General features: G+C 69.2%; 101 protein-coding genes and 1 pseudogene. 29 read left to right on the top strand and 73 right to left on the bottom strand.

Going from position 1 to position 97495, the window contains the following annotated elements:
- The 5 genes from BST28_RS12065 to rimP form a co-directional block, all read right to left on the bottom strand.
- Positions 1-365, bottom strand: a 365-nt coding sequence (locus tag BST28_RS12065; RefSeq protein WP_207570092.1) for a translation initiation factor IF-2 N-terminal domain-containing protein, incomplete at its 3' end; no start/stop codon positions are given.
- Positions 366-442: 77 nt separating this feature from the next.
- Positions 443-694 (bottom strand): YlxR family protein, encoded by a 252-nt coding sequence (locus tag BST28_RS12070; protein ID WP_234808266.1) that lies wholly within the window; start codon positions 692-694, stop codon positions 443-445.
- A 189-nt stretch (positions 695-883) separates the two neighbouring features.
- Complete coding sequence (locus tag BST28_RS12075; RefSeq protein WP_131813819.1) at positions 884-1513, bottom strand: hypothetical protein; 630 nt, start codon at positions 1511-1513, stop codon at positions 884-886.
- Positions 1514-1642: 129 nt separating this feature from the next.
- Positions 1643-2665, bottom strand: a complete 1023-nt coding sequence (nusA, locus tag BST28_RS12080; protein WP_065287983.1) for a transcription termination factor NusA — start codon at positions 2663-2665, stop codon at positions 1643-1645.
- Entirely contained in the window at positions 2662-3195 is a 534-nt protein-coding gene (gene rimP / locus BST28_RS12085) for a ribosome maturation factor RimP (RefSeq protein ID WP_065287984.1), read from the bottom strand. The genes nusA and rimP overlap by 4 nt, the downstream gene beginning before the upstream one ends.
- Positions 3196-3369: 174 nt before the next feature.
- On the opposite strand from rimP, the gene BST28_RS12090 reads away from it, so the two are divergent.
- The 3 genes from BST28_RS12090 to BST28_RS12100 are packed head-to-tail and all read left to right on the top strand — an operon-like array spanning position 3370 to position 4688.
- The gene (locus BST28_RS12090) at positions 3370-3888 is read left to right on the top strand and encodes a hypothetical protein (protein ID WP_065287985.1); all 519 of its coding nucleotides are present in this window, start codon (positions 3370-3372) and stop codon (positions 3886-3888) included.
- Complete coding sequence (locus BST28_RS12095; protein ID WP_065287986.1) at positions 3885-4343, top strand: ferritin-like domain-containing protein; 459 nt, start codon at positions 3885-3887, stop codon at positions 4341-4343. Before BST28_RS12090 ends, BST28_RS12095 begins: the two co-directional genes overlap by 4 nt.
- Before the next feature lie 27 nt (positions 4344-4370).
- Entirely contained in the window at positions 4371-4688 is a 318-nt protein-coding gene (locus BST28_RS12100) for a DUF732 domain-containing protein (RefSeq protein ID WP_065287987.1), read from the top strand.
- On the opposite strand, the gene BST28_RS12105 is transcribed toward BST28_RS12100, so the two are convergent.
- The 5 genes and pseudogenes from BST28_RS12105 to mqo form a co-directional block, all read right to left on the bottom strand.
- Positions 4685-6439, bottom strand: a complete 1755-nt coding sequence (locus BST28_RS12105; RefSeq protein ID WP_065287988.1) for a proline--tRNA ligase — start codon at positions 6437-6439, stop codon at positions 4685-4687. The genes BST28_RS12100 and BST28_RS12105 overlap by 4 nt on opposite strands.
- A 96-nt stretch (positions 6440-6535) precedes the next feature.
- Positions 6536-8072 (bottom strand): annotated as a pseudogene (locus BST28_RS12110) (MFS transporter).
- A 51-nt stretch (positions 8073-8123) separates the two neighbouring features.
- Complete coding sequence (locus tag BST28_RS12115; protein ID WP_083081185.1) at positions 8124-9704, bottom strand: MFS transporter; 1581 nt, start codon at positions 9702-9704, stop codon at positions 8124-8126.
- A gap of 33 nt (positions 9705-9737) precedes the next feature.
- Positions 9738-10946 (bottom strand): uroporphyrinogen-III C-methyltransferase, encoded by a 1209-nt coding sequence (gene cobA, locus BST28_RS12120; RefSeq protein WP_083081186.1) that lies wholly within the window; start codon positions 10944-10946, stop codon positions 9738-9740.
- Positions 10947-11004: 58 nt separating this feature from the next.
- Positions 11005-12468, bottom strand: a complete 1464-nt coding sequence (gene mqo, locus BST28_RS12125; protein ID WP_065287991.1) for a malate dehydrogenase (quinone) — start codon at positions 12466-12468, stop codon at positions 11005-11007.
- A gap of 73 nt (positions 12469-12541) precedes the next feature.
- On the opposite strand from mqo, the gene mtr reads away from it, so the two are divergent.
- Both mtr and BST28_RS12135 read left to right on the top strand, forming a co-directional pair.
- Positions 12542-13921, top strand: coding sequence for a mycothione reductase (mtr, locus tag BST28_RS12130; RefSeq protein ID WP_065287992.1), 1380 nt, complete (start codon positions 12542-12544; stop codon positions 13919-13921).
- Positions 13922-13946: 25 nt separating this feature from the next.
- Positions 13947-15743: an acyl-CoA dehydrogenase gene (locus BST28_RS12135; protein ID WP_065287993.1), complete on the top strand. Its 1797-nt coding sequence runs from the start codon at positions 13947-13949 to the stop codon at positions 15741-15743.
- A gap of 71 nt (positions 15744-15814) precedes the next feature.
- Here the strand turns inward: BST28_RS12135 and BST28_RS12140 are convergent, their stop codons facing one another.
- From BST28_RS12140 to BST28_RS12210, 15 genes are all read right to left on the bottom strand, one after another.
- Positions 15815-16591 (bottom strand): 3-oxoacyl-ACP reductase, encoded by a 777-nt coding sequence (locus BST28_RS12140; RefSeq protein WP_065287994.1) that lies wholly within the window; start codon positions 16589-16591, stop codon positions 15815-15817.
- Positions 16588-17952: an aldehyde dehydrogenase family protein gene (locus BST28_RS12145; protein WP_065287995.1), complete on the bottom strand. Its 1365-nt coding sequence runs from the start codon at positions 17950-17952 to the stop codon at positions 16588-16590. The genes BST28_RS12140 and BST28_RS12145 overlap by 4 nt, the downstream gene beginning before the upstream one ends.
- Positions 17949-18668, bottom strand: coding sequence for a gamma-glutamyl-gamma-aminobutyrate hydrolase family protein (locus BST28_RS12150; RefSeq protein WP_109510882.1), 720 nt, complete (start codon positions 18666-18668; stop codon positions 17949-17951). The genes BST28_RS12145 and BST28_RS12150 overlap by 4 nt, the downstream gene beginning before the upstream one ends.
- Before the next feature lie 184 nt (positions 18669-18852).
- On the bottom strand, positions 18853-20217 hold the full coding sequence (locus tag BST28_RS12155) for a glutamine synthetase family protein (protein ID WP_065287996.1): 1365 nt from the start codon (positions 20215-20217) through the stop codon (positions 18853-18855).
- 63 nt (positions 20218-20280) lie between these two features.
- Positions 20281-22020: an AMP-binding protein gene (locus BST28_RS12160; protein WP_065287997.1), complete on the bottom strand. Its 1740-nt coding sequence runs from the start codon at positions 22018-22020 to the stop codon at positions 20281-20283.
- A gap of 87 nt (positions 22021-22107) precedes the next feature.
- Positions 22108-22671: an alpha/beta fold hydrolase gene (locus BST28_RS12165; protein WP_083081187.1), complete on the bottom strand. Its 564-nt coding sequence runs from the start codon at positions 22669-22671 to the stop codon at positions 22108-22110.
- An 87-nt stretch (positions 22672-22758) separates the two neighbouring features.
- Positions 22759-23616 (bottom strand): type I methionyl aminopeptidase, encoded by an 858-nt coding sequence (gene map, locus BST28_RS12170; protein WP_019737550.1) that lies wholly within the window; start codon positions 23614-23616, stop codon positions 22759-22761.
- Positions 23617-23761: 145 nt separating this feature from the next.
- The gene (locus BST28_RS12175; RefSeq protein ID WP_029249285.1) at positions 23762-24355 is read right to left on the bottom strand and encodes a DUF1707 SHOCT-like domain-containing protein; all 594 of its coding nucleotides are present in this window, start codon (positions 24353-24355) and stop codon (positions 23762-23764) included.
- 36 nt (positions 24356-24391) lie between these two features.
- Positions 24392-26194 (bottom strand): penicillin-binding transpeptidase domain-containing protein, encoded by a 1803-nt coding sequence (locus BST28_RS12180; RefSeq protein ID WP_019737548.1) that lies wholly within the window; start codon positions 26192-26194, stop codon positions 24392-24394.
- Between the two features lie 88 nt (positions 26195-26282).
- Positions 26283-27134 carry a GNAT family N-acetyltransferase gene (locus BST28_RS12185; RefSeq protein ID WP_065288002.1) on the bottom strand — a complete coding sequence of 284 codons (852 nt, stop codon included), beginning with the start codon at positions 27132-27134 and terminating at the stop codon, positions 26283-26285.
- A 54-nt stretch (positions 27135-27188) separates the two neighbouring features.
- A complete protein-coding gene (gene ispG, locus BST28_RS12190; protein WP_083081188.1) occupies positions 27189-28349 on the bottom strand; it encodes a flavodoxin-dependent (E)-4-hydroxy-3-methylbut-2-enyl-diphosphate synthase in 1161 nt (386 codons plus the stop codon).
- Positions 28350-28362: 13 nt separating this feature from the next.
- Positions 28363-29580 carry a M50 family metallopeptidase gene (locus BST28_RS12195; RefSeq protein WP_083081189.1) on the bottom strand — a complete coding sequence of 406 codons (1218 nt, stop codon included), beginning with the start codon at positions 29578-29580 and terminating at the stop codon, positions 28363-28365.
- Positions 29577-30749, bottom strand: a complete 1173-nt coding sequence (gene dxr / locus BST28_RS12200) for a 1-deoxy-D-xylulose-5-phosphate reductoisomerase (protein WP_083081190.1) — start codon at positions 30747-30749, stop codon at positions 29577-29579. Before dxr ends, BST28_RS12195 begins: the two co-directional genes overlap by 4 nt.
- A gap of 5 nt (positions 30750-30754) precedes the next feature.
- Positions 30755-31150 carry a VOC family protein gene (locus BST28_RS12205; RefSeq protein WP_043335765.1) on the bottom strand — a complete coding sequence of 132 codons (396 nt, stop codon included), beginning with the start codon at positions 31148-31150 and terminating at the stop codon, positions 30755-30757.
- Positions 31104-31943: a helix-turn-helix domain-containing protein gene (locus BST28_RS12210; RefSeq protein ID WP_083081234.1), complete on the bottom strand. Its 840-nt coding sequence runs from the start codon at positions 31941-31943 to the stop codon at positions 31104-31106. Before BST28_RS12210 ends, BST28_RS12205 begins: the two co-directional genes overlap by 47 nt.
- Before the next feature lie 176 nt (positions 31944-32119).
- Here BST28_RS12210 and BST28_RS12215 point away from each other — a divergent pair, with 176 nt between their 5' ends.
- From BST28_RS12215 to BST28_RS12230, 4 genes are read left to right on the top strand one after another with little or no spacing between them, the layout of a single operon-like run.
- On the top strand, positions 32120-33196 hold the full coding sequence (locus tag BST28_RS12215) for an oxygenase MpaB family protein (RefSeq protein WP_019736019.1): 1077 nt from the start codon (positions 32120-32122) through the stop codon (positions 33194-33196).
- Entirely contained in the window at positions 33193-33429 is a 237-nt protein-coding gene (locus BST28_RS12220) for a hypothetical protein (protein WP_165758079.1), read from the top strand. Before BST28_RS12215 ends, BST28_RS12220 begins: the two co-directional genes overlap by 4 nt.
- Positions 33430-33433: 4 nt before the next feature.
- Entirely contained in the window at positions 33434-34051 is a 618-nt protein-coding gene (locus BST28_RS12225) for a TetR/AcrR family transcriptional regulator (RefSeq protein ID WP_029248986.1), read from the top strand.
- Between the two features lie 57 nt (positions 34052-34108).
- Entirely contained in the window at positions 34109-34360 is a 252-nt protein-coding gene (locus BST28_RS12230) for a DUF2631 domain-containing protein (protein ID WP_019736022.1), read from the top strand.
- Positions 34361-34402: 42 nt separating this feature from the next.
- Here the strand turns inward: BST28_RS12230 and rlmN are convergent, their stop codons facing one another.
- Genes rlmN through pyrH form a run of 4 tightly spaced genes read right to left on the bottom strand, consistent with a single transcriptional unit; the run spans position 34403 to position 37749 of the window.
- The gene (gene rlmN / locus BST28_RS12235) at positions 34403-35497 is read right to left on the bottom strand and encodes a dual-specificity RNA methyltransferase RlmN (protein WP_083081191.1); all 1095 of its coding nucleotides are present in this window, start codon (positions 35495-35497) and stop codon (positions 34403-34405) included.
- A gap of 2 nt (positions 35498-35499) precedes the next feature.
- On the bottom strand, positions 35500-36372 hold the full coding sequence (locus tag BST28_RS12240; RefSeq protein ID WP_019736024.1) for a phosphatidate cytidylyltransferase: 873 nt from the start codon (positions 36370-36372) through the stop codon (positions 35500-35502).
- 22 nt (positions 36373-36394) lie between these two features.
- Entirely contained in the window at positions 36395-36952 is a 558-nt protein-coding gene (gene frr / locus BST28_RS12245; RefSeq protein ID WP_019736025.1) for a ribosome recycling factor, read from the bottom strand.
- A gap of 47 nt (positions 36953-36999) precedes the next feature.
- Complete coding sequence (gene pyrH, locus BST28_RS12250) at positions 37000-37749, bottom strand: UMP kinase (RefSeq protein WP_029248988.1); 750 nt, start codon at positions 37747-37749, stop codon at positions 37000-37002.
- Between the two features lie 133 nt (positions 37750-37882).
- Between pyrH and BST28_RS12255 the strand changes: the two genes are divergently transcribed.
- From BST28_RS12255 to BST28_RS12290, 8 genes are read left to right on the top strand one after another with little or no spacing between them, the layout of a single operon-like run.
- Positions 37883-38257 (top strand): ArsR/SmtB family transcription factor, encoded by a 375-nt coding sequence (locus BST28_RS12255; RefSeq protein ID WP_083081192.1) that lies wholly within the window; start codon positions 37883-37885, stop codon positions 38255-38257.
- A complete protein-coding gene (locus tag BST28_RS12260; RefSeq protein WP_019736028.1) occupies positions 38254-38733 on the top strand; it encodes an NADH-quinone oxidoreductase subunit B family protein in 480 nt (159 codons plus the stop codon). Before BST28_RS12255 ends, BST28_RS12260 begins: the two co-directional genes overlap by 4 nt.
- Positions 38730-40673: a proton-conducting transporter transmembrane domain-containing protein gene (locus BST28_RS12265; RefSeq protein ID WP_083081193.1), complete on the top strand. Its 1944-nt coding sequence runs from the start codon at positions 38730-38732 to the stop codon at positions 40671-40673. The genes BST28_RS12260 and BST28_RS12265 overlap by 4 nt, the downstream gene beginning before the upstream one ends.
- Before the next feature lie 5 nt (positions 40674-40678).
- Positions 40679-41632, top strand: a complete 954-nt coding sequence (locus tag BST28_RS12270) for a respiratory chain complex I subunit 1 family protein (protein WP_109560692.1) — start codon at positions 40679-40681, stop codon at positions 41630-41632.
- Positions 41629-42285, top strand: coding sequence for a hypothetical protein (locus BST28_RS12275; protein WP_083081195.1), 657 nt, complete (start codon positions 41629-41631; stop codon positions 42283-42285). The genes BST28_RS12270 and BST28_RS12275 overlap by 4 nt, the downstream gene beginning before the upstream one ends.
- Entirely contained in the window at positions 42285-43751 is a 1467-nt protein-coding gene (locus BST28_RS12280) for a proton-conducting transporter transmembrane domain-containing protein (protein ID WP_083081196.1), read from the top strand. Before BST28_RS12275 ends, BST28_RS12280 begins: the two co-directional genes overlap by 1 nt.
- 41 nt (positions 43752-43792) lie before the next feature.
- Entirely contained in the window at positions 43793-45223 is a 1431-nt protein-coding gene (locus BST28_RS12285) for a hydrogenase large subunit (RefSeq protein WP_234808273.1), read from the top strand.
- Between the two features lie 39 nt (positions 45224-45262).
- On the top strand, positions 45263-45682 hold the full coding sequence (locus BST28_RS12290; RefSeq protein ID WP_029249083.1) for a MarR family winged helix-turn-helix transcriptional regulator: 420 nt from the start codon (positions 45263-45265) through the stop codon (positions 45680-45682).
- A 3-nt stretch (positions 45683-45685) separates the two neighbouring features.
- Here BST28_RS12290 and BST28_RS12295 read toward each other — a convergent pair whose 3' ends face one another.
- Genes BST28_RS12295 through rpsB form a run of 3 tightly spaced genes read right to left on the bottom strand, consistent with a single transcriptional unit; the run spans position 45686 to position 48814 of the window.
- Complete coding sequence (locus BST28_RS12295) at positions 45686-47101, bottom strand: amidase (protein WP_019736473.1); 1416 nt, start codon at positions 47099-47101, stop codon at positions 45686-45688.
- 51 nt (positions 47102-47152) lie between these two features.
- The gene (gene tsf, locus BST28_RS12300; RefSeq protein ID WP_019736472.1) at positions 47153-47968 is read right to left on the bottom strand and encodes a translation elongation factor Ts; all 816 of its coding nucleotides are present in this window, start codon (positions 47966-47968) and stop codon (positions 47153-47155) included.
- 15 nt (positions 47969-47983) lie between these two features.
- A complete protein-coding gene (gene rpsB, locus BST28_RS12305) occupies positions 47984-48814 on the bottom strand; it encodes a 30S ribosomal protein S2 (protein ID WP_019736471.1) in 831 nt (276 codons plus the stop codon).
- 242 nt (positions 48815-49056) lie between these two features.
- Here rpsB and BST28_RS12310 point away from each other — a divergent pair, with 242 nt between their 5' ends.
- Positions 49057-49545: a M23 family metallopeptidase gene (locus tag BST28_RS12310; RefSeq protein ID WP_019736470.1), complete on the top strand. Its 489-nt coding sequence runs from the start codon at positions 49057-49059 to the stop codon at positions 49543-49545.
- Here the strand turns inward: BST28_RS12310 and BST28_RS12315 are convergent.
- The 11 genes from BST28_RS12315 to rplS all read right to left on the bottom strand — a co-directional run bounded on the left by BST28_RS12315 (position 49542) and on the right by rplS (position 58642).
- Positions 49542-50441: a tyrosine recombinase XerC gene (locus BST28_RS12315; protein ID WP_083081198.1), complete on the bottom strand. Its 900-nt coding sequence runs from the start codon at positions 50439-50441 to the stop codon at positions 49542-49544. The two genes, BST28_RS12310 and BST28_RS12315, sit on opposite strands and share 4 nt — an antisense overlap.
- Positions 50442-50472: 31 nt before the next feature.
- Entirely contained in the window at positions 50473-51633 is a 1161-nt protein-coding gene (locus BST28_RS12320) for an alpha-hydroxy-acid oxidizing protein (protein ID WP_019737345.1), read from the bottom strand.
- 4 nt (positions 51634-51637) lie between these two features.
- A complete protein-coding gene (locus BST28_RS12325) occupies positions 51638-52498 on the bottom strand; it encodes a siderophore-interacting protein (protein ID WP_019737344.1) in 861 nt (286 codons plus the stop codon).
- Between the two features lie 42 nt (positions 52499-52540).
- Positions 52541-53677 (bottom strand): DNA-processing protein DprA, encoded by a 1137-nt coding sequence (gene dprA, locus BST28_RS12330; RefSeq protein WP_083081199.1) that lies wholly within the window; start codon positions 53675-53677, stop codon positions 52541-52543.
- Positions 53674-55185 (bottom strand): YifB family Mg chelatase-like AAA ATPase, encoded by a 1512-nt coding sequence (locus BST28_RS12335; RefSeq protein ID WP_019736226.1) that lies wholly within the window; start codon positions 55183-55185, stop codon positions 53674-53676. Before BST28_RS12335 ends, dprA begins: the two co-directional genes overlap by 4 nt.
- The gene (locus BST28_RS12340; protein ID WP_019736225.1) at positions 55185-55553 is read right to left on the bottom strand and encodes a YraN family protein; all 369 of its coding nucleotides are present in this window, start codon (positions 55551-55553) and stop codon (positions 55185-55187) included. The genes BST28_RS12335 and BST28_RS12340 overlap by 1 nt, the downstream gene beginning before the upstream one ends.
- Positions 55554-55671: 118 nt before the next feature.
- The gene (locus BST28_RS12345) at positions 55672-56337 is read right to left on the bottom strand and encodes a GNAT family N-acetyltransferase (protein ID WP_019736224.1); all 666 of its coding nucleotides are present in this window, start codon (positions 56335-56337) and stop codon (positions 55672-55674) included.
- Between the two features lie 41 nt (positions 56338-56378).
- Positions 56379-56684, bottom strand: coding sequence for a DUF2469 domain-containing protein (locus BST28_RS12350; RefSeq protein ID WP_012393608.1), 306 nt, complete (start codon positions 56682-56684; stop codon positions 56379-56381).
- Entirely contained in the window at positions 56681-57388 is a 708-nt protein-coding gene (locus tag BST28_RS12355; RefSeq protein WP_019736223.1) for a ribonuclease HII, read from the bottom strand. Before BST28_RS12355 ends, BST28_RS12350 begins: the two co-directional genes overlap by 4 nt.
- A 3-nt stretch (positions 57389-57391) precedes the next feature.
- The gene (lepB, locus tag BST28_RS12360) at positions 57392-58240 is read right to left on the bottom strand and encodes a signal peptidase I (protein ID WP_083081200.1); all 849 of its coding nucleotides are present in this window, start codon (positions 58238-58240) and stop codon (positions 57392-57394) included.
- 60 nt (positions 58241-58300) lie between these two features.
- Complete coding sequence (gene rplS / locus BST28_RS12365; RefSeq protein ID WP_019736221.1) at positions 58301-58642, bottom strand: 50S ribosomal protein L19; 342 nt, start codon at positions 58640-58642, stop codon at positions 58301-58303.
- Positions 58643-59032: 390 nt separating this feature from the next.
- Here rplS and BST28_RS12370 point away from each other — a divergent pair, with 390 nt between their 5' ends.
- On the top strand, positions 59033-59929 hold the full coding sequence (locus BST28_RS12370; protein WP_083081236.1) for a serine hydrolase: 897 nt from the start codon (positions 59033-59035) through the stop codon (positions 59927-59929).
- Here BST28_RS12370 and trmD read toward each other — a convergent pair.
- From trmD to BST28_RS12395, 5 genes are all read right to left on the bottom strand, one after another.
- Positions 59926-60627 (bottom strand): tRNA (guanosine(37)-N1)-methyltransferase TrmD, encoded by a 702-nt coding sequence (gene trmD / locus BST28_RS12375; protein ID WP_083081201.1) that lies wholly within the window; start codon positions 60625-60627, stop codon positions 59926-59928. The genes BST28_RS12370 and trmD overlap by 4 nt on opposite strands.
- Complete coding sequence (gene rimM / locus BST28_RS12380) at positions 60624-61145, bottom strand: ribosome maturation factor RimM (RefSeq protein ID WP_083081202.1); 522 nt, start codon at positions 61143-61145, stop codon at positions 60624-60626. Before rimM ends, trmD begins: the two co-directional genes overlap by 4 nt.
- A gap of 11 nt (positions 61146-61156) precedes the next feature.
- A complete protein-coding gene (locus BST28_RS12385) occupies positions 61157-61399 on the bottom strand; it encodes an RNA-binding protein (protein WP_019736217.1) in 243 nt (80 codons plus the stop codon).
- Positions 61400-61407: 8 nt separating this feature from the next.
- Positions 61408-61923 carry a 30S ribosomal protein S16 gene (gene rpsP, locus BST28_RS12390; RefSeq protein WP_083081203.1) on the bottom strand — a complete coding sequence of 172 codons (516 nt, stop codon included), beginning with the start codon at positions 61921-61923 and terminating at the stop codon, positions 61408-61410.
- Between the two features lie 167 nt (positions 61924-62090).
- Positions 62091-62510 carry a nuclear transport factor 2 family protein gene (locus BST28_RS12395; RefSeq protein WP_083081204.1) on the bottom strand — a complete coding sequence of 140 codons (420 nt, stop codon included), beginning with the start codon at positions 62508-62510 and terminating at the stop codon, positions 62091-62093.
- Between the two features lie 47 nt (positions 62511-62557).
- On the opposite strand from BST28_RS12395, the gene BST28_RS12400 reads away from it, so the two are divergent.
- Complete coding sequence (locus BST28_RS12400) at positions 62558-63427, top strand: D-alanyl-D-alanine carboxypeptidase family protein (protein WP_083081205.1); 870 nt, start codon at positions 62558-62560, stop codon at positions 63425-63427.
- An 89-nt stretch (positions 63428-63516) separates the two neighbouring features.
- Here BST28_RS12400 and BST28_RS12405 read toward each other — a convergent pair whose 3' ends face one another.
- Positions 63517-64584 carry an amidohydrolase family protein gene (locus BST28_RS12405; protein ID WP_083081206.1) on the bottom strand — a complete coding sequence of 356 codons (1068 nt, stop codon included), beginning with the start codon at positions 64582-64584 and terminating at the stop codon, positions 63517-63519.
- A gap of 1 nt (position 64585) precedes the next feature.
- Positions 64586-66142, bottom strand: a complete 1557-nt coding sequence (ffh, locus tag BST28_RS12410) for a signal recognition particle protein (RefSeq protein ID WP_083081208.1) — start codon at positions 66140-66142, stop codon at positions 64586-64588.
- A gap of 337 nt (positions 66143-66479) precedes the next feature.
- Here ffh and BST28_RS12415 point away from each other — a divergent pair, with 337 nt between their 5' ends.
- On the top strand, positions 66480-67328 hold the full coding sequence (locus BST28_RS12415) for a PPE family protein, SVP subgroup (RefSeq protein WP_083081210.1): 849 nt from the start codon (positions 66480-66482) through the stop codon (positions 67326-67328).
- Positions 67329-67387: 59 nt separating this feature from the next.
- Positions 67388-68566 carry a PPE family protein gene (locus BST28_RS12420; protein ID WP_083081212.1) on the top strand — a complete coding sequence of 393 codons (1179 nt, stop codon included), beginning with the start codon at positions 67388-67390 and terminating at the stop codon, positions 68564-68566.
- Here the strand turns inward: BST28_RS12420 and BST28_RS12425 are convergent.
- The 7 genes from BST28_RS12425 to BST28_RS12455 all read right to left on the bottom strand — a co-directional run bounded on the left by BST28_RS12425 (position 68547) and on the right by BST28_RS12455 (position 76542).
- Positions 68547-68876: a hypothetical protein gene (locus BST28_RS12425; RefSeq protein WP_083081214.1), complete on the bottom strand. Its 330-nt coding sequence runs from the start codon at positions 68874-68876 to the stop codon at positions 68547-68549. The two genes, BST28_RS12420 and BST28_RS12425, sit on opposite strands and share 20 nt — an antisense overlap.
- Before the next feature lie 516 nt (positions 68877-69392).
- The gene (locus BST28_RS12430; protein WP_083081216.1) at positions 69393-70313 is read right to left on the bottom strand and encodes a [protein-PII] uridylyltransferase family protein; all 921 of its coding nucleotides are present in this window, start codon (positions 70311-70313) and stop codon (positions 69393-69395) included.
- A 36-nt stretch (positions 70314-70349) separates the two neighbouring features.
- Positions 70350-70688: a P-II family nitrogen regulator gene (locus BST28_RS12435; RefSeq protein ID WP_019738133.1), complete on the bottom strand. Its 339-nt coding sequence runs from the start codon at positions 70686-70688 to the stop codon at positions 70350-70352.
- Positions 70594-72069, bottom strand: coding sequence for an ammonium transporter (locus tag BST28_RS12440; RefSeq protein WP_085990275.1), 1476 nt, complete (start codon positions 72067-72069; stop codon positions 70594-70596). The genes BST28_RS12435 and BST28_RS12440 overlap by 95 nt, the downstream gene beginning before the upstream one ends.
- 169 nt (positions 72070-72238) lie before the next feature.
- Positions 72239-73654, bottom strand: coding sequence for a phytoene desaturase family protein (locus tag BST28_RS12445; RefSeq protein WP_083081218.1), 1416 nt, complete (start codon positions 73652-73654; stop codon positions 72239-72241).
- A 38-nt stretch (positions 73655-73692) separates the two neighbouring features.
- Positions 73693-75147: a hypothetical protein gene (locus tag BST28_RS25095; protein WP_165758081.1), complete on the bottom strand. Its 1455-nt coding sequence runs from the start codon at positions 75145-75147 to the stop codon at positions 73693-73695.
- Positions 75148-75318: 171 nt separating this feature from the next.
- Positions 75319-76542 (bottom strand): PE-PPE domain-containing protein, encoded by a 1224-nt coding sequence (locus tag BST28_RS12455; protein ID WP_234808268.1) that lies wholly within the window; start codon positions 76540-76542, stop codon positions 75319-75321.
- Positions 76543-76850: 308 nt separating this feature from the next.
- Between BST28_RS12455 and BST28_RS12460 the strand changes: the two genes are divergently transcribed.
- Complete coding sequence (locus BST28_RS12460) at positions 76851-77627, top strand: SDR family NAD(P)-dependent oxidoreductase (RefSeq protein WP_019737518.1); 777 nt, start codon at positions 76851-76853, stop codon at positions 77625-77627.
- Positions 77628-77678: 51 nt separating this feature from the next.
- Here the strand turns inward: BST28_RS12460 and BST28_RS12465 are convergent, their stop codons facing one another.
- The 9 genes from BST28_RS12465 to BST28_RS12505 all read right to left on the bottom strand — a co-directional run bounded on the left by BST28_RS12465 (position 77679) and on the right by BST28_RS12505 (position 86211).
- On the bottom strand, positions 77679-78068 hold the full coding sequence (locus BST28_RS12465; protein WP_019737517.1) for a DUF4267 domain-containing protein: 390 nt from the start codon (positions 78066-78068) through the stop codon (positions 77679-77681).
- A gap of 36 nt (positions 78069-78104) precedes the next feature.
- Positions 78105-78824, bottom strand: a complete 720-nt coding sequence (locus BST28_RS12470) for an NUDIX hydrolase (RefSeq protein WP_019737516.1) — start codon at positions 78822-78824, stop codon at positions 78105-78107.
- 32 nt (positions 78825-78856) lie between these two features.
- Positions 78857-79828 (bottom strand): glycoside hydrolase family 6 protein, encoded by a 972-nt coding sequence (locus tag BST28_RS12475; protein ID WP_029249281.1) that lies wholly within the window; start codon positions 79826-79828, stop codon positions 78857-78859.
- 76 nt (positions 79829-79904) lie between these two features.
- Positions 79905-81173 (bottom strand): signal recognition particle-docking protein FtsY, encoded by a 1269-nt coding sequence (gene ftsY, locus BST28_RS12480; RefSeq protein WP_234808269.1) that lies wholly within the window; start codon positions 81171-81173, stop codon positions 79905-79907.
- Between the two features lie 48 nt (positions 81174-81221).
- Entirely contained in the window at positions 81222-84812 is a 3591-nt protein-coding gene (smc, locus tag BST28_RS12485) for a chromosome segregation protein SMC (protein WP_083081222.1), read from the bottom strand.
- A gap of 19 nt (positions 84813-84831) precedes the next feature.
- Positions 84832-85113, bottom strand: a complete 282-nt coding sequence (locus BST28_RS12490; RefSeq protein ID WP_019736571.1) for an acylphosphatase — start codon at positions 85111-85113, stop codon at positions 84832-84834.
- Positions 85100-85516: an OsmC family protein gene (locus BST28_RS12495; protein ID WP_019736572.1), complete on the bottom strand. Its 417-nt coding sequence runs from the start codon at positions 85514-85516 to the stop codon at positions 85100-85102. The genes BST28_RS12490 and BST28_RS12495 overlap by 14 nt, the downstream gene beginning before the upstream one ends.
- A 49-nt stretch (positions 85517-85565) precedes the next feature.
- Positions 85566-85952 (bottom strand): nuclear transport factor 2 family protein, encoded by a 387-nt coding sequence (locus BST28_RS12500; RefSeq protein ID WP_083081224.1) that lies wholly within the window; start codon positions 85950-85952, stop codon positions 85566-85568.
- 19 nt (positions 85953-85971) lie between these two features.
- Positions 85972-86211: a hypothetical protein gene (locus tag BST28_RS12505; protein ID WP_083081226.1), complete on the bottom strand. Its 240-nt coding sequence runs from the start codon at positions 86209-86211 to the stop codon at positions 85972-85974.
- 219 nt (positions 86212-86430) lie between these two features.
- Here BST28_RS12505 and BST28_RS12510 point away from each other — a divergent pair, with 219 nt between their 5' ends.
- Positions 86431-87060, top strand: coding sequence for a DJ-1/PfpI family protein (locus tag BST28_RS12510; RefSeq protein WP_083081228.1), 630 nt, complete (start codon positions 86431-86433; stop codon positions 87058-87060).
- A 23-nt stretch (positions 87061-87083) separates the two neighbouring features.
- Positions 87084-87857: a PIG-L deacetylase family protein gene (locus BST28_RS12515; protein ID WP_083081229.1), complete on the top strand. Its 774-nt coding sequence runs from the start codon at positions 87084-87086 to the stop codon at positions 87855-87857.
- 82 nt (positions 87858-87939) lie between these two features.
- Here BST28_RS12515 and mutM read toward each other — a convergent pair whose 3' ends face one another.
- The 4 genes from mutM to sepIVA are packed head-to-tail and all read right to left on the bottom strand — an operon-like array spanning position 87940 to position 90866.
- The gene (gene mutM, locus BST28_RS12520) at positions 87940-88776 is read right to left on the bottom strand and encodes a bifunctional DNA-formamidopyrimidine glycosylase/DNA-(apurinic or apyrimidinic site) lyase (protein WP_083081230.1); all 837 of its coding nucleotides are present in this window, start codon (positions 88774-88776) and stop codon (positions 87940-87942) included.
- Positions 88777-89487, bottom strand: a complete 711-nt coding sequence (rnc, locus tag BST28_RS12525; RefSeq protein WP_019736842.1) for a ribonuclease III — start codon at positions 89485-89487, stop codon at positions 88777-88779.
- Positions 89484-90089, bottom strand: a complete 606-nt coding sequence (locus BST28_RS12530; protein ID WP_029249157.1) for a YceD family protein — start codon at positions 90087-90089, stop codon at positions 89484-89486. The genes rnc and BST28_RS12530 overlap by 4 nt, the downstream gene beginning before the upstream one ends.
- Positions 90090-90128: 39 nt before the next feature.
- Entirely contained in the window at positions 90129-90866 is a 738-nt protein-coding gene (sepIVA, locus tag BST28_RS12535) for a cell division protein SepIVA (protein ID WP_019736840.1), read from the bottom strand.
- Between the two features lie 141 nt (positions 90867-91007).
- Between sepIVA and purU the strand changes: the two genes are divergently transcribed.
- Both purU and BST28_RS12545 read left to right on the top strand, forming a co-directional pair.
- Positions 91008-91958: a formyltetrahydrofolate deformylase gene (gene purU / locus BST28_RS12540; RefSeq protein ID WP_019736839.1), complete on the top strand. Its 951-nt coding sequence runs from the start codon at positions 91008-91010 to the stop codon at positions 91956-91958.
- 35 nt (positions 91959-91993) lie between these two features.
- Positions 91994-92548 carry a DUF4334 domain-containing protein gene (locus tag BST28_RS12545; RefSeq protein WP_019736838.1) on the top strand — a complete coding sequence of 185 codons (555 nt, stop codon included), beginning with the start codon at positions 91994-91996 and terminating at the stop codon, positions 92546-92548.
- On the opposite strand, the gene BST28_RS12550 is transcribed toward BST28_RS12545, so the two are convergent.
- The 3 genes from BST28_RS12550 to BST28_RS12560 are packed head-to-tail and all read right to left on the bottom strand — an operon-like array spanning position 92545 to position 95860.
- Complete coding sequence (locus tag BST28_RS12550; RefSeq protein ID WP_083081231.1) at positions 92545-94530, bottom strand: 5-oxoprolinase/urea amidolyase family protein; 1986 nt, start codon at positions 94528-94530, stop codon at positions 92545-92547. The two genes, BST28_RS12545 and BST28_RS12550, sit on opposite strands and share 4 nt — an antisense overlap.
- A complete protein-coding gene (locus BST28_RS12555; RefSeq protein WP_083081232.1) occupies positions 94527-95132 on the bottom strand; it encodes an urea amidolyase associated protein UAAP2 in 606 nt (201 codons plus the stop codon). Before BST28_RS12555 ends, BST28_RS12550 begins: the two co-directional genes overlap by 4 nt.
- The gene (locus tag BST28_RS12560; protein ID WP_065288046.1) at positions 95126-95860 is read right to left on the bottom strand and encodes a DUF1989 domain-containing protein; all 735 of its coding nucleotides are present in this window, start codon (positions 95858-95860) and stop codon (positions 95126-95128) included. Before BST28_RS12560 ends, BST28_RS12555 begins: the two co-directional genes overlap by 7 nt.
- Before the next feature lie 76 nt (positions 95861-95936).
- Between BST28_RS12560 and BST28_RS12565 the strand changes: the two genes are divergently transcribed.
- Together BST28_RS12565 and BST28_RS12570 are read left to right on the top strand one after the other, a co-directional pair.
- Positions 95937-96626 carry a TetR/AcrR family transcriptional regulator gene (locus BST28_RS12565; RefSeq protein WP_065288047.1) on the top strand — a complete coding sequence of 230 codons (690 nt, stop codon included), beginning with the start codon at positions 95937-95939 and terminating at the stop codon, positions 96624-96626.
- Positions 96627-96773: 147 nt separating this feature from the next.
- Positions 96774-97495 (top strand): DUF222 domain-containing protein (locus BST28_RS12570; RefSeq protein ID WP_133054298.1); only part of this gene is annotated, 722 nt, incomplete at its 3' end.

Genomic DNA, 97495 nt, shown 5'->3' on the forward strand with positions numbered 1-97495 from the left:
GGGCCGGGTTGCGCCGGGGCGGGCGGCGGCGCCGCGGGCGCCTCGGCGGCCGGCGCGGCCGGAGCCGACGGCTTCGCCGCGGGAGCAGCCGGGGCCTCGGCCTTGACGGCCTGGCCGTCGGCGGCTGCGGCCGGCGCGGTCTTGGCCGGGGCCGGGGATTTGGCGGGTGCCTTGGCCGCCGGCTCGTCAGCCTTCGGTGCGGGCTTACCGCCGCCGAACGATTCGCGCAGGCGCCGCGCGACGGGGGCTTCCACCGTCGAGGATGCCGACTTGACGAATTCGCCCTGCTCGCTCAGCCGGGCGAGAACTTCCTTGCTGGTAACACCGAGTTCCTTGGCCAACTCGTGTACGCGGGCCTTTGCCACTACTTCTCCTGTCTATGAGGCGACAGCGGTGGTGGGCCGCGCCTCGGGTTTAGCTATGACGCATGGTCATCGGGACTTCACGGTGTGCTCATGTTCTTCGCTACCTGTTCTGTTAGCCGGGGCGGCGAGCCGATCTGGCGATCGAAGTACTCCTCCACCCCGGATACATCCGGGGAACCGCTGATCCGCAGCGCGTGCGCGAACGCTCGTCGCCGGATCGCCGCCTGCAGGCACTGCGGCGCGGGATGCAGCCACGCACCCCGTCCCGGCTGGTTGCCCGCCGTGTCGACGGTGACGGCATCGTTGCCGTTCCCTGACACAGCGACCACCCGAAGCAATTCGACGGCCAACTCGCGTTTCCGGCAGCCGACACACGTGCGCACCGGTCCCTGCGGGGAGCGGTGCGTCCGCGAGCCGGTCGTCGGAGTCTCGCGCTGGATCACGGCTCAGTCTACCCATACCGCGACCGTCATCCGAACACGCTCAGTACCGCCGGTCGCCGCCCGCCGCGCAGCGGCTCAGAACAGGGTGCCGATATCCAGCAACTGGCCCAGATCCGCCAGCCAGCCGGTGTCGGCGGCGTTCGTATCGAACGAGCTGGACAGGTCTGGCGTCTCCCCGGCGAGCTGACCCAGGGTGGCTTCCGCCGTCGACGTCTCCTGAGGGAAGGTGTCGAAAAGCGGCACGACGTTGTTGAACAGCGTGACGTAGTCGGATGTCCCCTCCGGATTCTGGATGTAATGATTCCCGAAGATCGTTAGATAGCCGCCGAGCGCTGCGACCGTCTGGAGTGAGAAGTTCTCGTCCACCGATCCGGTCCACGCCGAGGCGCTACCGGTGCCATCGGTGATCTCGTCGCGCAAGTCGTTGACGGCCAGGAAGGGAATACCGCCGCCCCAGCTGGTGCGCGTAACGCCGAACGTCCCGACGATGTCGCCGCTGTCGTCGGCGACGTTGTAAGGCCAGGTCACCTGGTGGTACTGGAAGTACGGCGCGAAGTCGTCGAAATCGATGACGCCCGTGGGCGTCCCCGGTGCAGAGACAATGCCGGGTGGCAGGGTATCAGCGGCCGCGAGACCGGCCGGGCCGGCGAAGAGCGAGGCACCCAGACCGGCGCCGATGGCAAACACAAATCGATGACCATTCATGACTAACATCCCCCGTACGACTCGCGTTCAGTCATGACGCTCGATTATGAACGTGAATCGACGTTACGCCACATACAGGAAATCAGCCGGGCAATTCCCAGGATTTACGGACGCGACAAAAAAGAATGTTTATCCGGCAACGTGGTCGGGTTCGCTGTCCGAGGGGGTCGGCGCGTCGCTACGGATGTCGATGCGCCAGCCGGTGAGCCGGGCCGCCAACCGGGCGTTCTGGCCCTCCTTGCCGATGGCCAGCGACAGCTGAAAGTCCGGAACCACCACCCGGGCCGCACGCGCCGCCTGGTCGATCACGGTCACCGACATCACCTTGGCCGGCGACAAGGCGTTGCCGACGAAACGCGCCGGGTCCTCGTCGTAGTCGATGATGTCGATCTTCTCGCCGGCCAGCTCGCTCATCACGTTGCGCACCCGCTGGCCCATCGGGCCGATGCAGGCGCCCTTGGCGTTGAGCCCGGGAACCTGCGAGGCCACCGCGATCTTGGACCGGTGCCCGGCTTCACGGGCGACCGCGACGATCTCCACCGACCCGTCGGCGATCTCGGGCACCTCCAGGGCGAACAGTTTGCGCACCAGGTTGGGGTGGGTGCGAGACAGCTCGATACGCGGTTCACGCAGCCCTCTGGTCACCCCGATCACGTAGCAGCGCAGCCGGTCGCCGTGCTCGTAGCCTTCGCCGGGCGCCTGCTCGGCGGGCCGGATGACACCGTCGAATCCCTTGGCTTCGGTGCCCAGCCGAACCACCACGACGCCACGGGCGTTCTCCCGGGCGTCGCGCTGCACGACGCCGGCGACGATGTCGCCTTCCCGCGCCGAGAACTCGCCGTAGGCCTTCTCGTTCTCGGCGTCACGCAGCCGCTGCAGGATCACCTGCCGGGCGGTGGTCGCCGCGATGCGGCCGAAGCCCTCGGGAGTGTCGTCGTATTCGCTGATGATATTGCCGTCGGCGTCGGTCTCGCGGGCCAGCACGCGCACCATTCCGGTCTTGCGGTCGACCTCGATGACCGCGTCGGCCTGATGCCCCTCGGTGTGCCGGTAGGCGGTGAGCAACGCCGATTTGATCGTCTCCACCACTACGTCGACCGAGATGCCTTTGTCGGCTTCGATCGCGTGCAGCGCGGCCATGTCGATGTTCATCCGCCCGCCTCCGTTCCCGCATCGGTGGCCTGCCGGCCCGTCAACTCCAACTCACGTTCGCTCGGCGGCGAGAATTCGACTTGCACCACCGCTTTGCTGATCTCGCTCAGCGGAAGCCGGCGCCGGTTCCAGTCCCGCCCGGCGCGCACCACCAGCGTCACGACGTCGTCCTCGACGACTCCCACCCGTCCGGTCACGGCGGTCCCGTCGGACAAGGTCACCTCGACCTTGCGGCCGTGAGCGCGCCGAAAATGTTTGGGCGTGGTCAACGGCCGCTGCACACCGGGGGAGCTGACCTCCAGCACGTACTGCCCGTCGAAGTTCAGGCCGTCCAGCAGATCCGACGCCGAGCGCGACAACGCCGCGGCGGTGTCGAGGTCCAGCGGGGTGTCGCCGTCGGCGACCACGGTGATGCGCGGCAGCGGCGCATGCTCGTCGACGACGACGTCTTCGATCTCATATCCGGCGCGCGTGAACTCAGCGTCGAGCAGCTCGATCACCTGCGTCTGCGAAGGTAGCCGGGTGGCCACGGCGAGCTCCTCATCTTGAGTTGTCTCCGACGTCGCGTTCCCACGCGCCAGGCGCGGCCGGGAACCAGCCACCAACGATACGCCGTGACGTGCACAGCCACAGCAAACCGGGAAAAGCACCGCCGTGTGTCAGTCGGCCACGCCGCGTCCCTCCGGCGGCATCGGGGTGGCAGGATGTCTCAGGTGTCCGGCCCCCTGACCGCCCTCGACCGGCGGCGCGTGCTGACCGGCGCCGGGATGCTCGCTCTGATCGCCCTGGCGGCGCCGGCGTGCGGCCACTCCCCGACCCCGCCGGCCGTCGACGACCTGGAAGCGCAGCGGCAGGTGGCCTTGCGCGACAGTGAACTGGCCGCCGCGGCCGGCGCCGCGCTGACCGGGCCGGGTTCCCAGGCGCTGGCAGCGGCCCTGGATCAGGTGGCGCTGGAACGGGCCGAACACGCCCGGGCGCTGGCCACCGAGATCGCCCGGGCCGCCGGCAGGCCCGCCCCGGAGACCACCGAGACCACCACCTCGGCCAGCACCCCGGACGGGCCCGCACCCACGGTGTCTCAAGTGGTCAACGCCCTGCGGGCGGCGGCCGAGGGCGCCGGGAAGCTGGCCATCGCCTCGTCGGGCTACCGGGCCGGGCTGCTTGCCTCCATCGCCGCGGCCTGCACGGCCTCCTACGCGGTCGCATTGGTGACGCAGTCATGACCTCGGTCGAACCCAGCGCGCTCAGCGGCCCCGACGCCGCCCTGTGCGATGCCCTGGCCACCGAATACGGGGTCGTCTACGGCTACGGAATGGTGTCGGCGTACTCGCTACCGGAGTTCAACGACCTGGTGGTTCCCACCATCCGTCAGCATCGCGACCGCCGGGACCGGACCATCGCGATCCTGCGGGCCCGCTCGATTGCCATTCCGCCCGCCGCCGCCGGATACCAGCTGCCTTTGCCCCTGACCACGTCCGACGACGCCCTGCGGCTGGCGGTCCGGATGGAAAACGACACCGCGACCGCCTGGCGCGCCGTCGTCGAACAGGCCCGGGAGCCCTCGGACCGGGAGTTCGCGGCAACCGCGCTGGGCCAAAGCGCGGTGCTGGCCGCGCACTGGAACCAGGCATTGGGCAATTGGCCGATCACCCGGGCATTCCCGGGCGGGCAGGATTGAGCGAAGCCGAACGAGAGGAGCGGACCGATGCCGGTATCGAAAGCAGGTGTGCTGGCGGCCGCGGCCGGAGCCCTGATGGGCCTAGCCGCCGGGCCGGCCGGCGCATGGCCGATCCCCTACACTCCCGAGGACACCAGGTACCTCGACGCGACCCGCGGCAACTTTCCCGGCGACGACGACCAGCTGTTGCTGGCCGGCAAGCAGGCGTGCCGCCTGCTCTACACCGGCCAGCCGTCGAATGCGGTGATCGACCAGGTGGCCGGGCAGTACGGGGCCAGCCCCGAACAGGCCGCCACCGTGGTGCGCGCGGCGCGCAGCACCATGTGCACCCAGGCGCCGGGTTAGCCGTCCCCGCGAACCGCGGCGAGGATCTGCCCGGCCAGGTCGGCGCCGACGGACAGCTCGCGGGTCTGCCCGGAGAAGCGGTCCCGCAGTTCGACGATCCCGTCGGCCCAGCCGCGACCCAGCACGACGATCCACGGCACGCCGAGCAGCTCGGCGTCCTTGAACTTCACTCCCGGTGAGGCCTGCCGGTCATCGAACAGCACCTCCATGCCGAGCCGGTCGAGCTCGGCGGCCAGTTCCGTCGCACCGGTGCGGGCGGCCTCGTCCTTGTTGGCGATCACCAGGTGCACGTCGAACGGTGCGACCTGCGACGGCCAGCGCAGACCCAGCTCGTCGTGCTGTTGTTCGGCGATGACGGCGACCAGCCGGGACACGCCGACACCGTAGGAGCCCATGGTGAGGCGCACCGGGCGCCCGTCCTCGCCGAGGACGTCGGCGGTGAACGCGTCGGTGTATTTGCGGCCGAGCTGGAAGATGTGGGCGATCTCGATGCCGCGGGCGCTGACCAGCGTGCCTTTCCCATCCGGGGACGGGTCGCCGTCGCGGACCTCGGCGGCTTCGATGGTGCCGTCGGCGGTGAAATCACGTCCGGCCACCAGCCCGACGACATGCTTCCCGGGCTGGTCGGCGCCGGTGATCCAACTGGTGCCGTCCACCACGCGCGGGTCGACCAGATACCGGATATCGTTGTCCTGCAATGCTTTCGGCCCTATATAGCCCTTGACCAAGAACGGGTGCCTGGCGAAATCCTCGTCGGACAGCAAGGCGTACTCGGAGGGTTCCAGAGCCGCGCCCAGCCGCTTCTCGTCGACCTCCCGGTCGCCGGGCACCCCGATGCCCAGCAGCTCCCATTCCCCGTCGGGCTGGCGCACCTTGAGCAGCACGTTCTTGAGGGTGTCGGCGGCGGTGACGGTGCGGCCCAGGCCGGCGCCGTTGGCCCAGTCCACCAGGGTCGCGATCGTCGGGGTGTCGCCGGTGTCGTATACCTGGGCGGCCGGTAGGCCCTCGATCGGTTGCGGCTGTGGACGTGCGGTGGTCACCGCCTCGACGTTGGCGGCGTAGCCGGACTCCGGGCAGCGCACGAAGGTGTCCTCACCGACCTCGCTTTCGGCCAGGAACTCCTCGGAGGCCGAACCGCCCATCGCGCCAGACACCGCGGAGACGATCACGTAGCGCACCTGCAGACGGTCGAAGATCCGTTGGTAGGCCTCGCGGTGCGCGTCGTAGGCGGCCGCCAGTCCGGCGTCGTCGACGTCGAAGGAGTAGGAGTCCTTCATCACGAACTCGCGGCCCCGCAGGATGCCGGCCCGCGGCCGCGCCTCGTCGCGGTACTTGGTCTGGATCTGGTAGAGCAGCACCGGGAAATCCTTGTAGGAGCCGTACTCCCCCTTGACCGTCAGGGTGAACATTTCCTCGTGGGTGGGCCCGAGTAGGTAGTCATTGCGGCGGCGGTCCTGCAGCCGGAACATGGTGTCGCCGTACTCGGTCCAGCGGTTGGTGGCCTCGTACGGGGCGCGCGGCAGCAGCGCTGGCAGCAGGATCTCCTGACCGCCGATGGCGTTCATCTCCTCGCGCACCACCCGTTCGATGTTGCGCAGCACCCGCAGACCCAGCGGCAGCCAGCTGTACAGTCCGGGGGCGACCGGGCGGATGTAGCCGGCCCGGATCAGCAGCTTGTGGCTGGGCACTTCGGCATCGGCGGGGTCGTCGCGCAGCGTGCGCAAGAACAGCTGGGACATCCGGGTGATCACAGCGGGAGAGCTTATCTTCAGCCGCGGGCAGACGCGGACTCGCACTCGTAGAGCCCGCGGGGTGCGATTCTGCGTCTGCTCGCCCGGGCGAGCCGGCTACAGCTCTCCGGCCTCCACGGCATCCCGGGTGTGCTGGGCGCGGGCGACCTGGTCGGCGGAGAACCCGATGAGTAACGCCGCCGCGCCGACCAGGACCGCGATCGCGGCCACCCACAGCAGCGAATAGGTGTAGCCGGCGCCGAGCGCGTCCAGCTGCGCCGGGGTCATGTTCTTGACCGGGCCGCTGACGCCGCCCAGATACAGCGTCCGGGACGTCTGCACGGCCTGGATGACCACCAGCACCACCGGACCGCCGAGGTTGTAGACCATCAGCGTGATGGCCGAAACGGGCCCGATCTCACGTGGTCCGACTTCGGTGAGCGCGCACAGCGGCAACACCACGGCGATGATCCCGATGCCCAGGCCGCCCACCACGATCGGCGCGAAAAGGTCTGGGAAATAAGGGATATTTCGGGTCAATGTGGAGCCGTAGAGCATGGCGCCCAAGACCAGCGCCCCGCCGCCGATGACCAGCCAGCGCGGTGCGATCAGCGATGCCAGCCGGGCTGCCAGCACCGTGCCCAGGCCGAAGGCCAGCGCGAACGGGATGAACGAGATGCCGGCCCGCAAGGCCGAGTATCCCAGCACGTCCTGCACCAGCAACGCGATCATCACCGTCAGCGTCAGCATCACCCCACCGGCCAGAAACAGTGAGACGAACGTCATCACCCGGGTGCGGTTGTCGAATACCGCGGCCGGCACCAGCGGGTTGACCGCAGCGCGCTCGACGGCGACGAACGCCCCGATGAACACCACCGCGGCGAGGCCGGCGCCGAAGACCAGCGGCCCCTTCCAGCCGTGCGGCGAGGCCGGCGCCGAAGACCAGCGGCCCCTTCCAGCCGTGCGGCGGGCCCTGGGTGAAGACCAGCACAGCAGCACTGCAGCCGGCAGTCGCCAGCAGCGCCCCGGGAAGATCGAGGGTGAGCCGCTCGCGGTCGGTTTCGGTCACCCGCGCCACCGCGACCGCGATGATGGCGATGCCGATCGGGATGTTGATCAGGAACGCCAGCCGCCACGAGACCACGGTCAAGGCGCCGCCGAGCACTAGTCCGAGCACCGAGCCGATACCCTGCATGGCCGCCGAGACCGCCATCGCCTGGTTTCGGGCCCGCCCGACCGCATACGTGGTCGCGATGAGCGCCAGGCCGGTCGGGGCGGCCACCGCGGCCCCGATGCCCTGCACGGCCCGGGCCGCGATCAAGGTGACGGATTCGGTGGCCACCCCGCACACCAACGACGCGATGGTGAACAGCCCGACGCCGGACACGAACGCCCGCTTCTGACCGATGGCGTCGCCGACCCGCCCGCCGAGCAGCAGCAGTCCGCCGAAGGTCAGTACGTAGGCGGTGATGACCCAGCTCTTGGCGGCATCGGAGAGGTCCAGGTCGGCCTGCATCCGCGGCAGGGCCACCACGACGATCGTGCCGTCCAGCGTCGACATCAGCTGCATGCCGGTGATCGCCACGATGGCGATGCCGAGCACGCTGGACGACAACGGCTGACCGGCCGATGGGGACCTACCCGGCGCGGCCATAAGACGCCAGCTTAACGACGGGGCGACCCGTCAACGCGGCGTCGAGCGAAGTTACAGGTTGCCCGCGCCGAAGGCGTCCTGGGCCTCCTGGGCATGCGCGACCTGCTTGGCGGAGTACCCGATCAGCAGCGAGATGGCGCCGACCAGCACCGCGACCGCGGCCACCCACAGCAGTCCGTAGGTGTAGCCGGCGTCCAGCGCTGCGATCTGGGTGGCGTCCATGGTCTTGACCGGCATATTGGTGCCGCCCAGGTACAGCGTGCGCGACGTGATGACGGCCTGGATGACCGCGAGCACGATCGGGCCGCCGAGGTTCTGCAGCATGAGGGCGATCGCCGAAGTCGGGCCGATCTGGTCGAAGCCCACGCCGGCGATCGCCGACAGGGTCAACGGCACCACGATCACGCCCATCCCGAGGCCGCCGAGCACGATCAGCGTCACGAAGTTCGGGAAGTAGGGAATGTCCCGGTCGACGGTCGAGCCGTAGATCATCGCCCCCAGCACCACGATTCCGCCGGCGATCACCAGCACCCGCGGCGGGAAGAGCCGCACCAGCTGGGAGGAGACACCCAGCCCGACGCCGAGCCCGATCACGAACGGGATGAATCCCACCCCGGCACGCAGTGCCGAGTAGCCCATCAGGTCCTGCACGTACAGGCCGATGGTCACGGTGACGGTGAACAGCACACCGCCGGCCAGGAAGATGGCCGCGAAGGTGGCCAGCCGGTTTCGGTCCCGGAACAGGCTGAACGGCACCACCGGGTTCTCGGCGGTGCGTTCCACCAAGGCGAACGCCAGCAGTGCGGCCACCGCCACCACGCCGGAGCCGACGGTGATCACCGAGATCCAGCCCTTCTCGGGGCCGATCGTGAACGCGAACACCGCAGCGGTGCAGCCCAGGGTCGCCAACAAGGCCCCGGCGGCGTCGAGCTTCATCCGCTCGCGGTGGGTCTCGGTCAGCGCGGTGCGAGCCAGGTAGATCATCAACAGGCCGATCGGCACGTTGATCGCGAAAGCGAGCCGCCACGACACCTCGGTCAACGCGCCGCCGGCGACCAGGCCCATCACCGAACCGACGGCGGTCATCGCGCCGAACACCGCGGTGGCGGCATTGCGGGCCGGGCCCTTGGGGAAGGTGGTGGCGATCAGCGCCAGCGCGGTCGGTGAGGCGATCGCCGAGCCCACGCCCTGCAGCAATCGCGCGATCACCAGGGTGGGGGCGTCCCAGGCCGCCGCACACAGCACCGAGGCGATGGTGAACAGCGCGACCCCGCTGATGAAGGTGCGCTTGCGGCCGATGGTGTCGCCGAGTCGACCGCCGAGCAGCATCAGGCCGCCGAAGGTCAGCACGTAGGCGCTGATCACCCAGCCGCGCCCGGCGTCGGACAGGCCCAGATCGTTTTGGATCTTAGGAAGCGCGACGATCGCCACCGTGCTGTCCATCGTGGCCAGCAATTGCATGCCACCGATGGCGATCACGGCATAGATGAAGCGGCGAGACGGCAGCCAGGAGGAGACATATTTGCTGGTCCGGCTCACGATGTCCGACCCCTGACGCCCTGGAGAAGCCGCCCCGGCGGTATCAGTCGACCATTGCGCGGTCGCCCGTCCTGCATCATCAAGAGCAGTCATAACCGGCTACCCTACAGTAATATTAAGAGATGTTTAAACCCCGAACCCCGCGACGGCGCCGATAACGACGATCGCGGGAGGTCGGATGCCTTCTGCGCGGATCTTCTCCGGCGCGTCGGCCAGCGTCGCCCGGAGCGTGTGCTGGGCGGGCGTGGTGCCGTGTTGAACCACCAGCACCGGCGTATCTGCAGGTCGCCCGCCTTTTTGCAGCACCGCGCTGAACTGCTCGATGCGTTCGATGGCCATCAGCAGCACGATGGTTCCGCGCATCGCGGCCAGTGCGTCCCAATTCACTAACGATTCGGGGTCATCCGGTGCGACATGGCCGCTGACCACCACGAATTCGTGGTTCACGGCGCGGTGGGTGACCGGAACGCCGGCCTGGGCCGGCACCGCTATGGCACTGGTCACACCGGGCACCACCGTCACCGGGATCCCGGCGTCGGCGCAGGCCAGCACCTCTTCGTACCCGCGGGCGAACACGAACGGGTCGCCGCCCTTGAGACGCACCACGAACTTGCCCGCCGAGGCGCGGTCGATCATCAGCGCGTTGATGGCGTCCTGGGCCATCGCCCGCCCGTACGGGATCTTGGCGGCGTCGATGACCTCGACGTGCGGCGGCAGTTCGGCGAGCAGTTCCGGCGGCGCGAGCCGGTCGGCCACCACGACGTCGGCGTGCGAGAGCATGCGGCGGCCGCGCACGGTGATCAGCTCCGGATCGCCGGGCCCGCCGCCGACCAGCGCCACGCCGCCGCGCACCACATCGGAGGTCTCTGCCGTGATCACACCGGATTGCAGAGCCTCCCGGATCGCCGATCGGATCGCCGCCGAGCGGCTGTGCTCACCGCCGGCCAGCACTCCCACCGACAGGCCGGCGTAACCGAAGGTGGCCGGCGTGACCGCGGATCCCTCCACGGCAAGATCGGCACGCACGCAGAAGATCTGCCGTCGGTCGGCCTCGGCGACAACGGCGGCGTTGATGTCGGGGTCATCGGTGGCCGCGATCGCGTACCAGGCATCGGCCAGGTCCCCGTCGCGGTAGGCCCGCGACACCAGCGTGATGCCTGGTTTGCGCGACCCGAGCGCCTCGACCGCCGGGGTCGCGGCGGGGGCGATCACCGTCACCCGAGCGCCGCTGTCCACCAGCAGTGGCAGCCGGCGCTGGGCGACGCTGCCCGCGCCCACCACGACAACCTTGCGGCCGGCCAGCCGCAGCCCGACCAGGTATGGGTTCTCGGTCACCCGGCAACTCTAGTGGCTCGCGCGCGCGGCGAAGCCGGGCGCTGCGGGTCGCCACCGATCAATCCCCTAGCTCGAGCTGACGAGTTCCCCACTCCCACACCTGCTCGAACAGGTCGGGCTCATCGGAGAGCCGGGTGCCCAGCGACGGCACCATCTCCTCGAGTCTGGGCCGCCAGCCGGCGAACCGGCCGGCGAAGCAGCGCGCCAGCACCTCGAGCATGGCCGGCACCGCGGTCGAGGCGCCCGGGGAGGCGCCGAGCAGGCCCGCGATGCTGCCCTCGGCGGCGGTGACGATCGTGGTGTCGAACTCCAGTCGTCCCTCCCGGATCAGCTGTACCCGCTGACCGGCCCGTACCGGCGACCAGTCCCGCTCGAGTGCTTCGGGGACGAATTCCTGCAGCGCCTCGATTCGGTCGGCGTGGGTGTGGCGCAGTTGGCGCAGCAGGTAGCCGACCAGTGCACGCTCGCGGACTCCGGCGCCCAGCAGCGAGGCCGCATTGTCGAAGCGGACCGATTTCGGCAGATCCGTGACCCGGCCGTGCTTGAGGAATTTCGGCGACCAGCTCGCGAACGGCCCGAACAGCAGCCACGACGCGGCGTCGACCACCCTGCTGTCCAGGTGCGGCGCGGTCGTCGACGGCGCACCCGGCGCCGGGGCGCCGTAGACCTTGGCGCGGTGCCCGCCGGTGATAGCCGGGATACCGCAGCGCAGGAACCGGCCGCCGATGGGGAATCCACCGAGGCCGCGAACCTCGGGGACACCGGCCTTCCGCAGCAGTCCCAGCGTGGCTCCCCCGCCGCCGATGAAGACGAATTTGGCCTTGAGCCTGCGAGTTTCGCCGGTGCGACGCTCGGCCAGTTCCAACATCCAGCTACCGTCGGGCTCCCGGCCGATGCTGCGCAATTCGTGGCCGAACAGCACCTCCGTGCCGCCACGCACTCCGTAACCGATCAGCTGCCTGGCCAGCGCCCCGAAGTCGACGTCGGTGCCGCCGGGCGCCCAGTCCAGGGCCACCGGAACATCGGCGTCTCGACCGGCAGCCATCAACGGCAGGCGTGCGGCGAACTCGTCGAAGTCGGTGATGAATTCGGTTCCGGCGAACAGGGGGTTGGACGCCAGCGCATGGTGACGGCGACGCAGGTAGTCGACGCCGTCGGCGCCCTGCACGAAGCTGACGTGCGGGAGTGGCTGCACGAAGTCGCGCGGCCGCTCCAGCATGCCGGTGTGCACCGCGTAGGCCCAGAACTGGCGGGTCACCTGGAACTGCTCATTGACGCGCACCGCCTTGGCGATCTCGATCGAGCCGTCGGGTTTCTGCGGCGTGTAGAACAGTTCGCACAACCCGGCATGGCCGGTACCGGCGTTGTTCCAGGGGTCACTGCTCTCGGCGGCAGCACGGTCCAACCGCTCGACGAGGGTGATCGAGGCGTCCGGCTCCAGCCGGCGCAGTAGCGCCCCCAGGGTGGCGCTCATGATGCCCGCGCCGATCAGTGCGACGTCAGTCGTGGCGGGGGCGGGCACAGGTCACAGGCTAATCCCGCGTACGCCTTAAGCTGACCCGGACGACGGGCTGCGCGGCGGATGGGATACCTCAGTGGAAAGCTACGATCTGGCGATCATCGGAACCGGTTCGGGCAACAGCATTCTCGACGAGCGGTACGCCGATAAGCGGGTGGCGATCTGCGAGCGGGGCACCTTCGGCGGCACCTGCCTCAACGTGGGGTGCATTCCGACGAAGATGTTCGTCTACGCCGCCGAGGTGGCGCAGACGGTGACCGAAGCCGCCCGCTACGGCATCGACGCCCGTATCGAGCGCGTTCGCTGGCCTGACATCGTCTCGCGGGTCTTCGGTCGTATCGACCCGATCGCCGCCGGCGGCGAGGAGTATCGGCGCAGCCTGCCCAGCGTCGACGTCTACGCCGAGCACACCGCGTTCGGGCCGGTCGGCTCGGACGGCAAGTATCTGCTGCGCACCAAGGCCGGCGAAGAGTTCACCGCCACCCAGGTGGTGATCGCAGCCGGAGCGCGAACGTGGATTCCGCCGGTGATCGCCGACAGCGGTGTGCACTACTACACCAGCGACGACGTGATGCGCATCCCCGAGTTGCCCGAGCACCTGGTGATCGTCGGCGGGGGGTTCGTGGCCGCCGAGTTCGCCCACGTGTTCTCCGCGCTCGGTGTCCGGGTCACCGTGGTGATCCGGAGCCAGACGATGCTGCGGCACTGCGATGACACGGTGACCCAGCGCTACACCGAGGCGGCGGCACGCAAGTGGGATCTGCGGGCGCGGCGCGAAGTGACCGGTGCCCGCAATGCCGGTAGGGGTGTCGAGCTGCAGCTCGACGACGGGTCACTGGTGCGCGGCGACGCACTGCTGGTGGCCACCGGCCGAGTGCCCAACGGCGATCTGCTCGACGCCGAACAGGCCGGGGTGGACGTCGTCAACGGCCGGGTGGTGGTCGACGAGTACCAACGAACCAGTGCACCCGGGGTTTTCGCGCTCGGCGACGTCTCATCTCCCTATGAGCTCAAACACGTCGCCAACCACGAAGCCCGGGTGGTGCAGCACAACCTGTTGTGCGACTGGGATGACACCGCCTCGATGCGGATCACCGACCATCGCTACGTACCGTTCGCGGTGTTCACCGATCCGCAGATAGCCACGGTCGGATTGAGCGAAACACAAGCCGTAGCACAGGGTTTCGATATCTCGGTGAAGGTCCAGGAATACGCCGACGTCGCCTACGGCTGGGCCATGGAAGACACCACCGGGTTCGTCAAGCTCATCGCCGAGCGGGACAGCGGAAGGCTGTTGGGGGCGCACATCATGGGCCACCAGGCGTCCTCGATCATTCAGCCGCTGATCCAGGCGATGAGCTTCGGCCTGACCGCGCCGGAGATGGCCCGCGGCCAGTACTGGATTCATCCGGCGCTGCCGGAGGTCGTGGAAAACGCGCTGCTGGGCCTGGAGTGAGGCCGGAGGCGCGGAAAGGAGACCGATGAAATCCACCCTGCTGTCGCGACAAGACCTGGATTTCTTGCTGTTCGACTGGCTGCACGTCGATGAGCTGACCCGAAGGGCCCGGTTCGCCGAGCACTCCCGAGAGACGTTCACTGACACGTTGGACCTGTGCGAACAGCTGGCGACCCGATATTTCGCCCCGCACAACAAGAAGAGCGACGCCCACGAGCCCACTTTCGACGGGGTGGCGGTCACCGTGATCCCGGAGGTCAAGGAGGCACTGGCCGCCTGCGCCGACGCCGAGTTGATCGGCATGGCGATGGACTACGCCGTGGGCGGGTCGCAACTGCCGATCACGGTGGCCCAGGCCGGTTTCGCCTGGCTGATGGCCGCCAACGTCAGCACCGCCGGTTACCCGATGCTGACGATGGCCAACGCGAACCTGCTGGCCAAATTCGGCAGCCCCGAGCAGATCGACGCCTTCGTCAAACCCATGATCTCCGGCCGCTTCACCGGGACGATGTGCCTGTCGGAAACCCAGGCCGGATCATCGCTGGCCGACATCACCACCCGTGCCGAACCGCGCGCTGACGGGACGTTCCGCTTGTTCGGATCGAAGATGTGGATCTCCGGTGGTGACCACGAGCTGACCGAGAACATCGTCCATCTGGTGCTGGCCAAGATCCCCGGCGGCCCGGCCGGCACCAAGGGCATCTCGCTGTTCATCGTGCCGAAGTATCTGGTGGGATCCGACGGCACCGTCGGCGAGCGCAATGACGTTGTGCTGGCCGGGCTCAACCACAAGATGGGCTACCGCGGCATCACCAACACCGTGCTCAACTTCGGGGAGGGCGGCTACCAGCCTGGCGGTGAACCTGGGGCGATCGGCTACCTGATCGGCGAGGAGCACCGCGGGTTGAGCTACATGTTCCACATGATGAACGAAGCCCGGCTCGGGGTGGGCATCGGTGCGATCGCGCTCGGCTACACCGGCTACCTGAAGTCGCTGGACTACGCCCGCAGCCGGCCCCAGGGCCGACCGGTGTCGGCGAAAGACCCTACGGCACCGCAGGTTCCGATCATCGAGCACGCCGACGTCAAACGGATGCTGCTGGCACAGAAGTCCTACGTCGAGGGGGCGCTCGCCTTGGCGCTGTACTGTTCGCGGCTCGTCGACATCGCGAACACCGCGGAATCGTCCGAGGAACGCGACCAGGCCACGGCGTTGCTGGACATCCTCACCCCGATCGCCAAGAGTTGGCCGTCGCAGTGGTGCCTGGCCGCCAACGACCTCGCGATTCAGGTGCACGGCGGCTACGGCTACACCCGCGAGTACGACGTCGAACAGCATTACCGCGACAACCGGCTCAACCCGATCCACGAGGGCACCCACGGCATCCAGAGCCTGGATCTGTTGGGCCGCAAGGTGGTGCAGCATGACGGGACGAACTTGGCCGCCCTGCACCGGGCGATGACCGACAGCATCGCCGCCGCGCGCCGGTCCGGCGACGACGCAGCCCACGTCGCAGCACAACTCGATGCGGTGGTCCAGCGCCTGGTCGCGGTCACCGCGGGCATGTTCGCCGCCGGTGACATCGCCGCCGCGCTGGCCAACAGCGCCGTCTACCTGGAGGCTTTCGGTCACGTGGTGATCGCCTGGATGTGGCTGGAGCAGCTGTCGGCCATCGCCGGACGCAGCGGGGACTTCTACGACGGCAAGCGCCAGGCCGCCCGGTACTTCTTCCGCTACGAACTGCCGAAAACCGGCCCACAGCTCGACCTGCTGGAAAGCCTGGACCGCACCACGTTGGAGATGCGCCCGGAGTGGTTCTGACGCCCCTGTATTCACTTGTGTCACTGTGGTATTAGTGCGGGATCTTGTCGGCGTCGGGCTCTGGCCGGACCCTACAGCGGCGTCACATAGGCGGAGCTGATCCCGCCGTCCACCAGGAACGTCGAGCCGGTGATGAACGAGGCGTCATCGCTGGCCAGGAACGCGACCGCGGCCGCGATCTCCTCCGGCTCGGCGAAGCGGCCCAGCGGCACGTGCACCAGGCGGCGCGCTGCGCGCTCCGGGTCCGCGGCGAACAGCTCCTGCAGCAGCGGGGTGTTCACCGGCCCGGGGCACAACGCGTTGACCCGGATCCCCTGGCGGGCGTACTGCACGCCGAGCTCTCGCGACATGGCCAGCACGCCGCCCTTGGAAGCGGTGTAGGAGATCTGCGATGTCGCCGACCCCATCACCGCCACGAACGACGCGGTGTTGATGATCGAGCCGCGCCCGGCCGGCGTCATATGCCGCAGGGCCGCCCGGCAGCACAGATACACCGATTTCAGATTCACATCCTGAACCCGTTGCCAGGCCGGCAATTCGGTGTTCTCGATCAGGTCGTCGTCCGGAGGTGAGATGCCGGCGTTGTTGAAGGCGATGTCGACCGCACCGAACGTCGCGGCCGCGGTGTCGAACAGCGCATCGACCTGCTCCTGATCGGAGACGTCGACCGGCACGAACAGACCGTCCAACTCGTCGGCGACCGCGGTGCCCGCGGACTGGTCGAGGTCGCCGACCACGATGCGCGCGCCCTCGGAGTGCATGCGCCGGGCGGCGGCGAGGCCGATTCCGCCGCCCGCACCGGTCACCACGGCAACCCGCCCGGACAGGCGCTGGGTCAGATCGGTCACTGCATCTCCTTCACTGCGATGAATACGTTCTTGGTGTCGGTGAAGGCCAGCGGCGCGTCCGGCCCCAGCTCCCGGCCCAGACCGGATTGTTTAAACCCGCCGAACGGGGTGTTGAAGCGCACCGAGGAATGCGAATTCACCGACAGATTCCCGGCTTCCACCGCCCGCGATACCCGAAGTGCCCTCGACAGGTCATCGGTCCAGATCGAACCCGACAGCCCGTACACCGTGTCATTGGCCAACGCCACGGCATCGGCTTCATCCTCGAACGGCAACACCGTGACCACCGGGCCGAAGATCTCCTCGGTGACGCAGCGGTCGGTGGGCGCCGGCGTCAGCACGGTCGGCGGGAACCAGAATCCGGGGCCCTCCGGGGCCCGGCCGCGGAAGGCCACCGGCGCGTCGTCGGGGACATAGGAGGCCACCTTCTCCCAATGCGGGCGCGACACCAGCGGGCCCATCTCGGTGTCGCGCGAGGCCGGGTCGCCGACGACGACACCGGCGACCGCGGGCTCCAGCAACTCCATGAAACGGCCATAGACGCTGCGCTGCACCAGGATCCGGCTGCGGGCGCAGCAGTCCTGCCCGGCATTGTCGAACACACCGTAGGGCGCCGTCGCCGCCGCACGCTCCAGATCGCAGTCGGCGAACACGATGTTGGCGCTCTTGCCCCCGAGCTCCAGCGTCACCCGCTTGACCCCGGCGGCCGCGGCCGCCAGCACCCGGGTGCCGGTGACCGTGGAACCGGTGAACACGATCTTGGCCACGTCCGGGTGGGTGACCAACCGCTCCCCCACCACCGCCCCCGGGCCGGGCAGCACCTGCAGAAGGTCTGGATCCAAACCCGATTCGACGGCCAACTCGCCCAACCGGACCGTGGTCAGCGGCGTCCACTCCGCGGGCTTGATCACCACCGCGTTCCCCGCGGCCAGTGCCGGGGCGAACCCCCATGCGGCGATCGGCATCGGGAAGTTCCACGGGGTGATGATCCCGATGACGCCGAGCGGCTCGTGGAACGTCACATCCAACCCGCCGGCCACCGGTATCTGCTGACCCGAAAGCCGTTCCGGGCTGGCCGCGTAGAACTGCAGCACGTCGCGGACATGCCCGGCTTCCCATTCGGCGGCCGACACCGGATGACCGGAGTTGGTCACCTCCAGTGCGGCCAGCTCGTCGACGTGGGCATCGACGACCGCGGCGAACGCCCGCAGCGCCGCCGCACGCTCGGCCGGCGCCAACCGCGCCCACCGCTTCTGTGCGGCCTGCGCCCGGCGGACCGCGTCGTCGACGGCGGCGGTGTCGACATGCTCGACGACGTCGAACACCGCCCCGGTGGCCGGGTTGACCAGCTCGTGGGTCATCGGCTCTCCCGCGCCGCCGCATAGTCGTGCGCGGCGTCCACGATCGCGGTGAACAAACGCAGATCCCCCAGCGACGCCTCCGGGTGCCACTGGACCGCCACCACGAAATCCTCCCCGGGGAGCTCGATCGCCTCGATGACGCCGTCGTCATCACGCGCGCTGACCACCAGCTTGTCACCCAGCTCGGCGATCGCCTGGTGGTGGTAGCACTGCACCTCGCAGGTCTCACCGACCAGCTCGGCCAGCCGGGTACCGGCCACCGTGCTCACCGGCATCGGGGTGAAGACACCGTTGCCGGCCCGATGGTCGGCGTTGCCGAGGACGTCGGGCAGATGCTGATGCAGCGTCCCACCGAGCGCGACATTGAGCACCTGGGCGCCGCGGCAGATACCGAGCACCGGTAGCCCGCGCCGCAGCGCCTCGGACAGCAACGCGAACTCCCAGGCGTCGCGCAGGAGGTCGGGCCGATCGGTCTCGGCGTGCGCGGTCTGGCCGTAGCCGGCGGGGTCGAGGTCCCTGCCGCCGGTGATTACCAGCCCGGAAACGCCATCGAGCACACGGGCGGCGACCTCCGCGGTCACCGGTTGCGGCGGTAGCAGCACCGCGATACCGCCTGCGCCGGTAATGCCCTCGAGGTAGTCGGCGGGCAGCAGGCCCGCGCGCACATCCCAGACGCCGGTCTGCGCCCGGTCGAGATAGGTGGTCAGGCCGATCACCGGACGCCTGTACCCAGGCGACGGTCCCAGCTTCGCCTCTCCTCCGTCGAGCCTCGCTGAACCGCTCGGTCCAGGCGGCGGTCCCAGCTTCGCCTCTCCTCCGTCGAGCCTCGCTGAACCGCTCGGTCCAGGCGACGGTCCCAGCTTCGCCTCTCCTCCGTCGAGCCTCGCTGAACCGTCGAGTTCAGAATCGTTCAAAACCCCGAACCCTTTCCCAGTCGGTCACCGCGGTGTTGAACGCATCCAGCTCCACCCGTGCGCCGTGCAGGTAATGCGCGACGACATCATCGCCGAACGCCTTGCGCGCCACCGCCGATTCGGCGAAGGCGTCGGCGGCCTCGGCGAGTGTCGACGGCAGGTGCGGCAACCCGGCGAAGTAAGCGTTACCGTCGACCGGGTCGGGCAATTCGAGATCGTTGTCGATGCCGTGCAGGCCCGCCGCGATCAGGGCCGACACCGCCAGGTACGGGTTGACGTCGCCGCCGGGCACTCGGCACTCCACCCGCATCGAGTCACCGCGGCCGAGGACCCGCAACGCGCAGGTGCGATTGTCCAGGCCCCACCCGATCACCGTGGGGGCGAAACTGCCGCCGACGAATCGTTTGTAGGAGTTGACGTTCGGCGCGTAGCACAACGTCAGCTCCGACAAGGTGGCCAACACACCGGCCAGGAAACTGCAGAACAACGCCGACATGCCGTGCGGCGCGGCCGGATCGGCGAACACCGCGGCGCCTTCACTGCTGCGCAGCGACAGGTGCACGTGGCAGCTGTTGCCTTCCCGCTCGTCGAATTTCGCCATGAACGTCAGGCTCTTGCCGTGTTGGTCGGCGATCTCCTTGGCGCCGCTCTTGTAGACGCTGTGGTTGTCGCAGGCGACCAGCGCCTCCTCATAGCGGAACGTGATCTCCTGCTGGCCGGTGTGGCACTCTCCCTTGACGCCTTCGCAGCGCAGGCCCGCGCCGGTCATCCCCAAGCGGATGTCGCGTAGCAGCGGTTCCAGCCGGGCACCGGCGACCAGGCCGTAGTCGGCGTTGTAGTCGGTGCCGGGTGTCAGGCCGCGATAACCGGCGGCCCAGGCCTGCCGGTAGCTGTCGTCGAAGACCAGGAACTCCAGTTCCGTTGCGGCGTAAGCGACCAGCCCACGCTCGGCCAGCCGCGCAACCTGAGCGGCCAGGATCTGGCGGGGCGCCACCGCGACCGGGTTGCCGTCGGGCCAGTAGGCGTCGGCCAGCACGTGCGCGGTGCCGGGCAGCCACGGGATGCGCCGCAGCGTCGCGAAGTCGGGCCTGAGCACCAGGTCGCCATAACCGGTGCCCCAGTCGGCGATCGGGTAGCCGGCAACGGTGTTCATCTCGACGTCGACCGCCAGCAGGTAGCTGCAGCACTCCACGCCGTGCCCGGCGACCTCGTCGAGGAAGTGCTGCGCGGCTACTCGCTTACCAACCAGCCGGCCCTGCATGTCGGTGAGCGCCACCACCACGGTGTCGATCTCGCCGCACCCGACCAGTTGCTGGAGTTCTACCGGGGACAGCATCGCGGGCCGGGTCATTGCGCTCCTTCACCGACGACGGTCCCCCCTGACCTTGAGTGCTGTCAGGCTACCCGCCCGGCGTCAGCCGATCGGCTCCAGCCGACTGAATTGCTGCGACCGGTAGCAGTCCGCACATGTCGACCGGCGGATTTTTCCGCTGGTGGTGATCGGCAGCGAGCCGGGGGCAACAAACATCAGGTCGGACACCCGCACCCCGTGTGACCGCGAAACCGCGGCTGACACCTCGTGTTTCAGGTTCTGTATCCGCTGCGCTTCCTCATCCGAGGTACCCCGGCTCTTGAGTTCGGCGATGACGACGAGTTGCTCGCGACCGTCGCCGGTGACCGGGACCGCAGCGACGCGACCCCCGGTGAGCTCCTGCACGGTGGCCTCGATGTCGTCCGGGTAGTGGTTCCGGCCGTCGACGATCAACAGGTCCTTGATGCGGCCGACGACCAGCATCTCGCCGTCGTGGATGACGCCCAGGTCCCCGGTGCGCAACCACGGCTGCGCCGGTGTGCCCGGGGTCGGAGCATCCAGCCGCCCGCCGAACGTGCGCTCGGTCGCCTCCGGGTTGTGCCAGTACCCGCTGGCGACATTGGGCCCGTGTATCCAGATCTCGCCCACCCGGCCGTCCGGGCACTCGGTACGCGTCTCCGGGTCGACGATCCGCACCGTGCAGGCGCGCGGGGCGCCGATGCTGACCAGGTCGGCACCGGCGGGGTCGGCTTCTGCGGTGCCGGCCACCAGCTTCTCGTAGTTGAGCCGGACGGTCACCGGTCGGTTCGCGCGCGGCGCCGAGGCCACGTAGACCATCGCTTCGGCCAGCCCGTACGACGGTGACAACGCATTGGCCGGCAGGTTGAAACGGGCGAACCGCTCGGTGAACCGGCGGATCGTCGCGGCGTGGATGCGCTCGCTGCCGGACAGGATGGTGTGCACGCCACCGAGGTCAAGACCGGCCATGTCCTCGTCGGTGGTACGGCGTGCGGCCAACTCGAACGCGAAGTTCGGCCCGGCCGTGAACGAGGACGGGTTGATGGCCAGCTGCTGTATCCAGCGGGCGGGCTTCTGCAGGAAGCCGATCGGGCTCATCACCACCGAAGGGCGGCCCAGCGTGACGGCACCCATGACGCCGAGCAAGAGGCCCATGTCGTGGTAGAACGGCAGCCACGACACCAGCGTGGTGTCCTCCGGCGGGGCCCCGCCGTCTTGGCCGAAGTAATCCTGCATCACCTGCTCGATGTTGGCGAACACGTTTCGGTGCGAAACGACAACGCCCCTGGGCGAGCCGGTCGAGCCGGACGTGTACTGCAGCAGCGCAGCCTTCGTCGGCAGCGCGCCGGTCCCGTTCCATCCGGCCGGTGAGTCCAGGTCGAGCAGATCCACCTCGATGATCGCCGGCAGATTCCCCCCGAGGGCGTTGATGCACGCCTGGATGTCCCCGACCACGGCGGACGTAGTGAGCACCGCTGTCGGTGCACAGTCCTTCAGAGCCGCCGTGACCCGCTCGTCATGGCTGCCGAACGCCGGTACCGGCAATGGCACCACGATGCACCCGGCCTCCATCGCACCGAAGAACCCGGCGATGTACTCCAGGCCCTGCGGGGCCAGCAGCGCGACCCGGTCGCCCGGCGAGGCCACCGCGGCCACCTCCACGGCGACGGATTCAGTGCGCCCGAGGATCTGCGACCAGGTCAGGGTGTCGGCGTAGCCAGCCTGATCGACCTCGTAGTCGAGAAAGGTGAACGCCGCTCGGTCCGGCCACTGCTCAGCGCGTTCTCGCAGCAGCGCCGGAATTGACTGTCCCCACGACTTCACTTCTACCCCCAAGATGCGTATTCGATTTTTGAAGCCGACGCCCCCGATGACGCCCGGCCATAGCGAAAATACTCTCCTCGCCAACCCCTACCAGGTGCTGGCCCGCAACACGATCTCCATCGCGAGTTGCGCCGTGAACTCCTGGGCGCTGCGGCGCCCCGGAAGTATCACCAGACGGTGTTCGCCGTAGACGAACCGCTGGCTGGCGTTGGCCACCGAGGCCGACGCCCGGTTACTGACCAGAACGGTGGTGTTGATCTCCACCGGGGGGCACCGCTCATCGCGGATCTCCCCGTTCAGATCCGGTGCTTGCGGATGGCCCCGGTCCAGTACCACCAAGCCGGTGAACCGGTCCGGGCGCGTGGCCGCCAGCTCCCAGGCGTTGTCAGCACCGGTCCGATCTCCGACGAGCACGCCGCACTGGACTCCCAGCGAATCGAGGATTCCGACCACGGACTTAGGCGTCAGCCGCGCGTCCGCGCCGATAACGATGGTGCGCAAGGACGCGGTGTGCAGCCGCTGACAGACCGCGTCATACGAGGTGAGCGGATGCTGGGCGGCTGCGAGCAGGACGACGACGGGCCCGGTGTGCGGGCCGGCGATATCGACCGGGATCGGAAACCCGTCGATGGTCATCATCGTGCCAGGCATCTCCGCAACGCTACAGCCAGCAGGGCCGCGTCGGGGCGCATCGGCCGTTTTCACAGGCCAGCACATCAACGGCAACCGGCGCGGAAATCACACCAGTGTGAGAATCTCGGCGCCGTCCTCGGTGACGACCAGTGTGTGCTCGAACTGGGCGCTCCACCGCCCGTCGCTGGTGACCACCGTCCAGTCGTCGTCCCAGATCTCGTAGTCCAGGCTCCCGAGGTTGATCATCGGCTCGATGGTGAACGTCATCCCGGGCTCGATGATGGTGTCGACCTCGGGCTGGTCGTAATGCAGGACCACCAGCCCGTTGTGGAACGTCGTTCCGATGCCATGCCCGGTGAAGTCACGGACCACGTTGTAGCCGAATCGGGTCGCATACGCCTCGATGACCCGACCGATCACCGAGAGCGCCCGCCCGGGTTTGACCGCCTTGATGGCGCGCATCGTCGCCTCCCGGGTGCGCTCGACGAGCAGGCGATGCTCCTCGGAGACGTCCCCGGCCAGAAACGTGGCGTTGGTGTCGCCGTGGACACCGTCGATGTAGGCGGTGACATCGATGTTGACGATGTCGCCGTCGGCGATCACGGTCGAGTCGGGGATGCCGTGGCAGATGACCTCGTTGAGCGACGTGCAGCACGACTTGGGAAAGCCTTTGTAGCCCAACGTCGACGGGTAGGCGCCGTGGTCGACCATGTAGTCGTGGGCGATGCGGTCGAGGGCGTCGGTGGTCACTCCGGGCGCGACGGCCTTGCCCGCTTCGGCCAGCGCCCCGGCCGCGATCCGGCCCGCGACCCGCATCTTCTCGATCACCTCGGGGGTCTGGACCCAGGGCTCACTGCCCTCGGCGGCGGTGGACCGGCCGACGTATTCCGGGCGCGGGATGGATCGAGGCACCGGCAACGTCGGGGACACCACACCGGGAGAAAGCGGGGTACGAACGGGCATCACGCCAGCTTAACGACTCCCGGGCAAGGAGGTCTCCACTAGATTCGCAGCATGGCCCCGACGCCACACCGCTGGCCCTCACGCTGCTCGGGCGCCCCCGCGGGTGGGATCGGCTGCTGCGGGCGGGAACAGCGCTGTTCGGGCGCTAGCGGCGCAGCCGGCCCCGGCTGAGCCACGGCCGCCGCGGGCCTCGGATATCCACCGACCCGCACACCACGCGTCCGGCCAGCACCACATGCGGTGTGCCTTCGGCGGGGGCGTCCCTGCGGTGGTCCCTGGCGCTGCCGCAATAGACTTCGACGTCGTCGATCGAGGCGCTCGCGCCGTCGGGCAACCGGATGTCGACGGAGCCGAATCGCATATCGAGTTCGATGACGACGACCGGCCCGGCGAAACGCGCCCTGGTGAGATCGAGGTCGACCGAACCCAGGCGGCGCACCAACGCCAGCCGGGTCGGCACGATCCATTCGCCGTGCCGCTTGAGCGAGCCGGCCCAGCCACGCAGTTCGACCCGGTCGGCCGCCGAGGTGACGATGGCACGCGGCCCGGGCAGGTCACCGATCAGTGTGTCGAGTTCCGAGCGCATCCTGGCCTGCGAGACCTGTGCCGCCCGCTCCTCGAATTCACCGATGTCGATCAAGCCGAGGGAGACGGCATTGTGCAGGCGGCGCAGTGTCCCGTTGCGGTCCGCATCCGAGATCCGCAGCACCGCCGCCACGTCGTTATCAATGCCCGTCATGGCTTCTCAACTTACCGCCGCGGGCGGCCCTGCGCCTCAGAGCAGAAAGTTGTCCGGCAGCGAGTCGAACATCACCTTGGTCATCCGCACCGCGTATTGCGAGCTGCCGCCGCCGACGATCAGCGCGGCGAATGCCATGTCGCCTCGGTAGCCGGCGAACCAGGAATGCGATCCGCCGGCGAATTCGGCCTCACCGGTCTTGCCGAACACCGGCCCGCAGCCGGCGATGTCGCGCGCGGTGCCGTCGGTGACCACCAGCCGCATCATCTGGCGCAGGCCGTCGAGTATCTCCTTGCTCACCGGGGGCGCCTCCGGGCCGTTGACCGCGGTGGGCCGGCCCTCGATCAGCCGCGGCACCGGGGTCTTGCCGGCGGCGACCGTCGCCGCGGCCAGGGCGACGCCGAAGGGGCTGGCCAGCACCTTGCCCTGGCCGAACCCGTCTTCGGTGCGTTCGGCCAGGTCCACCGTCGGCGGCACCGAACCGGTGACCGTGGTGATGCCGTCCACCAGGTAGTCCACCCCGATCCCGTAACGGCTGGCAGCCTGCGACAGCGCCCGCGGCGGCATCCGGCTGGCCAGCTCGGCGAACGTGGTGTTGCACGAGTTGGCGAAGGCCCGCGACATCGATACCAGGCCGAGGTCGAACCCGCCGTAGTTGGGAATGGTGCGTTGGCCGATGTCGAGTTCGCCGGGACAGCCCAGCATCGAATTCGGTGAGGCCATGTCCCGTTCGATGGCCGCACCGGCGGTGACCATCTTGAACGTCGACCCGGGCGGATACAGGCCGGTGGTCGCGATCAGGCCGTCGGCGTCGGCGGCAGCGTTCTGCGCGACCGCGAGCAGCTCGCCGGTCGAGGGCTTGATCACCACCATCATCGCCTTGTCACCGCGGGTGTTGACCGCGTTCTGGGCGGCGCGCTGCACCGACCGGTCCAGGCTGATCGTCAGGGACGGCGCCGGTGACGGGTCCACCTCATGCAGCACCGCGACGTCGACACCGTTCTGGTTGACGCTGACCACGCGCCAGCCCGCCTCGCCCTCGAGTTGGGCGGAGACGGCCTTCTTCACCTCGCCGACCAGCACCGGTGCGAAGCGGTCATCGGTGGGCAGCAGATCGGGACGGGGGGTGATCACCACCCCGGGCAGGTGGCCGATGGCGGCTTCGACGCGGTCGTGGTCGTTCTTGCGCAGCGTGATCAGGTCCAGCGGCGTGACCGAGGAGCTGGCCTGCTCGGCGAGCCACTGCGGGTCGCCGAGGGTGTCGTCGAACGGACGCAGCGCGTCGATCACCGCACGCGCGGTGCGCATCAGGTTCTGCCCGGCCCGGCCGGCGTCGAGCTCGTAGTGATAGACGTAGCCGGGCACCAATACGTCGGTGCCGCCGACCTCATTGACCGAGGCCCGCCGCGGCGGGTCGGCCCGCAGCGCGAAGGTCTGGTGCTCGCCCAACCGCGGATGCAGGCCGGTGGCCGACCAGCGGACCGCCCAGTGGCCTTCGTTGCGCACCATCTTGAGCTGGCCGTCGTAGGACCAAGTCCGGTTCTTGGGCAGCTGCCAGGTGTAGCGGTAGGACACGGTGCCGGTGTCGTCGTTGTGGCGTGCGCCCAGCACCTGCGCGTCGAGGTGTTCGGCCTGCAGTCCGGCCCAGGCGGCGTTGAGGGCACTGCGGGCGATGGACGGGTCATCGCTGAGTTCGGCGGCGCTCGCGGTGTCGCCGGTGGCCAGTGCGGCGAAGAACCGTTCGGCGGTGGCCGACGGCCCGTCGGGGCGGGGGGTGCAGGCGGCCAGGGCGAACACGATCAACAGCACTGCTGATACGGATGTTGTTTTTGTTGCCATTGATGCTGATGTTACGAAATGGACACGGGCGGCAGGCGGAGGCGCACCGAGGGTGTCGTTGGTGTGTCCAGGCTCGGCGAAGGACAGCTCAGTCCAGCAGGACGGTGGCGAAGGTGCCGGCCCGGGTGAAGCCCACCCGCTCGTAGGCGGCCCGGGCCACCGCGTTGAAGTCGTTGACGTACAGGCTGGCAATCCGCCCGGTGCCGACGATCACCGCGGCCAGCATGGCGGTCCCGCTGGAGCCCAGCCCGTGCCCCCGCCGTTCCGGATGCACCCAGACGCCCTGGATCTGCCCCACCGCCGGCGACTGCGAACCGACCTCTGCCTTGAACACCACCTCGCCGCGCTCGAAGCGCGCCCAGGCCCGGCCCGCCGCGATCAGGTTGGCCACCCGCCGGCGGTAGGCGCGGCCGCCGTCGCCGACCCGCGGGTCCACCCCGACCTCGCCGATGAACATGTCCACGGCTGCCACCAGGTACGCGTCGAGTTCGTCCGGGCGCACCTGACGCACCTCCGGATCGAGTGGGCAGCCGGGCATGGTGTGCAACTCCATCAGCGGTTGGCTCTCGCGCACGTCGCGAGCCGGTCCCCAGACATCGGCGAGCCGCTGCCACATCGGCAAGACGTATTCGGCCCGGCCGACCAACGAGGAACAGCGCCGGATGGCGCTCACCGCCTTGTCGGCGAATGCGGTCAGGTCAGCCGGCGCCCCGCGCAGCGGGATCAGATTCGCCCCTGCGTAGCACAGGGATTCGTCCGCACCGCCGCGCGTCCACAGCTCGCCGCCGATCGAGCGGGGATCGACGCCGTGGTCGGCGACCCGCGCGGCCACCATGCAGGAGCCGACCGGATCCGCGTCGAGCACTCGCCAGACGGCTGCGGCATCGCGCACGACGGACACCCGTCGCTGATCGAGACGAAAATCCGGCGGAGCCGACATAGTGACTCTTTCTTGCGAACTGAACTGCCGGCGCGGTCGGCGGATCGGCTGTGTTCAGCTTACGGCGACGGTGGGCGAACCGCCGGTAGATGCCCCGGGATCCTGACCCATCTCTGCGGCGAGTCGCAGCGCCTCCTCGATCAGGGTCTCGACGATCTGCGCCTCGGGAACGGTCTTGATCACCTCGCCCTTGACGAAGATCTGGCCCTTGCCGTTGCCCGAGGCCACACCCAGGTCGGCCTCGCGCGCCTCACCGGGCCCGTTGACCACGCAGCCCATCACCGCGACGCGCAGCGGGACGTCGAGCCCCTCCAACCCGGCGGTGACCTCGTTGGCCAGCTTGTAGACGTCGACCTGCGCCCGCCCGCACGACGGACACGAGACGATCTCCAGGCCCCGCGGCCGCAGGTTGAGCGATTCCAGGATCTGGTTGCCGACCTTGACCTCTTCCACCGGCGGCGCCGACAGGGACACCCGGATGGTGTCGCCGATGCCGCGCGACAGCAGCGCCCCGAACGCCACGGCGGACTTGATGGTGCCCTGGAACGCCGGGCCGGCCTCGGTGACACCCAGGTGCAGCGGGTAGTCGCATTGGGCGGCCAGCTGCTCGTAGGCGGCCACCATCACGACCGGGTCGTTGTGTTTGACGCTGATCTTGATGTCGCCGAAGCCGTGCTCCTCGAACAGCGACGCCTCCCACAGCGCCGATTCCACCAGGGCCTCCGGGGTGGCCTTGCCGTACTTGGCCAGGAAACGCCGGTCCAGCGACCCGGCGTTGACGCCGATCCGGATCGGCACACCGGCGGCTCCGGCCGCCTTGGCGACCTCGCCGACCCGGCCGTCGAACTCCTTGATGTTGCCCGGATTCACCCGCACCGCGGCGCATCCGGCGTCGATCGCGGCGAAGATGTACTTGGGCTGGAAGTGGATGTCGGCGATCACCGGGATCTTGCTCTTCTTGGCGATGGTCGACAGCGCCTCGGCGTCCTCCTGACGCGGACAGGCCACCCGCACGATGTCGCAGCCGGCGGTGGTCAGCGCGGCGATCTGCTGCAGGGTCGCGTCGACGTCGTGGGTTTTGGTGGTGCACATCGACTGCACCGAAACGGGGTGGTCGCTGCCCACCCCGACATCACCGACCATCAGCTGGCGTGTCTTGCGCCGCGGCGCCAAGGTGGGCGGCGGTAGTGCCGGCATCCCTAGGCCGACGCTCATGAGGGATCTCCTGTCAAAACAGCCTGATCGGATTGACCAAGTCCGCGGTCACGGTGAGCAGCATGTAGCCCACCACCACCACCAAGACTACGTAGGTGGCCGGCATCAGCTTGAGGTAGTTCACCGGCGCGGCAGCGACCTTTCCGCGGGCCGACCGGACCATGTTGCGGAGCTTTTCATACACCGCGATGGCGATATGCCCGCCGTCGAACGGCAGCAGCGGCACCAGGTTGAGCACTCCCAGGATGAAGTTCAGTTGCGCCAGGAAGAACCAGAAGGCCACCCATAGCCCGTGGTCGACGGTGTCACCGCCGATGATGGAGGCCCCGACCACGCTGATCGGGGTTTCCGGGTCGCGCGGCCCGTTGGGGTGGCCGATGGCGTGCATCAGCGCGCCGACCTTGGACGGGATGTTGGCCAGCGACTTGCCCAACAGCACCGACAGGTCGCCGCTGAAGGTGAACGTGGCCGGCACCGCGGTCGCCAGGTTGTACTGGGTGGGCCCGAACTGGGCGGCCCCCACCCCGATGGCGCCGACGGTGCTCGGGACGGCCTCGCTGTCACGCCCGTCGGCGATCCAGCGCTGGGTGGGGGTGACCTCGACGTACTTGGTCAGCTCGGCGCCGTCGCGTTCGACGACGATCGGTGTCACACCATGCTGCTTGCGCACCGCGGCGGCCATCTCCTCGAAGGTCGACACGGGCGTGTCGCCGACTTTGACCACCACGTCGCCGGACTGGATGCCGGCCAGCGCCGCCGGGCCGGGGCCCGAGCAGTTGCCCAACTCGCCCTTGACGACTTCTGGTGCCACGCAAGCGGTTTCGCCGATGACCGCGGTGGTCGGCGCGTTCAGGTTGGGCAGGCCCCAGATGACCGCGATGGTGTAGACCAGCACCAGGCCGATGATGAAGTTCATGCCGGGCCCGGCGAACAGCACCGCCACCCGCTTCCAGGTCTTCTGCTTGTACATGGCGCGGTCGACCTCGTCGGGCGCCAGCTCCTCCACCGCGGTCATGCCGGCGATGTCGCAAAAGCCGCCGGCCGGAACCGCCTTGAGACCGTATTCGGTCTCACCGCGGCGGATCGACCACAAGGTGGTGCCGAAGCCGACGAAGTAACGGCGAACCTTCATGCCGGTGGCCCGGGCCACCCACATGTGGCCGCATTCGTGCAGCGCCACCGACACCAGGATGGCCAGCGCGAACAGCGCGATGCCGACCGCGAACATCATCGGGTGCTTACGACCTTTCTCATAGCCACCGCCTCGACGGCGCGAGCCGCCCGCTCCCGGGCCCAGCGCTGCGCATCGAGTACCTCGTCCACGGTAGCGGGTTGTGCGGCCCATTGGTCTGCGGCGTTCAGCACACCGGCGATGGTGTCGACGATCGCCGGGAAGCCGATCCGGCCCGCCAGGAACGCCTCCGCCGCTTCCTCGTTGGCGGCGTTGTAGACCGCTGTCATGCACCCGCCGGTCTCACCGGCGCGCCGGGCCAGGTCCACCGCCGGGAACACCTCGTTGTCCAGCGGCTCGAACTCCCAGGTGGAGGCGGTGGTGAAGTCGCAGGCCGCGGCGGCGCCGGGCACCCGGGAGGGCCAGCCCAGGGCCAGCGCGATCGGCAGCCGCATGTCCGGCGGACTGGCCTGGGCGATCGTCGATCCGTCGGTGAAGGTGACCATGGAGTGCACGATCGACTGCGGGTGCACGACGACGTCGATGCGCTCATAGGGCACCCCGAACAGCAGGTGGGTCTCGATGAGCTCGAGTCCCTTGTTGACCAGCGACGCCGAGTTCAAGGTGTTCATCGGGCCCATCGACCAGGTCGGGTGCGCACCGGCCTGCTCGGGTGTGACGTGCTGAAGATCCGCTGCGCTCCAGCCCCGGAACGGCCCGCCGGAGGCGGTGAGCACCAGCTTGGCGACCTCGTCGGGGGTGCCGCCCCGCAGGCACTGCGCCAGTGCGGAGTGCTCGGAGTCCACCGGCACGATCTGGCCCGGCGCGGCGGCTGCCAGCACCAGGGGGCCGCCGGCGATCAGCGATTCCTTGTTGGCCAGCGCCAGGCGGGCCCCGGTCGCCAGCGCGGCCAGGGTGGGCCGCAGCCCCAGCGCGCCGACCAGGGCGTTGAGCACCATGTCGGCCTCGGTGTCCTGCACGATCCGGGTGACGGCCTCGGGTCCGCGGTAGGGGGCGTCGAGCGCCTCGCCGACCTGCGCATCGGCGACGGCGATGTTGGCGACACCGGTCTCGGCGCGCTGGGCGGCCAACAGTTCCGGGTTGCCGCCGCCGGCGGCCAGCCCGACCACCTCGAAGCGGTCAGGGTTGGCGGCGATGACCTGCAACGCCTGGGTGCCGATCGAGCCGGTCGAGCCCAACAGCAGAACTTTGATCCGGCCGGTCTTCACCCAACCTATTGTGCTCCCGCGTAGTCGCCGAAGCTCCACAGGTTGCCTTCCGGGTCGCGGACGACGAACTCACGGGCCCCGTAGTCGGTGTCGGCCAGCGGTCGGATCACCTCGGCCTGGTGATCCAGGACCCGCTGATAGAGTCCGTCCGGGTCTTTGGTGACGACATAGCCGCCGGCCGTGCCCGGTTCGCGGCACCAGTCATTACCGGGTTTGTGGCTGCCGAGCATAATGCCGCCGACACCCGCTGGCCAGCGCAGTTCGGCATGGGCGACGGTTTCGCCGTCCTCCCCGTGGCGGGCGGTGACGACAAAACCGAAGGTCTCGACGTAGTAGTCGATGAGTTTGCGCGCGTCATGCGCTTGCAGGGTCAACCAGACGGTCGGATTCGTTGCTGTCATGTCCCCACTGTGAGCGCTGCGCGTGGCCGCCGTCTTGAATGTTTTGGAACTCCTCGGCCAGCCAGGCTGCCGGTGAAATTCCGGCGTACCGAACGAATTCACGAGTCAGATGGGCCTGATCGGCGTATCCGGCAGCGGCCGCGATGCGCGCCAGGTCGGCCCGTCCGTACCGGCGAACGTCGTCGGCGATCCGGGCGGTCGCATATTCGAAACGCATCAGCATGGCCACCGTCTTCGGAGTGCGGCCGACCTCGCGGCGAAACAGCGTCATCAGATGACGTTGGCTCAACCCGACCTGCTCGGCGATGCCTGCGATCGATACCCTCCCCCGGCTGCGCCGCAACAGCTCCCAGGCGTAGGCCACTTCGCGCCGCACGCCGGTGTCGCGTCGACGCCGTTCGGCCACGAGGTACGCCGAGATCTGGGCGAACGCCTCCGGCCAGGACCGTGCGACGGTCAGCCGCTCATGCAGATGCACCGCAGGGCGGCCCAGCACCGGTGCGGCGTCGAAGTCGGTCACGCTCAACTGCGCGGCCGGCACCCCGAACAGGGCGCGCGCCGCCAGCGGATGCACGGCCAACTGCACACCGGCCTGGCCCGGATGCTGGCTGACATGACTGGCCTGAACGTGCAGGCCGCCCAACACGACGGGGGCGGGCCGGGCCGTCGGCAGCGATTCGGCACTCTCGGCGGCGCGCAGCCCGTCATCGAGGCTGACGATGAACGTCAGGTTCGACGACGGCATACCCCGGTGGATCCGCTCGGGCACGTCGAGGGCGCGGTAGCCCACCATCGAGGTCACGCCGGGCGCGCTGCGCGGCGGCGCCACGGCGAAGTGCCAGCTCGGGGGCGCTTCGACGGCATCAGATGCCATGGCGTCCACGGTAGTGCGGCAACCCGGCCCTTGACGGTCCATCGGCCCGCGGGCAGAATCCTACACACTGTAGGAAATTGGAAAGGCGGAGGAAATTGAGCACGCTGCACCAATGGCTGTCCCTGCCCGACGCCGAGCCCGCCGAGGACTATGGATTCTTCGGCCCCGACTCGGTGACCTGGAAGGTCTGGAGCTATCCGACCTCGCTGTCGATCGGCTTCCAGCGCGCGGTGGTCATCGAGGAACTCGATCCGGGGCTGGTCGCCTCCGTCGATGCCACCCAGGCGATCTACGACCGGCCCCGCACCCGCTACGACCGCACCCTGCGCTATTTCGCAATGGTGGCCTTCGGCGAAAGCCGCACCACCGTCGAGGCCGCCGACATGCTGGTGCGGATTCACTCCAAGGCCATCGGCGTCGACCCGGTCACCGGAGAGAACTACGACGCCAACGACCCCGCCTCCCAGATGTGGATCCACCTCACGGCCTGGCACTCGATCCTGTACGCCTACGAGAAGTACGGGCCCGGTCGGCTGTCGGCCGACGAGGAGGCGGCCTATTGGGCCGACTGCGCCAAGGCGGCCGAGTTGCAGACCCTCGACCCGGCCGACGTGCCGCGCACCCGCGAGGGCATCCGCGCCTACTTCGAGCAGATGCGCCCGCAGCTGATCGACTCCGACATCGCCCGGCGCGCGATGGCCCACCTGTTGCACGCCGAGGTCATCCTGCCCTCATCGTTGCCGCGGGTGCTGTGGCCCGCCACGCTGGTCATCACCGCCTTCCTGCGCCGCGGCACCCTGGCGACCATGCCGCGCTGGATGCGCAAGCTCGGCGGTGTGGGCACCTCCCGGGTGCTCGACGCGCTGATCGTTCCGCCGCTCAGCGCCGCGTTCACGTTGCTGAGCCTGAGCCCCCGGGTGCAGTTGATGCTGCTGCAGCTGATCTCACCGATGACGCTGCCGATCGGCACCCGGGTGCTGCGGTCGATCCCGCCGGTCAACCCGGTGACCACGACACCGCGCGAGGCCCAGCGGCGCTTCGGCTACGCCGTGCCGGCGCAGGCCCATCTGGAATTCCGGGCCAAGCAGGCGAACCGGGTCTTCGGTGAGGGCCGGGCCCCCAGCGACGAGCCACTCATCGAATCCCAGCCGATCCTGGGCAGCATCCGGTGAGGCTGGACGGACTGCGGCAGCTGCTGGACCGCCGGGTGAGCATCCGCCAGCTGCTCTATCTGGCGGTGATGGGGTCGACGCTGCTCGGCGCCTACCTGGTGATCGGATTGTTCTGGGCCGGTAGCCATTACCAGCATCTGACGCAGGTCCGGGGCGCCGACAAGGTGTTCTCCGTACTCGGGGAGATCGTCGCCTGGCCGGTGCTGGTCATCGCCGATATCCAACTACGCTGATCCGGTGCCGGAACCAGCCCCCCACCGGTCCCGCGCGGAGCATCTCGGCCCGCACCGACGTCGCCCGCAGGTGCTCGACGCCGCCCTGGAGATCGCCGCCGAGCACGGCATCGCCGGGGTGACCATGGCGGCCATCGCCGAGCGGATCGGGGTCACCCGGCCGGTGGTGTACGCCTGTTACGACGGCCGGGGCGAGGTGCTCGCCGCCCTGCTCGACCGGGAGACCGAGTTGATGCTCACCAGTCTGCTCGCCGCGTTGCCGCCGCAACGGGCCAGCAGTGTCGAGGACCGGTTCGTCGCGGGGTTCTGCGCGTTCCTGTCCACCGTGCGTGAGCGTCCGGCGTCGTGGCGGATCATCTTCACCGCCGACCAGGATCCGGTGCTGGCCGCCGCCGTCGTCTCGGGCCGGGCACGCCTCACCGAGCGGGTCGCCACCGTGATGCGCCCCCTGCTGGAGTCACGGGAACAGTCCGACCGCACGCTGGCGGCGCTCACCGAGGTGTTCTTGGCGATCTGTGAAGCGGCCGCACGCATGTTGCTCGACGCCGAACAGCAGTGGACCCCCGAAAGCCTGGCCGAGATCGTCGGCCGGGCCGCCTACCGGACGTTCGAGATCGGCTAGCACGGCGGTATGCCAGAATGTTGCGCAGTCGCTCAGGTGAACAACAGAGGAGTCGAAGTGGCCGGTACCGAAGTGGAGCGCCATGGTGTTGACACCGCCGACGTTCCGTCCGCGGCTTGGGGCTGGAGCGCGATCAACTACCGCACCTGGCACATCGTCGGCCTGGGCATCGTCGGCTTCCTGCTGCTGATGCTGCGCGGCAACCACGTCGGCCACGTCGAGGACTACTTCCTGCTCGGGTTCGCCGCGCTGTCACTGTTCGTCGTGCTACGCGACATCATCGGCCGCAAACGCGGCTGGCTGCGCTAAGGCCCGATCGCCCGGCGTGGTGAGTGCGCACGCGCGGGTCGCTCACTTGCTGTCCGCCGCCAATTGACCACAGGCAGCGGCGATCTCACGTCCGCGGGTGTCACGCACGGTGCATTCCACGCCCTGGGCCCGTACCCGCCGGACGAACTCCCGCTCCACCGGCTTGGGGCTGGCATCCCAGTCGCTGCCCGGGGTCGGATTGAGCGGAATCAGATTGACGTGCACCAATTGTCCCAGCGCCTTGTGCAGCTTGCGGCCCAACAGATCGGCCCGCCACGGCTGGTCGTTGACGTCGCGGATCAACGCGTATTCCACCGAGACCCGCCGGCCGGTCACATCGGCGTAGTAGCGGGCGGCATCGAGCGCCTCGGCGACCTTCCAGCGGTTGTTGACCGGCACCAGGGTGTCACGTAGCTCGTCATCGGGGGTGTGCAGCGACAAGGCCAGCGTCACCCCCAGCCCCTCGTCGGCGAGCTTGCGGATCGCCGGGGCCAGCCCGACGGTCGAGACCGTCACCGATCGCGCCGAAATGCCGAACCCGTTGGGTGGCGGTTCGGTGATCCGCCGGACCGCGGCCACCACCCGGGCGTAGTTGGCCAGCGGCTCCCCCATCCCCATGAACACGATGTTGGACAGCCGACCATGATCGCGGTCCCGCAACTCCACCGCGGCGGCCCGCACCTGCTCGAGGATCTCGGCCGTCGACAGGTTGCGGGTGAGTCCGGCCTGGCCGGTCGCGCAGAACGGGCAGGCCATGCCGCAGCCGGCCTGCGAGGAGATGCACACCGTGTTGCGGCGGGGGTAGCGCATCAGCACCGACTCGAACCTGGTGTGGTCGCCGGCCCGCCACAGCGTCTTGCGCGTCTCGCCGGCATCGCATTCGATCTCGCTCACCGCGGTCAACAGCGTGGGAAACAGTGCGTCGGCCACCGCCGAGCGCACCGCGGCCGGCAGATCGGTCATCTGCTGCGGATCGGCGATCAGCCTGCCGTAGTAGTGGTGGGCGAGCTGGTTGGCCCGAAACCCCGGCAAGCCCAGCTCGGCGACGGCGGCGGCACGGCCGGCCGGGTCGAGGTCGGCCAGGTGCCGCGGCGGCAGGGCCCGTCGCGGCGCGGTGAACACCAGCTGCGGCTTCATGGTCAGGTCAGTACGGTCAGCACGATCCAGGTGACCGCCGCGGCGGGCAGCAGCGCGTCGAGACGGTCCATCATGCCGCCGTGGCCGGGCAGCATCCGGCCCATGTCCTTGATACCCAGGTCGCGCTTGACCTGCGACTCCACCAGGTCACCGAGGATCCCCGTGAGCACCAGCAACAGCCCCAGCGGCACGCCGGTCCAGGCGGGCTGGTGCAGAAAGAGCGTGACCGCCAGCACCGCGCCGGTCAACCCGAACACCATCGACCCGGCGAAGCCCTCCCAGGACTTCTTCGGACTGATCGCCGGCACCATCGGGTGCCTGCCGAACAGCACACCGACCGCATACCCGCCGATATCGGAGAACACCACCGTCAGCAACAGGCAGAACACCCGCCCGGCGCCCTCGTGCGGATCCGGATAGGTCAGCAGCGCACCGAAGCTCATGAACAGCGGCACCCATACCGCGATCAGCACCGTCGCCGACATATCGCGCAGGTAGTTGACCGGGGTGTGGTTCAGGCCCTGGTCGACGAGCCGCCACACCATGCACAGCACGATGGTGCCGCCGAACGCCCCCAGCACTCCCACCGGACCGTAGGGCCAACTCAGCCACAGCATGGCCTGGCCGCCGAGCGCGAGCGGGACGAACGGCACGTCGTAGCCGGCTTCGCGCAGCCGACGGGTCACCTCATGGGTGGCGATCGGCGCGGCCACCGCCAGGATCAGCAGCCACAGCCGCGGGGCGTACAGCAGGGTGGCGACGAGCATGCCGGAGAGCAGGCCGCCGACGATGATCGCCGCCGGCAGGTTGCGTCCGGCTCGGGACTGCTTGGGCTCTTGTTCCGCGGCGTCTACGCCGGTGTTGTTGTCTGCCACGGGGTATGACTGCTGACGGCCGCTAGACCTCCAGCAACTCGCCTTCTTTGTGCTTCACCAGTTCGTCGATCTGGCTCACGTACTGCCCGGTGGAGCGGTCCAGCTCCTTCTCGGCGCGGCCGACCTCATCCTCGCCGGCGTCGCCGTCCTTGCGGATGCGGTGCAACTCCTCCATCGCCTTCCGCCGGATGTTGCGCACCGCGACCTTGGCGTCTTCGCCCTTGCCCTTGGCCTGCTTGACCAGCTCCCGGCGGCGCTCCTCGGTCAGCTGCGGCACCGCCACCCGGATCAGCGAACCGTCGTTGCTGGGGTTCAGGCCCAGGTCGGAGTTGCGGATCGCGGTCTCGATGGCACCCAGTTGGGACGCTTCGTAGGGCTTGATCACCACCAGCCGCGCCTCGGGCACATTGATGCTGCACAACTGGGTGATCGGAGTGGGCGAGCCGTAGTAGTCGATGACGATCCGGGAGAACATGCCCGGGTTGGCCCGGCCGGTGCGGATGGTCGCCAAGTCGTCGCGGGCCACCGCCACGGCCTTCTCCATTTTCTCTTCGGCATCGAAGAGAGCCTCGTCGATCATGTGTGCCGTTCCTCTCCCCCGCAAGCGGGTGGTACCCCACCGAGCTCTCAGGTGGTGACCAGCGTTCCGATCTTCTCACCCGCGACCGCCCGCGCGATATTTCCATCAGTCAGCAGGTTGAACACCAGGATCGGCATGCCATTGTCCATGCAGAGGCTGAACGCGGTGGCGTCGGCCACCCGGAGGCCGCGGTCGATGACTTCGCGGTGACTGATCGCGGTGAGCAGTTCGGCGTCGGGGTTCACCCGGGGGTCCTCGGTGAACACCCCGTCGACCGCCTTGGCCATCAGTACGACCTCGGCGCCGATCTCCAGCGCTCGCTGGGCGGCGGTGGTGTCGGTGGAGAAGTACGGCAGCCCCATGCCGGCGCCGAAGATCACCACCCGGCCCTTCTCCAGGTGCCGCCGGGCCCGCAGCGGAATGTAGGGCTCGGCGACCTGTCCCATGGTGATCGCGGTCTGGACCCGGGTGTCGATGCCTTCCTTTTCCAGGAAGTCCTGCAGCGCAAGACTGTTCATGACGGTGCCGAGCATCCCCATGTAGTCCGAGCGCATCCGCTCCATGCCGCGCTGCTGCAGCTGCGCGCCGCGGAAGAAATTGCCGCCGCCGATGACCACCGCGACCTGCACACCGTCGCGAACCACTTCGGCGATCTGGCGGGCGACCTGGGCGACGACGTCGGGGTCGAGCCCGACCTGTCCACCACCGAACATCTCCCCACCGAGTTTGAGCAGCACCCGGGAGTAGTGGGGGCGGCCGGTCGGTGAGACCCGGTCGTTACTCGTCGGCTCCGTCATCAGGCTCCTCGGGCTCCGCGCATGACAGCGCCATCGCGGAAATCGGTCGCGACGGCACCTGTCATCCTGCCCTACCGGGCCGGTCAAAGCGTGCCCGGGGGGTGGCGCCGGGAACCCGCGAAGACCACAACAAATGAAAATATTTTCAATTGATCATTTCGATGCTATCGTCGTACGCGTGCCGAACTCGCTGCACCAGGTGAAGGCCGAATTCTTCAAGACGCTGGGACACCCCGCCCGGATCCGGGTACTGGAGCTGCTCGCCGATGGCGATCGCACCGTAGGCGAGCTGCTGCCCGAGATCGGGCTGGAGGCATCCAACCTGTCCCAGCAGCTCGGCGTGCTACGGCGCGCGGGTGTCGTGACAGCGACGAAGGAGGGCAATACGGTGGTCTACTCCATCGCCTCACCGGTGATCACCGAACTGCTCGCGGTCTCACGCAAGGCGCTGACCGGGCTGCTCAGCGATCAGGTCGCGATCCTCGACGATCTGCGGGCCGACCAGTGAGCTGGCTCACCAGGATCCTGACACTGGGTCGCCTCACCGAGCCGGCCGGTGCCCGCCCACCGGAGGCCGACGACGCGCCCAGCGAACTGTCCGGCTCGGTACAGATCCGCCATGTCGACGCCGGATCCTGCAACGGTTGCGAGATCGAGATCGCCGGCGCGTTCGGTCCGGTGTATGACGCCGAGCAGTTCGGCGCCCGACTCGTCGCATCCCCCCGGCACGCCGACGCACTGCTGGTCACCGGGGTGGTCACCCGCAACATGGCCGAACCGCTGCGCAACACCGTCGAGGCGACCCCCCAGCCACGGCGGGTCATCGCCTGCGGTGACTGTGCGCTGAACCGGGGAGTGTTCGCACAGGCCTACGGAACGGTGGGCGCCGTCGGCGACGTGGTTCCGGTGGACGTCGAGATCCCCGGCTGCCCGCCCTCCCCCGACCAGATCGTCGCCGCACTACGATCGGTGACCGGCAGGTGAGCGAGTCTCACCCGCAGTTATTGCGCGGCAACGCTTTCGGACCGCTGCTCAGCGGCGCGGCCACCGTCGGTCTCGGCGCCGCCGGGGTCGGCGTCGGCGTGACCGGCGTGTTCGGCACCCTGCCCGCGATCCGGATCGGCTGGCTGCTTCCGCTGCTGGGCGTGCAACTGCGGGTGGAGCCGGTCGGCGGCTTCTTCATGGTGCTGACCGGTGCGGTGGCGGTGGCGGCCGGCCTGTATTGGATCGGTTACTCCCGTCATGAGGGATTCGGCGCCGTCCCGCTGACCGCCCTGCCGGTCTTCGTCGTCACGCTGCTGGCCGTTCCGGCGGCGGGGTCGGTGACCACGTTCCTGTTCGCCTGGGAGCTGATGGCGCTGACCTCACTGGTCTTGGTGCTCACCGATCAGCAGCGCAGCGAAGTACGCTCGGCCGCACTGGTTTACGCGGTGATGACACAGCTGGGCTTTGTGACGCTGCTGCTGGGGATGGTGATACTGGCGTCGGCCGCCGGCGACGACTTCGCCGGCATCGGCGCGGTGCCCGACGGCGTACGCAACACCGTATTCGTGTTGACCCTGATCGGTTTCGGCTCCAAGGCCGGCCTGCTGCCGCTGCACGCCTGGCTGCCGCGAGCGCACCCGGAGGCGCCGAGCCCGGTCTCGGCGCTGCTCAGTGCCGCCATGGTCAATCTCGGTGTCTACGGCATCATCCGCATCGACCTGCAGCTGTTGGGTCCCGGCCCACGCTGGTGGGCCTGGGCGCTGCTGATCGTCGGCGGCACATCGGCGGTGTACGGGGTGTTGCAGGCGTCGGTAGCCACCGATCTCAAACGGCTGCTTGCCTATTCGACGACGGAGAACACCGGGCTGATAACCCTGGCGCTGGGCACCGCGACCTTGTTGGCGGGCGCCGGTTCGCAGCCGGCAGCGGCGGTGGCGCTCACCGCGGCGCTGCTGCACCTGATCGCCCACAGCGGGTTCAAGAGCCTCGGGTTCTTCGCCGCCGGCTCGGTGCTGGCCGCGACCGGTCTGCGCGACCTGGATCGGCTCGGCGGCCTGGCCCGCCGGATGCCGGTCACCACGGTGCTGTTCGGGGTGGCCGCGCTGGGTGCGGCCGGCGTGCCGTTGGGGGCGGGCTTCGTCAGCGAATGGCTGCTGATCCAGTCGCTGATGCACGCCCGCCCCGGCCACGATGTCACCATCGCGCTGGTGATGCCGTTGGCGGTGGCCGCGGTGGCGCTGACCGCCGGGCTGGGCGTGGCCGCCATGGTCAAGGCGTTCGGGATCGGGTTTCTGGCCCGCCCCCGCACCGATGCCGCGGCCGCGGCGCGGGAATCCCCCGGCACGATGCTCGCCGCGATGGCGCTGCCCGCGGCGGTCTGCGTGGTGCTGGCCGTCGCCCCGGGCGCGGTGGGCCCGATGCTGAACCGGGTGTTCGACACACTGATGGCCGCCGATGCCCCGACGCTCGGGGTGTTCGTGGGCATGCCGGGCCTGCACGGTTCCATGGCCCCGGGCCTGCTGGCCGCCGTGCTGGCCACCGCCGTAGGGCTGGTGCTGATCGGCTCCCGGTGGCGCTCGCGGCGACGTCCCAGCCCGGCCACCGTGCCGCTGTGGGCCTGCGGTGCCGACGATCTGACCCCGCGCATGCAGTACACCGCGACCTCGTTCGCCCAACCACTGCAGCAGGTCTTCGACGACGTGCTGCGCTTCGACACCGACGTCGAAGTCAGCGGCCAGGCGCCGGCTACCTATCTGGTCGACCGGATCGCCTACCGGGCGCGGGTCGGCGACGTCATCGAGGACCGCTGGTACACCCCCGTGCTGCGGGGCGTCGCCGCGGCCGCACAGCTGGTCCGGCGTGCCCACACCGGCAGCGTGCACCTGTACCTGGCCTACGGCGCGATCGGCGTGCTGATCGCGATGCTGGTGGCGCGATGAACGCGATGGCCTACCTGGCGGGTTTCCTACAGGTCACCGGTGTCATCGCCGGCGCCCCCCTGGTCATCGGTCTGATGCGCCAGATCCGGGCGCGGGCCGAGGGCCGCGTCGGCGCCGGGATCTGGCAGCCCTGGCGTGATGTGCGCAAACTGCTCGGCAAGCAGATACTCAACCCGCGCGGCACCACCTGGGTGTTCGCCGCGGCGCCGTTCGCGCTGGCCGCCACCACGCTGGTCATCGTCGCTACCGCACCGCTGGTGGCCACGGGCTCGCCGCTGGATCCGGTCGCCGACCTGATCACCGTGGTGGGGCTGCTGTTCCTGGGCACCGTGGCGCTCACCCTGGCCGGGATCGACACCGCCACCGCGTTCGGCGGGATGGGCGCCAGCCGGGAGATCACCATCGCGGCCCTGGTGGAACCGACCATCCTGCTGGCGGTGTACGCGCTGTCGATCCCGGCGGGGTCGGCGAACCTGGGCGCCATCGTCGGCCATACCCTCGACCACCCCGGCCAGGTGGTCTCGTTGGCCAGCGCACTGGCGTTCGTCGCGCTGGTCATCGTCATCGTCGCCGAAACCGGCCGGCTGCCGGTGGACAACCCCTCGACTCACCTTGAGCTGACGATGGTGCACGAGGCGATGGTGCTGGAATACGCCGGACCCAAGCTGGCCCTGGTCGAATGGGCCGGCGGCATGCGGCTGACCGTGCTGCTGGCCCTGCTGGCGAACCTGTTCTTCCCGTGGGGCATCGCCGGGGCGAATCCGAGCCTGGTCGCGGTGGCGGTGGGCGTCGGTGCGATCGCGGTCAAGGTGGCCCTGCTGGCCGCCGCCCTGGCCTGCATCGAGGTCTTCATCGCCAAACTACGCCTGTTCCGGGTGCCCGAGTTGTTGGCCGGGTCCTTCCTGTTGGCATTGCTGGCGGTGACGGCAGCGAACTTCTTCACCGGGGCGGGCGGATGACCTACGACAACATGCTGGACCTGGCCGCCGGCGGGGTGCTGCTGGCAGCGGTGCTGGCCGTCTGGCGCCGCGACCTGTCGGTGGTCGTGCGGGGGCTGCTGGTCGCCCAGGGCGCTGCGCTGGCCGCCATCCCGGTGATCCGCGGTGTGCACGACCATGATCGGGCCCTGATCGCGGTGGGGATCGGGGTGTTGGCCGTGCGCGCCATCTTGCTGCCCTGGCTGTTGGCCCGGGCGCTGGGCGCCGAACGCCAGGAACGCCGCGAGGCCACTCCCCTGGTCAGCACCGCGGCATCACTATTGGTGGTCACCGCCCTGGTGGTGGTGTCGTTCACCATCGCCCAGCCGGTGGTCGACCTGCAGCGCAACACCGCAACCAACGCCGCCCCGGCCGCCATAGCCACCGTGCTGATCGCCTTGTACATGATGGCGACCCGCCGCCACGCCATCTCGCAGGCGGTCGGCCTGCTGATGCTCGACAACGGGATCGCCGCCACCGCGTTCCTGCTGACCGCCGGTGTTCCGCTGATCGTCGAACTCGGCGCATCGCTGGACGTGCTGTTCGTGTTGATCGTGCTCGGCGTGCTGACCGGACAACTGCGCCGCGCCTTCGGCGGAGTGGACCTGGACCTGCTGCGGGAGCTGCGCGACTGATGACCTCACTGATGTTGCTTCCCCTGCTGACACCCGTTGTGGCGTCAGTGTTCTCCCTTGTGGCCGGCTGGCGGCGGCTCAGCGCTGTCATCACGCTGGTCTCGGCGCTGACCATTCTCGGGTGCGGCGTCGCCCTGGGATTCCACGTCGGTGACACCGCACACCTGGCACTGGGCGGGCTGCTGCGCGCCGACGCCCTGTCGGTGACCATGCTGATCGTGATCGGTGTCGTCGGCAGCCTGGCCACCTGGGCGAGCATCGGCTACGTCGACGCCGAACTGGCCCGCGGAGACACCGATCGGCGTGGCGCCCGGCTGTATGGCATCCTCACCCCGGCGTTCCTCGCCGCGATGGCTCTTGCGGTGTCGGCCAACAACATCGGCGTGGTGTGGGTCGCCGTCGAGGCCACCACGGTGGTCACGGCGTTTCTGGTCGGGCACCACCGCAGCCGTGCCGCGCTGGAGGCCGCCTGGAAATATGTGATGGTCTGTTCGGTGGGCATCACCATCGCGTTCCTGGGCACCGTTCTGCTGCACTTCGCCGCTCGCCACGCCGGCGCCGGCAGTGAGGACGCGCTGCACCTCGACGTCCTGGTGGCGCATGCCGCCGGACTCGACCCAGCGGTCACCCGGTTGGCCGGAGCGCTGCTGCTGATCGGCTACGGCGCGAAGATGGGTCTGGCGCCGTTTCACACCTGGCTCGCCGATGCCCACAGTCAGGCCCCCGCGCCGGTTTCGGCGCTGATGAGCGGGGTGCTGCTGTCGGTCGCGTTCTCGGTGCTGATCCGGCTCAAGCCGATCATCGACGCCGCGGCGGGCCCGGCTTTCCTGCGGACGGCGCTGCTGGCGGCCGGTCTGGCGACACTGCTCATCGCCGCGCTGCAGCTGACCGTCACCGCCGATCTCAAACGGATGCTGGCCTATTCGTCGATGGAGACGATGGGCCTGATCGCGGTTGCGGCGGCGGCCGGCACCGCACCGGCGATCGCCGCGCTGCTGCTGCACGTGCTGGCGCACGGCGTCGGCAAGACGGTGCTGTTCTTGGCCGGCGGCCAGTTGCAGGCCGCCCACGGCACGACGGCGATCAGCGAGATCACCGCGGTGTTCGGCAGATCACGACTGGTCGGTGGGGCGTTCGCGGTCGGGATGCTGGTGCTGCTCGGATTGCCCCCGTTCGCGATGTTCGCCAGCGAGCTGGCGATCGCGCTGTCGCTGGCCGACGCGCGGCTGGCGTGGGCCCTGGCAGTGGCGCTGGTGGCGCTGGTGGTGGCGTTCGCCGCCCTGATCGCGAACTCCGGCCGCATGCTGCTGGGCGTGGCCACCGCCGGCGGCCCGAAGATCCAGGTCCCGGGCACGGTGGCGGCCGCACTGGTCGCAGGGGTACTGGTGTCGCTCGCCCTGGGGGTGACCGCGGGCCCGCTGGCGGGTCTGTTCGCCACCGCCGCAACCCAGCTGGGGGCACTGTGACGGCTCCGGATTCACGCGCTCAGCGGGTCACCGACACCGAGTTGGCCGACGCGGCCGCGGGGCTGCTGGCCGACGGCTTCCGGCTGGCACTGGTGGCCGCCCACGACGACGGCGACGTTCTGCGGGTGGTGTATCTGTTCCTGGCGGGCCGCCCGGACCGGCGCACCGAGCTGACCCTGACCGTTCCGGCGCAGCAGCCGTCGATTCCCTCCCTGGCCCGGATGTCGTTTCAGGCCGGCCGCTTCGAACGGGAGATGCTCGACCTCTACGGGATCACCCCGGTCGGCCATCCGCAGCCACGCCGCCTGGTGCGGCATGCGCACTGGCCCGAGGATTGGCACCCGATGCGCAACGACGCCGGGCCCCCGCCGGACTTCGTTGCGGCGGGCCGCTTTCCGTTCCTCACCGTGGAAGGGGCCGGTGTCTATGAGATTCCGGTCGGTCCGGTGCATGCCGGCCTGATCGAGCCGGGTCACTTCCGCTTCTCGGTAGTCGGCGAATCGGTGCTGCGGCTCAAGGCGAGGCTGTGGTTCGTGCACCGCGGGATCGAGCGGCTGTTCGCCGGCCGGGCCGCCGGCGGCGCCGTCGAACTCGCCGAGCGGATCAGCGGTGATACGTCGGCCGGACACGCGCTGGCGCACAGTCTGGCCGTCGAGGACGCCCTCGGAGTCCAACTGCCCGATCCGGCGCACCGGTTGCGCGCCCTGCTCGTCGAACTCGAGCGGCTCTACAACCACGTTGCCGACCTGGGCGCCTTGGCCAACGATGTCGGCTTCGGCCTGGCCCATGCCCACGCCCAGCGCGCCCGCGAGCAACTGCTGCGCATCAACGCCGAGGTGACCGGAGATCGGCTGCTGCGCAAGGCGATCCGGCCGGGCGGGGTCGTTCTGCAGGCACTCCCCGATCCCGGACGGTTGCAGGCGCTGGCCGACGACGTCGCGGAGATCGCCGAGCTGACCCTGGGCAACTCGGTGATCTACGACCGGTTCGCCGGCACCTCGGTGCTGCACCGACAGGACGCGGAGGCGCTGGGGACACTGGGCTATGTCGCACGAGCCAGCGGGCTCGTCACCGATGCCCGCCTCGACCACCCGATGACCGACCTGCCGGTGACCGAGGTGACGGCAACAGCCGGCGACGTGCTCGCCCGTTACACCGTCCGCCGCGACGAATTCGCCGCCTCGGTGGCGCTGTGCCGCAACCTGATCGACGGTCATAGCGGGCCGATCGATGTCCAGGCGGAGATTCCCGCGGCGGCCGGAGCCGGGGTCGGCATCGTCGAGGGCTGGCGCGGCACCATCGTGCACCGGGTGGAAGTCGGCGCCGACGGAGCCATCACCCGGGCCAAGATCGTCGACCCGTCCTGGTTCAACTGGCCCGCCCTCCCGCTGTCCATGACCGACACCATCGTCCCGGACTTCCCGTTGACCAATAAGAGCTTCAACCTGTCCTACGCGGGAAACGATTTATAAGGTCTCGCAACGGCTGCGCCGTATGTCAGCATGTTTGATATGGAAGATGTGGACAGCGCCCCGCTGGGCTATCTGCTGTACCGGGTCAGCTCGGCGCTGCGCCCGCAGGTGTCGGCGGTGCTCGGACCGATCGGGCTGACGCTGCCCGAATTCGTTTGCATGCGGGTGCTTTCGCTTCGCCCGGGGCTGTCCAGCGCCGAGTTGGCCCGCCACACCAGCGTCACCCCGCAGGCCATGAACACCGTGCTGCACCGGCTGCAGAACCGGGGTGCGGTGAGCCGGCCGCAGACGGTGCCGTCCGGGCGGGCCCTGCCGGCGACGTTGACCGACGCCGGTCGCGACCTGTTGAAACAGGCCGAAGCCGCCGTGCGGATCGCCGACGGCCGGGTTCTGGCGGCCCTGACCCCAGACGAGCAGCACCAGTTCCGCCAGATGCTGGAGCGGATCGGCGCGGAGTAGAGCTCAGCCCCGGCCGGTGATCTTCGGCCAGGGCTTCGCCGCTTCGAGTTCGTAGGCCAGCTCCAGCAGCCGGGCCTCCTGGCCGAGATGAGCGCTGAACATCATGCCCACCGGCAGACCGGCCGCCGATTCGGCCAGCGGCAGCGAGATCGCCGGATCCCCGGTGACGTTCTGCAGCGGGGTGAACGCCACCCAATCCATCAGCCGGTCGATGACCTGCTCATAGTCGGCGGTCGGGTCCAGGTGGCCGACCTTCGGCGTCTCGTGGGCCAGCGTGGGGGTCAGCGCAATGTCGTAGCTGCGGAACATCTGCGCGGTGTGCCGGCGCAGGGTCGCCAGCCGGGCGATGGCCAACGGGAGCCGGTACAGGTGGCGGGTGGCGTGGCGATCCAGCCCCAGCGTCAGGTTGTCCAGCCGGCTGCGGTCGAAGGTGGGGCCGAACATCCGCCGCCCGCCGCGCACCAGCGCGGTCGCCAAAAACGCCCAGTAGAGCAGGAAGTCGTCGGCGAAGCGCTCCGGCACCGGCGGGCGGTCGAGGTAGTCGACGTGATGGCCGAGTTCCTCGAGCAGCGCGGCAGTCTTCAAGGTCAACTCGCGCATCTCCGCCGACGTCTCGCGCCGGATCGATTGGGTGATCACCGCGATCCGCAGCCGCTGGCTGCCCGGGGCCCGGACATCGCCGACCGGCGGCAGCTTGGGGTTGCGCCAGATCCGCTCCGCTTCGGCGTAGAAGGCGGCGGTGTCTCGCACCGAGCGGGTGACCACCCCGTTGTAGACGATGCGCACCGGCATCGCGCGCAGATCCTTGTCCAGCGGCAGCCGGCCCCGCGACGGTTTGAGACCGACGAGACCGTTGCATGCCGCCGGGATGCGGATGGAGCCGCCGCCGTCGTTGGCGTGCGCGATCGGCACCACCCCGGCCGCGACGAACGCCGCCGACCCCGACGACGACGCCGCCGCGGTGTAGTCGGTGTCCCACGGGTTGCGCACCGCGCCCAGCCTCGGGTGCTCGGCGGCCGCGCTGAACCCGAACTCCGACAGCTGGGTCTTGCCCAGCGTGATCAGCCCGGTGCCGAGATAGAGCCGGGCGAAATCACCGTCGGCGGCGGCGGCGCGCGGTTGCCACGCGTCGGTGCCCTGCATGGTCGGCATCCCGCCGACATCCACGTTGTCCTTGACATACGTCGGGACACCCGCGAAGTAGCCCCCGGTGCCGCCCTGCCCCGACGCGGTCTCGCGAGCCCGGTCGAACGCCTGGTAGGCCAGTCCGTTCAGCTGCGGGTTGACCGCTTCGGTGCGCGCGATCGCGGCTTCGACGAGCTCGGCGGGCGACACGGCGCCTGATCGGATCCGCTCAACCAGGCCGACCGCGTCGGAATCGCCGAGCGCGTCGTTGCCGAAAGCATGGACATGTTGCATGTCCTGACGCTAGCAAGAACGCCGACGGGCCGACCCCACCGGCGTGGGCGGCTAGGCCTGGCCGACCTCGAACCGCGCGAAGCGGGTCACGGTCACGCCCGCCTCGTCGAGCAGCGCCTTCACCGTCTTCTTCGAGTCCGACACCGCAGCCTGGTCCAGCAGCACGGTGTCCTTGAAGAAACCGTTGACCCGGCCCTCGACGATCTTGGGCAGGGCGGCCTCGGGCTTGCCCTCCTCCTTGGCCGTCTCCTCGGCGATGCGGCGCTCGTTGGCCACCACGTCGGCCGGGACGTCGTCCCGGGTCAGGTAGCGGGCCTTGAGCGCGGCGATCTGCAGCGCGACCGCGTGGGCGGCCTCGGTGCTGTCGCCGGAGTACTCGACCAGCACACCGACGGCCGGCGGCAGGTCGGAGGCCCGCTTGTGCAGGTAGGTCTCCACGGTGCCGCCGAAGTAGGCGACGCGGCGCAGCTCGAGCTTCTCACCGATCTTGGCCGACAGCGCCTCGATGGCCTCGGCCACCGTCCGGTCACCGGCCTTGGCGGCTTTGAGCGTCTCGACGTCGTCGGTCTTGGCGGCCGCGGCGGCGGTGACGATCTCCTCGGCGAGCGCCTGGAACTCGGCGTTCTTGGCCACGAAGTCCGTCTCGGAGTTGAGCTCGATCAGGGCGCCGTCCTTGGCGGCGACCAGGCCCTCGGCGGTGGCGCGCTCGGCGCGTTTGCCGACGTCCTTGGCGCCCTTGATCCGCAGCAATTCGACGGACTTGTCGAAGTCGCCGTCACTTTCGGCCAGCGCGTTCTTGCAGTCCATCATGCCTGCGCCGGTGAGTTCCCGAAGCCGCTTGACGTCGGCAGCGGTGTAGTTCGCCACTGTTGTGTGCCTTTCCTACGATGCGTCGGTGGTGGTGTCGGTGCCGGCGGCGGGCTCAGGCGCCGCGGTGGTGGTGGCACCGGCCAGCAGCTCCTGCTCCCATTCGGCCAGCGGCTCGGCGGCCGCGGTCTCGGCCTTGCCCTCGCCGTTGCCCTGACCGGCCCGGGCCTGCAGCCCCTCGGCCACCGCCGAGGCGATCACCTTGGTCAGCAGGGCGGCCGAGCGGATCGCGTCGTCGTTGCCCGGGATCGGGTAGTCGACCAGGTCCGGGTCGCAGTTGGTGTCCAGGATTGCGATCACCGGGATGCCCAGCTTGCGGGCCTCGCCGACGGCGATGTGCTCCTTGTTGGTGTCGACGACCCAGACGGCCGAGGGCACCTTGGCCATGTCGCGGATACCGCCGAGGCTGCGCTCCAGCTTGTTCTTCTCCCGGGTCAGACCCAGGATCTCCTTCTTGGTGCGTCCCTCGAAGCCGCCGGTCTGCTCCATGGCCTCAAGTTCCTTGAGCCGCTGCAGACGCTTGTGCACGGTGGAGAAGTTGGTGAGCATGCCGCCCAGCCAGCGCTGGTTGACGTAGGGCATCCCGACCCGGGTGGCCTCGGCCGCAACCGATTCCTGCGCCTGCTTCTTGGTGCCGACGAACAGGATGGTGCCGCCGTGCGCGACGGTCTCCTTGACGAACTCGTACGCCTTGTCGATGAACGTCAGCGTCTGCTGGAGGTCGATGATGTAGATGCCGTTGCGGTCGGTGAAGATGAACCGCTTCATCTTGGGATTCCAGCGACGGGTCTGATGCCCGAAGTGGGTGCCGCTGTCAAGCAGCTGCTTCATGGTTACAACAGCCATGAGTACATGGTTCCTTTTGTGTCGGTTGTCGCCCGGCGACGGGTGAGGCCGGGCCCTGGTGTCTGCTGAGATGCCGGACCCCTTACGGGGACCGCCGGCATCCGGTTGTGTCGCAGACACGCGAAGTCGGCCCACTAGCCGCAAAGCTGCGGACCGCGCATGTGAGTTTACACGCTGCGAACAGGTGCTTTGTCCACAGCGGTGACTGGCCGGCTTCGGGGCCTCCGGGGTGAACTGGGCGGATGCGGCGGACGGCGTTGTTGCTGGTCGTGAGCGTGCTGTCGGCCGGGCCGGCACACGCCGACGCGGCGCGGCTGGACTGGCCGCTGCGCCCGCGGCCGGACGTGGTTCGGGTGTTCGATGCGCCGCGGCCGGATTGGCAGCGTGGGCACCGGGGGGTGGATCTGGCCGGTGCCGCCGGTCAGTCGGTGTATGCCGCCGGAACCGCGACCGTCGTGTTCACCGGGCTCATCGGCGGCGTGCCGGTGGTGTCGCTGGCTCACCCCGGCGGGTTGCGCACCAGCTATCAGCCGGTGTCGGCGTCGGTGCGACCCGGCCAGCGGGTCACGGCGGCCACGGTGATCGGCGTCTTGGACGCCGGGCATCCGGGCTGCGGCGGCGCCGCGTGCCTGCATTGGGGCGCGATGTGGGGCCCGGCCTCGCACGCCGACTACGTCGACCCGCTGGGGTTGTTGGCCTCGACGCCGATTCGGCTCAAGCCGGTCGGCTAGGCCCGGGGGTGGGCCCGCTCGTGCACCGCACGCAGCCTGGCGACCGTGACGTGGGTGTAGAGCTGGGTGGTGGCCAGGCTGGAGTGCCCGAGCAGTTCCTGCACGATGCGTAGATCCGCCCCGCCCTCCAACAGGTGAGTGGCCGCGGTGTGGCGCAGCCCGTGCGGACCCATATCGGGGGCACCGCCGACCGCGGCGACGGTCTGGTGCACGACGGTGCGGGCCTGCCGGGGGTCCAGGCGGCCGCCGCGGGCGCCGAGCAGCAGGGCGGGGCCGGATTCCGCGGTGACCAGCGGTGGCCGACCGCGGGCCAGCCAGGCCTGCAGCGCCTCGGCGGCCGGCTCGCCGAACGGCACCGTCCGCTGCTTGTTGCCCTTGCCGAGCACCCGCAGCAGCCGACGCGTGGGGTCGACGTCGTCGACGTCCAGGCCGCACAATTCGCTCACCCGCACCGCGGTGGCATAGAGCAGCTCGGCAATCAGACGATCTCGCAACGCAAGTGGATCATTTTGCTGCGCACCGGATTTCGCGGCGGCCATTGCCGCGTGCGCCTGGTCGGTGCGCAGTACCGCCGGCAGGGTCCGGCGCGCCTTGGGCAGTGCAAGACGCGCCCCGGGATCGGATGCCAGCAGGCCGCGCCGGGCCGCCCAGGCGGTGAAGGTCTTGACCGTCGAGGTGCGCCGCGCCAGCGTGCTGCGAGCCGCGCCGGCGCCGGCCTGCTCGGCCAGCCAGCTGCGCAGCAGCGGCAGGCTCAGGCCGTCGATGCCGGTGTGCCCGCGTTCGGCGAGGAACGCGAACAGCGAGCGCAGGTCACCGAGGTAGGCACGCCGGGTGTGTTCGGAACGTCCCCGCTCCAAAGCCAGGTGCTCGTCGAACTCCTCGAGAATCGCGTCCACCGGCTCACGGTGGCAGAAGTCGTCGCAACGCTCAGATGACGCGCCGCAGCGTGTCCGGGGTGAGATCAACCCGTGACGGATAGCCGTCGACCGCCATGATCAGGTCGGCTTCGGCCAGCAATGAGCGCAGCACGTGCACGATCCCGGCCGTCCCACCCAGCGCCAGCCCGTAGGCGTAGGGCCGGCCGATTCCCACCGCGGTCGCGCCCAGGGCCAGGGCCTTGACGATGTCAGCGCCGGTACGCACGCCCGAATCGAACAGCACCGGCAGCCCGTCGGCGGCCGCCACCACGTCCGGGAGGCAGTCCAGTGCCGGCAGCCCCCCGTTGGCCTGGCGTCCGCCGTGGGTGGAGCAGTAGATGCCGTCCACGCCGCCGTCTTTGGCCCGCCGGGCATCGTCGGGGTGACAGATGCCCTTGACGATCAGCGGCAGGTCGGTCAAGGACCGCAGCCACGGCAGGTCATCCCACGTCAACGGGTTGCCGAAGGTCTGCACCCAGGACAGCACCGCGGCCTGCAGGTTCTCCTCGGGTGGCTGGGCCAGCCCGGCGCGGAACACCGGGTCGGAGAAATAGTTGGCCAGGCAGTGCCCGCGTAGCTGCGGGAAGTTCGACGTCGCCAGATCGCGCGGCCGCCAGCCCGGAACCCAGGTGTCCAGGGTGACGACGATGGCCCGGTACCCCGCCGCCTCGGCCCGATGCACCAGGCTGGCGGCCAACTCCCGGTTCTTGGGCGTGTACAGCTGGAAAAACCCTGGCGTGTCACCGAATTCGGCGGCGACATCCTCCAGCGGGTCGGCGGTCAGGGTGGACACCATCAGCGGAACACCGGTGGCCGCCGCGGCCCGGCCGCTCGCCAGATCGCCGTGGCCGTCCTGGGCACAGATGCCGATGACGCCGATCGGCGCCATGAAGATCGGTGAGGGCAGGCGCAGCCCGAACATCTCGATGGACAGGTCACGCTCCGCGGCGCCGACGAACATCCGCGGGACGAGCCCCCACCGGTCGAACGCCGTGACGTTGGCCCGTTGGGTGCGCTCGTCGCCGGCACCGCCGGCCACATATGACCACACCGACGAGGAAAGCGCCGCAGCGGCTTTGGCCTCCAACTCGGTGTAGGTCATCGGCAGCGCAGGCACGACCCCGGCCAGGCCCTGCAGGTAGATCTCGAACTGGTAATCCCCGAACGCCATGTCGCTAGCCTGCCGCAGCTTCGGCCGCTTCTTTGCTGGCGAGCTCTTTCTTCCATTGCCGGAAGGTCTCTTCAGTGCGACCTCGCCGCCAGTAACCGGAGATCGACGCCCACTTGGCGTCCACCCCGCGCTCCTTGCGAATGTAAGGCCGCAGGTTGTGCATGACGGCCTGCGCCTCGCCGTGGATGAACACCTGAACCTGGCCGGGCAGCCACAAGGTGGTGGTGACCGCCTCGATGAGCGGGGCGTTGTCACCGGCCCGGTCCTGCCCGACCAGATCGGCACGCCCGCCGCGGTGCAGCCAGTTCAGCTGTACCCCCGGCGGCGCGGTGAGCGCGATCTCGTCGTCTGGGCCGGCGACCTCGATGAACGCCTTGCCCACCGCATCGGGCGGCAGTGCTTCCAGGGCGGCAGCGATCGCCGGCAGCGCGCTTTCGTCGCCGGCCAGCAGATGCCAGTCGGCCGCGGGGTCCGGAGCGTACGCGCCGTTGGGTCCCATCAGATAGACCGGCTGGCCGGGCTGGGCGCCGGCGGCCCACGGGCCGGCCACGCCGTGGTCGCCATGCACCGAGACGTCGATGGCGATCTCCCGGGCGACCGGGTCGGCGCGGCGCACCGTCAGGGTGCGGATCACCGGACGATCCTCCTCGGGCAGGCCGTCGAAGCTGTCCAACGTCAACGGCTGCGGTAACGCGGCGACGGCCGCGGCGTCTTGGCGCACGAAGACGACCTTGACGTAGGAGTCGGTGAATTGGCTGGGGCGGAAAGTGTCATATCCGGTGCCACCCAGCACCACCCGCACCATGTGGTCCGTGAGTTTCTCGGTGCGGACCACTGCGAAGGTGTGAACCGGTCTTCCTGCCACGCTGCCTCCCCGTCTCGGGCCTAATCCCGCCGACTATACGAGCTACCGCTTGCCCCGGACTATCGCCCAGCTGCCGTCGCGGCGCTCGACCAAGCCTGCCACCTCCAACATCGCCAGCGGCCCGAACACCTGTGCCGGGGCCAGCCCGGATGCCACCGCGACCTGATCGACGGTCGCCACGCCGCGGCCCGGCAAAGCCTCGTAGACCTGACGTTCGGCGGCACTGAGCCCGTCCAGCGGGGTCTGCGGCCGTGGCGGGTCATCCGCCAACTCCCCGACCCGCCCGGCCAACTCGATCACCTCATCGGCCCGGGTGACCAGCTGGGCGCCGGCGCGCAGCAGCACATGGCAGCCGGCCGACGCCGCACTCGTCACCGGCCCGGGCACCGCGGCCACCGGTCGGCCCAGCAGCCGCGCCCACGCGGCGGTGTTGGCCGCGCCGCTGCGCAGTCCGGCCTCCACCACGACCGTGGCTCCGGCCAGCACCGCCACCAGTCGGTTACGGGTCAGAAACCGGTGCCGTGCCGGGCGCACTCCGGGCGGATATTCGGTGACGAGCAGCCCGTTCCCGCCGATGCGGTGCAGCAGAGCGGAATGCCCAGCGGGATAAGGGATGTCGATGCCCCCGGCCAGCACCGCCACCGTGGTGCCGTCCGCGGCGAGTGCGGCGCGGTGCGCCGCGCCGTCGATTCCGTAGGCGCCGCCGGATACCACCGCCACGTCGCGCTCGACCAGCCCGGCGGCCAGGTCGGCGGCCACCAGTTCGCCGTAAGCGGTTGCCGCCCGGGTCCCGACGATCGCCGTGGCACGCTCGGCGACCTCATCCAGGAGCGCTGGGCCCAGCGCCCACAGCACCATCGGCGGGCTGCAATCCGGTTTCTTCGCGGCCGCCGCACCAGCGAAGGCGACGAACGCCAGCGTCGGCCACTCGTCGTCGTCGGGGGTGATCAGGCGGCCACCGCGTCGGGTGAGTAATTCCAGATCCGTGGCGGCCAGGTCGATCTCCCGGCGAGCCTCGGTGTGCTTGGCCAGTTCCGTGTCGACCGCACCGCACTTGATCCGCTCCGCGGCCTCGACGGCACCGACCCGCCCGACCAGCGCGGCCAGGTCTGGGCGCGGCGGCTCGGCGACCCGGGACAGGTAAGCCCAGGCCAGCAGGGTGCGGTCGTCGGGGCTCATCGGTTCGCGCCCGGTTGACGAAAGCTCAGGGCCGCGGCGATCTCGTCCGGCCCGGGTGAGGTCCGCCCGGCGAGGTCGCTCAGTGTCCAGGCCACGCGTTGAGTTCGCACCGCACCGCGGATGGACAGCAGTCCGCGGTCCAGCGCGGTGCGCAACGGGGCCATCGCAGCCGTACCGAGCCGAAACCTGCGGCGCAGCAACGCCCCGCTGACCTCGGCATTGGTGCGAAATCCGTGCGGCCCCCAGCGTTGCGCCGCCGCAGCGCGTGCCTCTGCCACCCGGGACCGTACCTGCGCGCTCGACTCGCCGTCGACGACGGAGAATGCCCCGGCCCGCACCGGATGCATCTCCACCCGCAGATCCACCCGGTCCAGCAGCGGTCCCGACAGCCTGCCCAGGTAGCGTCGCTTCTCCATCGGTTTGCACGTGCAGTCCCGCGGGTCGGCCGGCGCACACGGGCAGGGGTTGGCCGCCATGACCAGCTGGAAGCGGGCCGGATAGCACGCGACGCCGTCGCGGCGGGCCAACCGGACCTCCCCGTCCTCGAGCGGTGTGCGCAACGCCTCCAAGGCGCTGACCCGGATCTCGGCGCACTCGTCGAGGAACAGCACCCCGCGGTGCGCACGGCTCACCGCCCCGGGCCGCGCCATTCCCGAACCGCCCCCGACGAGCGCCGCGACGCTGGAGCTGTGGTGCGGTGCGATGAACGGCGGGCGGGTGATCAGCGGCGCGCTGCCGGACAACAGCCCGGCCACCGAATGGATCGCGGTGACCTCCAGTGACTCGTCCTCGCTCAGCATCGGAAGGAGTCCCGGAAGACGTTGGGCCAGCATCGTTTTCCCGACCCCGGGCGGGCCCGTCAACATCAGGTGGTGCGATCCGGCGGCCGCCACCTCGACCGCGAACCGCGCTTGGGCCTGACCGACCACGTCGGCCAGGTCCGCGCCCGGCTCCGCCCCCGGAGCCGCGGTGGTGATCCGGCCGTGCAGCCGTGACTTGCCCTCCAGCCAGCCGTGCAGCTGTCCCAGCGTCGCCACGCCGCAGACCTCGATGCCGTCCACCAGGCTGGCTTCGGCGAGGTTGTCCACTGGCACCACCGCGCGCGCCCAGCCGTCGTTCCTGGCCGCCAGCACCGCGGGCAACACCCCGTTCACCGGCCGGATCCGCCCGTCCAGCGCCAACTCACCGAGCAGCACCGTCTTCTCCAGCCGCGACCAGGGCGTGTCGCGATCCGCCGAGAGCACGGCCGCGGCCAGGGCGATGTCGTAGACGGAACCCATCTTCGGCAGCGTGGCCGGTGACAGTGCCAAGGTCAGCCGGGCCTGCGGCCACCGCTGCGCGCTGTTGGTGATCGCGGCCCGCACCCGATCCCGCGATTCCTGTAATGCGGCGTCGGCCAGGCCGACCAGATGCACCCCCGGCAGGCCCGAGGCGATGTCGGCCTCGATCTCCACGATCAGTCCATCGAGGCCGCGCATGGCGACCGAATAGGCCCGTCCCAACGACATCAGCCCACCCCCTGCAGGTGGGTGATGTGCGGGGTTTGGCACCGCCGGATCCGCACCCCGATCACGTCCACGCGGACCGCGTCCCAGTGGGATTGCCGGCCGGCGAGCCACACTCCGGCCAGCCGGCGAACCCGGCGAAGCTTCTGCGGCGGCACCGCGTACGCCAGTCCGCCGAACCCGTCACCGGTGCGGGTCTTCACCTCGACGAACACCACGGCACGGGTGGCCGGATCGGCGGCGATCACGTCCAGTTCGCCGTAACGGCAACGCCAGTTGCGGGCCAGGATGGTCCACCCCTGCCCGATCAGGTGGTCGACGGCCAGCTGTTCTCCCAGCGCCCCCAGCTCGGCGCGCGTCAGGGTTGTCATGCCGGTCAGCGTCGGTCATCGCACCGACGGCGTCGAGCCGCACCGCAGCGAAATCGGTTGCCGCACGGCTAGTTGTCCACAGCGGCGACTTCATCCACAGCCGCCGGCCAACCGGCGGCTAACCGGCGTGTGCGCCCGGTGCCCGAACCACCAGCGGCACCCCGGGGAAGTACGCGGCCATCTCGGTACGGGCACGGCGCAGCGCGGCGGTGCCGTAGCCCTTCTTGCGATGTTCGGGATGGATCCAGATCCGCACGTTGACCTCGCCGTGGTTGAGGTCGCCGAAGACCATGCCGATCTTCTGCGCGCCGTCGATGGCGACGAACAACGCGGCGTCCTCGTCATCGACCCGGGTCAGCGCGGAGCGGATCTCGTCGTCGAGAACCCCGGCCGGAGCGCCGGACCCGTCGCCGCTGGCGCCGACGTCGGTGGTGCGCAGCTCGAAGATGTCGCGGTCGGGCTCGCCGGCGAACGGGCGCAGCACCAGCGCCTCACCGGAGCTTGCCGGGCGATCGCCGAGGGTGAACGTCAGCTCGTTGTTCAGGTCGTCGAGCTCGGCGGCGATCCTGCTCCGGGAATCCCTGGTCAGTTGATCCAGCGACATCCCGATCACCGCTTCGCAGCCGGCCGGTGAGGTGCCGAGCAGGTTCGCGATCGCCTGCACGGCAGACCCGCGGTCGTCGGAGTCCACGATCACGTCGAGTACCTCGTGGCGACGTTCCATGGCTTTGAGCAGGGCGTCGGTGATCTCCCGACGGGAGACGGCGCGGTCGACAGCGGTCATGCCAGTCAGCCTAGACCGAAGACGACGGTGCCGCTGCGCTGTTATTCGGGCAGCCGCAGCTCGGGCTTTTCGACCTCTTCGATGTTGACGTCTTTGAACGTGACCACCCGTACCTGCTTGACGAACCGCGCTGGACGGTACATGTCCCACACCCACGCGTCAGCGAGCCGCAGCTCGAAATACACCTCGCCGTCGGCGTTGCGCGGCACCATCTCCACACTGTTGGCCAGGTAGAACCGCCGCTCGGTTTCCACGACGTAACTGAACTGCCCCACGATGTCCTTGTATTCGCGGTACAGCGAGAGTTCCATCTCGGTTTCGTACTTCTCGAGATCCTCGGCACTCATCTGCTCAGTTGTCCTTCTGCTCGGTTCGTCACCATTGTCCCTGTCGCCGCCGCGGCCGGCACCGCCACGCTGCGCACGTTGATGAACGAGTAGCGGTGCTGGCTGCACGGCCCCAGTGCCGCCAGCGCCGCGGTGTGCGCGGCGGTGGAGTAACCCTTGTGCTCGGCGAAGCCGTACCCGGGGTCGTCCAGCGCCGCCATGTACCGGTCCCGGGTGACCTTGGCCAGCACGCTCGCCGCGGCGATGCAGGCCGCCGCGCCGTCACCGCCGATCACCGGAAGCGACGGCATCGGCAGGCCCGGCACCCGGAATCCGTCGCACAGCACGTAACCGGGCCGCAGCGCCAGCCCCGCCACCGCGCGCCGCATGCCTTCGATGTTGGCCGCGTGCACCCCGCGCACGTCGACGTCGGCCGGCGAGATGAACACCACGTGGTAGGCCAGCGCATGCCGGCGAATCACCGGAAACAGCTGTTCACGAGCGTTGGCGGTGAGCTTCTTGGAGTCGTCGAGCGCCGCCAGCGCGGCGGGACGGCCCGGGCCGAGCACACAGGCGGCCACCACCAGCGGTCCGGCGCAGGCGCCCCGGCCCACCTCGTCGACCCCGGCCACCGGGCCCAGCCCACTGCGGTAGAGCGCCGACTCCAAGGTGCGCAGGCCCGGTGAGCGGCGGATCACCGGGCGCGGCGGCCAGGCCCGGGTCATCGCCTAAGGCCCCTGCTGCGGGTTGATCGCTTTCACCGGCCCCCACCGCGACGGCGGCCAGGCGATGAACCGGGTCTTGCCGATGACATTGCCCACGGGCACGGTGCCGGCGTCGAGGTTGTCGCCGGTGCACAGGATCCGGTGCTGCAGATCGGGCTGGATCGCCACGGTGTCGCAGTGCGCACGGGAATCCGACGAGTGGGTGCGGTTGTCGCCCATCACCCACAACCGGCCTTCCGGCACGGTCACCGGTCCGAACTCGTTGCCCAGGCAGGGATAGACCATCGGGTCGACCATCAGCGTGGCCGGATTCAGGTACGGCTCGTCGAGCACCTTGCCGTCGACGGTCAGGCCGGTGTCGTTGCGACACTGCACGGTCTGGCCGCCCACGGCGATGACCCGTTTGACCAGATCGTTCTCGTCGGGCGGGACGAACCCGATGAAGGACAGGGCGTTCTGCACCCAGCGCACGGCGGCGTTGTCCGACCGGATCGACTTGTAGCCGACGTTCCACGACGGCGGGCCGCGGAAGACGATGACGTCCCCGGGACGCGGGGAGGTGAACCGGTAGGTGACCTTGTCGACCATGATCCGGTCACCGACGCAGCCGTGGCAGCCGTGCAGCGTCGGTTCCATCGACTCCGACGGGATCAGGTACGGCCGCGCCACGAACGTCAGCACCAGGTAGTAGAGCACCAGTGCGATCGCCACCAGCACGACCGACTCGCGCAGCGTGCTGTGCTTGCGGTCCTCGGGGGCGGGCGTCTCCGACGCGGCGGCCTCGGGCTGGTCGGCTTCGGGCTGGTCGGCCTCGGCAGAGTTCTCGGGTGACGAGCCCGTGGTTTCGGTCACGAGATCAGGGTAGTGACCGCGTCAGCAGCACCGAAGACCGACCGGAGGAAGCCCGGCGCGTCAGCGCTTCTCCTTGATCTTCGCCTTCTTGCCGCGCAGTTCGCGCAGGTAGTACAGCTTGGCCCGGCGGACGTCACCGCGGACCACGACGTCGATGTGGTCGACGTTGGGCGAGTGCACCGGGAAGGTCCGCTCCACGCCGACGCCGTAGCTCTCCTTGCGGACGGTGAACGTCTCGCGGACGCCGCCCCCCTGCCGGCGGATGACCACGCCCTTGAACACCTGGATGCGCTCCTTGGTGCCCTCGATCACCTTGACGTGCACGTTGACCGTGTCGCCGGGGGCGAAGGCGGGGATGTCGTCGCGCAGCGACGCCTTGTCGACGATGTCCAGCGTGTTCATTGCGGAAACACTTCCTAGCGGGTCGCGGCTGCCGACCGGGCCGCACGCGGGGGCGCGTGCAGACGGTAACCGAGCCGATGGGTTCGGGCATATTGTCGCATCGTGCGGTGCCCGAGACGCCGGGCCCCCCGCTGCAGAATCAACTGCCGGGCGACAACTGCTCAATTGTGCCAGACGCGGCGCAACCAGTGAAATCGCGCAAATCGCCGCTGGTCGTACCGCCGGAACCGCCCGCAGCGTGATAAGTCTGATGGAGAGGCGGACTGCGCGGTCCCGGCGTGCACGCGGTAATCTATCCGGCGGGCCGATGGCAGCAAGCGTGGCGAGCCCGTAGATGTCGGTTACGCGACTGATACCTGTTGAGGAGGCCTACCAGCCGTGCGGCCATCGATGCTCCTGCTGACCATCGTGATGGTGATCTCGACGGTGGTGTTCGGTTGCGACGAGAAGGTCTACGGCGCCTCCGCCCCCCGTCCCCCGCAGTACCGGGCGCCCGAGGTGGCACCGGTGGCCACCGCGATCGAAGCCCCCCGGGCACCCGCTATTCCGCCGGTCGCCGTGGTAGACGGATTGGCCGCACGCATGCAGGACGCCACCGAGGAAGCGGCCAAGGCCGGCGCCACCATCTCGGTGGCCGTGCTGGACCGGATCTCGCACCAATTGGTCACCAACGGCAACACCCGGCCCATTGCCACCGCCTCGGTGGCCAAGCTGTTCATCGCCGACGACCTGTTGGTCCACCAGCCAGAGGCGGCATTGTCCGCCGATGACCAGGCCGCCCTGGACGTCATGTTGCGGTCCTCCGATGACGGGGCCGCCGAGACGTTCTGGAACCTGCACGGCGGTAATGCGATCGTCACCCGGGTGGCGAGCCGCTACGGGCTGGCCGGCACCTCGCCGCCGTCCAACGGCGCCTGGTGGAACACGATCAGCACCGCACCGGACCTGGCGCGCTACTACGACATGCTGCTCAACGGTTCCGGTGGCCTGCCGGCGGACCGGGCCAACATGATCGTCAACGACCTGGCGCAGTCCACCCCGACCGGAATCGACGGCTACCCGCAGCGGTTCGGGATTCCGGAGGGTCTGTTCAACGAGCCGGTGGCCGTCAAGCAGGGCTGGATGTGCTGCATCGGCAACAACTGGATGCACCTGTCGACCGGCGTGGTCGGCGCTGACCGTCGCTACGTGGTGGTGATCGAGTCACTGCAGCCCAGCGACGACGCCACCGCGCGCGCCACGATCACCCAGGCCGTCAAGACGATCTTCCCCGGCGGCCGGATCTAGCGGACTTCGTCCCCGCCGAGTAGGTCCGGGCGGCGTTCTTTGGTGCGCTGCAACGCCGCCTCATGCCGCCAGGCGTAGATGCGCGCGTGGTCGCCCGAGAGCAGCACCTCCGGGACGTCGAGTCCGCGCCAACTCGGCGGCCGGGTGTAGCTCGGTCCCTCCAGCAGTCCATCGCGATCCGGGGAATGCGAATCATCCTGACGTGACACCGGATTGCCCAAAACCCCGGGCATCAGCCGCAGCACCGCTTCGAGCATCACCAGTACCGCGGACTCACCGCCGGCCAGCACGTAATCGCCGATCGAGACTTCTTCGACCCGCATCCGCCGGGCGGCGTCGTCAGCGACCCGCTGGTCGATGCCCTCATAGCGGCCGCAGGCGAACACCAGGTGCTGCTCGTGGCTCCACCGCTCGGCGGAGGCCTGGTCGAACAGTGCACCCGCGGGAGTGGGAATGACCAGAAGTGTTTGCTCCGAACAGATTTCGTCGAGAGCTTCGCCCCACACCGGCGCCCTCATCACCATCCCCGGACCGCCGCCGTACGGGGTGTCGTCGACCGAGCGGTGTACATCGTGGGTCCAGCGCCGCAGATCGTGAACCCCCAACTCGACCAGCCCCGACTCGATCGCCCTGCCCGGCAACGATTGCCGGATCGGGTCCAGGTAGTCCGGGAAGATGGTGACGACGTCGACCCTCACGGTGACAGATCCAACAGCCCGTCGGGCGGGTCGATGCACACCAGCTGCTCGGCCAGCGACACCGAGGTGACGATCGCGGACACGAACGGCACCAGCAGTTCACCGCCGCCGGTACGCCGGACCGACAGCAGCTCGCCGGCCCCGGTGTGCAGCACCTCGGTCACCGTGCCGAGGTCCTCCCCCGCCTCGGTGCGCACCCGCAGCCCTTCCAGCTGGTGGTCGTAGTAGGTGTCGTCCTCATCGATCGGCGGCAGATCTGCCGAGTCGATCACCAGCAGACTGCCGCGCAAGGCGTCGGCCGCATCCCGGTCCGATACCCCGGCCAGGCGCACCAACAGCCGGGCACCATGCGGGCGCGCGGATTCCACGATGAAATCGCGCTGCCGCTCACCGCGCTTTTGAGCGTGCAGTGTCGCACCCGGGGCGAACCGGAGTTCGGGGTCGTCAGTGCGGACGTCGACGACGACCTCGCCGGTGATGCCGTGGGCCTTGACCACCCGCCCGACCGTCAGCTCCATGAGCCGGCCGGCTAGCGGTCGGTGTCGACCACGTCCACGCGAATGCCGCGTCCACCGATACCGGCAACGAGGGTGCGCAACGCGGTGGCGGTGCGACCGCCACGACCGATCACCTTGCCGAGATCGTCGGGGTGCACATGCACCTCGACGGTGCGGCCGCGCCGGTTGGTCACCATGTCGACCCGGACGTCGTCGGGGTTGTCGACGATGCCGCGCACCAAGTGCTCGACGGCATCTGCCACCACTGCACTCACGGTCGCGCTCAGCTCTCGGCGGCCGGCTCGGCGGCCTCAGCAGCGGGGGTCTCGGCCGCGGCCTCTTCCGCCGGGGCCTCAGCCTTGGTGTCGTCCTTGGCTTCGTCCTTAGCCTCGTCCTTGGCCTTCTTGGCGGGCGCCTTCTTCTTCTTGGCCGTGGTGGCCTCGGTGGTCGGGCCGCCCTCGGCCTCGGCCAGCGCGGCGTTGAACAGCTCCAGCTTGCTCGGCTTGGCCGGCTTGACCTTCAGCTTGCCCTCGGCGCCGGGCAGGCCCTTGAACTTCTGCCAGTCGCCGGTGATCTTCAGCAGCTTGAGCACCGGCTCGGTGGGCTGAGCCCCGACCGACAGCCAGTACTGGGCGCGCTCCGAGTTGATCTCGATCAGGCTCGGCTCTTCCTTGGGGTGGTAGCGGCCGATGACCTCGATGGAGCGGCCGTCCCGGCGGGTGCGCGCGTCGGCGACCGCGATGCGGTACTGCGGATTGCGGATCTTGCCGAGCCGGGTCAGCTTGATTTTGACAGCCATGAATCACTCCTGGGTAGCACGCTGCAATTCAGCGATACAGGCGGACTTGCCCGCATCCGGTTTTGCCTCGCGTGTTGTGCCGCGACACCGCACGCCCTCAACGGGCACGGTCGCACGGCGGACCGCCGCCTATTGTGCCAGAACCGGCCCGCCAGGCAGAAATCGCCTCAGGGCAGCTTCTCGAAGCACTTGGTCTCGACGCGCCGCGTCATCCGCCAGCCGTCGGCGGTCCGGACGAACGCGTCGTCGTACCACAGACCCAGCAGCATGGTCGCCGGCTTGTCACCGCCGAACACCATCGGGTTGAAGCAGAAGGTGCGTGCGGTCGCGGTGTCCCCATCCACCCGGATCGACGGCAGGCCCAGCATGTGGGCGTAGCCGGCGAAGTTGGGCAGCACCTCCGCCAGCCACACCTTCACCTGCGGGTAGTGCCCTTCGATGCCGCCCATGGCGCGGTAGTCGATGTAGGCGTCATCGGTGAAGACCGCGTCGAGGTCATCGAAGTTGCGGGTATCGATGGCGGTGGAGTAGTCGACGAGCAGCTGCTGGATCTGCCACCGATCCGAGATTTCGGCCTGGCTCAACATTCCTCGATTGAACACTGCGGTGATAGCGGGCGGTAAGGTAACCGGCCATGCGGAAACTTCTGGCCGCAATCGCGGCTGTACTTGCCGTGCTCGCCACCACCGCGGTAACCGCGTCCGCGGATGTCGCCCAGCCCCTCGGCTCGGCACCGATTCCGGCCGGTCCCGCCCCGAACTGGCTCATCGCCGACCTGGACTCCGGGCAGGTGCTCGCCGAGCAGAACGGGTACGCCGCCACCCCACCGGCCAGCACGATCAAGGTGCTGCTTGCCCTGGTGGTGCTCGATGAACTGAACCTCGACGACACCGTGATCGCCAGCCCGGCCGACACCGCGGTGGAGTGCAACTGCGTCGGGATCAAGCCCGGCCGCAGTTACACCGCGCGCCAGCTGTTGGAGGGCCTGCTGCTGGTGTCGGGCAACGACGCCGCCAATGCGCTCGCGGACATGCTCGGCGGGCCGGAGGCGGCCGTGGCGAAGATGAACGCCAAGGCGGCCGCGGTCGGCGCGACCAACACGCACGCCAGCACGCCGTCCGGACTGGACGGCCCCGGCGGCCCGGGTGCGACCACCCCGCACGATTTGGCCGTGATCTTCCGGGCGGCGATGGCCAATCCGGTGTTCGCGCAGATCACCGCGCAGCCGGCGGCGATGTTCCCCACCGAGTCCGGCGAGCGCCCGATCGTCAACATGAACGAGCTGTTGCACCGCTACCCGGGCGCGATCGGCGGCAAGACCGGGTTCACCGACGCCGCCCGCAAGACCTACGTCGGCGCGGCGGACCGTGACGGCCGTCGGCTGGTGGTCGCGATGATGTATGGGCTGATCCACGAGGGTGGCCCGACCTACTGGGATCAGGCCGGCGCCCTGCTGGATTGGGGTTTCGCGCAGGGCCCGATGTCGGGAGTCGGCAGCCTGTAGGACCCGGCCGTCCCCGGCGCGAGCAGACGCAGAATCGCCTAAATCCCCGGGCCGCAGTGCGAGTCTGTGTCTGCTGGGCGGTGAAGCGGTCAGTACACCCGGCCGCGCAGCATCACCAGGTCTGGGCTCCGCAGTACCTCGGGCCCGGTACGCGGATCCTCGGCGAAGCACAGCAGATCGGCCGACGCGCCGTGCTCCAGCCCCTGCGCGCCCAACCAGCGCCGGGCAGCCCAGCAGGCCGCTCCGAGCGCCTCGGTGGCGCTGAGCCCGACACCGGTCAAGGCGTGCACCTCGTCGGCGATCCGGCCGTGGGCGATCATGCCGCCGGCGTCGGTGCCCGCGTAGATCGGTACCCCGGCTTCCCGGACGGCGCCGATGCGCGACCGGCAGCTGGCGTGCAGCGCCCGCATGTGCGCGGCATACGTGGGGTACTTGGCCGCCGAATCGGCGATGCCGGGGAAGTTTTCGATGTTGATCAGTGTCGGCACCAGCGCGGTGCCGTGGGCCAGCATCAGCGCGATGATGTCGTCGGTGATACCGGTGCCGTGCTCGATGCAGTCGATGCCGGCGTTGATCAAGCCGGGCAGCGCGTCCTCGCCGAAGACGTGCGCGGTGACCCGGGCGCCGTTGGCGTGGGCAGCCTCGATGGCCGCGGCGAACACGTCATCGGACCACAGCGGTGCGAGGTCCCCGACCCCCCGGTCGATCCAGTCCCCCACCAGTTTCACCCAGCCGTCACCGCGGCGCGCTTGGGCCGCAACAGCTTCCGGCAGCTGGGATTCGTCGTCGATGTTCAGGCCCAGCCCGGGGATGTAGCGCTTGGGGCTGGCCAGGTGCTGTCCGGCGCGGATGATGCGCGGCAGGTCGTCGCGGTCATCGAAGTCGCGGGTGTCGATCGGCGAGCCGGCATCGCGGATCAGCAGCACCCCGGCACGACGCTCGGTCTCGGCCTGGCGCAACGCCTCGGCGGCGTCGACCGGGCCGCCGGGGCCGATCCCGACATGGCAGTGCGCGTCGACCAGGCCGGGAATGATCCAGCCGTCGGTGAACACCGTCTGCGCGCCGGCGACCGCCTCGACACTGATCCGGCCGTCGACGATCCAGTACTCCACCGGAGTCTCATCGGGCAGCCCGCGGCCGGCGACGTGAAGCGCCAATTTACTTCCGGCCCGGGAAGTTCAGCTTGGACAGGTCGAAATCCGCCAGCCCCGGGGGCAGCTCGTTGAGGCCTTCGGGCATCTGCGACAGATCCGGGAAGCCGGCCGGCATCCCGGGGCCGAAAAGACCCCGTGCCTTCGGTGGAGTCGGGCCGCGCTTCTTGCCGCCCTTCTTCTTGCCGCCCTTCGCTTTACGGGTGGCGCTCTTGCGGCCCATCCCGGGCAGGCCCATGCCACCCATCATCGACGACATCATCTTGCGGGCCTCGAAGAACCGGTCGACGAGCTGGTTGACCTCCGAGACGCTCACCCCCGAGCCGTTGGCGATGCGCAGCCGGCGCGAGGCGTTGATGATCTTCGGGTCGGCCCGCTCGGCCGGCGTCATGCCGCGGATGATGGCCTGCAACCGGTCGAGGTGGCTGTCGTCGACGGCGGCCAGCGCGTCCTTCATCTGGCCCGCACCCGGCAGCATGCCCAGCAGGTTGCCGATCGGGCCCATCTTGCGGATCGCCAGCATCTGCTCGAGGAAGTCCTCCAGGGTGAGCTCGCCGGTGCCGATCTTGGCGGCGGCCTCCTCGGCCTTCTGGGCGTCGAACACCTGCTCGGCCTGCTCGATCAGGCTCAGCACGTCGCCCATGCCCAGGATGCGGCTGGCCATCCGGTCGGGGTGGAAGACGTCGAAGTCCTCCAGCTTCTCGCCGGTGGAGGCGAACAGGATCGGGGCGCCGGTGACTTCACGCACCGACAGCGCCGCACCACCGCGGGCGTCGCCGTCGAGCTTGGTCAGCACCACACCGGTGAAACCGACACCCTCGCGGAAGGCGTCGGCGGTGGTGACCGCGTCCTGTCCGATCATCGCGTCCAGCACGAACAGCACCTCATCGGGCTGGACGGCGTCGCGGATGGCGGCGGCCTGGGCCATCATCTCCTCGTCGATGCCGAGGCGGCCGGCGGTGTCGACGACGACGACGTCGAAGTGTTTGGCCTTGGCTTCGGCCAGGCCCGCGGCGGCGACAGCGACCGGGTCGCCGGCGCTGATCTGGGCCTCGTGCGCCTCCGCGGAGGTCCCGGGATGCGGCGCGAACACGGTGACCCCGGCGCGTTCGCCGACGACCTGCAACTGATTGACCGCGCCCGGGCGCTGCAGATCGCAGGCCACCAGCAGCGGTGTGTGGCCCTGACCGCGCAGCCAGGCGGCCAGTTTTCCGGCCAGTGTGGTCTTACCGGCGCCCTGCAGACCGGCCAGCATGATGACCGTCGGCGGGGTCTTGGCGAACGCGAGTGTGCGCGTCTGCCCGCCGAGGATCCCGATGAGCTCCTCGTTGACGATCTTGACGACCTGCTGGGCAGGGTTGAGCGCACCGGAGACCTCGGCGCCCTTGGCGCGGTCCTTGATTCGGCCGATGAACTCCCGGACCACCGGCAGCGACACGTCGGCTTCCAGCAGCGCCAGCCGGATCTCTCGGGCGGTGGCGTCGATGTCGGCGTCGGTGAGACGGCCCTTGCTGCGCAGGCCCTGCAGGGCAGAGGTCAACCGGTCGGAGAGCGATTCAAACACGCAGCCAGCCTATATGTCCCATCACTACCGGGTAGGCGAAGGCGGCCCCGGGCAGACCGCCCCCGGGCTTGGCGGCCTCTCCGCAGATATCGAGGGCGTCCGAATTGTAACCGCGGGGTTAGATAAATTGCACAGTTAATGTAGAGATTCCGTCCCGTTAATCAACGGTTTCAGACCTTTCACCAGCCGTCGTTCTCCGTTAAGAAATCGCACCTGGTCGCTAATTGACTGTTACCGAACGCTTTGGCTCCTCCCATTCTGTAATGCTTCACCACATCGACCAGCCAACCCCATCGGAACATTGAATTCCCGATCCGATTCCCTCCGAGGAGGACACATGTCATTTGTGAAAACGCTCCCCGAAGCAATGACCGCCGCCGCGGGCCAACTCGCGGGCATCGGTGAAGCGCTGGCCACCGAGAGCGCCGCGGCACTGACCCCCACCACGGTGATCGCCCCAGCCGGTAGCGACCCGGTATCCCAACTGCAGGCGGCCCTGTTCGCGACCTACGGCAATCTGTACCAGTCGATCAGCGACCAGGCGGCCGCCGTTCACCAGCAGCTTGTGCAGGTGCTGGGGCAGAACGCCGTCGCCTACTCCACCGCCGAGCAGACCAACCAGGCCACGGCGTCGCTCGACGCCGCGATCCAAGGTTTCTTGACCGATTTCCTCGGCGTCCCGACCGAAGGCAGCTCTTCGCTGCTGTCCGGCAACCTCGCCAACATCGGCAACATCGGCATGGGTAACTGGGTCTCCGCCGGTTCGGCACTGCTCGGCCTGGCCGGTGGCGGTCTTCTCGACTTTCCCGAAGAAGCCGCCGAGCTGGGGGGCTTGGCCTCCGCGGAGACCGGCGAGATGGCTGCCGGTCTCGGCGGCGGAACGGTGCTGGCGGGGGCCGTCGGCCCGGCGGCGGGCGCGGCGCCGGTGGCGGCCGGTGTGGGCCAGGCATCGTCCGTCGGCAAGCTGTCGGTGCCGCCCGGGTGGGCCGGCGCGGGCTTGGCGACCGACACCGCCCCCGCCAGGCTGGCCTCCACGGGCTGGACCGCTTCACATGCCGCCCCGGCCGCCGCCTTTGTGCCCGCCGGAATGCCCGCGATGGCCGCGGCAGCGCGCGGTGCCAGCGGTTTCGGGGCGCCGCGCTACGGCGCCAAACCGACCGTGATGCCCAAGCCGGCGGTCGTCTAGCGGCCGGCACCGGAACCGGAATGTGAAACATCGGCTCAGACGAAAGCGGGGTTAGGGATATGTCGGTTGATTTCGGAGCTTTGCCCCCGGAGATCATCTCCGCGTGGATGTACACCGGAGCCGGTTCCGGGCCGTTGATCTCGGCCGCGTCGGCCTGGAGCAGCTTGGCCATCGAGTTGGAAGCCGCGGAGGCCTCCGCTCAGTCCGTGCTCGCCGAGCTCTGCGGCGAACAGTGGACCGGGCCGGCGTCGGCGGCGATGGCCACCGCCGTGGCGCCGTACCTGGCCTGGCTGCACACCACCGCGGCAGCCGCTCAACACGCCGGTACGCAGGCGATGGCCTCGGCGGCCGCATTCGAGTCGGCTCGCGCGGCGACGGTTCCGCCGCCGGTGATCGCTGCCAACCGGGCCCAGTTGGCGGCCCTTGTCGCGACCAATTTCCTGGGGCAGAACACCCCGGCGATCCTGGCCACCGAAGCTCACTACATGGCGATGTGGGTGCAGGACGCCCTGGCCATGTTCGGCTACAGCGGCGCGTCGGCAAGCGCGGCGGCGTTGTCCCCGATGACTCCGGCACCGCAGCCCACCAACCCGGTCGGGGCCGCTGTCGCCAGTGCCGGCTCCGCCGAGGGGCTCCAGCAGGGGCTGACCCAGGTGATGACCACCCTGCACGGGGCGCTGGCCTCGATCGCCTCACCGCTCACGGCGTCATCGTCGTCGGCGACGACACTCGTCGACGCGTTCGACCTGTTTCTGGGCACCCCGTTGTTCGCGAACATCATCAACGGCGGCGTGAACACGTCGGCGTGGTTCGTGTGCACCGCGATCCCGACCGCGCTGTCGCTGGGGCACACCCTGGCCCTGGCGGGCCCGGCCACCCTGGCATCGGAGGTCGCCGGCGCCGAAGGTATCGCGGGCGGGTTCGCCCCAGCGGTACTGGCCGGAGCGGCGCAACCAGCGGGCGGGGTACCGCTGCGCGCTGCGCCGGTGCTGGGGGGACTGGGTCAGGCGTCCACGATCGGCGGGCTGTCGGTGCCGGCCAGCTGGTCGACGGCCGGCGCCGCGGCGAGCACCGGGGCGCTTACCGGCACGGGCTGGACCGCGGCCGCCGACGAGGGCGGCGCATCCATGCACCCGGTGCCGGCCGGGATGGGATCGGTGGGCTCGTCCGGGCGCAGCACGGGGTTGCCGCGCTACGGCGTCAAACCGACAGTGATGCCTAAGCAGGTGTTCGTGTGAAGGCTGCCGGCGCGACGCCGTGCTCGCCGGTCACCACGGGCACATCGCCGCCCAACTGGGGCTCGGGTGTGCGTGCCGGCGGCCGCCGCCGGTCCCCCGGACAGGTGCGGTAGCGGATGCAGCCACAGTTGAGGCCGATGATGCAGGCCTCGGAACCGACAGGAGCTGCGCTCGGTGACGCCACCACATTGGCGGGGGTGATCGCCCCGATCACGCCCGCGGGCAGGGCACCGGTACCGCTAAGTCCGACCGCAAAGGCGATACCGGCACCGCCGAACAACGCGGGCAACATCCTGCCGAAGTGTTTCATCACAATCCTGGCGTTTCGTCCGTGTTTCGTTCTCCGCACAGACTACGCCCTATTCCTGCGGTTCTCTCTTTTCCAGCAGCCCGTCGACCCGGGTCGCAGCGGTTCAGCTCGCCCCCGATCGGCGCGCCACCGCGCGGCGCGGATGTCGCGGTGTCGTCACAAACAGCGTTGACCAGGGCACCGACGCGACCGACGGCTCGCCGGCGGGCCGACGCCGCTGCGCAGAAATGTTGACCGGCGTTCCAGAATTCACATCGGTCTGTGCGCTGACGGGCGGGTGGCGATGTCGGGAAAATGCGGCCGAGGGAAACTGCGGAATCAGCCGCGGGTGACAAGCACCCTGATTTTGTGGAATGGGCTGCACATAACACACCAGAAAAAAGCAGATCGGGCCGCCCGATTCGGCAACAAATATAGCTCGCGACACGACGTATTGACGGCGGCCGCCCGCCAATTCACCGATCGGTCCCTAATGGAGGCGATTTCGCCTGAGAAAAAATGTATTCACCGCCGAAGTCACACCCCGCCTGCGGTGAGTACGGCGTCGACGTGACGGCTGACCGTGCTCGCCGCATCCGAGAGCCTGTGCGCCAGGTCGCAGCTGTCCTGAAATCGCAGGGCAACACTGATGGCCTCGGCGTCCTGGACCATCAGCACGTCGTGGCCGCGGCCCGAGTTGCGGTGAATCTCGGTGCGGACATCCAGCAGCGTGCGGTGGGCACCGCGCAACGTCTCCTCCCCGTCGCCCGGTCCACGGGCGGTGACGCCGTCGGCGAGCCGTCCGAGGGACAAGGCGGCGAGCAGTTGAACATCTCTGAGGCCGCCGCGCCCGCTTTTCACGTCGGGCTCGACGGAATGCGCGATCTCGCCGCAACGCTGCCAGCGCGTCCGGGCCGTTTCGAGAAGCTCGGCGTAGCGAGAACGAATACCGTCCCGCCACTGGCGCCGCACCCCGTCGCGGATGTGAACCGACAGCCGCTCGTCCCCAACGATGTGGCGAGCGTCCAGCAACCCCAGGTCGACGCGAATGTCCGACGCGGCGGCCTCGAGGGCTTCGGCCACGGTGCGCACGCTGTGGTCGAGACGAACGTTGGCGTCCCACAGCGGGTACCACAACAACTCCGCGACCCGCGCGACGGCCTCGACCGGCTTATCGTCGTGCAGCAGCAACAGGTCCAAGTCCGAGCATGGCAGGAACTCGTCCCGGCCCAGCGAACCGGTCGCGACGATCGCAAAGCCACTGGCGGCGGCCACACCGATCTCGGCGGCCTTGGCCACCAGCCACGCTTCGTGCAGCCGCCGCCACGCTTCACGTAGGGCAGCCGAATCCAGCTGATCGGGTGTACACGAGCGGAGCTCAGTCCGAGCACGGGCTAAAGCGATTGCCGTGCAGTCAGTTCCGTATGTTTGTGGGACCGGATCCGCGCTGGAGGACATCGTCGAAGCCCACCGTGGATCAACCCGTACGGGGTGTCATAGCGCATCGGGTCCGCGTTCCCCGGTGCGCACCCGCATCACGGTCTCAACCGGGGTGACCCACACCTTGCCGTCGCCGATCCTGCCGGTTCGTGCCGCTCGCGCGATGATGTCGACGATCTTGTCCGCCGCGAAGTCGTCGACCAGCACCTCGATGCGTACCTTGGACACGAAGTCGACCGAGTATTCCGCCCCCCGATAGACCTCGGTATGCCCCTTCTGGCGCCCGTAACCCTGAACCTCACTGACCGTCATCCCCAGGACTCCGGCCTGCTCCAATCCGGTCTTGACGGCCTCCAGCGTGAACGGTTTCACGATCGCGGTGATCAGCTTCATGCCTGCCCCTTGTCTCTTCGGCGAAGTGTGCGGGTACCGGACTGCCGGCGACGGCGAAGTCGTAGCCGCCTTCGGCGTGTTGGGCTTCGTCGATGCCGGCGGCCTCATCCTCGGGGCCGAGCCGCAGTCCGATGGTGTATTTGATCGCCAGGGCGATCACCGCGGTTCCGACGGCCGAGTAGGCGGCGACGCTGAGCGCGCCGATCGTCTGACACCACAGCTGATGCCCACCGCCGCCGTAGAACAGCCCGGGTGATACCCCGGATACTCCGGCGATGGCCGCGGTCTCCGGCGCCGCCAAGAAGCCCACAAGCAGGGTGCCGACGAGTCCGCCGACCAGGTGCACCCCGACGACATCGAGTGAATCATCAAACCCGAAACGGTATTTCAACCCGACTGCCAGCGCACAGGCCACACCGGCCACGGCGCCGACGGTCAGCGCTCCGACGATATTGACCGCCGCGCATGCCGGGGTGATCGCCACCAGTCCGGCCACGATTCCCGATGCCGCACCCAGCGAGGTGGCGTGACCGTCCCGGATCCGTTCGGCGAGCAGCCAGCCGAGCATCGCCGCGGCGGCCGCGACCGTGGTGGTGATGAAGGTCGAGCCGGCAACTCCGTTGGCGCTGACCGCCGATCCGGCGTTGAATCCGTACCAGCCGAACCAGAGTAAGGCGGCGCCGAGCATCACCAACGGCAGATTGTGCGGTCGCATCGCCCCGGGCCAGCCGTGGCGTCTGCCCAGGATGATCGCCAACACCAACGCAGCGGTGCCCGCGTTGATGTGGACAGCGGTGCCGCCCGCGAAGTCGATGGCATGCAGCTTGTTGGCGATCCAGCCGCCGTGGGCCGCGGTGGTCTCGTCGAAGGCGAAAACCCAGTGGGCGACCGGGAAATACACGATGCTCACCCACAGCGCGGCGAACAGCAACCAGCTGCCGAACCTCATCCGGTCGGCGACCGCTCCGGAGATCAACGCGACCGTGATGATGGCGAACATCAGCTGGAACGCCACGAAGACGACGAGCGGTACCGTGCCGACCACCGGAATCTCCACGGCCGGTGCGCCGCTGCCCGGATCGGCGGCGATCGCGTCGACCCCGATGAGGCCCTTCAGTCCCCAATAATCGGTCGGGTTGCCCGCCACGTTGCCGACATCATCGCCGAAGGCCAGCGAAAAGCCGTAGAGCGCCCACAGCACCGTCACCACACCCATGGCGCTGACGCTCATCATTATCATGTTCAGTACACTTTTGGCGCGGACCATGCCGCCGTAGAAGAAGGCCAGACCCGGTGTCATCAACAGCACGAGGGTGGCACTGATCAGCATCCAGGCGGTATCGCCGGTATCCGGCACCCCCATGATCGGAAAACGGTCCAAGTCCAGACCTCCTTGCCGAGACAGCTCACCGAAAAACATTGACCACGCTGTACACACAATGCGCAGTGGATGTTTCGGCTCCAACGCCGCACCGTTGCGTACATGTCACAACCTGCTCACACCGCAACGCGGCGGTGCAGACGGCGGCGCTACCCCGCTGCGGTCTGATTCACCGCGACAAGTGCTTGAGCGCCAGTCGCGCGGCGTTGGCCCCGCACATGCCGTGCGCCCCCGGCCCCGGCGGGGTGGCAGCCGAGCAGATGTAGGTGCCGGGAATTCCGGTGCTGTACGGCGAGAGCGTGATGCGCGGCCCAAAAGTCAACTGGCGGATATCCTTTGCACCGGTCATGATGTCGCCACCCACGAAATTGGGGTTGTAGACCGACATCTCGCTGGTGCTACGCACGGTGAAGCCGACGATGCGGTCGCGGAAGCCCGGCGCGAACCGCTCGATCTGGGCGATGATCGCGGCGGTGGCGTCGCCGGTGTAGCCGTTGGGCACATGGGCGTAGGTCCACACCGGGTGCACATTGCCGACGGACCGTTGCGGGTCGGCCAGATACTGCTGACCCACCAGGACGAACGGCCGCTCGGGCATCCGCCCGGCGTGAACGTCGCGTTCGGTGGCGGCCAGCTCGCGGTGCGTGCCGGCCACATGCACGGTGCCGGCCAGCCGGGCCTCGGCGTTGGTCCACGGCACACCGTCCTCGACGGCGAAGTCGACTTTGAAAGCACCCGGCCCCCGCCGAAACCGGCGGTAGGCCCGCGCCACCCGGTGTGGCAACCGGTCGCCGAGGATCCGTGCGACGGACTCCGGCGCCAGGTCGAACAGCGTCACGTCGGCGGGCGGCAGCTGTGATTCGGACTCCACCCGGACTCCGGTCTCAATGGTGCCGCCCAGATCGGTCAGCGCGGCCGCCATCGCAGTGGCGATCGCCTGTGATCCCCCGGCGGCGACCCCCCAGCCGTGCCGGTGCCCCGCGGTGAGGATGCCCAGCCCGATCGCCGACGTCATCGGATGGTGCAGCGGCCGAAACGCGTGCGCGGCCACGCCGATGAACAGCGCGCGCGCCTGCGCGGTGGCGAACCACCGGGCTAGCGCCGAGGCGGGCAGCGTCGTCGGGGCGCCGAACCGGGCCAGGGTCAGCGGATGCTGCGGCAGCCGCAGCAACGGGCCCATGATGTCGGTGTTGAGCGCGTCGAACTGGGCGACCGGACGGCCGAAGAGTCGTCGCCAGCGGCCGCCGTCGCGGCCCAGGCCGACCGCGGTCTGCTCTACCGACTGGTGCAGCACTCCGGCGCTGCCGTCGTCGAGCGGATGCGCGCAGTCGACCTGCGGCCAGCGCCACTGCAAGCCGTAGCGGTCCGTATCGAGGCCGGATAGGAACGGTGAGCCGATCGCCATCGGGTGGATGGCCGAGCAGTCGTCGTGCACCAGGCCCGGCAGGATCGCCTCGCTGCTGCGGGTACCGCCACCGACCTCATCGGCGGCCTCGAGCACCGTGACGTCGACCCCGTGCTGGGCAAGGGTCACGGCGGCGGCGAGCCCATTGGGCCCACCGCCGACCACGATCGCTGTGCTCACGCCGACACCTCCTCGTCGGCCGGCATCATACGGCGGCGCTAGGCAGGATTGCCCGGTGCGCCGCCGGCACCGCCGGCGCCGCCCGTTCCGCCGTCATTGGGTTCACCGGGCTGGCCCGCGCCGCCGGGTGCGCCGTCGGTGGCTCCGCCGTTGCCGCCGTGCCCGCCGTCGCCCCCGGCGCCGATGAAGCCGTTGCCACCGGCCCCTCCGGCAGCACCGGCACCGCCGGCGCTACCCACCAGGTTGGTCGCCGAGCCACCGTTACCGCCACGGCCGCCGTTAGCGCCGGTCAGACCGCTGCCCCCATCGCCTCCGACGCCTCCGGCACCGCCGTGGCCACCGGTGGTGCCGTGGCCCGCGTCCCCGCCCGAGCCACCATCGCCTCCGCGGCCCCCGACGCCGAGCGGGTTGTTCAGGCCCGCACCACCCGCGCCACCGGCACCGCCGTCACCGTCGACACCGGCCTGACCCGCCCCGCCGATCCAGGCGATGTTGGCGCCGGCCGCTCCGGCCCGGCCACCGTCGCCGCCGTTGCCGCCGTTGCCGCCCATGGGCTGGGAGGCCGTGCCGGCCGAACCGGCGGCGCCGACTCCCCCGGTACCACCGTCGCCGCCGTCACCGCTGATGCCCAGGAACCACCCGGCCTTGCCGCCGACACCGCCATTGCCGGCGTCACCGCCGTTGAGTGCGGTCACCACCGACCCGTTGACACCGGCCCAGCCGGAGCCGCCGCGGCCGCCGGCTCCGCCGAAGCCCCAACCGGCCCGGGCATCGCCCCCGGAACCGCCGTCGCCGCCGTCGTGCGCCACCAGCTTCGAGCCGTCGAGCGTGTCGTGGAAACCGGTACCGCCCTGGCCTCCGGCACCGCCGTCACCGAACCACAAACCGCCCGCGCCGCCCTGGCCACCGGCACCGGCCTCGACCACCGTGCCGTCGGAGCCCAGGTAGGCGGCGGCTCCCTGACCACCGGCACCACCGTTGCCGAACAGGCCGGCATCACCGCCGGCACCGCCCACGCCACCGTCAACCCCGGCCACGCCCGCCGCACCGGTGCCTCCGTCTCCGAACAGGAACCCGCCGTCACCGAGGTCTCCCAGACCGAGCCAGCCGAACAGCGAGTTGTTGGTGCCGTTGAAGCCGTCGATGCCGTCGCCGATCAGATCCCGGCCGAACATCAGCACCCACGGCGTGTTGATCACATCGATCAGCAGCTGGTTGCCCGCGTTGTGCAGGAAGCTCTCCAGAGCCTGATGGACCGGGAGATAGAAGGCGTCCTGGTAGAGCTGCGCCCAGTCGGCCGGCTCGAACGCGTTGAAGTCGACCGAGCCGATGTCGGCCGGATCGAAACTGGCCACGCCGATGTCGTTCGGGTCGAAGCCGGCCACTCCGATGTCGTTCGGGTCGAAACCGGCCGGGCTGAGGTCAGACAGGTCGAACCAGGAGGCGGGGTCGAAGAAATCGACATCGGCCTGGGCCGACGGTGCGGTCGCCATGGGCGCGAGGGCGAGCGCCAACGCCGCTGCGGCACCTCCCACGGCACGACACAACCGGCCGGCGGCGGTAGGACCGCGCTGCCCGGTATAGCGACGACGACGATTCATTTCGATAGACCTTTCTGCGACTGTTCTGTGCCGACTGGCTCTGTGCCGACTGGCCGAGCGGGCTCAGGCGGGGGCGATCGTGTCCAGGCCGAGCAGGTCGGCGACCCAGGAGACGTCGGGATCGCCGTCCACCGGGGACCCGAGGGAGTTCAGGACGTCCGACGTGTCCGCAGGGTCGGTGGCCATGGCCGAACCGCCGAACCACGAACCGGTGTCCTGGATGTCGAAAATGACGCGCTGCGCCGCGGTCAAGATCGTCGAGAACAGCTCGTCCCCGAGGAATCCCCCGGGCAGATAGGTGTTCAGATTCTGCAGTTCCTTGAACGCGTCCTGGATCCCCTGCGTCCAGGCGTTGGCCAGCGCTGAGGTGATGTCGGCCAAGCTGATGTTGCTCGGCAACAGGTCCCAGCTGATGGTGGTGGGCACGTTGGCCGGGCCCTGGTTCCAGCCTTCGGTGAGACTGCCGTATCCCAGGTTCACCAGGATGCGCATGCTCGGTTCCAGCAGCGCGGCCAGGGGGGCGCCCCAGACCGGGTTGAGCCGCAACAGCTCCAGCAGCGGCAGGTGCTCGCTGGGAATCATGTAGTAATTGGTGAGACTGTCCGGGTCGGTGGTGTCCAATTGAATCGCGTTGGCGATGTCGTCGGGGCTCAGGCCCAAATATCCGATGTGCTGCGTGAACATGCCGGCAATGGCGTTCAGAGTCGACAGCAGGTTCAGCGGATACCGGGGGAAGTCGGCGTAGCCGTCGTACTCGAGGGTGTAGACGTCGGTGGTGAAGTAGTCCGGAGTCGGGTGACCGAGAGTCAATCCGTTCCAGAAAGTGACGTCGCCATCCCAGAGGTTGAGCATTTCAACGATGCCGCCATTGGGGTTGGCGGCGTTGCCGACCAGCACGAAGTGAACGTCCTCCGCCGACACGCCCTGGTGGTAGAGCTGCTCCATCGTCATCGACGACATCGCCGCACTCTGGGAGTAACCGAACACGTACACCGGGTTGTCGGCGTTTACCTGGCCGGTGGCGATCTCCTGGTTGATCGCCTCGGCCAGGATCTGGGCGCCTTGGACTTCCGAGACGTTTCCCGGGAAGTACAACTGGGGCGTGAACAGTGATTGCGCGGTACCGGTGAAGCCGTGCGGCTGCAAATAGAACAAGTCGGCAGCGTTAACATAACCGTCCGACGGCAACGGAATACCGCTGCCGCCCATAACGAATGCGGTAGCGCCACCGGTCAACTGCACGGCCGGGGGCGACGCAGCGGACGATCGCCCGGTCAGCGGCGACATGCCGACCATGCCGGCAAAGACCGCGAAAATGCTTACGGCAGCGACGACTACGCGTCTACGGCGGGGCGCACGCGTCCCTCCCGTGCCCGACATCGCGACCAGCTGTGCCATGAAATCTCCCAACCACTGACCCTGCGGCCGAATCGTTACCTGATCGAAATTAGACCACCCGCAACAGTTTTAGTCAGTCGTTCCGCCGAACGCCAGCCAGCCTGACATAACCTTAGTTATTGGGACATTGTGATAATGCCGGCCATTTCCCACGTCCGAAAACCGGGCCGGAAAGGCGTCCGCGTAAAGTGTCTGCCGTGGATATAAACGGAGCAAGCGCGATCGTAACCGGTGGCGCATCAGGAATCGGTGCGGCAACCGCCCGCCAATTGGCCGACAAGGGCGCCCGGGTCGTGGTGGCCGACCTGCAGGCGGACAAGGGTGAGGCGCTGGCCCACGAGATCGGCGGGGTGTTCGTGCCGGTGGACGTGACCAGCACCGAGCAGATCATCGATGCCGTCAACACCGCCGCAGATCTCGGGCCGCTACGGGCGCTGGTGAATTCGGCCGGTATCGGCTGGGCACAGCGCACCATCGGCAAAGACGGTGAGTTCGACTCGGCGCACAGCCTGGACGCCTACCGAAAGGTGCTGGAGATCAACCTGGTCGGCACCTTCGACTGCATCCGGATCGCGGCCACCGCGATGAGCCGCAACGAACTGACCGACACCGGCGAGCGGGGCGCGATCGTCAACATGACCAGCGTCGCGGCCTTCGACGGCCAGATCGGCCAGGCCGCCTACTCGTCGTCCAAGGGCGGCGTCGTGGGCCTGACCCTGCCGGTGGCCCGTGACCTGTCCGCGGTCGGCATCCGGGTGAACACCGTCGCGCCGGGCCTGATCGACACCCCGATCTACGGCGAGGGCGAGGCCTCGGAGGCGTTCAAGGCCAAGCTGGGTGAGTCCGTGCTGTTCCCGCACCGCCTCGGCAAGCCCGAGGAGCTCGCATCGATGGTGATCGAGTTGCTCACCAACTCTTACATGAACGCCGAGGTCGTCCGGGTGGACGGTGGCATCCGGATGCCACCGAAGTAATTTCGTCCCGAAACGGCAGGCTCCCCCGGCACCGGTGGGGGCCTGCCGTTTTCAGTTGGCCGGGCCGGATCTGCTCGGGCGACGCGTGGCACCCCAGAGCCCAACGCCGATGCCCAGGATCGCTCCGCCCAGGCCGATGATCTGCTGACCGCGTTTGAGGTCGGCGTGCACGCTGATCCCGCCCAGTAGGTCGGCCGCGTCAGCACCGCCGGAGGCCAGAAACCAGCCGCGGGTGTCTCGGCCGCCGATGGCTGCGTACAGCAGTAGGCCCCCGATCAGCGCGTCGCGGTAGCCCATCGACCGGAGCAGCAGCCGGGCGGACGGCCCAGGATCGTCCGGCTCTCCCCATATTCGGTTGGCCCGCAGGGGATCAACCAGAAACGAGACTCCCGAGGCCAGCCGGATACTGCCGGCGAGCAGCGCGGCGCGGTCCTTCACCATGGACCGCAGCCTAAGGCGGGACGGGCATGCCCGGGGTTATTTCCAGGCGAACACCGGTTGCTCCAGCTCGTCGACCCGGTCATGTCTCCCCTCCAGGCACAACCACCGCAATTGCAGCAGCACCGCACCCGTGGGCGCGTGGATGAGGTCGTTGCCCAAGGGGATCTGCACGACCGGACGCGAGCTCTCCGGGATCGAGATGAAGCGCGGGGAATCGTCGCGTTGCAATTGGTGCAGCCCTACCCGGTAGGCCGCAACCACCTCCTCGGGCGCGGGCCGCGGGTCAAGGCGCCCGCCGCCCCAGATCACCACCGGGCTGATGACGTATCCCGAGCGTGTCGGGTAGTCGTCGAGCAGGCCCAGCACCGCTGAATCGGGCAGTCTGATGCCGACCTCCTCGTCCAACTCCCGCAGCGCGGCGTCGACCGCGGTTTCGCCGGGATCCAGCCGGCCCCCCGGCAACGCCCACTGGGCGGCGTGCGAGGTGAGACGAGACGCTCTGCGGCACAGCAGGAAGGCAGCGCCTCCGGACACATCGACCATGCGGCCGTCGAGTCCCGCCTGCGGCATGGGCCGCCCGTCCATCCAGTCGTCCACCGGCGCCGGGTCCACCCGGTCTTCGCCGACCTCGGAGTCCACGATCACCACCGCGACCGCCGCGTGCCGCTTCGACGGGTCGGTCACGGCGCGGCGGTCGTGCGCGCCCAGGTGTGCCCGGATCCGCTCCCGCAGCACCTCGTCATAGCTGATCGTCATCGCTTGACCATAGGCAGTGCCGCGGGCCGCGATCAGCCGGCGTTACGCGCCAGGTTGATGGCGTACTCGCTGACGAAGTGCCCCGCGGCGGGTTCACCGGCGCCGCAACTGCCGTCGGACTCCCCGACCCGCTTGACCCACAGGTAGGCGTCGGCGTGTGCACCGGCGGTGTTGGCGGTAGGCGGCGTGCCCAGAGCGCGCCCACTGGGGTTGCACCAGCCGTAGGGATCGCCCTCTGCCGGGCCGGCACCGTTGCGGGAGGTGTCGATGACGTAGTGCTTGCCGCCGGTCATCCCGGAAATCTCTTCGCCGTAACCGATCTGCTCTTCGGTGGTGAAGTAGTTCGTGGTGTTGAGAGAGAAACCGCGGGCGCGCCCCACCCCGGCCTGGTTGAGCCGGTTGGCCATTTCGCCGGCGTTCACCCAGCGCGAGTGCCCGGCGTCGACGTAGACCGCGGTGGCCGGGTTACGGCCCAACGTATCCACGGCGTAGCTGATCAGGTCGAAGCGCTCCTGGCGCGCATCACCGGAGAGGCAGTCGGACATCGCCAGGGCGTCGGGCTCGAGGATGACCGCGGCCGGGTTGCCGCCGATACCGTCGGCGATCCCGTCGACCCAGGCGCGATAGGACGCTCCGGAGGAGAATCCGCCGGCGGCGTAGCTGCCGCAGTCACGGTGCGGGATGGCGTAGAGCACCAGCACCGGCATGGCGCCGGCCGCGGCCGCCGCCCCGGTGTGCCGGGCCACCGTTGCGCCGACCGAGTCGGGCGAAAACGCCTGGTCGAGCCAGTATGCCTGCGGTGTGTTGGCGACTCGGGCCAGCTCGGCGCTGTCGGGTTGAGCGTTGGCGGCATGCATCGCCTTCGAGATGGGATCGACGTAGAAGGGCATGCCGGCCAGCGGGTTGTCCCCGTCGGCGAGGGCCGGAGCGGCGCCGACCAGGGCCGCGACAGTCAACAGAGGGGCGAGACGGCGCGCGAGGGCACCAGATCCTGAGGGGAGCATAGGGAAAAATTACCGTAGCGGCCGACCCCGGATAACAGGGTGGTCACGATCGGCGCCGGGCACTCAGCCCAGCCGCTCAGCCCAGCAAAGCGTCGACGAAGGCCGCCGGCTCGAACGGCGCCAGATCATCGGGGCCCTCGCCGAGGCCCACCAGCTTGACCGGAACCCCCAGCTCTTGCTGCACCCGGAATACGATGCCGCCCTTGGCGGTGCCGTCCAGTTTGGTCAGCACCACCCCGGTGATGTCGACGACGTCGGCGAACACCCTGGCCTGCGCCAAACCGTTCTGCCCGATGGTGGCATCGAGCACCAGCAGCACCTCGTCGACTGCGGCGCGGCGGGTCACCACGCGCTTGACCTTGCCCAGTTCATCCATCAAGCCGGTCTTGGTATGCAACCGGCCGGCGGTGTCGATGACCACCACGTCGGCCCCGGCCGCAACGCCCTTGTCGACGGCGTCGAACGCGACCGAGGCCGGGTCGGCGCCCTCGGGGCCGCGCACCACTTCGGCGCCCACCCGCGCCGCCCAGGTCTGCAGCTGGTCGGCCGCGGCGGCCCGGAACGTGTCGGCGGCACCCAGCACCACGCGGCGGCCATCGGCGACCAGCACCCGGGCCAGTTTGCCGACGGTGGTGGTCTTGCCGGTGCCGTTGACCCCGACCACCAGCAGCACCGAGGGGTGCTCGTCGTGCGGCAGCGCCCGAATGGAGCGATCCAGGTCAGGCCGCAGCTCCCCGATGAGCACCTCACGCAGCACCGCACGAGCGTCGGCTTCGGTGCGCACCTGCCCGCCGGCCAGCCGTTCGCGCAGCTGTGCGACCACCGATTCGGTGACGGTGGGGCCCAGGTCGGACACCAGCAGGGTGTCCTCGACGTCCTGCCAGGAGTCCTCGTCCAGGTCGCCGCCGCCGAGCAGCCCCAGCATGCTGCGCCCCAACGCGTTCTGCGACTTGGCCAACCTGCCGCGCAGGCGCTGCATCCGGCCTTCGACCGGCTCGATGGTCGGCGCGGGGGCCGGTTCGGGGGCCGGTTCGACGGCTTCGGCGGGCGGTGCTTGGGGTGCGGGCGGCGCTTCGGGGAGGTCGACGTCGGTGATGGTGCGCCGGGGGGCGTCCCGGGGCACGGTCGCGTCGTCGCCGATGACGGGGGCTGGTGCCTCCTCGGTTCGGCTGAACGTGATCCCCGAGGAGGCGGCGTAGCCGCCCGAGCGGTCCAGGCTCTCGCGCTGCGGCGCCGACAGGCTGATGCGCCGGCGACGGTGCCGCACCAGGCCCAGGATTAACGCGGTGATGAGAACTAGGGCGGCGACGACGCCGACGACGATCCACAGACTTTGAGACGACACGCCCGCCATTGTGGCAGCAGGTGTCCCGGCGGGACTCAACGCCGGGTTCTAGGCCTGGCTTGAGACCAGCTCTTCGCCGCGGATGCGCTGGGAGATCACCGCGGTGATCCCGTCACCCTGCATGGTCACCCCGTACAGCGCGTCGGCGACCTCCATCGTCGGCTTCTGGTGGGTGATGACGATCAGCTGCGAGCGTGCGCGCAGCATCTCGAAAAGTGCCAGCAGACGGCGCAGGTTGGTGTCGTCGAGCGCGGCCTCGACCTCGTCCATGATGTAGAACGGCGAAGGACGGGCCCTGAAGATCGCGACCAGCATGGCGATCGCGGTCAGCGATTTCTCCCCGCCGGACAGCAGCGACAACCGCTTGACCTTCTTGCCGGGCGGACGGGCCTCGACGTCGACGCCGGTGGTCAGCATGTCGGTGGGATCGGTCAGCAGCAGTCGGCCCTCCCCGCCGGGGAACAGCGCCGCGAACACCTCGCTGAATTCGCGCTCGACGTCGGCGTAGGCGTCGGTGAACACCTGCAGGATGCGGGCGTCGACCTCCGACACCACGTCGAGCAGGTCTTTGCGCGCGGCCTTGACGTCCTCGAGCTGGGTGGACAGGAAGTTGTAGCGCTCTTCGAGCGCGGCGAACTCCTCCAGCGCCAGCGGATTGACCCGACCCAGTTCGGCCAGTTCCCGTTCGGCCCGCTTGGCACGACGCTCCTGCGTGGGCCGGTCGAAGGGCATGGGGGCGGGAGCGGTGACCTGTTCGCCGCGCTCGCGGGCCTGCTCGAATTCGGCGAGCTCGAGCTCGGTCGGCGGCAAGGGAACGTCGGGGCCGTACTCGGCGATCAGGTCCGCCGAGCTCATCCCGAACTGTTCGAGCACCGTTTGCTCGAGTTGCTCGATACGCAGTGCTGCCTGGGCCTTGGCGACTTCGTCGCGGTGCAGCGATTCGGTGAGCGCGGTGATGCGAGTGCTCAGCGAGTTCACCTCTTCGCGGACCGCGGCCATCGCGGCCGCCCGCTGCTGGCGTTCGCCGGCGAGCCCGTCGCGGATCCGCGCCGCCGCGGCCACCACCAATTGCAGACGCCGGGCCAACGCCGTCCCGGCCTCTGCCACCGCGGCCGCCGTGGTCGCGGCGAGCGCGCGGGCAGCGCGGGCCTGCTCGGCGCGCACCCGCGCCTCCCGTTCGGCGGCGGCGGCCCGCCGAAGTGAATCCGCCTTGCCCCGGACGGCGTTGGCGCGTTCCTCGGCGGTGCGCACCGCCAGCCGGGCCTCCACCTCGACGCTGCGCGCCGCCTCGGCGGCGGCCGCGATCTGCTGCCGATCCACCGGTTGCACCGAAGCGGTCGGCTGGTCCTGCTCGGCGTTGCGCAACCGCGCCTCCAGCTCACCGAGCTCGGTGACGGCCTGCGCCCGGCCGGCCTCCAACTCTTCGCGTTCGCGCAGTCGGCGACGCCACTCGGTCTCGGCGGCCCGGGCCTCCTGCCCGAGCCGGCCCAACTGCTCGTGGGTCGCGGCGATGGCGGCGTCGGATTCGTTGAGCGCGGCCAGCGCCTGCTCGGTGGCGTCCTGGCGGGCGGCCTGTTCGGCCAACGCGCCCGCCAGGGCCGCACTGAGCTGTCCGACCTGCGTTTCGGCGGCGGCCAGCTCGGCCCGCGCCTTGTCGATCTCGCTGTTGATCTCCAGGGTGGACGGCTTGCGGTCCGAACCGCCGCTGACCCACCCCGCGCCGACCAGATCGCCGTCCACGGTCACCGCACGCAGCCCGGGATGCCCGGCCACCAGCTCCAGCGCCGCGGGCAGGTCGGTGACCACCACCACCGACGACAGCATGGCGGTCATGGCGCCGCGCAGCCGGTCGGGGGTGTCGATGAGGTCCAGCGCCCATTGCGCCCCGTCGGGCAGAACGGCCCGTTGCGCGGGCTGCTGCAGCGGCCAGTCCCCCAGCACGATCGCGGCCCGCCCGCCGTCGGCGCTCTTCAGCGCATTCAGCGCCGCGCGGGCCGCACCGGCGTTCTCGGCGGCCAGCGCGTCGGCGGCTGACCCGAGCACCGCGGCCAGCGCCGCCTCATAGCCCGAACGCACCTTGACCAGCTTGGCGATCGACCCGAAAAGCCCGGGGCCGCTGTGGTTCTGGACTAGCCAGGCGGCGCCGTCGCGACGCTCGAGCCCCATCGACAGAGCGTCGATGCGGGCGCGCAGGGAGGCCACCTGCCGCTCGGCGCCGCGCTCGGCGGCCTGCAGTTCGGAGACCCGCTCGTCGGCCAGCCGCAAGGCGGCCACCGTCCGCTCGTGTTGCTCATCGAGACCGACCTCGCCCTGATCGAGCTCACCGACCCGGCCCTGCACCGTTTCGAACTCCGCCTGCGCGGCCTGGGCGCGCGCGGCGGCCTCCTCGATGCGCGCCGACAGCTGCGCCACGTGGGTGTCGATCGACTCCACCCGCGCCCGGATCGTCTCCACCTGACCGGTCAGCCGGGCCAAGCCCTCGCGGCGGTCGGCTTCGGCGCGCACCGCGGCCAGATGCGCCTTCTCCGCCTCGGCGCTACGCCGCTCGCGTTCGGCCAGCTCGGCGCGGGCGGCCTCGAGGCGGGTCCCGGCCTCAGCCAGTTCGGCCAGCAGCTGTTGCTCGGCGGCGGCCACCTGCTCGGCCTCGGCCTCCAACGCCTCCGGGTCGACGCCGCCGGTGGTGATCGGCTGCTCGTCGAGATGCTGGGCGCGTTCGCTGGCGATGCGCACGGTGGCGCTGACCCGCTCGGCCAGCGCCGACAACGAGAACCAGGTCTGCTGTGCGGCCTCGGCACGCTGGGTCAAGGTGGCCACTGCCGACTCGTGGGCCGTCAGCTCGTCGGCGGCCACCGTGAGGCGCTCGTTGATCTGGTCGTGCTCGCGGCGCAGTGCCGCCTCGGCGTCGGTGGTTCCGGCGAACTCGGTCTGCCGGGTGACCAGATCGTCGGCGGTCAGGCGCAGCCGGGCGTCGCGCAGGTCGGCCTGGATGGTGGCGGCGCGCCGCGCGACTTCGGCCTGGCGGCCCAGCGGTTTGAGCTGGCGGCGCAGTTCGGTGGTCAGGTCGGTCAGCCGGGCCAGGTTGGCCGACATCGCGTCGAGTTTGCGGACCGCCTTTTCCTTGCGCTTGCGGTGCTTGAGCACCCCGGCGGCCTCTTCGATGAACGCGCGGCGGTCTTCGGGACGCGACTCCAGGATCTGCGACAGCCGGCCCTGGCCGACGATGACGTGCATCTCGCGGCCGATGCCGGAGTCGCTCAGCAGCTCCTGGACGTCCATCAGCCGGCAGCTGGCACCGTTGATCTCGTATTCGCTGGCGCCGTCGCGGAACATCCGCCGGGTGATCGAGACCTCGGCGTACTCGATCGGCAGGGCATTGTCGGAGTTGTCGATGGTGACGGTGACCTCGGCGCGGCCCAGCGGAGCCCGTGAGGAGGTGCCCGCGAAGATGACGTCTTCCATCTTGCCGCCACGCAGCGTCTTGGCGCTGTGCTCCCCCATCACCCAGGCCAGGGCGTCGACCACGTTGGACTTTCCGGAGCCGTTGGGCCCGACCACCGCGGTGATACCCGGTTCGAAGCGCAGAGTCGTGGGCGCGGCGAAGGACTTGAAGCCCTTCAACGTCAGACTCTTGAGGTGCACGGGGTGTGAGACTACCGGTCTAGCGTTCGGTGAATCCGTCGATCGGCTCGGTGGCGACCGCCCAGTCGGCGACCACGGTGTCCACCCGACCCGGAGTGGAGCCACCCTGCAGCAGCTCCAGCAGGCGTTGGCAGTGCTCGCGGGGGCCCTGGGCGACCACCTGCACCCGCCCGTCGGGGCGGTTGGCGGCGTAACCGGTCAGCCCCAGCTCCAGCGCCCGCGACCGGGTCCACCACCGAAAACCCACCCCCTGGACGTGGCCGTGCACCCAGGCGGTGAGCCGGACGTCAGGGCCGGCCACGGTCGGCGATCTCGAAGCGCACCTCGGTGCCGGACTGCAGTGTGCGGCCCACCGTGCACACCTGCTCGACGGCGCGGTGCACAACGGTCAGCAGCCGCTGCTTCTCGGCTTCGTCCAGACCCGACAGGTCCAGCTCCAGGGTCTCCTCCAGCAGTGGGTAGCGTTCCTGCTCGCGGTCGGCCGGACCGCAGACCTGGATCGCCGCCGGGTAGTCCTCACCCAGGCGGCGGGCCAAGGGGGCGTCACTGGACATGCCGCTGCACGCCGCCAAGGCGATCTTCAGCAGCTCGCCGGGGGTGAAAACGCCGTCGACGTCTTCGCTGCCGACCAGCACCTGCGCTCCCCGCGAACTGTGGCCGGTGTAGCGCCGGGTTCCGGTTCGTTCCACCCACAATTTCGTCATGGGGACATTCTTTACCGCGAACCCGGCGCCTGGCCACGCCGGTGGCCGATCAGACTGCCGCGACGTTCTTTCGGCCGTATTGGCGTTCCATCATGGCGGTGTCGCCGTACACCTCGACCCTGACCGTCTTGCCGTTGCGGATGGTGTAAACCTCGGCGCTGTGGCCGCGTTCACCGCCGACCGACACCTCGCTGAGCACCACTACCGTGTCGCCGTCGGCCAGGAAACGGTGCGGCGCGATCATCGGTGACTTCGCGGCCAGACCCGCCAGGAACCCACTGAGTTCCGTTTTGCCCCGGTAGGTTCCGCTGACCGCGCTGTCACCCGGCTGCACCCATTCGATGTCGTCATCGAAGAGCGCCATCAGGGCTTCGGTGTCGCCGCTGGCGAAGGCTTGATAACCACTGCGTACCAGTTCGATGTTCTGCTCAGACATCCCTCAATTCCTTTCGTCATCAATTCTGTTGTCCCCAGCCGATTTTGTTGTTACATCCGGTACATTTCCCGTGACATCCCGGGCTCTTGTAGGCCGCCTCCAGGTGCCCGGAATACTCGCCCGGCCCACGCGACCAGCGGCCGATGCGGTCGATCGCCGCGAGCCACGTTGCGACGAGCAGATGCGCCTGCTGTCGGGCGTGGTGCGCGACGGCTCCGAATGGAGTCGCGATCCCCGGTTTGATGACCAACTGCGACATCGCCGTCGCCTCCTCGGGTCAGCGGAGGTGTCGTATCCCTAAGCCATCTGCGAACACAGGTCCAAGGCAAACACTGCGGCCGCGCAATTACCTCATCCCAACGGATGAGATCCGCGTACACTTTTCCGGCAAGAAGACAGCGGTCTTCCCAGGCCTATCGGGAAATTCGGGGCCGACGATGATCCCGGTCGATGCGCTGGGCCGGTGAGAGGACGCCGGGTGCAGGTCGCGATTCCACTGTTTCCCCGATTCACCGCACTGGATGCGGTCGGACCCTACGAGGTACTGCGCTGCATACCGGAGCTGGAGGTGGTTTTCGTCGGCCACCGACGTGGCGAGGTGCGCAGCGACAACGGGATGCTCGGGTTGCTCTGTGACGCACGGCTGGACGAGGTGGCCCGCCCCGACGTCGTCGTCGTCCCCGGCGGTCTCGGGACGCGGACGCTGCTCGACGATGGGGAGCTGCTCGACTGGCTGCGCAGCGTCCATCCCCACACTCGTTACACCACCTCGGTGTGCACCGGTTCGTTGCTGCTGGCCGCGGCGGGCCTGTTGGACGGCCTGACCGCGACCACGCACTGGGGGGCGGTCGAGCTGCTCGAACACCTGGGTGCACGCTACGTCGGGCAGCGGGTGGTCGAGGTCCTGCCCCAGCGGATCATCACCTCCGCGGGGGTCTCCAGCGGCATCGACATGGCGCTTCGGCTGGTGGAGTTGCTGGTGGACACCCAGACCGCCCAGGCGGCGCAGCTGATGATCGAGTACGACCCGCAGCCGCCGTTCGATTGCGGTTCGCTGACCAAGGCCGGTGCGGCCGTTCGCGACCGCGCCGCGCAGCTGCGGCGCTGAGCCACCGGGCATACTGACCTTTCATGGCCACCGTCGTCGCATTCCACGCCCATCCCGACGACGAGGCGATTCTGACCGGGGGGACCCTGGCACGCGCGGCCGCCGCCGGGCACCGTGTGGTGGTGGTGGCCGCCACCGACGGTCGCGTGCACAACGACGACGTCGACCGCCTCGGCGAATTACGCACCAGCGCAGGTATTCTCGGTGCGCATCGGGTGGAATGCCTCGGCTATGCCGACAGCGGCTTCGGACCGGAGCTCTATCCCGATCCGCCGGGCCGGGTCCGGTTCGCCCGCGCCGACACCGAGGATGCGGCGCAGCGGCTGGCCGTCATCCTGCGCGAGGAGGACGCCGATCTGTTGTTGAGCTACCAGGCCAACGGCGGCTACGGCCATCGTGACCACGTGCAGGTGCATCACGTCGGCAAGCGGGCCGCCGAACTCGCGGCGACACCGCGCATACTGGAGGCCACCATGCCGCGGGAGGTGCTTTCCCGGATCGGTACCGCCGCTCGGCTACTGCGACTGCCGGCGCCCTACGGCCGTGATGTGGTCCGCACCGCGTATGCCCCGGGGTCGTCGATCACCCACCGGATCAACGTCTTTCGCTATGCCCGGCAGAAATGCGACGCCACCGCCGCGCACCGTTCGCAGATCGGCACCACCGGCGCGGCGGCACGCCTGTTCGCGGTGTTGTTGCGGCTTCCCCCGCAGGTGGCCGGGCTGATCTTCGGCCGGGAGTGGTTCGTCGACCCGGCTCGGCCGCCGGGGCGGGTCTACCGCGATATCTTCGAGTGAGTCCGGGCCCCGCGCCCTGCGCGAGCGTGCGCAGAATGCCACGAATCGCGGCGTGTCGGCGGGCAAACCCGCACGCTCGCGGTCAGCGCTGGCATTTCGGGCAGTAAAACGACGAGCGGTTCATGAACTTCGCCCGGCGGATCGCGGTGCCGCAGCGTCGGCAGGGCTGATCCTCGCGGCCGTAGGCGTCCAGCGACCGACCGAAGTAACCGGACTCGCCGTTGACGTTGAGGTAGAGCGAATCGAACGAGGTGCCGCCGGCGGTCAGCGCGTCGCCCATCACCGCCCCGGCGGCCTGCAGCAGGGCGCGCAACCGCGGGCGGGACAACGTGTCGGCGAGCCGGGTGCCGCGGATGCCGGCACGCCACAGCGCCTCGTCGGCGTAGATGTTGCCGATACCGGACACCACGGTCTGGTCTAGGAGTTGACGTTTGATCTCGGAATGCTTGCGCCGCAACACATTCACCACCGCTTCGACGTCGAAGCGGGGGTCCAGCGGGTCGCGGGCCAGGTGCGCCACGGGTAGCGGGACGATGCTGCCGTCCACCTCGACCAGGTCGGTGAGTTGCCAGCCGCCGAACGTCCGCTGGTCGACGAAGCTGACCTTCGTGCCATCGTCCAGCACCGCGGCGATCCGCAGGTGCTTGGTGTCGGGCAACTCCCCCAGCAGCATCTGGCCACTCATGCCCAGGTGCACCACCAGCGCCTCGTCCGTACTCAGCAGCAGCCACAGGTACTTGCCACGGCGGTCGGTGCCGGTGATCCGGGAGCCGAGTAGCCGGCCGGTCAGGTCGGCGGGGCCGGCCTCGTGCCGGCGGACCGCACGCGGATGATGGACCCGGACTCCGGACAGGGTGCGGCCCACCAGGTGGGCGTCGAGGCCGCGTCGGACCACCTCGACCTCGGGTAGCTCCGGCATCTACCCGGTCGAGCCGACGTCGAGCGCGTCCAGCGCCGTCCAGGCCGCGGCCGCCGCCTTCTGTTCGGCTTCCTTCTTCGACCGGCCCACACCCGATCCGTATTCGGTGTCCGACACCACGACGACGGCGGTGAACTCCCGATCGTGGTCGGGCCCGGTCGAGCTGACCTGGTAACTCGGCACGCCGAGCCCGCGGGCCGCGGTCAGCTCCTGCAGGCTGGTCTTCCAGTCCAGGCCCGCACCCAGGGTGGCCGCGGTGTCCAGCAGCGGCCCGAACAGCCGCAGGATCACTTCGCGCGCGGTATCGATGCCGTGTTCGAGGTAGACCGCACCCAGCAGCGACTCCATGCCGTCGGCCAGGATGCTGGACTTGTCGGCCCCGCCGGTGTTGACCTCACCGCGGCCGAGCAGCAGGTGGGCGCCCAAGCCGTCCTCGGTCAGCCCGCGCGCCACATCGGCCAGGGCCGCCGTGTTGACCACGCTGGAGCGCAGTTTGGCCAGGTCGCCCTCGGGCCGGTCGGGGTGGCGGTGGAACAGTTCGTCGGTGATGGTCAAGCCGAGCACGGCGTCGCCGAGGAACTCCAGCCGCTCATTGGTGGGCAAGCCGCCGTTCTCGTAGGCGAAACTGCGATGGGTGACCGCCAGCGTGAGCAGATCGTCGGGCAAGTCCACCCCGAGCGCATCCAGCACCGCCTGCCGGGGACGGCTCACCGGTCACCGTCATCAGTGGACTGAGCCGACCCTGGACCCACCATCCCGGCGAGTTTGGCCCAGCGCGGATCGATCTTGTCGTGGTGGTGTCCCGGTTCGGCGCCGGCCAACGCGACCCCGCAGTCCGGACACAGTCCCGGACAGTCCGGATCGCACAGCGGCGACAACGGCAGCGCCAGCCCGACCGCGTCGACGATCGCCTGCTCGAGGTCCACGGCGTCGTCGACGACCCGGCCGACCTCGTCGTCGTCGGTGGTGGCGTCGGTGGTGCTGTCCGGGTAGGCGAACAGCTCAGTCAACTCGACCTCTATGTCGCCGGTCAGCGGCTGCAGGCAGCGCGCACATTCGCCCGCGGTGGCCGCCGAGACCGCCCCGGTCACCAGCACACCTTCGGACACCGACTCCACCCGCAGATCCAGCTCGACGGCGGTGTCCGGGGGAATCGCCACCAGGTCCAACCCGATACGGCCCCGGCTGGAGCGCTGCTCGTGCAGCGCGATCATCGAGCCGGGACGCCGGCCCAGCCGGGCGACGTTCACCACGAACGGCGAAGGCAGCTGCCGCTGCCCGCCCTTCACGCCAATACCCGGGTGCCTCGCCATGCCGCGATTCTACGCAGCGGGCATTGCCGCGTTCGCGGGTCAGCGGGTCGCGTAATCGTGGGTGCCCGCGGCGGTCCGCAGTTGGTGGCGACCGCGGTTGATCGAGCGCAGGGTGCCGTTGAGGAAGTCCTCGAACTCGGCCAGCTTGGCGTCGACGTAGATGTCGCACTCGCCGCGCATCCGGTCTGCTTCGGCGTGCGCCGAGTCGATCAGCCGGGTGGCTTCGGCCCGCGCCGAGGTCACCACCTCGTTCTGCGACACCAGCCGCTGCTGCTCCTTGATGCCTTCCTGAACGGCCTTCTCGTAGGCGGCGTTACCGTTCTCGACCAGCCGGTCGCATTCGGCCTGGGCACGGCTGGTGGCGGTCTCGAACTCGCGCTTGGCGGTGGCGCTGAGCCGGGCCGCTTCCTCGCGGGCCTCGCCGAGCATCCGCTCACTGTGCCCGCGCGCCTCTGCCACCATCCGGTCGGCCTGGCCCTTGGCGTCGGCCAGCAGCCGGTCGGCCTCGGCCCGGGCGTGGCTGACCAGCGATTCGGCTTCGGCGGTGGCGGAGCTGACCATCGAGTCCGCGTGTTCCTTGGCCTCGTTGAGCACCGAGTCACGGGCGTCGAGCACATCCTGGGCGTCGTCGAGTTCGCCGGGGATCGCATCCCGAATGTCGTCGATCAATTCCAGGACGTCGCCGCGGGGCACCACGCAGCCGGCCGTCATCGGCACGCCACGGGCTTCTTCAACAATGGAGCCCAGTTCGTCAAGGGCTTCGAACACTCGGTACACGGCAGCACCCTCCAGGCATAGTCGTTGTTACTAGTGTGCCCTCTGTTACGCATGTGACTGTGTTAGCCGCCCGGTGTGTCGGATTTTGGTCCACTTCACCGGTAGCCTGACCCGTTGTCATCCGATCGGCGAAGGGCAGCCATGACGAACGGTTCCGGGGAGGCACGGGGTCCGGCGGGTTCCACGGCACCGGGACAGCCGTCGCACGGCCATCCGCACCGGTCCGGCGCGCAACCGACTGCCGATATCGGCCGGCTGCTGCTGCGTTGCCCCGACAGTCACGGCATCATCGCGTCGGTCAGCGCCTTCCTGGCCGAGGCCGGCGCCAACATCATCTCGCTGGATCAGCACTCGACCGCCCCCGAGGGCGGGACGTTCGTGCAGCGCGCGATCTTTCACCTGCCCGGACTGCCCGCCGCCATCGATGAGCTCCAACAGCGGTTCGGCGCCACGGTGGCCGAGCGGTTTGCGATGGACTACCGGTTCGCCGAAGCCGCCAAACCCAAACGGGTGGCGATCATGGCCTCCAAGGCCGACCACTGCCTACTGGATCTGTTGTGGCGCAACCGGCGCGGCGAGCTGGAGATGACCGTGGCGATGGTGATCTCTAATCACCCGGATCTGGCCGAACAGGTGCGCCCGTTCGGGGTGCCGTTCTTCCACATTCCCGCCACCCGTGAGACCCGCGCCGAAGCCGAACAGCGTCAGCTGCAACTGCTGTGCGGCAATGTCGACCTCGTGGTGCTGGCGCGCTACATGCAGATCATCACCGGTGAGTTCATCGAGACGGTGGGGTGCCCGCTGATCAACATCCACCATTCCTTCCTGCCGGCGTTCATCGGCGCTGCACCGTATCAGCGGGCGCGGGAACGCGGTGTCAAGTTGATCGGCGCCACCGCGCATTACGTCACCGAAATCCTCGACGAGGGGCCGATCATCGAGCAGGACGTCGTCCGCGTCGACCACACCCACACCGTGAGCGATCTGGTGCGGCTGGGCGCCGACGTGGAACGGGCGGTGCTGTCCCGGGCGGTGCAATGGCACTGCCAGGACCGGGTGATCCGGGTGGACAACGAAACGGTGGTGCTCTGAGTCCTCGTCGGCCGCTGTCAAGTACCGTGACTCGCATGCTCGTGCAGGACCTGTTTCCGGCCGTCCCGACGACTTCCGCCGAGGCCCTCGAGGTCTTCGATGCCGCCGACGCGGTCGATCCCGACTTCATGCTCGGCACCTGGCACGGCGCCGAGTTGCCCACCGGCCATCCCCTCGACGGGCTGTTGGCCGCCACCGGCTGGTGGGGCAAGCAGTTCGTCGATGCCGAGACCGTCCATCCGTTGTTGTTTCCCACCCGAGACGGGTCCGCGCTCTGGGCGTTCAACCCGGCGCTGGCATTCAGTGTGCTGGGACTCGCGACGAAGCTGCCGGCGCTGAAGAAGCGCTCGTTCGCCGCGTTGATCACCACGCTGCAGCCGCTGGTGCGCACCTGTTCACCCCGGGCCCGGCTGCGCACCACACGTTTCCGCGGTGTCGACAGCGCCACGATGGTCTACGACCAGGCCCCGGTCAACGATGTCTTCCGCCGGCTCTCCGATGACGCTGTGATCGGCGCGATGGACCTGCGGGGCTCACCCCGCCCGTACTTCTTCGGTTTGTGCCGCGACGACTCGCTGAAATTGGTCTAACGGCAGGCGATTTCGCCGGCGTCGTGCCACGCATTGCGCTCTGCGGTGAACGCGGCGACCTGTTGTCCGCGAAATCCGTTGATGCTCTCGGCGTTGTCGGCCAGGAATCGCCGGTAGGCCGGCAGGGAGAACTCGCCGTCGGTGATCTCCACCCGGCCACGCCCGGCCGCCATGTCGGCACGCAACTCCAGGAGCTCCTCGGCCTGCACCGGGTAGAAGCTGATGCGGTCGAAGTAGCGCAGCAGCCACGGAGTCTCCGGATCGAACAGTCCGGCGGTGGCGTGCCGGTGGTTCCACACCTGGGTGGTGCGCCCGACGAACTGGTAACCGCCGGGGCCCTCGATGCCGTAGATGCACAGGTAGGCGCCGCCGATCCCGACGGCGTTCTCCGGGGTCCAGGTGCGGGCCGGGTTGTACTTGGTGGTCACCAGCCGGTGGCGGGGGTCCAGCGGGGTGGCCACCGGTGCGCCCAGATAGATGTCGCCCAGGCCCAGCACCAGGTACTGCGCGTCGAAGACGATGTCATGGACCTGCGCGATGTCGTCGAGACCATTGATGCGCCTGATGAATTCGATATTGGACGGACACCACGGGGCGTCGGGCCGTACGCCGTACTCATAGCGGCGGATGGCCTCGTGGGTGGCGGGGTCGTCCCAGCTCAGCGGTAGGCGCACCGAGCGGCTCGGTACGACGAGCTCGTCGCAGGGTGGCAGCGCGTCGTCGATGGCGGCCAGCTGTTCGACCACCTCGGCGCCTGAGCACTGCTCGGTGTCGAATTGGATCTGCAGGGATCGCACGCCGGGCGTCAGCTCCAGCAGCCCGGGCAGTTCGTGCCGCACGAGTTGGTCGTAGAGCACCTGAACCCGCGCCCGGTGCGCCAGATCCAGTGTCATCGCACCGTATTCGAGCAGAATCCCGCCATCGCCGGCGCGCCGCAGCGTGACGACCGTTCCGTCTTTGCCGGTGTAGCGCCGCAGCACCCCGTCGTCGCCGTCGCCGGATTTGGAGATGACGACCGGCAACGCCGCGCGCCGCGGCATCCCCAACGATGCCGGCGGCGGGGCATGGTTGGCGCGCACCGGCACCAATCGCACGGTGTCGCCGGGTGCGAGCTGGCCCAGCTTCCACCGGTCGCCGCGCACCACCGTCACCGGGCAGACGAACCCGCCGAGGCTGGGCCCGTCGGGTCCCAGCAGAATCGGTGTGTCACCGGTGAAGTCCAGTGCACCGACGCAATAAGCGGTGTCGTGGATGTTGGACGGGTGCAGGCCGGCGTCTCCCCCGTCGCGACGGGCCCAGTGCGGCTTCGGCCCCACCAGCCGCACTCCGGTGCGGTCGGAGTTGAAGTGCACGGTGTAATCGGCGCGAGTCAGGGTGGTCATGTCGGCACGGGTCAGAAACTCCGGCGCGGCGTGCGGCCCTTCGGTCACCGCCAGTTCCCAGTGCGGGCCGATGCTGGGCTGACTCTCGGCGGGCACTCCGGTGAGCGCTGGAACAGTGCCGTCGCCGCCGGCCGCGCTGAGTCGATCGCCCGGGACCAGGGCCCGACCGTGGTGTCCACCGAACACGCCTTGGGTGAAAGTGGCCGCACTGCCCAGGAATTCCGGTGCGATGATGCCGCCCTCGACGAGTACGTAGCAGCGCATCCCGGGGCCGGGGATGGTGCCGATCTCAAGCAGACCGCCGGCGGGTATCCGCACCGACCGCCACTGCGCTACCCTGGTGCCGTCCAGGGTGAGTGTCGCTGCGGCACCGGTGACGCATACCCGGGCGGGGTTCGAAAAGCGCAGCGATGGCCCTGTTTTGGTGCATTCCAAACCGGCCGCCCCTTCCGGGTTGCCGAGCACCTGATTACCGAGCCGAAACGACAGGTCGTCCATCGGCCCGGACGGCGGCACCCCGACATGCCAGTACCCGACGCGGCCGGGCCAGTCCTGCACGGTGGTGAACACCCCCGGGGAGACCACCTCGATGCCGATCATCCTCGGGTGATCACCATCCGGACCGGGGTCGGGTCGAACCCGTTGCACGGGTTGTTGACCTGCGGGCAGTTCGACACCAGCACCAGGGTGTCGGTCTCGGCCCGCAGGGTCAGGCTCTTTCCCGGCGCCGATCTGCCGTCGACGATGCCCAGCGTGCCGTCGGCATCGACCGGGACGTTCATGAACCAGTTGATGTTGGACACGATGTCGCGCTTGCCCAGGCCCCACCGGGCGCCCTCGGCGAGGAAGTTCTCCACGCAGGCGTGCTGGTGGGCGGTGTGGTGCCCGTAGCGCAGCGTGTTGGATTCCTGCGAACAGGCACCGGCGATGGTGTCGTGATTGCCCACCTCGTCGGCGACGACGGTCATCAGGGCCGCGCCGTCTGCGCTGCGCAGCACCGAGCCGGTGCTCACGAAGATGTTGCGCTGGGCGGCCACGGTGGCCTGGGCACTGTAACGGCGGGTGGTGTCTGCGGCGTCATAGAGCAGACAGTCCACCGCCTGGTTGCCGTGCAGGTCGATGATCTGTAGTCGATCACCGGCGCGCACCACCGCCGACCAGGGCGCGCGGGCCGGCACCACCTCGTCGGAGACGATCACCATGCCGCCACCACCGCCTCGGTGTTCTGCAGCGCGCGCAGGTATTCCGGGTCGTGGTTGCTCAGGGTGCTCAATTGCTCGCCGGCCTTCCAGCCGAGCACATCCAGCGCGGTCGCGGGCGGATCGGGATCCAACGGGTGCGCGGCGTTGGCCACCACCAGCACCACCGGCAGGTGAATCAACAGGTCGACTGCCGCCCCCGGCGCCGCCGACCCGGTGAATTCCAGTGCGCCGCTGGACGGATCGACACGAACGCCCCGGAATAACGACACCGACGGGGCCACATCCCGGATGTCCATACCGTGCTTGATCACACCGAGCAGCAACAGCCGCCGGCCGGTGTCGTCCGGCCCACACAGCATGTCGTGGTGGCCCGAGGAGTCGGCGACGACGGTGGCCAGCACCCGGCCCTGATCGGACAGCAGCGGATGCCCGGCGCCCAGGTACGCCTGCCACGGCACCTTCATCGTGTCGGCGATGTTGAGCCGCTCCCATGGCGCTTCGGTGCGGTAGAGCAGCAGATGCGCGCAGGCGCCGCCGTCGACATCGATCAGTCGGATTCGGCTGCCGCGGGCCAGCACCTTGGTGGCGTAGCCATCCGCCGGAATGGTCTCGGCCCAGAACAGCGTCGACGGGTCGACGTCGCCGGGAACCGCCGGTACCCGCAGTTCGGCCTGGTGCGCCTGAGCGCGGGCGTGCGAACGGGCCCCGCCGGTGGAGGCGGTACTCATCGGTGTGTCTCCTCTCGACACCCGGCACCGTAACATGATTACCTATCACTCGACAGAAATGCGGGGAGGGAGGGCCATGCCGACCGATCGACGTGGGCGTCCCCGGCTGGTGGCGTCTCGCCGCCCGGGCCACAGCGCCCGAGACGAGATCCTCGATGCGGCGGCAGAGTTGTTCACCACCATCGGCTATGCCGCCACCTCCACCCGGCGCATCGCCGAGAGCGTCGGCATCCAGCAGGCCTCGCTGTATCACCACTTCGGCGCCAAGGAAGACATCCTCGACGCGCTGCTGGCCGGCACCGTCGACACGTCGCTGGCGCTGGCCGCCGAGCTGCTGTCCGAAGGCGGCCCCGCGGCGCCCCGGCTGCACACGCTCGTCGTCGCCGACGCCACCCAACTGTGCGGCGGCCGCTGGAATCTGGGCACCTTGTATCTGCTTCCGGAGCTTCGCGTCGAGCGTTTCGCCGAGTTCCGCCGGCGTCGGGCTCAGTTGCGGGCGCACTACCGGGAGCTGTCCCGCGCGGTGATCGCCGAGCACCACGGACCTGGCGAGGGCGACGACCTCCCGTTCCGGTTGGTGGAGTCGGTCATCAACCGCCGCTCCGATGACGGTGCCTGCCCGGGTGACTATCCGTGGACGGTCGCCGAAGCCGCTTTGCGGGTGCTGGGCTGTGGTGATGATTTTGCCCGGATGCGGAAGGCAACCGGGGAGCGTTTGGGGCTTGGGCCGGACGAACCAAACGCTCGCGGCGGCGACGCCGGATAGATCCGGTGCGGCCAACAGCCCGTCGAGTCCCGCGGTGGCCTTGATCCCCGCCAGCTGGTTATCCCCAGTGTGGGTGTTATCCACAATGCGGCGGCTGATGTGTGCGGGCGGCCATCGGCGTCGGCGAATCTCAGTAGGATCGAAAATATGTGCGACACCACGGATCTGCCCGACCTCGACACGCTTCGCGAGGTCGATGACGCGGCCTTGGTGGCGGCGATCGGTGGATGGGCGCAGGCAGAGGCCGCCGCTGCGGCGCGTCGGCTGGCGGCGATCGCCGAATTGACCGGGCGGTGCTGTTATGACGACCCGGGGCGGTCGCGGTGGGCCGCTGACGACTGGGATGGGGTGGCCGCGCAGGTCGGTGCCGCGATGGGCGTCAGTCACGGCAAAGCCTCGTCGCAGATGTATCTGGCCCAAGCACTCGCCGAACGGCTGCCCAAGATTGCCGCCCTGTTCGCCGCCGGACAGCTCAACGCCGCTCTGGTGTCCACCATCTCCTGGCACACCACCTTGATCGAAGACCGTCGGGCGCTTGCCGCGGTCGATACCGCCCTAGCCGCCGACGCCCTGCACTACGGGCCACTGTCGGCGTTCAAGACCGGGCAGGCCATCGACGCGGTCGTCGAGGCACACGACCCGCAGGCCCTGCGCCGCAGCCGGCAAAATGCCCGCTCCCGCGACCTGGTGGTCGACAAACGCAACACCGCCCATGCCACCACCCCGGTGTGGGGCCGGCTGCACGCCCACGACGCCGAAGCACTCGACCGGCGCCTTTTGGCGATGGCGCACAGCGTGTGCGACGACGATCCGCGCACCATCGCCCAACGCCGCGCCGACGCCCTCGGCGCGCTGGCCGCCGGCGGGCA

It is taken from the genome of Mycolicibacter kumamotonensis (genome assembly GCF_002086285.1).
Classification (GTDB): Bacteria; Actinomycetota; Actinomycetes; order Mycobacteriales; family Mycobacteriaceae; genus Mycobacterium; species Mycobacterium kumamotonense.

Bases quoted from the DNA above. Each gene is read 5' to 3' on its own strand.
- map (WP_019737550.1), bottom strand. From the start codon at position 23,616: ATGCCCGTTCGTACCCCGCTTTCTCCCGGTGTGGTGTCCCCGACGTTG.
- BST28_RS12370 (WP_083081236.1), top strand. From the start codon at position 59,033: ATGCTCCTGCTGACCATCGTGATGGTGATCTCGACGGTGGTGTTCGGT.
- ispG (WP_083081188.1), bottom strand. From the start codon at position 28,349: ATGAGCGTCGGCCTAGGGATGCCGGCACTACCGCCGCCCACCTTGGCG.
- pyrH (WP_029248988.1), bottom strand. From the start codon at position 37,749: ATGACGGAGCCGACGAGTAACGACCGGGTCTCACCGACCGGCCGCCCC.
- BST28_RS12550 (WP_083081231.1), bottom strand. From the start codon at position 94,530: ATGATCGGCATCGAGGTGGTCTCCCCGGGGGTGTTCACCACCGTGCAG.
- BST28_RS12100 (WP_065287987.1), top strand. From the start codon at position 4,371: ATGCCGGTATCGAAAGCAGGTGTGCTGGCGGCCGCGGCCGGAGCCCTG.
- BST28_RS12455 (WP_234808268.1), bottom strand. From the start codon at position 76,542: ATGTCGCCGCTGACCGGGCGATCGTCCGCTGCGTCGCCCCCGGCCGTG.
- dprA (WP_083081199.1), bottom strand. From the start codon at position 53,677: ATGAGCCCCGACGACCGCACCCTGCTGGCCTGGGCTTACCTGTCCCGG.
- mutM (WP_083081230.1), bottom strand. From the start codon at position 88,776: ATGCCGGAGCTACCCGAGGTCGAGGTGGTCCGACGCGGCCTCGACGCC.
- BST28_RS12475 (WP_029249281.1), bottom strand. From the start codon at position 79,828: ATGCTCCCCTCAGGATCTGGTGCCCTCGCGCGCCGTCTCGCCCCTCTG.
- BST28_RS12090 (WP_065287985.1), top strand. From the start codon at position 3,370: ATGTCTCAGGTGTCCGGCCCCCTGACCGCCCTCGACCGGCGGCGCGTG.
- BST28_RS12555 (WP_083081232.1), bottom strand. From the start codon at position 95,132: ATGGTGATCGTCTCCGACGAGGTGGTGCCGGCCCGCGCGCCCTGGTCG.
- BST28_RS12310 (WP_019736470.1), top strand. From the start codon at position 49,057: ATGCGGCGGACGGCGTTGTTGCTGGTCGTGAGCGTGCTGTCGGCCGGG.
- rpsB (WP_019736471.1), bottom strand. From the start codon at position 48,814: ATGGCTGTTGTAACCATGAAGCAGCTGCTTGACAGCGGCACCCACTTC.
- BST28_RS12075 (WP_131813819.1), bottom strand. From the start codon at position 1,513: ATGAATGGTCATCGATTTGTGTTTGCCATCGGCGCCGGTCTGGGTGCC.
- BST28_RS12155 (WP_065287996.1), bottom strand. From the start codon at position 20,217: ATGACCCGGCCCGCGATGCTGTCCCCGGTAGAACTCCAGCAACTGGTC.
- BST28_RS12335 (WP_019736226.1), bottom strand. From the start codon at position 55,185: ATGTCGTTGGGACGGGCCTATTCGGTCGCCATGCGCGGCCTCGATGGA.
- BST28_RS12295 (WP_019736473.1), bottom strand. From the start codon at position 47,101: ATGCAACATGTCCATGCTTTCGGCAACGACGCGCTCGGCGATTCCGAC.
- frr (WP_019736025.1), bottom strand. From the start codon at position 36,952: ATGATCGACGAGGCTCTCTTCGATGCCGAAGAGAAAATGGAGAAGGCC.
- BST28_RS12210 (WP_083081234.1), bottom strand. From the start codon at position 31,943: ATGGTGGGCTACCGCGCCCTCGACGTGCCCGAGCGGATCCACCGGGGT.
- BST28_RS12430 (WP_083081216.1), bottom strand. From the start codon at position 70,313: ATGTCCTCCAGCGCGGATCCGGTCCCACAAACATACGGAACTGACTGC.
- BST28_RS25095 (WP_165758081.1), bottom strand. From the start codon at position 75,147: ATGGCGACCGCACCGTCGGCCCAGGCCGATGTCGATTTCTTCGACCCC.
- BST28_RS12095 (WP_065287986.1), top strand. From the start codon at position 3,885: ATGACCTCGGTCGAACCCAGCGCGCTCAGCGGCCCCGACGCCGCCCTG.
- BST28_RS12560 (WP_065288046.1), bottom strand. From the start codon at position 95,860: ATGAGTACCGCCTCCACCGGCGGGGCCCGTTCGCACGCCCGCGCTCAG.
- BST28_RS12530 (WP_029249157.1), bottom strand. From the start codon at position 90,089: ATGGCGAGGCACCCGGGTATTGGCGTGAAGGGCGGGCAGCGGCAGCTG.
- nusA (WP_065287983.1), bottom strand. From the start codon at position 2,665: ATGAACATCGACATGGCCGCGCTGCACGCGATCGAAGCCGACAAAGGC.
- BST28_RS12165 (WP_083081187.1), bottom strand. From the start codon at position 22,671: ATGCCTGGCACGATGATGACCATCGACGGGTTTCCGATCCCGGTCGAT.
- BST28_RS12340 (WP_019736225.1), bottom strand. From the start codon at position 55,553: ATGACAACCCTGACGCGCGCCGAGCTGGGGGCGCTGGGAGAACAGCTG.
- BST28_RS12470 (WP_019737516.1), bottom strand. From the start codon at position 78,824: ATGACGATCAGCTATGACGAGGTGCTGCGGGAGCGGATCCGGGCACAC.
- BST28_RS12350 (WP_012393608.1), bottom strand. From the start codon at position 56,684: ATGAGTGCCGAGGATCTCGAGAAGTACGAAACCGAGATGGAACTCTCG.
- rplS (WP_019736221.1), bottom strand. From the start codon at position 58,642: ATGAACACGCTGGACATCGTCGACAAGGCGTCGCTGCGCGACGACATC.
- BST28_RS12395 (WP_083081204.1), bottom strand. From the start codon at position 62,510: ATGTTGAGCCAGGCCGAAATCTCGGATCGGTGGCAGATCCAGCAGCTG.
- purU (WP_019736839.1), top strand. From the start codon at position 91,008: ATGACGAACGGTTCCGGGGAGGCACGGGGTCCGGCGGGTTCCACGGCA.
- BST28_RS12280 (WP_083081196.1), top strand. From the start codon at position 42,285: ATGACCTCACTGATGTTGCTTCCCCTGCTGACACCCGTTGTGGCGTCA.
- BST28_RS12505 (WP_083081226.1), bottom strand. From the start codon at position 86,211: ATGTCGCAGTTGGTCATCAAACCGGGGATCGCGACTCCATTCGGAGCC.
- rpsP (WP_083081203.1), bottom strand. From the start codon at position 61,923: ATGGCTGTCAAAATCAAGCTGACCCGGCTCGGCAAGATCCGCAATCCG.
- BST28_RS12255 (WP_083081192.1), top strand. From the start codon at position 37,883: ATGAAAATATTTTCAATTGATCATTTCGATGCTATCGTCGTACGCGTG.
- BST28_RS12320 (WP_019737345.1), bottom strand. From the start codon at position 51,633: ATGGCGTTCGGGGATTACCAGTTCGAGATCTACCTGCAGGGCCTGGCC.
- BST28_RS12270 (WP_109560692.1), top strand. From the start codon at position 40,679: ATGGCCTACCTGGCGGGTTTCCTACAGGTCACCGGTGTCATCGCCGGC.
- BST28_RS12515 (WP_083081229.1), top strand. From the start codon at position 87,084: ATGGCCACCGTCGTCGCATTCCACGCCCATCCCGACGACGAGGCGATT.
- BST28_RS12425 (WP_083081214.1), bottom strand. From the start codon at position 68,876: ATGAAACACTTCGGCAGGATGTTGCCCGCGTTGTTCGGCGGTGCCGGT.
- BST28_RS12545 (WP_019736838.1), top strand. From the start codon at position 91,994: ATGCTCGTGCAGGACCTGTTTCCGGCCGTCCCGACGACTTCCGCCGAG.
- BST28_RS12565 (WP_065288047.1), top strand. From the start codon at position 95,937: ATGCCGACCGATCGACGTGGGCGTCCCCGGCTGGTGGCGTCTCGCCGC.
- BST28_RS12415 (WP_083081210.1), top strand. From the start codon at position 66,480: ATGTCATTTGTGAAAACGCTCCCCGAAGCAATGACCGCCGCCGCGGGC.
- BST28_RS12145 (WP_065287995.1), bottom strand. From the start codon at position 17,952: ATGACCCACGAGCTGGTCAACCCGGCCACCGGGGCGGTGTTCGACGTC.
- BST28_RS12400 (WP_083081205.1), top strand. From the start codon at position 62,558: ATGCGGAAACTTCTGGCCGCAATCGCGGCTGTACTTGCCGTGCTCGCC.
- BST28_RS12180 (WP_019737548.1), bottom strand. From the start codon at position 26,194: ATGGCAACAAAAACAACATCCGTATCAGCAGTGCTGTTGATCGTGTTC.
- BST28_RS12195 (WP_083081189.1), bottom strand. From the start codon at position 29,580: ATGATGTTCGCGGTCGGCATCGCGCTGTTCGCGCTGGCCATCCTGGTG.
- BST28_RS12115 (WP_083081185.1), bottom strand. From the start codon at position 9,704: ATGACTGCTCTTGATGATGCAGGACGGGCGACCGCGCAATGGTCGACT.
- BST28_RS12275 (WP_083081195.1), top strand. From the start codon at position 41,629: ATGACCTACGACAACATGCTGGACCTGGCCGCCGGCGGGGTGCTGCTG.
- BST28_RS12135 (WP_065287993.1), top strand. From the start codon at position 13,947: ATGAAATCCACCCTGCTGTCGCGACAAGACCTGGATTTCTTGCTGTTC.
- rimM (WP_083081202.1), bottom strand. From the start codon at position 61,145: ATGGAGCTGACGGTCGGGCGGGTGGTCAAGGCCCACGGCATCACCGGC.
- BST28_RS12355 (WP_019736223.1), bottom strand. From the start codon at position 57,388: ATGACCCGGGCCTGGCCGCCGCGCCCGGTGATCCGCCGCTCACCGGGC.
- rlmN (WP_083081191.1), bottom strand. From the start codon at position 35,497: ATGAAGCCGCAGCTGGTGTTCACCGCGCCGCGACGGGCCCTGCCGCCG.
- BST28_RS12435 (WP_019738133.1), bottom strand. From the start codon at position 70,688: ATGAAGCTGATCACCGCGATCGTGAAACCGTTCACGCTGGAGGCCGTC.
- BST28_RS12345 (WP_019736224.1), bottom strand. From the start codon at position 56,337: ATGACCGCTGTCGACCGCGCCGTCTCCCGTCGGGAGATCACCGACGCC.
- BST28_RS12290 (WP_029249083.1), top strand. From the start codon at position 45,263: ATGGAAGATGTGGACAGCGCCCCGCTGGGCTATCTGCTGTACCGGGTC.
- BST28_RS12420 (WP_083081212.1), top strand. From the start codon at position 67,388: ATGTCGGTTGATTTCGGAGCTTTGCCCCCGGAGATCATCTCCGCGTGG.
- BST28_RS12185 (WP_065288002.1), bottom strand. From the start codon at position 27,134: ATGTCGGCTCCGCCGGATTTTCGTCTCGATCAGCGACGGGTGTCCGTC.
- BST28_RS12495 (WP_019736572.1), bottom strand. From the start codon at position 85,516: ATGACGAAATTGTGGGTGGAACGAACCGGAACCCGGCGCTACACCGGC.
- BST28_RS12500 (WP_083081224.1), bottom strand. From the start codon at position 85,952: ATGTCTGAGCAGAACATCGAACTGGTACGCAGTGGTTATCAAGCCTTC.
- BST28_RS12205 (WP_043335765.1), bottom strand. From the start codon at position 31,150: ATGACAGCAACGAATCCGACCGTCTGGTTGACCCTGCAAGCGCATGAC.
- BST28_RS12465 (WP_019737517.1), bottom strand. From the start codon at position 78,068: ATGGTGAAGGACCGCGCCGCGCTGCTCGCCGGCAGTATCCGGCTGGCC.
- BST28_RS12175 (WP_029249285.1), bottom strand. From the start codon at position 24,355: ATGACGGGCATTGATAACGACGTGGCGGCGGTGCTGCGGATCTCGGAT.